This window comes from Streptomyces sp. NPDC048643 (assembly GCF_040650615.1).
In the GTDB taxonomy this organism is placed as follows: Bacteria; Actinomycetota; Actinomycetes; order Streptomycetales; family Streptomycetaceae; genus Streptomyces.
This window is the reverse complement of sequence record NZ_JBEZHO010000026.1, coordinates 1-109,963: the sequence shown is the minus strand read 5'-3', so window position 1 is coordinate 109,963 and position 109,963 is coordinate 1. Positions and strand designations below refer to the sequence as shown.

The 109,963-nt window shown below is 71.8% G+C and carries 88 protein-coding genes, 1 tRNA gene, 1 other RNA gene and 1 pseudogene; 54 read left to right on the top strand and 37 right to left on the bottom strand.

The features are described from left to right. The 4 genes and pseudogenes from AB0C62_RS24750 to AB0C62_RS24735 form a co-directional block, all read left to right on the top strand. Positions 1 to 251, top strand: a pseudogene (locus AB0C62_RS24750) (hypothetical protein); the annotation flags it as partial. Further along, the gene (locus tag AB0C62_RS24745; RefSeq protein WP_362976519.1) at positions 248 to 751 is read left to right on the top strand and encodes a GtrA family protein; all 504 of its coding nucleotides are present in this window, start codon (positions 248 to 250) and stop codon (positions 749 to 751) included. The pseudogene AB0C62_RS24750 and the gene AB0C62_RS24745, both read left to right, overlap by 4 nt. Positions 752 to 788: 37 nt before the next feature. After that, complete coding sequence (locus tag AB0C62_RS24740; RefSeq protein WP_362976517.1) at positions 789 to 3,686, top strand: CDP-glycerol glycerophosphotransferase family protein; 2,898 nt, start codon at positions 789 to 791, stop codon at positions 3,684 to 3,686. Then, entirely contained in the window at positions 3,683 to 4,834 is a 1,152-nt protein-coding gene (locus AB0C62_RS24735) for a glycosyltransferase (protein ID WP_362976515.1), read from the top strand. Before AB0C62_RS24740 ends, AB0C62_RS24735 begins: the two co-directional genes overlap by 4 nt. Positions 4,835 to 4,978: 144 nt before the next feature. Here the strand turns inward: AB0C62_RS24735 and AB0C62_RS24730 are convergent, their stop codons facing one another. Continuing rightward, positions 4,979 to 5,740, bottom strand: coding sequence for an ABC transporter ATP-binding protein (locus AB0C62_RS24730; RefSeq protein WP_362976531.1), 762 nt, complete (start codon positions 5,738 to 5,740; stop codon positions 4,979 to 4,981). A gap of 91 nt (positions 5,741 to 5,831) precedes the next feature. Continuing rightward, positions 5,832 to 6,752, bottom strand: coding sequence for an ABC transporter permease (locus tag AB0C62_RS24725; RefSeq protein ID WP_351501117.1), 921 nt, complete (start codon positions 6,750 to 6,752; stop codon positions 5,832 to 5,834). 156 nt (positions 6,753 to 6,908) lie between these two features. Between AB0C62_RS24725 and AB0C62_RS24720 the strand changes: the two genes are divergently transcribed. Beyond that, a complete protein-coding gene (locus AB0C62_RS24720) occupies positions 6,909 to 7,577 on the top strand; it encodes a TetR/AcrR family transcriptional regulator (RefSeq protein WP_362976512.1) in 669 nt (222 codons plus the stop codon). Here AB0C62_RS24720 and AB0C62_RS24715 read toward each other — a convergent pair. From AB0C62_RS24715 to AB0C62_RS24700, 4 genes are all read right to left on the bottom strand, one after another. Further along, complete coding sequence (locus AB0C62_RS24715) at positions 7,564 to 8,517, bottom strand: ADP-ribosylglycohydrolase family protein (protein ID WP_362976510.1); 954 nt, start codon at positions 8,515 to 8,517, stop codon at positions 7,564 to 7,566. The two genes, AB0C62_RS24720 and AB0C62_RS24715, sit on opposite strands and share 14 nt — an antisense overlap. A 95-nt stretch (positions 8,518 to 8,612) precedes the next feature. Further along, a complete protein-coding gene (galE, locus tag AB0C62_RS24710; RefSeq protein WP_362976508.1) occupies positions 8,613 to 9,593 on the bottom strand; it encodes a UDP-glucose 4-epimerase GalE in 981 nt (326 codons plus the stop codon). Positions 9,594 to 9,658: 65 nt separating this feature from the next. Next, complete coding sequence (locus AB0C62_RS24705; RefSeq protein ID WP_362976506.1) at positions 9,659 to 11,263, bottom strand: glycosyltransferase family 2 protein; 1,605 nt, start codon at positions 11,261 to 11,263, stop codon at positions 9,659 to 9,661. A gap of 58 nt (positions 11,264 to 11,321) precedes the next feature. Beyond that, the gene (locus AB0C62_RS24700; protein ID WP_362976504.1) at positions 11,322 to 12,587 is read right to left on the bottom strand and encodes a glycosyltransferase 87 family protein; all 1,266 of its coding nucleotides are present in this window, start codon (positions 12,585 to 12,587) and stop codon (positions 11,322 to 11,324) included. A 93-nt stretch (positions 12,588 to 12,680) separates the two neighbouring features. Here AB0C62_RS24700 and AB0C62_RS24695 point away from each other — a divergent pair, with 93 nt between their 5' ends. Continuing rightward, a complete protein-coding gene (locus AB0C62_RS24695) occupies positions 12,681 to 14,270 on the top strand; it encodes a glycosyltransferase family 39 protein (protein WP_362976502.1) in 1,590 nt (529 codons plus the stop codon). On the opposite strand, the gene AB0C62_RS24690 is transcribed toward AB0C62_RS24695, so the two are convergent. Then, positions 14,164 to 14,661 (bottom strand): MarR family transcriptional regulator, encoded by a 498-nt coding sequence (locus AB0C62_RS24690; RefSeq protein ID WP_362976500.1) that lies wholly within the window; start codon positions 14,659 to 14,661, stop codon positions 14,164 to 14,166. The genes AB0C62_RS24695 and AB0C62_RS24690 overlap by 107 nt on opposite strands. A gap of 124 nt (positions 14,662 to 14,785) precedes the next feature. On the opposite strand from AB0C62_RS24690, the gene AB0C62_RS24685 reads away from it, so the two are divergent. Next, positions 14,786 to 15,199, top strand: coding sequence for an organic hydroperoxide resistance protein (locus AB0C62_RS24685; protein ID WP_081221601.1), 414 nt, complete (start codon positions 14,786 to 14,788; stop codon positions 15,197 to 15,199). 20 nt (positions 15,200 to 15,219) lie between these two features. Here AB0C62_RS24685 and AB0C62_RS24680 read toward each other — a convergent pair whose 3' ends face one another. The 9 genes from AB0C62_RS24680 to AB0C62_RS24640 form a co-directional block, all read right to left on the bottom strand. Next, positions 15,220 to 16,890 (bottom strand): hypothetical protein, encoded by a 1,671-nt coding sequence (locus tag AB0C62_RS24680; protein ID WP_362976498.1) that lies wholly within the window; start codon positions 16,888 to 16,890, stop codon positions 15,220 to 15,222. Between the two features lie 81 nt (positions 16,891 to 16,971). After that, positions 16,972 to 18,228 (bottom strand): hypothetical protein, encoded by a 1,257-nt coding sequence (locus tag AB0C62_RS24675; RefSeq protein WP_362976529.1) that lies wholly within the window; start codon positions 18,226 to 18,228, stop codon positions 16,972 to 16,974. A gap of 74 nt (positions 18,229 to 18,302) precedes the next feature. Beyond that, positions 18,303 to 20,519, bottom strand: coding sequence for a CDP-glycerol glycerophosphotransferase family protein (locus AB0C62_RS24670; RefSeq protein ID WP_362976496.1), 2,217 nt, complete (start codon positions 20,517 to 20,519; stop codon positions 18,303 to 18,305). Position 20,520: 1 nt separating this feature from the next. Beyond that, the gene (locus tag AB0C62_RS24665; RefSeq protein ID WP_362976494.1) at positions 20,521 to 22,680 is read right to left on the bottom strand and encodes a bifunctional glycosyltransferase family 2 protein/CDP-glycerol:glycerophosphate glycerophosphotransferase; all 2,160 of its coding nucleotides are present in this window, start codon (positions 22,678 to 22,680) and stop codon (positions 20,521 to 20,523) included. 123 nt (positions 22,681 to 22,803) lie between these two features. Continuing rightward, positions 22,804 to 25,107 carry a bifunctional glycosyltransferase family 2 protein/CDP-glycerol:glycerophosphate glycerophosphotransferase gene (locus AB0C62_RS24660; protein WP_362976492.1) on the bottom strand — a complete coding sequence of 768 codons (2,304 nt, stop codon included), beginning with the start codon at positions 25,105 to 25,107 and terminating at the stop codon, positions 22,804 to 22,806. A gap of 151 nt (positions 25,108 to 25,258) precedes the next feature. Next, positions 25,259 to 26,170: a carbohydrate ABC transporter permease gene (locus AB0C62_RS24655; protein ID WP_362976490.1), complete on the bottom strand. Its 912-nt coding sequence runs from the start codon at positions 26,168 to 26,170 to the stop codon at positions 25,259 to 25,261. Next, positions 26,167 to 27,507, bottom strand: coding sequence for a sugar ABC transporter permease (locus AB0C62_RS24650; RefSeq protein ID WP_362976488.1), 1,341 nt, complete (start codon positions 27,505 to 27,507; stop codon positions 26,167 to 26,169). Before AB0C62_RS24650 ends, AB0C62_RS24655 begins: the two co-directional genes overlap by 4 nt. A gap of 7 nt (positions 27,508 to 27,514) precedes the next feature. Further along, positions 27,515 to 28,924: an ABC transporter substrate-binding protein gene (locus AB0C62_RS24645; RefSeq protein WP_362976486.1), complete on the bottom strand. Its 1,410-nt coding sequence runs from the start codon at positions 28,922 to 28,924 to the stop codon at positions 27,515 to 27,517. A 258-nt stretch (positions 28,925 to 29,182) separates the two neighbouring features. Next, positions 29,183 to 33,001 (bottom strand): FHA domain-containing protein, encoded by a 3,819-nt coding sequence (locus tag AB0C62_RS24640; protein ID WP_362976484.1) that lies wholly within the window; start codon positions 32,999 to 33,001, stop codon positions 29,183 to 29,185. 465 nt (positions 33,002 to 33,466) lie between these two features. On the opposite strand from AB0C62_RS24640, the gene AB0C62_RS24635 reads away from it, so the two are divergent. From AB0C62_RS24635 to AB0C62_RS24620, 4 genes are all read left to right on the top strand, one after another. Further along, positions 33,467 to 35,149, top strand: coding sequence for a serine/threonine-protein kinase (locus AB0C62_RS24635; protein ID WP_362976482.1), 1,683 nt, complete (start codon positions 33,467 to 33,469; stop codon positions 35,147 to 35,149). A gap of 105 nt (positions 35,150 to 35,254) precedes the next feature. Then, on the top strand, positions 35,255 to 36,508 hold the full coding sequence (locus tag AB0C62_RS24630; protein WP_362976480.1) for a serine/threonine-protein kinase: 1,254 nt from the start codon (positions 35,255 to 35,257) through the stop codon (positions 36,506 to 36,508). A gap of 160 nt (positions 36,509 to 36,668) precedes the next feature. Continuing rightward, positions 36,669 to 37,775, top strand: coding sequence for a peptide chain release factor 2 (gene prfB, locus AB0C62_RS24625; RefSeq protein ID WP_081217594.1), 1,107 nt, complete (start codon positions 36,669 to 36,671; stop codon positions 37,773 to 37,775). Positions 37,776 to 38,115: 340 nt separating this feature from the next. Next, the gene (locus tag AB0C62_RS24620; protein ID WP_362976478.1) at positions 38,116 to 38,706 is read left to right on the top strand and encodes a hypothetical protein; all 591 of its coding nucleotides are present in this window, start codon (positions 38,116 to 38,118) and stop codon (positions 38,704 to 38,706) included. Between the two features lie 115 nt (positions 38,707 to 38,821). On the opposite strand, the gene AB0C62_RS24615 is transcribed toward AB0C62_RS24620, so the two are convergent. Further along, complete coding sequence (locus AB0C62_RS24615; protein ID WP_362976476.1) at positions 38,822 to 39,013, bottom strand: hypothetical protein; 192 nt, start codon at positions 39,011 to 39,013, stop codon at positions 38,822 to 38,824. 322 nt (positions 39,014 to 39,335) lie between these two features. Here AB0C62_RS24615 and ftsE point away from each other — a divergent pair, with 322 nt between their 5' ends. From ftsE to ssrA, 5 genes are all read left to right on the top strand, one after another. Further along, complete coding sequence (ftsE, locus tag AB0C62_RS24610) at positions 39,336 to 40,025, top strand: cell division ATP-binding protein FtsE (protein WP_362976474.1); 690 nt, start codon at positions 39,336 to 39,338, stop codon at positions 40,023 to 40,025. A gap of 33 nt (positions 40,026 to 40,058) precedes the next feature. Beyond that, positions 40,059 to 40,976: a permease-like cell division protein FtsX gene (gene ftsX, locus AB0C62_RS24605; protein WP_362976472.1), complete on the top strand. Its 918-nt coding sequence runs from the start codon at positions 40,059 to 40,061 to the stop codon at positions 40,974 to 40,976. A gap of 67 nt (positions 40,977 to 41,043) precedes the next feature. Beyond that, entirely contained in the window at positions 41,044 to 42,210 is a 1,167-nt protein-coding gene (locus tag AB0C62_RS24600) for a S41 family peptidase (protein WP_362976470.1), read from the top strand. Between the two features lie 81 nt (positions 42,211 to 42,291). After that, positions 42,292 to 42,825 (top strand): SsrA-binding protein SmpB, encoded by a 534-nt coding sequence (smpB, locus tag AB0C62_RS24595; protein ID WP_179165378.1) that lies wholly within the window; start codon positions 42,292 to 42,294, stop codon positions 42,823 to 42,825. A 154-nt stretch (positions 42,826 to 42,979) separates the two neighbouring features. Continuing rightward, positions 42,980 to 43,368: a transfer-messenger RNA gene (ssrA, locus tag AB0C62_RS24590) on the top strand. 78 nt (positions 43,369 to 43,446) lie between these two features. Here the strand turns inward: ssrA and AB0C62_RS24585 are convergent. From AB0C62_RS24585 to AB0C62_RS24560, 6 genes are all read right to left on the bottom strand, one after another. After that, complete coding sequence (locus AB0C62_RS24585; RefSeq protein WP_362976468.1) at positions 43,447 to 44,457, bottom strand: LacI family DNA-binding transcriptional regulator; 1,011 nt, start codon at positions 44,455 to 44,457, stop codon at positions 43,447 to 43,449. Then, the gene (gene yicI / locus AB0C62_RS24580) at positions 44,457 to 46,712 is read right to left on the bottom strand and encodes an alpha-xylosidase (RefSeq protein WP_362976466.1); all 2,256 of its coding nucleotides are present in this window, start codon (positions 46,710 to 46,712) and stop codon (positions 44,457 to 44,459) included. Before yicI ends, AB0C62_RS24585 begins: the two co-directional genes overlap by 1 nt. An 11-nt stretch (positions 46,713 to 46,723) precedes the next feature. Next, a complete protein-coding gene (locus AB0C62_RS24575) occupies positions 46,724 to 47,545 on the bottom strand; it encodes a carbohydrate ABC transporter permease (protein WP_267050975.1) in 822 nt (273 codons plus the stop codon). Further along, positions 47,542 to 48,510 (bottom strand): sugar ABC transporter permease, encoded by a 969-nt coding sequence (locus AB0C62_RS24570; RefSeq protein ID WP_362976463.1) that lies wholly within the window; start codon positions 48,508 to 48,510, stop codon positions 47,542 to 47,544. Before AB0C62_RS24570 ends, AB0C62_RS24575 begins: the two co-directional genes overlap by 4 nt. Continuing rightward, positions 48,507 to 49,799, bottom strand: coding sequence for an extracellular solute-binding protein (locus AB0C62_RS24565; protein WP_362976461.1), 1,293 nt, complete (start codon positions 49,797 to 49,799; stop codon positions 48,507 to 48,509). Before AB0C62_RS24565 ends, AB0C62_RS24570 begins: the two co-directional genes overlap by 4 nt. Positions 49,800 to 49,919: 120 nt before the next feature. Then, complete coding sequence (locus AB0C62_RS24560) at positions 49,920 to 51,269, bottom strand: MFS transporter (RefSeq protein ID WP_362976459.1); 1,350 nt, start codon at positions 51,267 to 51,269, stop codon at positions 49,920 to 49,922. Positions 51,270 to 51,352: 83 nt separating this feature from the next. Here AB0C62_RS24560 and AB0C62_RS24555 point away from each other — a divergent pair, with 83 nt between their 5' ends. The 12 genes from AB0C62_RS24555 (at position 51,353) to AB0C62_RS24500 (ending at position 66,023) form a co-directional block, all read left to right on the top strand. After that, positions 51,353 to 52,405: a LysR family transcriptional regulator gene (locus tag AB0C62_RS24555; protein WP_362976457.1), complete on the top strand. Its 1,053-nt coding sequence runs from the start codon at positions 51,353 to 51,355 to the stop codon at positions 52,403 to 52,405. 529 nt (positions 52,406 to 52,934) lie between these two features. Then, positions 52,935 to 53,948: a hypothetical protein gene (locus tag AB0C62_RS24550; protein WP_362976455.1), complete on the top strand. Its 1,014-nt coding sequence runs from the start codon at positions 52,935 to 52,937 to the stop codon at positions 53,946 to 53,948. A 606-nt stretch (positions 53,949 to 54,554) separates the two neighbouring features. Further along, positions 54,555 to 56,789 (top strand): glycosyltransferase, encoded by a 2,235-nt coding sequence (locus AB0C62_RS24545; protein WP_362976453.1) that lies wholly within the window; start codon positions 54,555 to 54,557, stop codon positions 56,787 to 56,789. Further along, positions 56,786 to 58,195, top strand: coding sequence for an acyltransferase family protein (locus AB0C62_RS24540; protein WP_362976451.1), 1,410 nt, complete (start codon positions 56,786 to 56,788; stop codon positions 58,193 to 58,195). Before AB0C62_RS24545 ends, AB0C62_RS24540 begins: the two co-directional genes overlap by 4 nt. Before the next feature lie 264 nt (positions 58,196 to 58,459). Further along, entirely contained in the window at positions 58,460 to 59,116 is a 657-nt protein-coding gene (locus AB0C62_RS24535; RefSeq protein ID WP_362976449.1) for a hypothetical protein, read from the top strand. After that, entirely contained in the window at positions 59,104 to 60,156 is a 1,053-nt protein-coding gene (locus tag AB0C62_RS24530) for a hypothetical protein (protein WP_362976447.1), read from the top strand. The genes AB0C62_RS24535 and AB0C62_RS24530 overlap by 13 nt, the downstream gene beginning before the upstream one ends. Positions 60,157 to 60,247: 91 nt before the next feature. Beyond that, a complete protein-coding gene (locus AB0C62_RS24525) occupies positions 60,248 to 60,523 on the top strand; it encodes a hypothetical protein (protein WP_362976445.1) in 276 nt (91 codons plus the stop codon). After that, complete coding sequence (locus AB0C62_RS24520) at positions 60,520 to 61,860, top strand: hypothetical protein (protein ID WP_362976443.1); 1,341 nt, start codon at positions 60,520 to 60,522, stop codon at positions 61,858 to 61,860. Before AB0C62_RS24525 ends, AB0C62_RS24520 begins: the two co-directional genes overlap by 4 nt. A gap of 128 nt (positions 61,861 to 61,988) precedes the next feature. After that, the gene (locus AB0C62_RS24515; RefSeq protein WP_362976441.1) at positions 61,989 to 62,579 is read left to right on the top strand and encodes a hypothetical protein; all 591 of its coding nucleotides are present in this window, start codon (positions 61,989 to 61,991) and stop codon (positions 62,577 to 62,579) included. Positions 62,580 to 62,599: 20 nt separating this feature from the next. Next, positions 62,600 to 63,283, top strand: coding sequence for a hypothetical protein (locus tag AB0C62_RS24510; protein ID WP_362976439.1), 684 nt, complete (start codon positions 62,600 to 62,602; stop codon positions 63,281 to 63,283). A 124-nt stretch (positions 63,284 to 63,407) separates the two neighbouring features. Further along, positions 63,408 to 64,481: a hypothetical protein gene (locus tag AB0C62_RS24505; protein ID WP_362976437.1), complete on the top strand. Its 1,074-nt coding sequence runs from the start codon at positions 63,408 to 63,410 to the stop codon at positions 64,479 to 64,481. Between the two features lie 372 nt (positions 64,482 to 64,853). Next, positions 64,854 to 66,023 carry a uroporphyrinogen-III synthase gene (locus AB0C62_RS24500; RefSeq protein ID WP_362976435.1) on the top strand — a complete coding sequence of 390 codons (1,170 nt, stop codon included), beginning with the start codon at positions 64,854 to 64,856 and terminating at the stop codon, positions 66,021 to 66,023. On the opposite strand, the gene AB0C62_RS24495 is transcribed toward AB0C62_RS24500, so the two are convergent. Further along, on the bottom strand, positions 65,972 to 66,565 hold the full coding sequence (locus AB0C62_RS24495) for an anthrone oxygenase family protein (protein ID WP_362976433.1): 594 nt from the start codon (positions 66,563 to 66,565) through the stop codon (positions 65,972 to 65,974). The genes AB0C62_RS24500 and AB0C62_RS24495 overlap by 52 nt on opposite strands. 250 nt (positions 66,566 to 66,815) lie before the next feature. Between AB0C62_RS24495 and AB0C62_RS24490 the strand changes: the two genes are divergently transcribed. The 6 genes from AB0C62_RS24490 (at position 66,816) to AB0C62_RS24465 (ending at position 74,004) form a co-directional block, all read left to right on the top strand. Beyond that, entirely contained in the window at positions 66,816 to 67,403 is a 588-nt protein-coding gene (locus AB0C62_RS24490; RefSeq protein ID WP_362976431.1) for an ABATE domain-containing protein, read from the top strand. Positions 67,404 to 67,628: 225 nt separating this feature from the next. Then, complete coding sequence (locus tag AB0C62_RS24485; protein ID WP_037619265.1) at positions 67,629 to 68,159, top strand: sigma-70 family RNA polymerase sigma factor; 531 nt, start codon at positions 67,629 to 67,631, stop codon at positions 68,157 to 68,159. 38 nt (positions 68,160 to 68,197) lie between these two features. Next, positions 68,198 to 68,980, top strand: a complete 783-nt coding sequence (locus AB0C62_RS24480) for a zf-HC2 domain-containing protein (RefSeq protein WP_362976429.1) — start codon at positions 68,198 to 68,200, stop codon at positions 68,978 to 68,980. An 83-nt stretch (positions 68,981 to 69,063) separates the two neighbouring features. Beyond that, positions 69,064 to 71,490 (top strand): UvrD-helicase domain-containing protein, encoded by a 2,427-nt coding sequence (locus tag AB0C62_RS24475; RefSeq protein WP_362976427.1) that lies wholly within the window; start codon positions 69,064 to 69,066, stop codon positions 71,488 to 71,490. 423 nt (positions 71,491 to 71,913) lie between these two features. Beyond that, the gene (locus AB0C62_RS24470; RefSeq protein ID WP_081217550.1) at positions 71,914 to 73,347 is read left to right on the top strand and encodes an NAD-dependent malic enzyme; all 1,434 of its coding nucleotides are present in this window, start codon (positions 71,914 to 71,916) and stop codon (positions 73,345 to 73,347) included. Positions 73,348 to 73,722: 375 nt separating this feature from the next. Beyond that, positions 73,723 to 74,004, top strand: a complete 282-nt coding sequence (locus AB0C62_RS24465) for an HU family DNA-binding protein (protein WP_007382399.1) — start codon at positions 73,723 to 73,725, stop codon at positions 74,002 to 74,004. Between the two features lie 110 nt (positions 74,005 to 74,114). Here the strand turns inward: AB0C62_RS24465 and murA are convergent, their stop codons facing one another. Next, positions 74,115 to 75,455 carry a UDP-N-acetylglucosamine 1-carboxyvinyltransferase gene (murA, locus tag AB0C62_RS24460; protein WP_081217549.1) on the bottom strand — a complete coding sequence of 447 codons (1,341 nt, stop codon included), beginning with the start codon at positions 75,453 to 75,455 and terminating at the stop codon, positions 74,115 to 74,117. 281 nt (positions 75,456 to 75,736) lie between these two features. Here murA and AB0C62_RS24455 point away from each other — a divergent pair, with 281 nt between their 5' ends. The 12 genes from AB0C62_RS24455 (at position 75,737) to AB0C62_RS24400 (ending at position 89,157) form a co-directional block, all read left to right on the top strand. Continuing rightward, positions 75,737 to 76,309 (top strand): YqgE/AlgH family protein, encoded by a 573-nt coding sequence (locus AB0C62_RS24455; RefSeq protein WP_362976425.1) that lies wholly within the window; start codon positions 75,737 to 75,739, stop codon positions 76,307 to 76,309. Between the two features lie 84 nt (positions 76,310 to 76,393). Further along, positions 76,394 to 76,693, top strand: a complete 300-nt coding sequence (locus AB0C62_RS24450) for a DUF3039 domain-containing protein (RefSeq protein WP_081217546.1) — start codon at positions 76,394 to 76,396, stop codon at positions 76,691 to 76,693. Between the two features lie 114 nt (positions 76,694 to 76,807). Next, positions 76,808 to 77,329, top strand: a complete 522-nt coding sequence (locus AB0C62_RS24445; protein WP_362976423.1) for a hypothetical protein — start codon at positions 76,808 to 76,810, stop codon at positions 77,327 to 77,329. A gap of 235 nt (positions 77,330 to 77,564) precedes the next feature. Further along, a complete protein-coding gene (locus AB0C62_RS24440) occupies positions 77,565 to 78,878 on the top strand; it encodes an extracellular solute-binding protein (protein ID WP_362976421.1) in 1,314 nt (437 codons plus the stop codon). A gap of 4 nt (positions 78,879 to 78,882) precedes the next feature. Continuing rightward, positions 78,883 to 79,872, top strand: a complete 990-nt coding sequence (locus tag AB0C62_RS24435) for a sugar ABC transporter permease (protein WP_362976419.1) — start codon at positions 78,883 to 78,885, stop codon at positions 79,870 to 79,872. Then, positions 79,869 to 80,723 carry a carbohydrate ABC transporter permease gene (locus AB0C62_RS24430; RefSeq protein ID WP_362976417.1) on the top strand — a complete coding sequence of 285 codons (855 nt, stop codon included), beginning with the start codon at positions 79,869 to 79,871 and terminating at the stop codon, positions 80,721 to 80,723. Before AB0C62_RS24435 ends, AB0C62_RS24430 begins: the two co-directional genes overlap by 4 nt. An 8-nt stretch (positions 80,724 to 80,731) precedes the next feature. Continuing rightward, positions 80,732 to 82,381, top strand: a complete 1,650-nt coding sequence (locus AB0C62_RS24425; RefSeq protein WP_362976527.1) for a beta-N-acetylhexosaminidase — start codon at positions 80,732 to 80,734, stop codon at positions 82,379 to 82,381. Between the two features lie 279 nt (positions 82,382 to 82,660). Then, complete coding sequence (locus AB0C62_RS24420; protein ID WP_362976415.1) at positions 82,661 to 83,554, top strand: FAD binding domain-containing protein; 894 nt, start codon at positions 82,661 to 82,663, stop codon at positions 83,552 to 83,554. After that, positions 83,551 to 85,140, top strand: a complete 1,590-nt coding sequence (locus AB0C62_RS24415) for a (2Fe-2S)-binding protein (RefSeq protein WP_362976413.1) — start codon at positions 83,551 to 83,553, stop codon at positions 85,138 to 85,140. Before AB0C62_RS24420 ends, AB0C62_RS24415 begins: the two co-directional genes overlap by 4 nt. After that, positions 85,137 to 87,446 (top strand): molybdopterin cofactor-binding domain-containing protein, encoded by a 2,310-nt coding sequence (locus AB0C62_RS24410; RefSeq protein ID WP_362976411.1) that lies wholly within the window; start codon positions 85,137 to 85,139, stop codon positions 87,444 to 87,446. Before AB0C62_RS24415 ends, AB0C62_RS24410 begins: the two co-directional genes overlap by 4 nt. Beyond that, the gene (locus AB0C62_RS24405) at positions 87,443 to 87,637 is read left to right on the top strand and encodes a hypothetical protein (RefSeq protein WP_362976409.1); all 195 of its coding nucleotides are present in this window, start codon (positions 87,443 to 87,445) and stop codon (positions 87,635 to 87,637) included. Before AB0C62_RS24410 ends, AB0C62_RS24405 begins: the two co-directional genes overlap by 4 nt. Before the next feature lie 353 nt (positions 87,638 to 87,990). Continuing rightward, positions 87,991 to 89,157 carry an SUKH-4 family immunity protein gene (locus AB0C62_RS24400; protein ID WP_362976407.1) on the top strand — a complete coding sequence of 389 codons (1,167 nt, stop codon included), beginning with the start codon at positions 87,991 to 87,993 and terminating at the stop codon, positions 89,155 to 89,157. A 48-nt stretch (positions 89,158 to 89,205) separates the two neighbouring features. Here AB0C62_RS24400 and AB0C62_RS24395 read toward each other — a convergent pair whose 3' ends face one another. Then, positions 89,206 to 89,865 carry a hypothetical protein gene (locus AB0C62_RS24395; protein ID WP_362976405.1) on the bottom strand — a complete coding sequence of 220 codons (660 nt, stop codon included), beginning with the start codon at positions 89,863 to 89,865 and terminating at the stop codon, positions 89,206 to 89,208. Between the two features lie 220 nt (positions 89,866 to 90,085). Then, positions 90,086 to 90,157: transfer RNA gene (locus tag AB0C62_RS24390), tRNA-Cys, on the bottom strand. Between the two features lie 224 nt (positions 90,158 to 90,381). On the opposite strand from AB0C62_RS24390, the gene AB0C62_RS24385 reads away from it, so the two are divergent. The 4 genes from AB0C62_RS24385 (at position 90,382) to AB0C62_RS24370 (ending at position 96,595) form a co-directional block, all read left to right on the top strand. Next, a complete protein-coding gene (locus AB0C62_RS24385; RefSeq protein ID WP_362976403.1) occupies positions 90,382 to 92,094 on the top strand; it encodes an MFS transporter in 1,713 nt (570 codons plus the stop codon). A 342-nt stretch (positions 92,095 to 92,436) separates the two neighbouring features. Continuing rightward, positions 92,437 to 94,239, top strand: a complete 1,803-nt coding sequence (locus tag AB0C62_RS24380) for a DEAD/DEAH box helicase (RefSeq protein ID WP_362976401.1) — start codon at positions 92,437 to 92,439, stop codon at positions 94,237 to 94,239. Positions 94,240 to 94,804: 565 nt separating this feature from the next. After that, positions 94,805 to 95,446 (top strand): helix-turn-helix domain-containing protein, encoded by a 642-nt coding sequence (locus AB0C62_RS24375; protein ID WP_081217530.1) that lies wholly within the window; start codon positions 94,805 to 94,807, stop codon positions 95,444 to 95,446. Positions 95,447 to 95,806: 360 nt separating this feature from the next. After that, positions 95,807 to 96,595 (top strand): S16 family serine protease, encoded by a 789-nt coding sequence (locus tag AB0C62_RS24370; protein ID WP_362976399.1) that lies wholly within the window; start codon positions 95,807 to 95,809, stop codon positions 96,593 to 96,595. A 36-nt stretch (positions 96,596 to 96,631) separates the two neighbouring features. On the opposite strand, the gene AB0C62_RS24365 is transcribed toward AB0C62_RS24370, so the two are convergent. The 7 genes from AB0C62_RS24365 to AB0C62_RS24335 form a co-directional block, all read right to left on the bottom strand. Beyond that, a complete protein-coding gene (locus AB0C62_RS24365) occupies positions 96,632 to 96,817 on the bottom strand; it encodes a hypothetical protein (RefSeq protein ID WP_362976397.1) in 186 nt (61 codons plus the stop codon). Positions 96,818 to 96,910: 93 nt separating this feature from the next. After that, positions 96,911 to 97,549, bottom strand: a complete 639-nt coding sequence (locus AB0C62_RS24360; protein ID WP_362976395.1) for a helix-turn-helix domain-containing protein — start codon at positions 97,547 to 97,549, stop codon at positions 96,911 to 96,913. Positions 97,550 to 97,673: 124 nt separating this feature from the next. Further along, positions 97,674 to 98,561, bottom strand: a complete 888-nt coding sequence (locus AB0C62_RS24355) for a glycine betaine ABC transporter substrate-binding protein (protein WP_362976525.1) — start codon at positions 98,559 to 98,561, stop codon at positions 97,674 to 97,676. An 89-nt stretch (positions 98,562 to 98,650) separates the two neighbouring features. Then, complete coding sequence (locus tag AB0C62_RS24350; protein WP_362976393.1) at positions 98,651 to 99,517, bottom strand: ABC transporter permease; 867 nt, start codon at positions 99,515 to 99,517, stop codon at positions 98,651 to 98,653. Further along, positions 99,514 to 100,725, bottom strand: coding sequence for a betaine/proline/choline family ABC transporter ATP-binding protein (locus AB0C62_RS24345; protein WP_241539896.1), 1,212 nt, complete (start codon positions 100,723 to 100,725; stop codon positions 99,514 to 99,516). Before AB0C62_RS24345 ends, AB0C62_RS24350 begins: the two co-directional genes overlap by 4 nt. A gap of 79 nt (positions 100,726 to 100,804) precedes the next feature. Further along, positions 100,805 to 101,452: an ABC transporter permease gene (locus AB0C62_RS24340; protein WP_362976391.1), complete on the bottom strand. Its 648-nt coding sequence runs from the start codon at positions 101,450 to 101,452 to the stop codon at positions 100,805 to 100,807. 24 nt (positions 101,453 to 101,476) lie between these two features. Beyond that, a complete protein-coding gene (locus tag AB0C62_RS24335; RefSeq protein ID WP_179165248.1) occupies positions 101,477 to 101,947 on the bottom strand; it encodes an Lrp/AsnC family transcriptional regulator in 471 nt (156 codons plus the stop codon). A 122-nt stretch (positions 101,948 to 102,069) separates the two neighbouring features. Between AB0C62_RS24335 and hppD the strand changes: the two genes are divergently transcribed. After that, positions 102,070 to 103,215 (top strand): 4-hydroxyphenylpyruvate dioxygenase, encoded by a 1,146-nt coding sequence (hppD, locus tag AB0C62_RS24330; protein WP_362976389.1) that lies wholly within the window; start codon positions 102,070 to 102,072, stop codon positions 103,213 to 103,215. A gap of 127 nt (positions 103,216 to 103,342) precedes the next feature. Here hppD and AB0C62_RS24325 read toward each other — a convergent pair whose 3' ends face one another. Next, the gene (locus AB0C62_RS24325) at positions 103,343 to 105,022 is read right to left on the bottom strand and encodes a hypothetical protein (RefSeq protein ID WP_362976387.1); all 1,680 of its coding nucleotides are present in this window, start codon (positions 105,020 to 105,022) and stop codon (positions 103,343 to 103,345) included. Between the two features lie 92 nt (positions 105,023 to 105,114). Between AB0C62_RS24325 and AB0C62_RS24320 the strand changes: the two genes are divergently transcribed. Further along, entirely contained in the window at positions 105,115 to 106,530 is a 1,416-nt protein-coding gene (locus AB0C62_RS24320) for an FAD-linked oxidase C-terminal domain-containing protein (protein WP_362976385.1), read from the top strand. 10 nt (positions 106,531 to 106,540) lie between these two features. On the opposite strand, the gene AB0C62_RS24315 is transcribed toward AB0C62_RS24320, so the two are convergent. Continuing rightward, positions 106,541 to 107,053 (bottom strand): SsgA family sporulation/cell division regulator, encoded by a 513-nt coding sequence (locus tag AB0C62_RS24315; protein WP_362976523.1) that lies wholly within the window; start codon positions 107,051 to 107,053, stop codon positions 106,541 to 106,543. 282 nt (positions 107,054 to 107,335) lie between these two features. Here AB0C62_RS24315 and AB0C62_RS24310 point away from each other — a divergent pair, with 282 nt between their 5' ends. Together AB0C62_RS24310 and AB0C62_RS24305 are read left to right on the top strand one after the other, a co-directional pair. Then, on the top strand, positions 107,336 to 108,967 hold the full coding sequence (locus tag AB0C62_RS24310; protein WP_362976383.1) for an RDD family protein: 1,632 nt from the start codon (positions 107,336 to 107,338) through the stop codon (positions 108,965 to 108,967). Between the two features lie 95 nt (positions 108,968 to 109,062). After that, a complete protein-coding gene (locus tag AB0C62_RS24305; RefSeq protein WP_362976381.1) occupies positions 109,063 to 109,836 on the top strand; it encodes an RDD family protein in 774 nt (257 codons plus the stop codon). A gap of 32 nt (positions 109,837 to 109,868) precedes the next feature. On the opposite strand, the gene AB0C62_RS24300 is transcribed toward AB0C62_RS24305, so the two are convergent. After that, a partial coding sequence (locus AB0C62_RS24300; protein ID WP_362976521.1) for a hypothetical protein occupies positions 109,869 to 109,963 on the bottom strand: 95 nt, incomplete at its 5' end.

The following is a 109,963-nucleotide window of genomic DNA, read 5'->3' as shown; positions in this document are numbered from 1 at the left end:
AGACGGAGGACTACGCCCGGGCCGTCTTCGCCTACCGGGTTCCCGAACTCTCGTACGAGGACGTCGACTGCCCGGCGGCGTACAGGCCGGCCCGGGGGCACCGCGTTTTCCCGTGCCCGGACGGGACGGGCGGGGCGACGAAACTCCGGCTCATCATTTACCTATACCTGTTAAATAGGACATTTGCCTTAAGGTTGGCCCGACTGACTGCTCGACCGACGGACAGACGTGTGGAGGACCCGGACCCGTGACAGTGCACCTCACCGAGCGGCAGGCCCCCGCCGCGGCCGCCCCCGTCGTCCGCCCCCGGGGTCCGCGGGTCGTCACCAAGGTCCCGCGGGTCCAGCGGCTCGCCCTGGAGCTGGCGCGCTTCTCGGTCGTCGGCGGCAGCGGTGTCGCCGTCAACGTCCTCTTCTTCAACCTGGCGCTGCGCGGGCTGGACTGGGCCCCGATGGTCGCCACCGTGATCGCCAGCTGTGTCGCCATGGGCACGAACTACCTCGGCTTCCGCTTCTTCGCCTACCGGGACCGGGCCTCGCGCACCCGTGGCCAGATCGCCCTCTTCTTCGCGTTCAGCGGGCTCGGCGTCGTCATGGAGAGCGCCCTGTTCTACCTCGGGTACCACGGGTTCGGAATGATCGGCTCGCTCGGCTCGAACATCGCCAAGGTGCTGTCCATCGTGCTGGCCTCCGCGTTCCGCTTCGTCGCCTACCGGACCTGGGTCTTCCAACACGCGAAGAACGGGCGATAGCACCCCATAACGGGGCGGGGTCCCTACGATAAATAGGATGAACGTGGATCAACACCGTGCGTCCGCTCCGCCCGGCACCAGGCCCTCCCGGCCGGCCGTCTCCGTGGTCGTCATCGTCTACAACGACGCCGACCGACTGCCCACCGCCGTCCGCTCCGTCCTGGACCAGACGCTGCGCGCCGTCGAGGTCGTCATCGTCGACGACCGGAGCACCGACGGCTCGTACGACGTGGCGCGCGGGCTGGCCGCCGCCCATCCCGGCCGGGTCCGCGCCTGCCGGCTGCCCGAGAACAGCGGCGGCTGCGGCGCCCCCCGCAACCGCGGCATCACCGAGGCCCGCGGCGAGTACGTCGTCTTCCTCGACAGCGACGACGTCCTGGAGCGCAACGCCTGCCGCAACATGCTGGAGGCCGCCGAGACCACCGGCGCCGACCTCGTCTCGGGCCTGTGCGTGCGCGTGCACGTCGACTCGCGGACGGGCAAGGAGGTCAAGTGGTACCCCTGGCTGTACGAACGCACCCGCACGCTGGAGTCGATCTCCGAGCTGCCCGACCTGATGGTCTTCGACACCCTGTCGACGAACAAGTGCTACCGCCGGCGGTTCCTGCTCGACGAGGGGCTGCGCTTCCCGGTCGGCATCCACTACGAGGACCTGCTCTTCTCCGCCCAGGCCTACGCCTCGGCCCGCCGCATCACCCTCATCCCCAACCGGGTGTACGACTGGCGGGTCGCGGACAAGGCGGCCGCGAAGTCCATCAGCAACCGGCGTGACGAGATCGCCAACTTCGCGCACCGCATGGAGATCCACCGGCGCGTCGACCGGCTCCTCGCCGACAAGGGGCTCCTGGAGCTGAAGTTCGCCAAGGACGTCAAGTTCCTCAAGCACGACCTCGTGCTGCACCTGCGGGAACTGCCCTTCCGGGACGCGGCCTACCGTGAGGAGTTCGCCGCGATCGCCCGGCAGTACCTGGAGTCGATCGACCGCGCCGCCTTCGACGAGGCCGAACCCATCCACGCCGTCTGCGCGTACCTCCTCCAGGTCAGCGACTGGGACAACCTGCTGCCCGCCGTGGACACCCTCGCCAACCGCGACAAGATCTCCTCGCCGCTCGTCGAACGCGACGGCCGCGTGTACTGGTGTGCCGAGCACCTCGACGACCCCTTCGGCCGGCACGTCCTGGACGTCACCGACCTCGGCTACCACGCCCGGCCCGTCGAGAAGATGTTCCTGCGCGACGAACTGACCTCCTACGAGCCGGGTCCCGGCGGAACCGTCCGGCTCGCCGGGCGCGTCACCAACCCGCTCGGGGTGATCCCGCCGGACGCCCGGCTCACCGCCCAGCTGGAGTTCTACGCCCGCCGGCGCGGCGTGCGCTTCCAGACGTTCCGCTTCCCCGTGGCCCGCGTGTGGCACGCCGGCGACACCATCGCCTGGGAGGGCTCGGCGGACCTCTCGGCCGTGCGCCCGCTGGGCGTCGTGGACACCGTCTGGGACGTACGGCTGCACCTCGACGTCGACGGGGTCCGCACCACCACACGGCTCACCGCCGCCGAACCCGGCCTGATCACGGGCCGGTTGCCCGTCCGACCCCGGCTCACCCGGTTGGTCGCCGACCGGTTCGAGCCGGTCGTCTCCACGCGCGGGCACCTGTCCTACCGGCTGGTCCCGGACAAGAAGGCGAACGCCCTCGTGCAGCGCGGTGTGCAGGGCCGGCCCGGGGCGCTCGCCAAGTCGGGCTTCCGCAAGGCGCGTTCGCTGCGCAAGGACCTCACCTCGGGGCCGGCCAAGATCCGCCTCTACCACGAGGTGTTCAGCCGGCTCCCCGTCCGCCGACGCCTCGTCGTCTTCGAGAGCCACCTGGGCCGCCAGTACAGCGACAGCCCCCGCGCCCTCTACGAGGAGATGCGCCGCCAGGGCCTGGAGTTCGACGCGGTCTGGTCGTACGCGGGCCGGCCGGACGGGTTCCCGGACGACGCCACCCTCGTACGCCGCTGGTCGCTGCCCTACCTGCGGGCGCTCGCGCAGGCCGAGTTCTGGGTCGACAACCAGAGCTATCCGCTGAAGCTCACCAAGCGGCCGCGGACCACGTACCTGCAGACCTGGCACGGCTCCGCCCTCAAGCGGATGGGCTTCGACGAACCGGAGTGGAAACTCAAGTCGCGGGCGGCGCAGGACGTGCAGCAGCAGACGCTGGACCGCTTCGACCGTTTCCTGATCCGCTCCGAGCACGACGTGCGCACCCTCGCCCGGGCGTTCCGGCTCCAGGAGCGGACCCTGCTCCGGGTCGGCTATCCGCGCAACGACGAGCTCGTCCAGGCGAGGATGCGGGAGCGGGCCGACGGGGCGCGGGAACGCGGCCCGCTGGCAGCCGAGTTGGGCATCCCCGAGGACAAGCAGATCCTGCTGTACGCCCCGACCTTCCGGCATCGCGGCAGCGGGCAGAAGCGGTTCGAGCTGCCCTTCGACGTGGAGCGCTTCGCCGACACCTTCGGCGACCGCTACGTCCTGCTCGTCCGCTCCCACTACCTCAACCACGTCGTGCTGCCGCCCTCCGTGCGCGGCCGCGTCATCGACGTCACCGCGCAGCACGACATGACCCCGCTGCTCGCGCTGGCCGACGGACTGATCACCGACTACTCGTCCGTGATGTTCGACTACGCCCTCCTCGACCGCCCCATGTTCTTCTTCGCGTACGACTACGAGGAGTACGTGCACGAGGGTCGCGGCACCTACTTCGACCTGCTGGAGCGGGCTCCCGGACCCGTCGTGCGCAGCGAGGACGAACTGCACGTCGTCCTCGGCTCGCTGGAGGAGCAGACCGTCAAGTACGCGCCGAAGCGGGAGCAGTTCACGGCCGAGTTCGGCGAGTACGACCAGGGGACCGCGTCCCGCGACATCGTCGAGCAGTTCTTCGCGCACTGGAGGCGTGGATGACCGACTTCCCGCAGCGGGACATCTTCTTCGTCTCCAACAGCGTCGACGAACTCGGCGGGGTGACGAGCTGGTCGCACCAGATGGCCCGCCTGTTCATGGAGCGCGGACACCGCGTGCACGTCGTCGGGATCACCGACCCCGACGTCCCCCAAGAACTGGGCGAACTCCCCTACCCGACCACGACGTTGTACGACGTCCGGCCGCCGCGGGTGCGACCGACGGGCGGGCTGCGCGGGCGGATCGACGTCGTCGAGCACCGGCGGCGTGCCGAACGGGCGGCCGGGATGCGGGAACGGGCCGACCGGTTGTCCGAGCTGCTGCGGACGGCGCGGCCCGGTGGCGTCGTCATCGTCACGCAGGTGTGGGCCATGGAGTGGGTGGAACTCGCCGACACCGAGGGTCTGACCGTCATCGGGATGAGTCACGAGTCCTTCGCCTACTCCCGGTCGACCTCGCGGTTCCGGCGGGTCCTGAAGCACTACGAGGACGTCGACCGGATGCTCGCGCTCACCCGGGAGGACGCCGACCTGTGGATCAGGCAGGGCATGAACAACGTGTCCTTCATGCCGAACCCGCTGCCGTTCATGCCCGAGGTGCCCTCTCCGCGCACCGAGAACGTCGTCGTCAGCATCGGCCGGCTGCACGACCAGAAGGGCATCGACATGCTGCTCGACGCCTGGTCGGAGACGGCACCGCTGCACCCCGACTGGCGGCTGCGGATCTACGGTTCGGGGGAGGACGAGGAGATCCTCCGGAAGCAGTGCACGGCCCTCGGGCTGGACGACTCGGTCGACTGGATGGGGCGGACGAGCGATGTGCCCGGCGCCCTGCGCGGCGGCTCGGTGTTCGTGCTCTCCTCGCGGGGCGAGGGGTTCCCGCTCGCGGTCATGGAGGCGATGGCCGCCGGTGTGCCGTGTGCCGCCTTCGACTGCGCGCCCGGCGTCCACGAGATCATCAGGGACGGTGAGGACGGTCTTCTCGCGACCCTCGGCAACACCGGTGAACTGGCCCGCCGACTGGACACGTTGATGTCCGACAAGGCCCTGCGGGACACCATGGGCGAGGCCGCGCGCGTGAACGTCCAGCGCTTCACGACCGGTGAGGTGGTCCGCCGGTGGGAGGAGCTGTTCGGGTTCCTGGAGCGGTGAGTGCCGGCTTCCGGGTGCTCGCATGCGGCCGCTGATCGCTGATCGCTGATCGCTGATCGCTGAGGGCCAACGCCTGAGGCCGGTCGGGACGCGGGCTCGGGCCGCCCGCGTCCCGACCGGTTCAGTGGGGTTCGGCGCGGCCCGCTACTTGCCCGTGAACTTCTCGTACTCCTTGAGGACCTGCTCGGTGGGTCCGTCCATGCGCAGCTCGCCGCGCTCCAGCCACAGCACGCGGTCGCAGGTGTCGCGGATCGACTTGTTGTTGTGGCTGACCAGGAACACCGTGCCCGCGCTCTTGCGCAGTTCGCGGATGCGGGCCTCGGACCGCCGCTGGAAGGAGCGGTCACCGGTGGCGAGCGCCTCGTCGATCATCAGGACGTCGTGGTCCTTGGCCGCGGCGATGGAGAAGCGCAGGCGGGCCGCCATGCCGGAGGAGTAGGTCCGCATCGGCAGGGTGATGAAGTCGCCCTTCTCGTTGATGCCGGAGAAGTCGACGATCTCCTGGTAGCGCTCCTTGACCTGCTCGCGGGACATGCCCATCGCGAGGCCGCCGAGGTAGACGTTCCGCTCGCCGGTGAGGTCGTTCATCAGGGCCGCGTTGACGCCGAGCAGCGAGGGCTGGCCGTCCGTGTAGATCTTGCCGTTCTCCACGGGGAGCAGACCCGCGACCGCCTTGAGCAGCGTGGACTTGCCGGAGCCGTTGGTGCCGATCAGGCCGATGGCCTCGCCCCGGTAGGCGGTGAACGACACGGACTTGACGGCGTGGACCTTGCGGACGCCCGCCGCCTTCTCGGTCTGCTTGCGGCGCAGCATGCGGTTGAGGGCGGCGGTGGCGCTGCCGCGTCCGGCGCCGGTGCCGTTGACGCGGTAGACGATGTCGACGCTCTCGGCGATGACGGTGGGGATGCGCTCGGAGTCCGCTCCGGCCGCCGCCTCGGTGCCCTGCGTCGGGGCGTCCTGCGTCGCGTGCGTCTGCTGCGTCTGCTGCGTGATGGTGTCAGCCACGGCCGTAGGTCTCCTCAGCCTTCCAGAAGTAGATGAAGCCGCCGACGCCGGCGACGAGCGCCCAGCCCACCGCGAGGGCCCAGACGTGGTGCGGCAGTTGGTGCGCGTGGAAGCTGTCGATCAGCGCGAAGCGCATCAGGTCGATGTAGACGGCCGCCGGGTTGCTCTCCAGCAGGACCATCGCCCAGTGCGGCAGCTTGTTGTTGCTGAGCACCTTGTCGATGCTCCACATGACACCGGAGACGTACATCCAGGTGCGCAGCAGGAACGGCATGAGCTGGGCGATGTCCGGGGTGCGGGCGCCCATCCGGGCCATGACCATCGCGACGCCGGCGTTGAAGGTGAACTGGAGCACCAGCACCGGTACCGCGAGCAGCCACGAGGCGCTGACCGGCACCCCGAAGCAGAGCAGGATCACGACGAGCGCGGCCATCGAGAACAGCAGCTGCTGGAGCTGCTGGAGGGCGTACGACACCGGGAGCGCGGCACGCGGGAAGTGCAGGGCGCGGACCAGGCCGAGGCTGCCGGAGATCGCCCGGGTGCCCGCCATGATCGAGCTCTGCGTGAAGGTCCAGATGAAGACGCCGGTGACCAGGAACGGGATGTAGTCCGGGACGCCGTGCTTGGTGCCGAGCAGGATGCCGAAGATGAAGTAGTAGACCGCCGCGTTCAGCAACGGGGTCATCACCTGCCACACCTGGCCGAGCTTGGCCTGGCTGTACTGCGAGGTGAGCTTGGCGGTGGCGAACGCGGTGATGAAGTGGCGCCGCGCCCACAGCTGGCGGACGTACGCGGGCAGGCTCGGGCGGGCGCCGCTGACGGTGAGGCCGTACCGGGCGGCGAAGGCCGCGGCGTCGTCGGCGGGGGAGGCCGGCGTCGCCGTCGCGGGCGGGGTGTGGAGGACCTGGCTCACATCCGTTGCTTTCGCTCGGGGGGTGGGGTGCGGGGCGTCCTGACCGTTTCGAGGACTGCTCTTTGCCGTTCTCTTACGTCGGGACGGGACCGTATCGTCGCAACGTGAGCGTAGGGCTGTCTACGTCGGAACGCAACCGTTTCGTCGTAACGGCCTATGCTGGTCGGTATGACCACGAACGCCGACACAGCCGCGAGTGCCGCCACGCCCGCGCCTGCCGACGGGAAGGCCCCGCGTCGCCGGGCTCCCGCCGGTGCGGCCGTCCTGAGGGAGGATGTGACCGAAGCGATCCGCGCCGCCGTCTTCGAGGAGCTCGCGACCGTCGGGTACGCCCGGATGTCCATCGAGGGCATCGCCCGCCGTGCCGGGGTCGGCAAGACCGCGGTGTACCGGCGCTGGCGCTCCAAGCGTCACCTGGTGCTCGACCTGGTCTCTGCGATCGCCGTCCAGGGCCTGCCCGCCCCCGACACCGGCTCGCTGGAGGGTGACCTCCGCCTGCTCTACGAGGTCACCTCACGCGCCCTGCGGCACCCGGTCGCCGGCCAGATCATCCCCGACCTCCAGGCCGAGGCGGCCCGCAATCCCGAGATCGCGGACGCCCTTCAGAAGGCGCTGCGGGAGGGCCAGCAGGGCGTCGCGAGCGGCATCGTCGCGGCGGCCACCGCCCGGGGCGAGGTCCGCGAGGGCGCCGACCTCGACCTGGCCCTGGACCTGATGTCCGGCCCCCTGTACTGGCGAGCGGTCGTGGTCCGCGGCCCCAAACTCCCCAAGCCCTACCTGGCCACCCTGGCCCGCACGACGGCGGCGGCGCTCAAGGCGTTGTGATCCCGCCGGCGGGCGTCCGGGGCCCGTCGGCCAGCCGGCCGGCGAGCCCCGCGAGGTCGTCGGCCCGCAGGACCCGGCCGCCCGAGCCCGGCAGGGGGACGTGCAGGACTTCGGTCCACCGGCCCGGGATCGCGTCGTCCCCGTGCACGGCCCCGGCGAGGGCGCCCGTCACGGCGGCGACCGTGTCCGTGTCGCCGCCGAGGTCGACCGCCGCGCGCAGGGCGTCCTCGAAGGAGTCCGTCGTCCGCAGCGCCCACACGGCCGAGCCGAGACAGGGCCAGACCGCGCCGTTGAACTCGGTCGCCCTGTCCGGGTGCCAGTCGCCGGCGAGGACGGTCGCGTAGCGGGCGCGGTGGTCCGGGTGAACCGCGTCCAGGGTGTCGGGGAGCGCGGTGAGGGGATCGTGCCCGACCAGCGCGGTGCGGATCAGTTCGTGGAGGATCGCCGTGCCCTCCCAGGCCGCGCGGTCGCCGTGGGTGAGCGCGGCGATCCGGCGGGCGGCGGACATCGTGACGTCCCGGCCGCACGGGGCGAAGAACACGGCGGAGGTCGCCGCACGCATCAAGGAGCCGTTCCCTGCGGCGCGTTGGCTGACCTGGAAGTGCAGGGCGGAGGCGAGATCCCAGGGGTCGCCACCGGTGAGGACCGCTTCCGTCTGAAGGCCGATGTCCTTGGGCTCGGCTGCCGCCCACCGCCGGAACCCGTCGAAGACGTCCGGGAGTTCGAGGCCGCCGTGCCGGACCAGGGACTCGCCGACGACGACCGCCATCTGTGTGTCGTCGGTCGCCTCGCCGGGGTCCCAGCCACCGCCTCCGCACATCTCCCCGCCCTGTCCGGGAACGGGAAAGCGCCGCGTGAACGCCCCTTCCGGCCCGAACTCGAAGGGAGCGCCCAGCGCGTCACCCACCGCGGAGCCGAGGATCGTGCCGATGGCGGTCATGGGGTGAGCGTACGGGGTGACCCCCGGCCGGTTCGGGCACCGGTTCCGTCCGTACCGCCCGGGTGTGCCGCTCCGAACGGGGCTCCCGCCGGACGTCAGCCCCGCTCCGCCCCCGGATGGTGGCGGGTCCAGCCTGTCCAGGCCGAGGTGATCATGTCCTCGACGTCGTGGCGGGCCTTCCAGCCCAGTTCCGTGGTGATGCGGTCGGCCGAGGCGACGACGCGGGCCGGGTCGCCGGGGCGGCGGGGGGTGGTGACCGGGGGGCGGTCGTAGCCGGTGATCGCGTTGATGCGGTCGATCATCTCGCGGACCGAAACACCCTCGCCGCGGCCGATGTTGAGGGTCAGGTCGGTGCCGGGGGAGGCCTGTAGCGCGCGGGCCGCGGCGACGTGGGCCTCGGCCAGGTCGACCACGTGGATGTAGTCGCGGACGCAGGTGCCGTCGGGGGTGGGGTAGTCGTCGCCGAAGATGCGGGGCGGCGCGTGCTCCGTCAGCTTCTCGAAGACCATGGGGACGAGGTTGAAGACGCCCACGTCGGCCAGTTCGGGGCTCGCCGCACCGGCCACGTTGAAGTAGCGCAGGGACGCCGTGGACAGGCCGGTGGCGCGGCCCGTCGCGCGGACCAGCCACTCGCCCGCGAGCTTCGTCTCGCCGTACGGGCTCATCGGCACGCACGGCGTCTTCTCCGTCACCAGCTCTACGTCCGGCATGCCGTACACCGCGGCCGAGGACGAGAAGACGAACGCGGTCACGGACGCGGCGGTCACGGCCTCCAGCAGGACGCGCAGCCCCTCGACGTTCTCCCGGTAGTAGTGCAGGGGCAGGTCCACGGACTCGCCGACCTGCTTCTTCGCCGCCAGGTGGACGACCCCGGTGACCGAGTGCTCCGCGAGGGTCCGGGCGACCAGCTCGCCGTCCAGGGTCGAGCCGACCACCAGCGGCACGTCCGACGGCACCCGCTCGGCGATCCCGGTGGACAGGTCGTCGTAGACCACGGCGTCCTCGCCCGCCTCGCGCAGCGCGCGGACGACGTGCGCCCCGATGTAGCCGGCGCCGCCGGTGATCAGCCAGGTCATGTGGGCCGTCCCCTCGTCAGTGAGCCCGTGGTGCTTCGTCGCGCGTCCCCGTGTGGCCGCGCGTATCAGTGAAGCAGGCGGCCGACCCTGCGGCGCAGCACTTCGGTCATTCCTCTCCAACCGGACGTGGTGCGCAGGGCGAACGCGCCCGCGTGGGTCCGGTACGGCTGCAGGAAGAAGACGCTGCGGACGCCGTGGTGGACGTCCGGGACGGCGCGGCGGCGCAGCAGGCCGGGGCCGCCCAGCGCGTGCGCGGTCACCTCCCGGCTGGTCCCGTCGCGGAAGCGGAGGGTCAGACGCAGGTCCCAGGTGCCCGGCTCCAGCTCGGACAGCTCCACCGGCGTCTCCGTCGTCCACAGGTCCCCGTACCGGTCGCCCAGCAGCCGGGCCTCGGCGCGCGGGCCCGGACGGCCGTCCTCGCGGCGCGTGAACACCACCTCCACCGAGGCCGGACCGGCCTCGGCCATCCGGCCGTACAGCTCGTGCAGGCGCAGCCGCAGCCGGGTGCCCCGCGCGCGGACCCGCAGCTCCGCGTCGACGGCGGCCGGCAGCAGATGGGCCGGGCGTTCCAGGAAGTGCTCCAGGGTGACCTGGGGGAGGTCGGAGGACCAGACCGGGGTGCCGTCGGAGGCGCGGGCGTACGGGGGGAGCAGCCGGGCCGGGCGGGCCGCCAGCTCCCGCAGGCGGGGCAGGTCGCGCGGCCGGTGCGAGGCGAGCAGCACGCGGGCGAGGAGCCGGCCGGGGGCGCTCGGGTTGAGGGTGAGGTCGGCCGCGTCGAACGTCGACAGGTACGCGCGCGTGTGGTCCCACCAGGCGCGGCGGTAGGCGGCGGTGCGCAGTTCCAGCTCGCGGGTGTACATCCGCAGGTCGTGGTCGAGGAACTTGGCGTGCACGGCCCGCGCCAGCCGCTTCTCGCCCGCGCCGAGCAGGACCTCGTACGCCGCCCGGTTCGCCTCGGTGCGCGCACGCCAGTTGGAGACGTCCGCGCGGTCGAGCGAGATGGACAGCCGCTCGGCGTCGCGCCGCACGTGCCACACGTAGACGGTGTCCGGGATCAGCGCGACGCGCGGCGCGGCGGCCAGCACGCGCGCGGTGAACACGCAGTCCTCGTAGGGGTAGCGGCCGTCGGGGAAGCGGATGCCGTGCTCGCGCAGGAAGTCGGTGCGGTACAGCTTGTTGACGCAGAGCGTGTCGTGCGCGAGACGGGGGCGGCGGGACGGGTTGGGGAGCACGGCCGGGCCCGCGTAGAGCGCGCGCTCCCAGGGGATCTCGCGGCCCGACGGCAGCTCGCGTCGCACGCACAGCCCGGCCGCGACCTGGACGCCGTGCGCCTCGGCCGTGCCGAGCAACGCGTCCACCGCGCCGGGCGGCAGGACGTCGTCGCTGTCGAGGAACATCACGTACGGGGCGGTCGCCGCGTCGATGCCGTCGTTGCGCGGGCTGCCGCAGCCGCCGCTGTTGACGGCCCGGCGGATCACCTTCAGGCGCGGCTCCCCGGCCGCGAGGGTGTCGAGGAGGGCGGCGCTGCCGTCGGTCGAGCAGTCGTCGACGGCGATCACCTCGCGCACGGCGTCCCCCTGGGCGAGGGCGGAGCGCACGGCGTCCGCCACATGGGCGGCGTCGTCGTAGCCGATGACGACGACGTCGACCTTCGCGCGATGAGGGGTCATGAGTGCGGTCCACGGTCCGGATTCGGATGAGTTGCCGCAATTCTCCGTTAAGGGACGCTCAGTGTCCTGTCCGCGTTCCGGCGGGGGTGCGGCGCGCACCGCGTGTCAGGCGCTGCGGGATGCGGCCCGCCGCGGTCGGGGGCAGTCCGGACCGCCAGAGCCGTACGAGTGACAGGCCCGCCGCCGTGGCCAGCAGGCCGTTGCGCACGAGCATCAGCAGACAGCCCGTCCAGGTGCTGTGGATCACCTCGCCGTACATCGCCGGGTAGACGACCGTGCTGACCGCCGTCGCCGCCACGATCAGCGCGGCGACCGGGCGTTGGGTGGTGTGCCGCGAGGTCAGGCAGACGGCGGCCAGGCCCAGCAGCCACACCATGTACTGGGGGCTGATCACCCGGCTCGTCACCGTGAACAGCAGGACGGCGGCGAGCGCCGCGTCGTACGGGGTGGCCGCCGTCCAGTGCCGGGCCCGCACCCGCCACAGCAGCAGGATCCCGAACGCCGCGACGGTCAGGGCGAGCGAGCCGGCCGCGACCGAGCTGACGTACGGGCCGACGAACTCCATGGCGCCGTACTGGTAACGGGCCGTTCCCGGCCAACCGACGTGGCGCGCGAACCCCAGCACCGTGCCGCCGAGCGACTCGATCTGCACGCCCCGGCCGCCCTGCTGGCGCAGGAAGTCGAAGGGGTTGCTGAACGCCGCGGCGAGGACGGCGAGCAGCGCGGCGGCGGCGACCGCGGCCGACGTCCAGGCCTCGCGGGTGGTCCGGCCGCGGGGCGTGCCGATCAGCGCCAGCGCGGGCCACACCTTCACCAGGGCGCCCAGCGCTGCGAACACCCCGCCCGCGCGCGGCGACCGCGACAGCGCCAGCAGGGAGAGCACGGCGAAGGCGGTGACCTGCACGTCGTACCGGGCGAGCGGGATGTGCAGCAGCAGCGGCAGGGCCAGCACCCACAGCAGCGCCCCGCGCAGACTGCGGCCGGGCCGCCGTCCCGCGCGCGTGAGCGCGACGGTGATCACCAGGTCGGCCACGAGGGTGAGCGCCACGAACGCCGTGACGTACGTCAGCCACGGCAGCAGCGCGGGCGCCAGCAGCACGGGACCCGCGCCGGGCGGGTACTGCCACAGCCGGTCGCCCGCCGGGAACGCGCCGTGCGACAGGACGCCGTACCAGCGGAAGTAGAGATGTCCGACCTCGCGGGACACTCCGCCCCGGCCGAGGAGACGGAGGTCGTCGTGGGTGAGGAGCCACAGCATCAGGGCGCGGGTGGCGAGCCAGGCGGTGGCGAGGGCAAGCGGGCGGTGGTTCCTGAGGGCGCTCATCAAGGCCGGATCGTAAGCCGCATGGATGGGCTATTGCGGGCGATACGCCGTCAATACCGGCCAAAGGTTGTTTAATAGCAAAAAATTTGGCCCATGGTGTATGCGTGGTTCAGGCGGTCGGCAGCGGGGCGTCCGGAGACAGTGGCCGTTCTCCTGCCCGTGCTCGTGATGCTCGCGATCGGGCTCTGGGGACTCGACCGCGGCGCCATGTGGCGCGACGAGGCGGTGACGTTCCAGGTCGCCCGGCGCTCGGTGCCCCAGATCTGGCATCTCCTGCACACCGTGGACGCCGTGCACGGCCTGTACTACCTCGGCATGCACGCCGTCCTCGCCCCGTACCCCGGCGAGGTCGCCCTGCGCCTGCCGTCCGTCTGCGGCGCCGCCGCGACCGCCGGCCTGGTCGCCGCCCTCGGCGTCCGCCTGTGCCGGCCACGGGTCGGCCTGTGGGCGGGGCTCCTGTACGCCGTCACGCCCATGGCCGGACACTTCGCGCAGGAGGGCCGCTCCTACGCGCTCGTCGCCGCCGGCGCCGCGGGAGCGACCCTGCTCCTGGTGCGGGCCGTGGCGTCCGCGCGGCCGGGTCCCTGGTGGGCGTACGGCACCGCCCTCGCCGTCACCTGCCTGCTGCACGAGATGGCCCTGCTCCTGCTGCTCGCGCACGCCTGCACGCTGGCCCTCGCGCGCCTGCCGGTGCGCATCTGGCGACGCTGGCTCGCCGCCGCCGCGGGGGTGACCCTCGTCCTGTTGCCGCTCCTCCTGGTCTCGCGGGGGCAGTCCGCGCAGGTCGCCTGGCTGTCACGGACCGGGCTCCGCAGCGCGGAGCGGCTGCTGGACACGTTCACCGGCCCGGCCCACCTCGTGGTCCTGCCCTATCTCCTGCTCACCGCCCTCGCGTTCGTGCCCGGCCTGCCCCGCCGCGGCGCGCTCACGCTCCCGGCCGTCGCCCTGCCGCTCGCCGCGGTGCCGCCCCTGGTGCTGCTGACCGTGTCGCGCTGGTGGCCCCTGTACGACGAGCGGTACGTCCTGTACGCGCTCGCCGGGGCCCCGCTCCTCGCGGCGGCCGGAGCGGACCGCCTCACCGGGCTGCTGCCCCGGCTGGTGCCGCACGCGGTCCTCAGCGGCGTCCTCGGCGTCACCCTCGTCTTCGCCGTCCAGCTCCCGATCCTGCGCCAGGACCGCAGCCCCGACCGCCGCCCCGACAACCTCGCCGCGGTCTCCGCCGTCGCCCACCGTGAACTGCGCCCGGGTGACCCGGTGCTGTTCCTGCCCTCGCTGGCCCGGCGTGCGGCCCTGGCCTATCCCAAGGGCTTCCTGGGGATCCGCGACATCGCGCTGAGCGTCCCCGCCCCGGCCTCCGGCACCCTCTACGGGCGCGAGGCGGACGCCGCCGAACTGCGCCGCCGGCTGGCGGGACTCGACCAGGTGTGGGTGGTCGCCGAGCCGTTCGCGACGGTGCCCTCCTGGTATCCGGACAGCCCCGCCGAACGGGTCAAACTCGCCGTGGTCGACGAGCAGTTCGTGCCCCGCGAGCAGGTCGTCCGGCGCGGAGTGACGATGCGTCTCTACGTGCGCAGGCCTACGCCGGGCCTGGCGTTTCCGACCGAGCCGCCCGGTCGAGAGCGGCCGTCAGTCGGTCGAGCCGGTCCCGGAGCTCTCGGATCTCCTCCAGGTCCGCCCCGGTAGCCGCCGCGATCCGGCGCGGCACGGACACCGCCCGCTCCCGCAGGGCGCTGCCCTCCTCGGTGAGCCGCACCTGCACGGACCGCTCGTCGCGCGTGCTGCGCTCCCGCAGCACGAGACCCGCCGCCTCCAGCCGCTTCAGCAGCGGCGACAGCGTTCCCGAGTCGAGCCGCAGATGCTCGCCGAGCCGCTTCACGGGCAGCTCGCCGTGCTCCCACAGCACCAGCATCACCAGGTACTGCGGGTAGGTGAGCCCGAGGTCCTTGAGGATCACCCGGTACACACCGCCGAAGGCGCGCGAGGCTGCGTGCAGCGAGAAGCAGATCTGCTGGTCGAGGCGGAGGAAGTCCCCGTCGGAGGGGGCCGGGGAGATCGGCGCGGGTGTCGCGGTCATGTTCCCAGGATAGCTCGTGCGAGCCATTAAGTTGTGCACAACTGAATTGCGTGCTCTAATTCTGGTCGTGGGGTCGCCGGACCGGCAGCCCCGCCAAGGAACCGACTTGAGAGGGATGGTCCTCATGGACACGCTCTACACCGCAGTCGCCACCGCCACCCACGGCCGCGACGGCCGTGCCGTGAGCTCCGACGGCAAGCTCGACCTCCAGCTGGCGATCCCGGTGGAGATGGGCGGCAGCGGGCAGGGCACCAACCCCGAGCAGCTCTTCGCCGCCGGTTACGCCGCCTGTTTCGCGAGCGCCCTCGGCGTCGTCGGCCGCGCCGCGAAGGTCGACGTCTCCGAGGCCGCCGTGACCGGCGAGGTCGGCATCGGCAAGCAGGGCGAGGGCTTCGGCCTGGCCGTCACGCTCCGCGTCGAGCTGCCCGACACCGTGGACGAGGCCACCGGCCGCAAGCTGGTCGAGCAGGCCCACCAGGTCTGCCCCTACTCCAACGCCACCCGCGGCAACATCCCGGTCGAGCTCGTCATCGAGTAGTCGTCGCCCGCGGCGGCGCGTCACCGGGCGGTACGAACCCCGGGGCCGGCCGCCGCGCCGGTGGCTCCGCCGCCTGCCGCGGCCGTGTCCCCGACCGGAGCGGCTCCCGTGCCGACCCGGGCCAGCACCTCCCCGGTCTCCCGGCTCCACGCCACCACCGTCGCCTCCTCGGGAACCCGCCGCCAGCGCGTCAGCAGCAGCCAGCGGACGTGGTACCGGCGGGCGACGGAGGTGCGTTCGGCCCGTGTCGAGGCCGGGTCGAGATAGGCGCGGACCGCCGCGACCCGCCGCCGCCGCTCACCCTCGTCGAGGGCGGGGTCGGGCCAGGCGGGCGCGGCGAGGTCCGGGCCGTAGCCCGCGATCAGGTGCACCGCGTAGTACCCGTCGGTGATGACCGCCTCGCCGGGCCTGATGTGCCGGGCCGCCCAGTCGTACGTGGGCCAGCGCGGCGGCTGGTCGAAGCCGACCGGGTCGAGTGCGCGCGGCACGACCGCCCCCGCCTGCACGGTGAGGAACCCGGTCAGCGCGGCGCAGGCCGCCACCCACCCCAGCAGCCGCCGCCCCCGGCCCCACGGTCGCGGCGCCGCCAGCTCCACCCCGAGCGCGAACTGGAGCGGCACGAGCGTGAGCCCCAGGATCCTGCCGTACGTGTAGTGCCCGCTCGCCCAGCCGTAGGCGACCACCGCGCAGTCCAGTACGAACAGCAGCACCAGCGGATCGCGCCACCCGCGGCCGCCGTGCCGCCGGGCGCTCCGGGCCCGCAGCCACAGTGCGGGCAGCCCCGCCGGCGCCAGCCAGAAGTGCCCGGGCATCCCGTCGTACAGCCGCTCGTGCATGGCGTCCACGCTGCGGTCACCGGTCAGTGCGAGGACGTCGAAGTAGGGCCAGGCGTACGCGACGAGGAGTGCCACCGCGCCCGTCAGCAGCCACCGGCCCACGACGGCCGGACGCCGGCCGCGCCGGGAGCCCGCCACGAACGCCACGGCTCCGAGCGCCGCCGCGATCGCGGTGATCGGATGGACGAGCAGGATCAGCCCGTACAGCCCGCCGAGCGCCGCGTACCCCCACCAACTGCTGAGACCGGCCGGGCCCACGAAGCGGACCGGGCCGCCGGTCGTCCCCGCGGCGCGCGTGGCCGTGAGCGCCCAGGCCCAGAAGGTCAGTCCGATGGCGAACGTCGACGGATAGCCCAAATTGCCCGTCATCGACATCAGCCCGAGATAGCCGCTCCACCAGGCCCGCTCGGTGCCCCAGAGCAGCACCATCGCGAACAGACAGAGGACCGGTGCCCACGGCCGGGGCGTCAGCGTCCGCACGAAACGGCCGACGCCGGTCAGCAGCACCAGCAGGTTCACCGGTCCGGACAGCCGCACGACCGCCCAGCCGCCGAGCCCGGTCAGCCGCGCGAACGCGCCCTGCGCCACCGCGTACGGCGAGTAGTACGGGCTGCCCGCGCCCGGCAGGTCCGCCATCGGGTGCAGCGGATGGAGCAGATGGGCCCGCAGGCGCTCGACGACCGCCGCGTGCTGCCCCGCGTCGCAGCACAGCGGGACACGCCAGTAGGCGAGCGTCACCACCAGCCAGAACAGGCCGCCGAACAGCTGATACGGCGTCGGACGCCAGGTGCCGCCGCCGCGCAGCGCGGTCGCGCCCCGGACGGCCCCCCGCCGGGCGAGGACATCGGCGCTCACCGGGCGGGGAAGGCGGGCTCTGCGGTTTGTGGCATCTGCCGTATATGCCCGCCAAGGTCGGGCCGCTAGCCCAAGATCACCTCATCGGGCGACCTCGGCGTCCCGCCGGGCGGGCCCCGGCACCGCGCCGGTGAGCGCCCGTCCGCCCGGACGGACGACCGCGTCCAGGAGCAGCGGCAGGCCGACCACCGGGAGCAGCCACAGCAGCACGATCAGCCGGTCGCCCCAGATGTTGATGTCCGGGTGCCCGGCCTGGTTGAGCACCCCGGTGAACGCCGCCGCCAGCAGGAAGGGCGCGAAGGCGCGGTGTCGGCGCAGCGCCCCCCACCCGGCCGTCAGCACGGCCGCCAGGAACAGCGGCTCCCACAGCTGCCGGCGCAGCCACTCGATCCAGAACGCGGTCTCCAGATGGAAGAACTCCGGCCAGGGCCGGGCCCGGTCGGGACGGGCGAAGTGCCCGGTCAGCAGGTCCTGGAGGCTCTCCGACTCGGAGGGGTAGTGCAGCACCTTCGCGAGCAGCACGGTGCCGAGCGCCGCGCAGCCCGCCACCAGGCCGAGCGTCCGCAGCGGCCCGTCCCACCGCCGCCGGCGCGCCAGGTGCAGCGCGCAGACGGCGGCCAGGCACAGGCCGAGGAAGAGCGCCTGCGAGTGCTTGACCGTGAAGAGCACGGCCAGCGAGCCGCCCGCCAGCCAGGTCCCGGCCCGGGGGCGGCCCTCCAGGATCAGCGCGCAGCCCCACAGCGCCGCCAGGGTCACCGTCATCATCAGGCCCTCGGTCATCGGCCGCATCGCCGTGGTCCCGCACGGCAGGACGTAGAACAGCGCCTGACCGGTCAGGGCCGCGCCGGTGGAGGCGCGCAGGGTCCGCAGCACGAGGAAGACGAGGACGCCCCCGGCCACGGTCACGAGGACGCTCGACGCCCACAGCCCCCACGTCACCCCGAGCAGCGTCACGAACGGGACCAGCAGCACCGGATAGCCGGGCCGCACCTCGAAGATCCGCATGAAGCGGGGCGGCATGAACGGCACCGTGCGGCCGACGGTCTGCCCGGCCGCGAGCCGCGCGGACACCCCCCGCCACTCGGCACGACGGCACTCCTCGATCACCCGCCGCGTCGGACTGGCGCGGTGGAAGCGCACCACGTCGACGGCCTGGTTGCGGCGGGCGACGGACGCCTTGCTCGCGCACGCGTAGTCGATCGTCCGGGCGGCCGCCTCGTGCTTGCTGTCGCCGCTCAGACTCAGCGCGTACGACAGGTAGTTCTTCGTGTCGGGGGTGTCCCGGCCGGTGACGTTGGCGAGCTGGAGCACGGCGAAGACCGCGGCGATCACCACCACCCACCCGCGTGCCGACCGCGGTCGGCGCGGCGCCCGCGTCCAGGAGCGCGGGCCGCGCGCGGTCGTCGGGGTGTTCACGAGGACGCGAGGACGTCGTGTCCCGCCTGCGCGGGGACCGCGACGGCCGGGGCCGGGGCCTCGGGCCGCTCGCCGAGCATCAGGGTCCGCACCACCCGCTCGGCGGCCCTCCCGTCGTCGAACTCGCAGAACCGCGCCCGGAATCCGGCCCGCAGCCGCGCCGCCTCCGCGTCCCGCCAGGATCCCGACGCGAACAGCCACGCCAACTCGCGCTGCGTGCCCGCGACATGGCCCGGCGCGTCCGAGGTGACGTCGAAGTAGACGCCCCGGCTCGCCGCGTACGCGCCCCAGTCGTCGGCGAGCAGCACGATCGGCCGGTCGAGGTTGGCGTAGTCGAACATCAGGGCCGAGTAGTCGGTGACCAGGGCGTCGGAGGCGAGCATCAGGTCCTCGACGGACGGCTCGTCCGTCGCGTCGACCAGCACCCCCCGCCGGTGGAGCTCGGCCAGGCCCATCCCGCGCGCCGGACCGTCCGCGAGCGAGGGGTGCAGCCGTACGACCAGGGTGTGGCCGTCTCCGAGATCCTCCGCGAACCGGGCGAGGTCGAGTCGGTCGGCATGCCCGCCGCGCACGTAGTCGCGGCGCGTCGGCGCGTACAGCACGACCCGGTTCTCCGCCGGGATGCCGAGACGGGTGCGGACCGCGGCGCCGGCCCCCTCCTCGGAGCGGGCCCGCACGAGGACGTCGTTGCGCGGGCTGCCGGTACGCAGCGACGTGAAGTGGCAGGGGTAGGCGCGGTCCCAGACCAGCTCGGAGTGGCGGTTGGCGACCAGGCTGTAGTCCCAGCGGTCGGCGCGGCGCAGCATCTGCGGCACGTCGAAGCCCTGCCGGGCACCCGGCTTGTGCAGCAGGTCCGCGGCCATGAACTTCAGCGGGGTGCCCTGATGGGTGTGGATGTGGACGCTGCCGGGCCGCTTCACCAGGGAGCCCGGCCAGTTGACGTTGTTGACGAAGTACGTGGCCCGCGCGGTCACCCGCCGGTAGCGGGGCGAGTCGAGCAGCACGTGCTCGGTGCCCGGCGGCAGCAGCGCCGCCTGCTCCTCGTCGCGGACGACCCACACGCCCCGGATGTGCGGGGCGAGTTCACGCGCGGCCGTGTACACGGCCGCGGGGTCGCCGAGGACGCCGCGGTGCGAGAACGCCGAGTACACCGCCAGGTTCGGGTCCAGCGGGCGGTGTTCGTGCAGCGTCGACAGGCCGCGCTTCACCCGCACGGTCGCCGCCCTGCGCACCTGCTGCCCGCGCCGGCTCAGCTCCCGTCCGGCCCGCACGGCCTGCCGCCGCAGCCGGTACCGCGTGAACCCGCCCTCCAGTACGCGCAGTTCGGGCGGCACGGCACCGCTGCGGTGCTTGCGGAACAGCGCGGCCGTCAGCCGGAAGAACTCGGCCTTGTCGCCCTCCGGCAGCCGGTCCGGCTTGGAGAGGATGTCGAGACAGTGCTCGCCCATCTTGTGGTGCAGGTACGGGCGCCAACTCGACAGCTCGGGCCGGGCGTCGACGAACGCGAAGACCCGCTCGTACTGGTCGTGGATGTCGAAGTGCTTGCGGCTGGTGGTGGACAGGATGTTGCCCTGGCGGCGCTGCCGGTAGGCGAGGCAGATCCGGTCCAGCGCGGCGATCCGCCGGGCGCTGAGCATCACCGGGAACGTCCACGGGGTGTCCTCGTAGTAGCCGGGCGGGAAGGCGAAGCCCTCCTGCTCGACGAACCCGCGCCGGTAGACCTTGTTCCACACCACCATCAACAGGTCCAGGATCTCTGGGTGTTCGGCCGCCGAGAAGGTCCCCGGGCCGGCTTCCGCGAGCACCCGGGCGAGCACGTTCCTGCGGGTGCCGCCCCACCAGTAGGTGCGGGCGTAGTCGAAGACCAGCACGTCCGGGTCCGCGGTCTCCTCCAGCCGGTCGGCGACGGCGCGCAGCGCCCCCCGCGTGAGGGTGTCGTCGCTGTCGAGGAAGAACAGGTAGTCCCCGGTGGCCAGGGGCATGCCCGCGTTGCGCGCGCGGCCGAGCCCCACGTTCTCCGGCAGGTGCAGCACCCGCACGCGCGGGTCGCGGTCCGCGTACTCGTCGAGGATCGCTCCGCAGCCGTCCGGCGAGCAGTCGTCGACGGCGATCACCTCGAGGTCCGTGTACGACTGCTCCAGGACCGAGTCGAGACACTCGCGCAGAAAGCCCTGCACCTTGAAGACGGGAACGATGATGCTGAAGCGGGGCACGTCAGCTCCTTACGAGGGTGGACGCGGCGGGAGCCGGGCGGCGTTCGGCGAGCGGCAGGACGGGCGGGATCGCCTCGGGAGGTTCGCCCAGCAGCACCCTGCGGACGACCCGCTCGGCGGCCCTCCCGTCGTCGAACTGGCAGAACCGCTCGCGGAACCGGGCCCGCAGAGCCGTCGCCTCCGGGTCGGCGTACGAGCCGTCGGTGAAGAGCGCGGCCAGTTCGCCGGGGGTGCGCGCGACCCGGCCCGGCGGCTCCTCCATCACGTCGAAGTAGACGCCCCGCGTCTCCCGGTAGACCTCCCAGTCGTCCGCGTACACGACGACCGGACGGTCCAGGTTGGCGTAGTCGAACATGATCGACGAGTAGTCCGTGATCAGCGCGTCCGCGGCCAGGCAGACGTCCTCGGAGGAGCGGTGCCCGGTCACGTCGATGATCCGTCCCGAGCCGCGCCCACTGCCCTCGTCGTAGAAGTAGTGGGCCCGCAGCAGGACGACGAACTGTTCCCCGACCGCCTCGCAGAAGGCCTCCAGGTCGAGGCGCGACTCGAAGCCGGTGCTGTGGTCGCGGTGCGTGGGGGCGTACAGCAGGGCCGTCCGCCCCTCGGGCACCCCGAGGCGCTCACGGACCCGGGCCACGTCCTCGGCGGTCGCCGTGCAGTACACGTCGTTGCGGGGATAGCCGTACTCCAGGGCCTCGTAGCCGCCGGGGAAGGCCCGCTCCCACATCTGGGTCGAGTGCCGGTTGGAGGAGAGGTTGTAGTCCCAGCGGTCCACCCGGGACAGCAGCTTGGTGAAGCTGCCGGTCGCGGCGGCCACCACCGGATACGTCGACTGGTCGACGCCCATCTTCTTCAGCGGGGTGCCGTGCTGCGTCTGGACGTGCACGCTGCCGGGCCGTTTGACCACGGCGTCCGCGAAGTTGGCGTTGTTGACCAGGTACTTGGCGCGGGCGAGCACCTCCCAGGCGCGCCTGCTGCCGATCACCGCGTGCTCGACGTCCTTCGGCACGGCGTCCACCGCGTCCGGCTCCACCAGGAACACCGAGCGGATGTGCGGGGCGAGTTCACGCGCCTTGGCGTGGATCGCGGCCGGGTTGCAGGCGTACCCGCGGCCCCAGTACGCGCAGTACACGGCGAGGTTCTCGTCCAGCGGGCGGCGCAGCTGGGCCGCGTAGAAGGCGCGGGTGCGCAGCATCCTCGGGCGCGGTACCCGCCGGACCGCACCGGCCGCGGCCCGGTTGGCGCCGCGCAGGGCACGGAACGCGCTGTAGGCGCCCGTCGCGAGCAGCCGGTGCTGCACGCCGAGGCTGCCTCCCGGCACGCGGTAACCGGCCGGGCGGTGGCGCCGGTAGAGCCGGCCCGCCCGGCGGAAGAAGGCCCGGCGGCGGCGCGCCGGCACCCGGGTGGGATGCGCGGCCGTCTTCAGGACCAGGGTGAAGAGCTGGCCGAACAGCGCCTTGGGCCGGGCGGCGGGCACCGTCTGTTCGGCCACCCGGGTCAGCACCCGCTCGACCTGGTCGAGGAGTTCGAAGTGGTGCTCGCCCGGGGCGTTGAGCCGGCTGCCCTGGCGGCGCAGATGGTGGCGTACGCAGACCGTGCGCAGCACGGCCGTCCGCTCGGCGGCCACCGTCACCAGCCCGCCCCAGCCCGCGTCGGTGAAATGCCCTTCCGGGAAGGTGAGTTCGCGCTCGACGAGGAAGGCGCGACGGTAGGCCGCGCTCCACGCCGGCACGTGCACGCCGAGGACCTCGGGGGCCTTGTCGAGCGGCGGTGTGCTCGGCTCGCCCTCCCACCAGTGCACCCGCTGGTGCCCGAAGTACAGGACGTCCACCCCGGCCGGCAGGGCCGCGTCCAGCGCGGTGAGCGCGCCCGGGGCCAGCTCGTCGTCGCCGTCGAGGAAGAGCACGTAGGTGCCGGTCGCCGCCGCGATCCCGGCGTTGCGGGCCCCGCTCAGCCCGCCCGACGGCGGCGAGTGGACGGGCGCCACCCTCGGGTCGCGGGCGGCGTACCCGGCGGCGACCGCCGCGGCCGGTGAGTCCGGCCCGTCGCAGACCGGGATCAGCTCGACGTCGCCGAAGGACTGGGTGAGGACCGAGTCCAGTGCGTGGGACAGTCGCCCGGCGACTCCGAAGGTGGGCACGATGACGCTGAAGCGGGGCATTCTGTTCTTTCTCTCAAGGGGCGCCGAACGGGGGTTTCATCGCCCGGGGCGCCCGGTCGGCCGCCACGTGGTGGGCCGGGTGGGCGTGGGTCGCGACGGGCTGGAGGGCACGCGGACTCCGGTTCAGAGCTGCTCGGGCAGGGGGAGGGCACCGCCCGGCGCCGGGACGGCCGCGAGCGGCGCGGCGGGAGCGACCTCCGGCGGGGCGGAGCCCACCGTGCGGGGAGGCGCCGCGACGGCCGAGGGGACCGGGTGCCGCTCCGCGAACGGGATGAACGACGGCAGCCCCGCCGTCTCCCCGAGGACCACGTGCCGCACCACCCGCTCGGCGGCGCGCCCGTCGTCGTACGGGCAGAACCGCTCGCGGAACGCGGCCCGCAGTTGCGAGGAGCGCGAGCCCCGCCAGTGGCCGGTCGCGAAGATGTCGATCAGTTCGTCCTCGCTGCGGGCGACCGCGCCCGGCGGGAAGGCGCGCAGGTCGAAGTAGGTGCCGCGGGCCGCCTCGTACGCCTCCCAGTCGTCGGCGTGCACGACGATCGGCCGGTCCAGGCCCGCGTAGTCGAACATCAGGGACGAGTAGTCGGTGACCAGCGCGTCCGAGGCGAGGCACAGCGACTCCACGCTCGGATGGTCCGACACGTCGATGAGCCGGCCGGCCGGGGCGTCGGTGAGCGGCGCCCCGTAGCGGTGGTGGGCGCGTGTGAGGATCACGAACCGCGGCCCCAGCTGCCGCAGCACCCGTTCCAGGTCCAGGGTGCGGCGCTGGCCGCTCCGGTAGTCGCGGTACGTCGGCGCGTACAGCACGGCGACGGCGCCCTCGGGGATGCCGAGCGACGCGCGCAGCCGTGCCACGTCCGCCGAAGTCGCCTGCTGGAACACGTCGTTGCGCGGCATCCCGTACTCCAGCGTGGCGTACGAGGAGGGGAAGGCGCGCTCCCAGACCAGCGTGGAGTGGCGGTTGGCGGACAGGCAGTAGTCCCACGTGTCGACGCCGCGCAGCAGCTCGGCGAAGTCCGTGCCGCGCGCGGCGGCCGGGCGGTCCTGGAGGTCGAGGCCCATGTGCTTGAGCGGCGTCCCGTGCTGCGTCTGGATCACCACCTGGCCGGGCCGCTTCACCAGGTGCCGGTCGAAGTCGACGTTGTTCACGAGGTACTTGGAGCGGGCGAGCGCCGTCCAGTAGCCGGCGGTCCCGGGGGACAGTCGGCCGGTGGCGGCCGGGATCGTGTGATGGTGCTCGACATCGGCGATCCACGTGGTGCGCACGTGCGGCGCGTACGTGCGGAACGCCGACTCAAGGGCGCCCGGGTTGCAGCCGTGTCCGCGGCCTCCGTGGCTGGAGAACACCGCGCGGTCGGCGCGCAACGGGAGCCGGAGCTGCACGCGGTAGTGCAGTCGGAGCGTCGCGGTCCGTGCCGAGCGGCGCAGCGCGCCGGTCAGCCGCACGGCTCTCTTCCGGGTCCGCGACAGGAGCGAGAGCAACCGGTACGTGCGGTGCGTGCCGAACCTGACCAGCGCGTGCCGCAGCGGCAGACGCAGCCCGGCCGGGGAGCCCGGCACGCGGTAACGCCGGTAGTGGTCACGGGCCTTGCGCAGGAACTCGGCCCGCGCGCCGCGCGGCAGCCGGTCCCGCTTCACGAACACCGTGGAGAAGTGGTCGACCATGCGGCGGAACAGCAGCGGGCGCCACCGCTCCAGCTCCGGGTGCGCGGCGACGTGCGCGAACACCCGGTCGTACTGCTCGAAGACGTCGAAGTGCTTGCGGCTGCTGGTGCCGAGGATGCTGCCGTGCCGCCGCTGGCGGTAGTGCACGCACACCCGGTCGAGCGTGGCGATCGACTCGGCGGACATCATCGCCGGATACGTCCAGGGCGTGTCCTCGTAGTACCCGGGCGGGAAGGTGAGGCCCTCGCGCTCGACGAACTCCCGGCGGTACGCCTTGTTCCAGACCACCATCAGCAGCCGGAGCAGCCCGGGCCGTTCGGTGAGCCGGAAGGGCGCCGGGCCCTCCTCGGTCAGCTCCGCCGCGAGCTGGTTCCGCCGGACCTCGCCCGACCAGTAGGTGCGGGCGTAGTCGTAGACCAGCACGTCCGGTTCGGCGGTCTCCTTCAGCCGGTCGGCGATCGCGTGCAGCGCGTCCGGGGTGAGGGTGTCGTCGCTGTCCAGGAAGACCAGGTAGTCGCCGGTGGCGCGTTCGATCCCCGCGTTGCGGGCGCGGCCGAGTCCCACGTTCTCCGGCAGGTGCACCGGGAGCACCCGGGCGTCGCGGGCCGCGAACTCGTCGATGATCGCCCCGCACGCGTCGGGCGAACAGTCGTCCACCGCGATGAGTTCGAGGTCCGGACACGACTGTTCGAGCACCGATTCGAGGCACTCGTGCAGGTACGCCTGAACCTTGTACGCGGGGACGATGACACTGAACCGGGGCACGGGACATCCATGGGTCGGCGCGGGCATACCTGCCCGGGAACGGCCGAAGGGGTGACTTGGTTACGCCAGATGTGGCATACGGGGGATGTCCGGTGAACGGCGAGGGGCGGACCGGTGTCCGGCCCGCCCCTCAAGTGTGCTGGCAACCTGCTTATTTGACCGCGCCGGCCATCACGCCGGACACGAACTGCCGCTGGAACGCGAAGAACACGGCGAGCGGGATCACCATCGAGATGAAGGCGCCGGGCGCGAGCACGTCGATGTTGTTGCCGAACTGGCGTACCTGCGTCTGGAGCGCGACCGTGATCGGCTGGCTGCCCGAGTCGGAGAACACCAGCGCGACCAGCATGTCGTTCCACACCCACAGGAACTGGAAGATCCCCAGGGAGGCGATGGCGGGCCCGCCGAGCGGCATCACGACCCGCGTGAACAGGCGTAGTTCGCCCGCCCCGTCCAGCCGGGCGGCCTCCAGCAGTTCCCGGGGTATCTCCGCGAAGAAGTTCCGCAGCAGGAACACCGCGAACGGCAGCCCGTACCCGACGTGGAAGAGGACCACGCCGATGATCGAGCCGAAGATGCCGATCTTCCCGAAGAGTTCGGCGATCGGGATCAGCGCCACCTGCACGGGCACCACCAGCAGACCGACCACGCCGAGGAACCACCAGTCACGGCCCGGGAACTCCATCCAGGCGAAGGCGTAGCCGGCGAGCGAGCCGATCACCACGACGAGCAGGGTCGCGGGCACCGTGATCAGTACCGTGTTGAGCAGCGAGTTGGTGATGTCGCTGTTCTCCAGGAGCTTCTGGTAGCTGTCCACGGTGAGCTGCGAGGGCGCGCTGAAGACCTTCCACCAGCCGCTCGCGCTCATGTCCTCCGGCTTGCGCAGCGAGGACAGCAGCAGCCCGAGCGTGGGCACCAGCCAGAACAGACCGACCAGGAGCAGGAAGACGCGCAGGACACCGCTGCTGACGGCGCCCGCGATCCGTGAACCGAGCGACCTCCGGGCCGTCTTCGCCTCGGGTGCGGTCGCCGTCTTCGTGAGACTTCCGGCATGGGCCGTCATCGCCGCACCTCCCGCCTGAGCCTGCGGACATTGAAGAGCATCACCGGGATCACGAGCAGCAGCAGGAACACCGCGATGGCGCTCGCGATGCCCGGCTGGTCCTCCGCGAAGCCCTTGCGGTACAGCTCCAGGGCCAGCACGTTGGCGTCGTCCTGGGAGGAGCCCGGAGCGATGATGAACACCAGGTCGAACACCTTCAGCACGTTGATCATCAGCGTCACGGCGACCACCGCGAGGACCGGCGCGAGCAGCGGCACCGTGACCCGGCGGAACACCTGCCACTCGTTCGCCCCGTCGACCCGGGCCGCCTCCAGCAGCTCACGCGGCATGCCCGCGAGCCCCGCCGCGATCAGCACCATCGCGAAGCCCGCCCACATCCAGATGTACGAGCCGATGATGGCCGGTGTGACGAGCGACGGGCCGAGCCAGTCGAGGCCGTTGTACGGCTCCTTGAAGTTGTCAGCCGGGAGCCGCAGCAGGGCCCCGTCGGCCTTGCCCGAGAGGGTGAACGTGCCGTCGTCGCCGACCTTCGCCGAGTCGACGACCTTGCCGTCCTTGACCGCCTCGATCTGCATCCCCGAGTAGCCCAGCTCGCTCGGGTCGACCTGGCCGAGCCTGCCCACGCCCTTGCCGCGGGTGAAGTCCTGCCAGGCCGTGCCGGTGACCCTGCCGGGGTCGGTGGCCGCCTGCACCGCCTTCTTGGCGCTGTCCGGCATCTGGTCCGGGGCGACGCCCACCAGTGGCAGGGAGACGGACTGTCCGGCCCGCACGGCGTCCCGGGTGACGAAGCCGCCCTGGTCGGGTTTCAGGGGCGACTCCCGGCCGGGGTGGGCCTTCGGGAACGCCGACGACGAGGCGAAGGTGTCGTGCACCCCCACCCACACGGCGTTCGCGATGCCCTTGTCCGGGTCCTGGTCGTACACCAGCCGGAAGATGATGCCGGAGGCGAGCATCGAGATCGCCATCGGCATGAAGACGACCAGCTTGAACGCCGTTCCCCAGCGCACCCGTTCGGTGAGCACCGCGAAGATGAGGCCCAGCGCGGTCGCGACCGTCGGGGCGAACACCACCCAGATGATGTTGTTCTTCAGCGCGGTGCGGATGCCGTCGTCGCTGAACAGCGCCTTGTAGTTGTCGATCCCGGCGAACCCGTCGCCCGACTGGTCGTAGAAGCTGCGCACGACCGAGTACCCGATCGGGTAGACCACGAGCGCGCCGAGCAGCACCAGGGCGGGCAGCAGGAAGAGCGCTGCCACGGTCCTGCGGGTGCCGGTCACGCTCTTGCGCTTACGGGCCGGGGGCACCGGTGCGGTGCCCCCGGCCGTTGCCGACGTCATCGCCGGATCAGCCCTTGTAGGCCGCTGCGGCGTCGGACTCGAGCTTCTTCTGGGCCCCCGCGACGTCCTTCGGGTTCTTCAGGAAGTCCTGCAGGTCCTTCCACTCGCCCTTGCCGGGCGTACCGCCGAACGACTGCGGGGCCTGGTCGGACATGTCGAAGCGGAAGTCGTCGCCGGCCGCGATCAGCGCCTTGGCCATCTTCTGCTGGACCGCGTTCGGGTAGGCGGACAGCGCCACGCTCTTGTTCGGCGACAGATAGCCGCCGAGCTTGGCCTGGATGGTCGCCGCGTCGGGAGACGCCAGGAACGTGACGAGCGCCTGGGCCGCCTTGGAGTCCTTCAGGACGACAGCGGCGTCGCCACCGCTGACCACCGGCGGCTTGGAGCCGACCGCCGGGAACGGGAACACCTTCGCGTCCGTCCCGATCTTCGCCTTGGTCTCCGCGATGTTGACGGCCACGAAGTCGCCCTCGAAGACCATGCCCGCCTTGGGCTGGTCGCCACCGGTGAACGTCTGCGTCACCGAGGCCGGGAACTCTGTCTGGAGCGCGCCGTCCGGGCCGCCCGCGATGAGGTTCTTGTCGCCCCAGATCTGGGCGAGCGTGGTCAGCGCGTCCTTCACGGACGGGTCCGTCCACTTGATCTTGTGCTGGGCGAGCTGGTCGTACTTCTCCGGGCCCGCCTGGGAGAGGTAGATGTTCTCGAACCAGTCGGTGAGCGTCCAGCCGTCCGCGCCGCCCACCGAGACCGGAGTGACACCCGAGTCGTAGACGGTCTGCGCGGTGGTCAGGAAGTCCTTCCAGGTCTTGGGCTCCTTGGCCCCCGCGTTCTCGAAGACCTTGGCGTTGTACCAGACCAGCGACTTGTTGGCGGCCTTGTAGTAGACGCCGTACTGCTTGCCGTCGACCTTGCCGAGGTCCTGCCAGCCCTGGGCGTAGTTCTTGGCCAACTGCGCCTGGGCGTCCGGCCCCACGGGCTTGGCCCACTTCTTGTCGACGGCCTGCTTGATGGCGCCGACCTGGGGGAGCATCGCGACGTCCGGCGGCGCGCCACCGGCGATCTTCGAGCCGAGGAAGTTGATGATCGGGTCCTGCGCGGGTACGAACGTGACCTTCGCGCCCGTGCGCTTCTCGAACTCCGCCAGCACCTTCTTGAAGTTGGCCTGTTCGGCGCCGGTCCAGACGGCGGCGACCTCCAGGGTGTCGCCGTCGAGCTTGGGCAGGGTCACCGAGCCGGTGTCACTGCTCTCGGTGGCCTTGCCCCCGTCGGTTCCCTTGTCCTTGCCGTCGTTGTCGCCGCCGCACGCGGTGAGCGTGAGCGCCCCCGCGACGAGCGCGGCAGCGGCGGCCTGTGCGGTCCTGCGTGAGCGGTGCGTGGCGTGATCGGTCGACCTGCGTGTACGAAGAGTGCTGCGCATCAGTGCCCCGTTCTCCGTTCTGCGTTCCTCGTTGAACGTCCGAACAGCTGTCCCGTGCGCTCCGGTCTACGCCTGGTCGCTCAAGGGCGGCAAGAGCGCCGGTACTGTCAAGTGAGCGATCGTGATTGGGTCGTGACGTCGGGCACACCGGCGCGAGACCCGAACAGACCTCGCGAACAGGGCACTTGAGGGCGGGCTCCGCGGACCGGAAGCGCCGCTCGGGATCGGTCCGGGGCCGGACCGATCCCCTCGGTTCCGCTAGAGCAGCGACGGCACCTCGGCGGCGGAGACGGAACGCGCCGCACGCTCCAGCGCGCTGGCGAGCAGGGCCAGGTCCGTCGGGCCGTTCCCCAGCTCGCGGACCGGGCGGCGGGCCGGCGGGTCGCCCATGCGGTGCCACTCCAGGGGGACGACCGTGGGGCGCAGCGTCGCCGTGCGGGGGATGCGCCCCGTGACGCGGCCGCCCTGGAAGGGCGTCTCCCGCCCGTCCGGGCGCAGCAGCCGCCCCCGCCCGGGGGCGGGTTCGTCCGGTCCCGGTGCCGGTGCTTCGAGGGTGACGCGCAGCGCTGCGGAACGCGCCAGCTCCGACCCCGCCGTCCGTCCGTCCACCGCGGACGCCGCCACGAGGTGCACCCCGAGCCGGTCGCCCTCGCGGGCCACGGCCTCCAGTGCCCGCACGACCGAACCGGCCGCCGGGCGTCCTGGGGACCCCAACGGCGGTGACAGCAGGGCGTCCAGGTCGTCGACGACGACGACCAGACGGGCCAGCGGCGGCCCCGGCTCGGTCTGCCGGCGGGCCGCGGCGGGTCGCAGCCGCAGCGTCGAACTGGACGGCGTGTCGAGGTCGGCGGCGCCGGTGGACGGCCTTGTGCCCGCAGCCGGGCCGGGCGCGCGCTGGGCGACCAGCCGGCCGGACACCGCCTGGCCGGTGTGCCACTCGGCGAAGCCGAGCCGGCCGAGCAGCTCGGACCGCCGCTTCAGTTCGGCGCTCAGGGACTGCGCGAACTCCCGCATGCGCACGGGGTCGTTGGCCGTCAGGTGCGTGGTGACGTGCGGCAGGTCGGTGCAGACCTGGAGTCCTTCACCGGCGCCCCCGGAGCCGTGTCCGCCCGTGCCGTCACGGCCCTCCATCAGGACGATGCCGAGCCGGTCGGGCCGCTCGGCGGCGGCGAGGGACGCGGCGACCGAGCGCAGCAGCTCCGAACGGCCGCTGCCCGGCGGGCCTTCGATCAGCAGATGCGGGCCCTCGACATGGAGGTCGACGGCGACGGGGCCGCGCGGGCCCGCGCCGAGGACGGCCCGGGCCCGTCCGCCGAGCGCCTCCGTGTCGTCCGCGGCGTCCGCCCAACGGGCCATCAGCGAGGCGGGGGTGGCGCGTGCGAGGCCCAACTCGTCGAGCAGGCGCGCGGCTTGGGGCAGGGGAGCGGACACGCGCGTGTGCCGGTCGCCCTGCGCGCCGTCCGTCCGCAGTGGTGCGAGCGCCCGCGCGAACCGCTCGGCCCAGGCGAGCGACACCGCGTCCACCGCGGCGACGGTGCCGTGACCGACGGGACCGCGCGCCGGTTGGCCTCCGGGGGAGGTGCGGCCCGGGTGCGACGAGGAGGTGCCGGAGGTTCCGGCGCCGTACCCGGCCGCGCGTCCGGCTCCCGGATGCGGGATGCCCAGGTGCGTCGATCCGTCGTGCCGCGACGAGCCGGCCGACGGCCCGGTGCGCGCGGGGCCGGAACGCGGCGACGGCGCCGACGGCCCGGTGCGCTCCGCTCCGTCACCGCGGGACGGGCCGCCGTGCGCCGCCCCGGTCCGCGGGGTCCCGCCGGTGCCGCCCGGTGCCACCCGCAGCAGCCGCAGTGCCGTGGCCACGTCCCCGCTGAGCAGGGCCACCGCCCCGCACGCACGGAACGCGGGCGCGACGGCGCACGCCGCCTCGTACGTCTCCGTCACCGGGGACGCGGGTGACGCGGCCGCCGTCTCGGCGAGACACACCACGTGGATACCGGCCCGCGGGCCCTCGTGCGTGAGGCGCAGCACGGCCTCCCGGACGTCCGCGCCACCGGGGTCGCCGTCCACGACGACCACCGTGTACGGACCGTCGACGCCGGCGTCGGGGTCCTGTCCGGAGCCGGAGTGCGCCCCGCCCTCGGCGCGGGCCCAGGAGGGCCGGTGCGTCGCACCGCGCGAGGTGTCGCCGGTGCCGGGTCCGTCGTGTCCGCCGCGCTCGTGCGGCTCCGCGCGCCGGGCGGCCGGGACGGAGACGGCCTCACCGCCAGGGCTGGTGCCCCGCCGGCCCGGTTCGCCGGCCGTCTCCGTGAGGTGGTCCTCCAGGCGGCGCAGCAGTTCGTCGGTGCGCGCCGCCGCCTGTTCACGGTCGTACGCGAGGAGGAGCCGGCAGTCCTGCCCGTGGGTGGGACGCAGGTGGGGGAGCCAGCCGAGCCAGGACCACTCGGCGCTGCGCTCCTGCGCCGACCGGGCCCGGTCGGCGCTGATGAGGACGATCTCCAGTGTGTCGGGGGAGTGCAGCGCGGCGAGCTGGGCCACGACCGCGCGGGCCAGCCCCGCCAGCCGCGCCCTCGGCCCGGCCAGGCCCAGGGAACCGACCTCGCGGAGTCCCGTGGTCACCGGCACGGCGGGCAGCGCGCCCGAGCCGTCCGGCGTCGTCCGGTCGGCCGTGCCGAGCCGCACGGTCAGGGCCTCCTGGTGACCGGCGCCGCGCTCCCAGAGCCGGGGGCCCGGGCCGAGGGCGGTGAGCAGCAGCGCCGCCGGGTCGGGCCAGGTCTCGGGCGAGGGGTGCGCGGCGGTCGGCAGGTCCCGCACCACGAGCGCGCCGTCGTCGTACGTCTCGGGCGCCGTCCCCTCCGGTCCGCCGCGGCTTCCGGTCAGCCGGCGGGCCCAGGCGCCGAGACCGCCGCGCCTGCGCATCCCCGCCGGAACGTCCGTACCGCGCATCGGCGTGCCTCTGCGGGCTCCCGGGAGGCCCGGTCCGGCGCCGAAGGCGTCCTCCGGCTCTCCTTCGGACCACTCCCCGGCGGCTCCCGTGTGGCCGTCACTCCCGCCCGGGCGTCCGGCTCCGCCTCCGGAAGCCCCGCCGCGCGGGCCGCTCTCGATCCGGGGTGCCCCGCCCTGCTCCGGCACGACGGGCGGCGCCGACCGCCCGTACTCCTCGGCTCCGGGGACCCCGCCGGCGGAGGCTCCCCACCCGGAGGTGCCGTAGGCGTGGTGTGTCGCGTCCGCGGGAGGGAGGGAGCCCCCTTGGAAGAGGGAGGCGCTCTCCCCGCGCGCGTGGGGGACCGCTCCGTGCGGCTGCCGGTCGTCCGGGGACGCGCTCGGCGACGGGGCGGACGAGGTGCCCGGCCCGTGGGAGCCGCCGGAGCCGCCGTCCGGGGCGTCGCGGGGCGCGCCCACCGACACCCGGACGTGCCCTTCGCCGTCCGGGGCGCTCGCCACCGCGCCCGGGCCTCCGGGCGGGGCGAGGCGCAGGGCGGACTCGCCGACGCGCAGCAGGGCGCCCTCGGAGAAGCGGACGGGACGCTCGCCCACGCGGGTGCCGTCCAGCGTCGTGCCGTTCGTGGAGCCGGTGTCGGCGACCGAGACCCGCCCGTCCGGGGTGACCGTGACGGCGCAGTGCAGACGGGAGACGTCCGGGTCGTCCAGGGGGACGTCCGCCCGGGCGGAGCGGCCCACGTGGATCTGGCCGCCGTGCAGCAGATGGACCCCGCCCGCGTCGGGACCGGCGACCACATGGAGCTGGGCCGAGACGGCGTCCAGGTCGGGGCCGGGTTCGGCCGGCGCGCCCAGACAGAGCACGGCGCCGTCCGTCAGCGGCGGCTCACCGAGGGTGCAGCGCTGGGCGTCGAGCCGCTCCGCGCCCGCGTACAGCACGATCTGGCCGCCCCCGGGCTCACGGCCCCGCTCGCCCTGTCCGGCGCCCCCGCTCCCCCCGACCGCCGAGGCCAGCCCCGACGCGACCGCGGCCAGCGCCGTCCCGGCGGGCGCGGTCACCAGCACATCGCAGGCCGCGGCGCGCCCCCGCGGCTCCGAGGGCGGGCCCAACGGGTCTACGACGGTCAGCCGGATCTGCATCGCCGTCAGGGGTCCCTTCCGCGCAGGTGCCCGCGACGAGGACGAGGCTGTGCTGCGGTCCCCCACCGCAGAATTCCCCCACCGCACACGGGCACGTCGGCCAGTACTGGAGGCATCCTCGCACCTGCCACTGACAACACGCCCGCCCCCCACCCGTAAGTGATCTTGATTGGTCGGCTCTGCCCGTAAAAGTGCCTGACCGGTAGCCGGCGGGTGTCCGCTTGAGATCGGTCACGCCCGCCTTCCGGCAACCAAGCGACCGGACCGAGCGTCTTTCCATCGAACATGCACGGGTAGCCGCACGTATGCGCTTATGCGGACCACAGGCGCGCGGGGGACCTATGGCCAAGCACACGACGACGACAGCCCGGTGCCCGGGAAGGCGGCACTACAGTGGGTCGGAAACCTGTACCACGGTGACCACGGTGGACGGACCAGGCAAGCAAGCAACAGGGAGCGCATGACGTGCGGCCGGTAGGGAGCAAGTACCTCCTTGAGGAGCCGCTGGGACGCGGCGCCACAGGCACGGTCTGGCGCGCCCGCCAGCGGGAGACCGCGGGCGCCGAGGCGGCCGTAGCGGGCCAGCCCGGCGAGACCGTGGCGATCAAGGTCCTGAAGGAGGAGCTCGCCAGCGACGCCGACATCGTGATGCGGTTCCTGCGTGAGCGGTCGGTGCTGCTGCGCCTGACCCACCCCAACATCGTGCGCGTACGGGACCTCGTCGTCGAGGGCGACCTGCTCGCGCTGGTCATGGACCTGGTCGACGGGCCCGACCTGCACCGCTACCTGCGCGAGAACGGGCCCTTCTCACCCGTCGCCGCCTCCCTGCTGACCGCCCAGGTCGCCGACGCGCTCGCCGCCAGTCACGCCGACGGCGTCGTGCACCGCGACCTGAAGCCCGCGAACGTCCTGCTCAAGCAGGACGCCGGCGGGATGCACCCGATGCTCACCGACTTCGGCATCGCCCGGCTCGCCGACTCCCCGGGTCTCACCCGCACCCACGAGTTCGTCGGCACGCCCGCGTACGTCGCGCCGGAGTCCGCCGAAGGACGCCCGCAGACGTCCGCCGTCGACATCTACGGCGCGGGCATCCTGCTGTACGAGCTGGTCACCGGCCGCCCGCCGTTCTCCGGCGGGTCCGCCCTCGAAGTGCTGCACCAGCACCTCAGCGCCGAACCGCGCCGCCCCTCGACCGTCCCGGACCCCCTGTGGACGGTCATAGAGCGCTGCCTGCGCAAGAACCCGGACGAGCGGCCCAGTGCCGAGAACCTCGCGCGCGCACTGCGCGCCGTCGCCGCGGGCGTCGGCGTGCACGCCACCCCCGCGCAGATCGCCGCCGCGGACGGCGTGGGCGCCCTCCTCGCGCCCGACCCGTCCCCGGCGACCGTCCCGAACATGCCCGGCGCCGCCGACCCCACGCAGGTGCTCCCGCACAACGCGGGCTCCTACGACCCGTACGGCGCCACCAGCGTGCTGCCGCACACCTCCGGCGACGCCGACCCCACCTCCGTCCTGCCGAACCGCGGCGCGGCCGACCCGACCTCCGTCCTGCCGCCCGTGCCGCCGCACCAGCCGGGCGGCCAGGGCGAGGACCCGCACCCGTGGCAGAACCAGCTGCGCGCGGCCCGCGACCGCAACGACCAGACGCAGGTCCAGTACCTCGACCCGAACGAGGACCCGCTGCGGCGCCGCCCCCAGCGACAGGTGGCCCGGCCGCAGCAGCAGCGACCGCAGCGCGGCCGGCAGCAGCAGCAACAGGGCTACGGCTACCCGCAGCAGCAGGACCCGCAGCAGTACGCGCCGCGTCACCAGCAACAGCAACAGCAGCAGCCGCAGCGCTACGCCCCGGCACCCCAGCAGCAGCCCCAGCCGCAGCGCTACGCCGAACCGCAGCGCCCGCAGCAGCCCGCGCGCGAGCCCCGTCAGCGCAGCGCCAACCCCATGAAGATCCCGGGGCTCGGCTGCCTGAAGGGCTGTCTGTTCACCATCGTCATCCTGTTCGTGGCCGGCTGGCTGGTGTGGGAGTTCAGCCCCCTCCAGGGCTGGATCGGCAGCACGAAGGGCTACTGGGCCCAGCTCAGCGACTGGTTCGACACGGTCAGCGGCTGGATCGGCGACCTCGGCGGAAACAGCCCCTCGAGCAACTGACCCTGTGGATTTGTCGATATCTGACGGGTGATTTCCGCCTCGGGAGTGAAGGTTGGCTCCTCGGACGCGTACTTTTAGCGACAACACGCGTCTGTAGGAGCAGTCTTGGCACGCAAGATCGGCAGCCGGTACACCGCGAACCAGATCCTGGGGCGGGGGAGCGCCGGCACGGTGTGGCTGGGCGAGGGACCCGAGGGTCCCGTCGCCATCAAGCTGCTGCGCGAGGACCTCGCGTCCGACCAGGAGCTCGTGGGGCGCTTCGTGCAGGAGCGCACCGCACTGCTCGGTCTCGACGACCCCCACGTGGTGGCCGTCCGTGACCTGGTCGTCGACGGCAACGACCTCGCGCTCGTCATGGACCTCGTCCGCGGCACCGACCTGCGCACCCGACTCGACCGGGAGCGCAGGCTCGCCCCCGAGTCGGCCGTCGCGATCGTCGCCGACGTCGCCGACGGTCTGGCCGCGGCGCACGCCGCCGGCGTCGTCCACCGCGACGTGAAGCCCGAGAACGTCCTGCTCGACATGCAGGGCCCGCTCGGCCCCGGCGGCTCCCACCCCGCCCTCCTCACCGACTTCGGTGTGGCCAAGCTCATCGACTCCCCGCGCCGCACCCGGGCCACGAAGATCATCGGCACCCCGGACTATCTGGCCCCCGAGATCATCGAGGGGCTGCCGCCGCGCGCCGCCGTCGACATCTACGCCCTGGCCACCGTGCTCTACGAGCTGCTCGCCGGGTTCACGCCCTTCGGCGGCGGTCACCCCGGCGCCGTCCTGCGCCGCCACGTCACGGAGACCGTCGTCCCGCTCCCCGGCATTCCGGACGAGCTGTGGCAGCTCATCGTCCAGTGCCTCGCCAAGGCGCCCGCCTCCCGGCTGCGCGCCTCCGAGCTGGGCGCCCGGCTCCGGGAGCAGCTGCCGCTGCTGGCCGGGATGCCCCCGCTGGACGTGGACTCGCCGGACGCGGAGGACGAGGAGGCGGACGAGGAGCGCCAGCAGAGCGACGAGAGCGCGGAGCCGTCCGAGCCCGCCGGTGAGCGGGTACGGCGTGGGGCCGTGCCGCTCGTGCCGGGGGCCGCGCCCGACTCCAACCGCGACACCCACACCTCGATGCGGGTGCCGGCGCCCGACGAACTGGCCGGCGGGGCTCGCGGCACCGCGCGGGCGCCCCGGGCCGCCGGTGCGCCCCGGCCCGGGTCCGCACGGCACCGTGCCTCCGCCCGGCGGCGGCGGATCACGCTGGGGGCGGCGGCGGTCGCGCTCGTCGCCGCGGTGGGGGTCGGCACCTGGCTCGCCACCTCCGGCGACGACGCGGGCACGAACCCCCAGGACACCAAGAACTCGGCCCCGTCGTCCCCGTGACCCCGGTGTGAGACCCGTTCCCGGGGGCGCTGCCCCCGGACCCCCGGGTATCGGGACGGGGAGGGGCGGAGGGAGCGGGGAGGGCTTTGGTGGTGGCTCGGCGCAAGGCCCCCCAGGGGACGAGGGCGGGCCCGGTTGTCGTAGCCGTTACGCTGGAGGCGTGGCAGTCGTCGATGTATCCGAAGAGCTCAAGTCCCTCTCCTCGACCATGGAGTCGATCGAGGCCGTCCTGGACCTCGACAAGCTGAGGGCAGATGTCGCCGTGCTCGAGGAGCAGGCGGCCGCGCCGTCCCTGTGGGACGACCCCGACGAGGCGCAGAAGATCACCAGCAAGCTCAGCCACCTCCAGGCGGAGGTCAGGAAGGCCGAGGCGCTCCGCGGACGCATCGACGATCTGAGTGTGCTCTTCGAGATGGCCGAGGAGGAGGACGACCCGGACACCCGCGCCGAGGCCGAGACCGAGCTCACGGCCGTCAAGAAGGCGCTGGACGAGATGGAGGTCCGCACCCTCCTGTCCGGCGAGTACGACTCCCGCGAGGCCGTCGTCACCATCCGCGCCGAGGCCGGCGGTGTCGACGCCTCCGACTTCGCCGAGAAGCTCCAGCGCATGTACCTGCGCTGGGCCGAGCGTCACGGCTACAAGACGGAGCTCTACGAGACGTCCTACGCGGAAGAGGCGGGCATCAAGTCCACCACCTTCGCCGTCCACGTCCCGTACGCCTACGGCACGCTCTCCGTGGAGCAGGGCACCCACCGTCTCGTACGCATCTCCCCCTTCGACAACCAGGGGCGCCGCCAGACCTCGTTCGCCGGTGTCGAGATCCTGCCCGTCGTCGAGCAGACCGACCACATCGAGATCGACGAGTCGGAGCTGCGCATCGACGTGTACCGCTCGTCCGGTCCGGGCGGCCAGGGCGTCAACACCACCGACTCCGCGGTGCGCCTGACCCACCTGCCCACCGGCATCGTGGTCTCCTGCCAGAACGAGCGGTCGCAGATCCAGAACAAGGCCTCGGCCATGAACGTTCTGCAGGCCAAGCTGCTGGAGCGGCGCCGCCAGGAGGAGCAGGCCAGGATGGACGCCCTCAAGGGCGACGGCGGCAACTCCTGGGGCAACCAGATGCGTTCGTACGTCCTGCACCCGTACCAGATGGTCAAGGACCTGCGCACCGAGTTCGAAGTCGGCAATCCCGAGGCCGTGTTCGGTGGCGAGATCGACGGCTTCCTGGAGGCCGGAATTCGCTGGCGCAAGCAGCAGGAGAAGTAACCCGCGCGAACGGCCGCGCCAGGGACAGGAATTCCCGACCCTGCTGCGGCGGCCGCTTTGTCGACAAGGCAACTGCCGTCCACCGGACGGCAGTTGCCTTTGTTGTGGGGGTTGTCTGGGTTTTACGTCACAGTCACATGTCCTCACGACAGGCAAATGACGCCGTTCCGGACATCGCGTACGCAACGACCTTGACGTTGCTGTGAAAACTGGGAAGGGTGACGCGTGGCATGCGTATCTCTGGGGCGCATGTGAACCGGGGGGCTGAGAGAGGCCACCTGTGACGCCGTGGCCCCGGGCGCTGCTCCACTGACGATCAGCTACTGGGGGTAGCAGGCAGATGACCAAGAAGACGCGGATCCGCGTGGCGCGGATAGCCGCCGGTGCGGTGATTGCCGCCGGTGCTTCGCTCACCGCTGCGGGTGCCGCTTCGGCGCTCGACCTCAATGTCGGCCTCAGCGCGACCACGGCCGACCCGGACCCCACCGACACGGTGACGGGTATCCCGACGAGCCCTGAGCCGACGGAGACGGAGACCACCGACCCGGCTCCGACCGAGACGGAGACCACCGACCCCGCCCCGACGGAGACGGAGACCACCGACCCGGCTCCGACCGAGACGGAGACCACCAAGCCGGCTCCCACGGAGACCGACCCGACCGAGGACCCGACGCAGACCAGCGGCACGGGCACCGGTGGCAACGACGCCGACCCCAACGGCGGGTCCTCCGCCCAGGACGAGGGCTCCTCCGCCCTCACCGACACCGGCTCGGACACCGCCCCGCAGGGCAAGAACGACGGCGAACTGGCCGAGACCGGTGCGGGTCAGACCACGTTCCTGCTGATCGGCGCCGCGACGATGATCGCCGGCGGCATCGGCTTCCGGATGCTCCCGCGTCTCGCGGGCGGCCGCGGCACCACCGCAGCCTGACGCACACGCGCACCACGAAGGGCCCGGAGCAGCTCGCTCCGGGCCCTTCGTCATGTCAGGGTCAGGTCATCGCCCTCGGGGCCGGAAAGGCCGCGAGAGGCGCACGCGACCCGGCTCACACCGTCTGGTGGGCCACCAGTGCCAGCGCGGCGACCAGCACCGCGAGCAGCGCGATCAGCGCCATGGGGTTCATGTTCCCGAAGGGGCTCTCCTGCTGGAGCCGCTCACGGTTCGCGCGGCAGACGCGGCAGCGGCCCTCACTGACAGGCCCCGCACAGTTAGCGCACACCAATCGGTCGTACGTCATGCGCCGGCCCTCCTTGCGCTGTCTCCGCGCCGCACCGACTCCTGCGTGCGCGTCGCTCTCTTAACGCTGCGGGGAACGCAACCGTTCCCCTTCCACTGTGCCAGGTTCCGCGGATTTCGGCGCGGCTCGCCTTATCCTGCCCCGCCGAGAAGTCCGCCAGCCGCTCGGATCGAGGAAAGATCCGGGGAGATCAAGGGAGAATCGGACCTCAGATCCGTGACAAAAAGTGCAAGCCGCGCGCAACCCCGTACGCCGACTGCGCTCGCACACCCGGTTCGCGTATGGTCACGCACACCTACCCCCGGCGACCCGTGGTGCATCCGTGATCCGATTCGACAACGTCTCCAAGGTCTACCCCAAGCAGACCCGCCCCGCCCTCAGGGATGTCTCCCTGGAGGTCGAGCGCGGAGAATTCGTGTTCCTCGTGGGCTCCTCCGGCTCCGGAAAGTCCACCTTCCTGCGGCTGGTCCTCCGGGAGGAGCGGTGCAGCCACGGTCAGGTGCACGTCCTGGGCAAGGACCTCGCGCGCATCTCCAACTGGAAGGTGCCGCAGATGCGCCGCCAGCTGGGGACCGTGTTCCAGGACTTCCGTCTCCTGCCCAACAAGACGGTCGCCGAGAACGTGGCCTTCGCCCAGGAGGTCATCGGCAAGTCCCGCGGCGAGATCCGCAAGTCCGTGCCCCAGGTGCTCGACCTCGTCGGTCTGGGCGGCAAGGAGGACCGGAGGCCCGGCGAGCTGTCCGGCGGTGAGCAGCAGCGGGTGGCCATCGCGAGAGCCTTCGTGAACCGGCCCAAGCTCCTCATCGCGGACGAGCCGACCGGAAACCTCGACCCGCAGACCTCCGTCGGCATCATGAAGCTGCTCGACCGGATCAACCGGACGGGCACCACCGTGGTGATGGCGACCCACGACCAGAACATCGTGGACCAGATGCGCAAGCGCGTCATCGAGCTGGAGCAGGGCCGACTCGTCCGCGACCAGGCACGCGGCGTCTACGGCTACCAGCACTGATCATCGACCACGGAAAGGTCTGAGGAAGACGCCATGCGCGCGCAGTTCGTTCTGTCGGAGATCGGTGTCGGTCTCCGCCGCAACCTGACCATGACCTTCGCGGTCGTCGTCTCGGTCGCCCTCTCGCTCGCCCTGTTCGGCGGGTCGCTCCTGATGAGCGACCAGGTGAACACCATGAAGGGCTACTGGTACGACAAGGTCAACGTCTCGATCTTCCTCTGCAACAAGAGCGACGCCGAGTCCGACCCCAACTGCGCCAAGGGCGCGGTGACCGCCGACCAGAAGAAGCAGATCCTCGCCGACCTGGACAAGATGACCGTCGTCCAGAAGGTCGTGTACGAGTCCTCGGACCAGGCGTACAAGCACTACAAGGAGCAGTTCGGCGACTCCCCGCTGGCCAGCAGCCTCACGCCGGACCAGATGCAGGAGTCGTACCGGATCAAGCTCCAGGACCCGGAGAAGTACCAGGTCATCGCCACCGCCTTCGACGGCCGGGACGGCGTGCAGTCCGTGCAGGACCAGAAGGGCATCCTGGACAACCTCTTCGGGCTCCTCAACGGCATGAACTGGGCCGCGCGCGCGGTGATGGCGATGATGCTCGTCGTCGCGCTGATGCTGATCGTCAACACCGTCCGCGTCTCGGCGTTCAGCCGGCGCCGCGAGACCGGCATCATGCGCCTCGTCGGCGCCTCCGGCTTCTACATCCAGGCGCCGTTCATCGCGGAGGCCGCGGTCGCCGGACTCATCGGCGGCGGTGTCGCCTGCGGGTTCCTGCTGATCGCCCGGTACTTCATCATCGACCACGGACTCGCGCTGTCCGAGAAGCTGAACCTGATCAACTTCATCGGCTGGGACGCGGTGTTGACCAAGCTGCCGCTCATCCTCGCGACGAGCCTGCTGATGCCGGCGCTGGCCGCGTTCTTCGCGTTGCGCAAGTACCTGAAGGTGTGACACATGCCAAGAGGGCCGTACCGTCAACCGGCGGTGCGGCCCTTCGCGTTGTCCTAGACTCACCGGCATGTCAGGCCGTGACCCGTTCTGCGAGCCCCGCCGCATGTGCCGCGGGGCGGCCCTGACGTTGGTGTTCGCGAGTGTCCTCGTCGCCGGTGCGGCGACCGGCTCCTTCTCCGACACCCCGCCGAAGACCGCGGCCGACGCGCCCCGCCCGACGCCGGCACGCCACCAGGAGACCGTCACCCGGGCCGCCGCCGAGGCGATGGCCGACGGCAAGTCCCCCATGGAGGCCGCCGAACGCGCCGTCAGCCGCAGCGGCGACCGCTGGGGCGCGGTCTACTCCCAGGGCGAGTACGAGGAGTTCGAGGAAGCGCTCGACGGCCGGTACACCGGCGTCGGCCTCTGGGCCCGCCGGGAGCGGGACGGACGGATCGAGGTCACCCGGGTCGCCTCCGGCTCACCGGCGGCCGCGGCCGGCATCCACGAGGGCGACCTGTTGCGCTCCGTCGACGGCACCCGCGTGGACGGCCGGCCCGTCACCGAGGTCGTCGCGTTACTGCGCGGCGAGGCGGACGACGCCGACGCCGGCACCGAGGTCGCCCTCGGGCTGGAGCGCGGCTCGCACAACTGGAGCCGCACCCTGCGCCGGGCCATGCTCTCCACGGACTCCGTGACCGTCGACCGGCTCCCCGACGACGCCACCGTGATCAAGGTCGCGGCCTTCACCAAGGGCGTGGGCCACGCCGTACGGACCGCCGTCGACCGGGCCCCCCGGGGCGGCGGGATCGTCCTCGACCTGCGCGGCAACTCCGGCGGCCTGGTCACCGAGGCCGTCACCGCCGCCTCCGCCTTCCTCGACGGCGGCCTCGTCGCCACGTACGACGTGAACGGCGCCCAGCGTGCCCTGCACGCCGACTCCGGCGGCGACACCGCCCGGCCCCTCGTCACCCTGGTCGACGGCGGCACCATGAGCGCCGCCGAACTGCTCACCGGGGCCCTCCAGGACCGCGGGCGCGCCGTCGTCGTCGGGTCCAGGACCTTCGGGAAGGGCTCGGTGCAGATGCCGAGCCGGCTGCCCGACGGCTCCGTCGCCGAGCTGACCGTCGGCCACTACCGCACCCCGGCGGGCCGCTCCGTCGACGGCCGGGGCATCACGCCCGACCTGGAGGCGGACAAGGAGTCCCTGAAGCGCGCCGAGACCGTTCTGAGCGGTCTGGGCGACCCTTCGTGACCCGCCGGGACCCGTCCCCGTAATCGGCTTTCCCCCGAGCCCCCCTGTAGTGCGAAAATGGCCAGCACTATGAGCAAGGGAATGTACGTACCGAAGGAGTCCCAGCCCAAGCAGGGAGGCCAGGCCTCCGGCAAGGCCAAGGACGGCAAGCGCAAGATCGTCGCGCAGAACAAGAAGGCGCGGCACGACTACGCGATCGTGGACACCTACGAGGCCGGGCTCGTCCTGACCGGAACCGAGGTGAAGTCGCTGCGGCAGGGGCGGGCATCGCTGACGGACGGCTTCGTCCAGATCGACGGGAACGAGGCGTGGCTGCACAACGCCCACATCCCGGAGTACAGCCAGGGCACCTGGACCAACCACACCGTGCGGCGCAAGCGCAAGCTCCTCCTGCACCGGGAGGAGATCGACAAGCTGGAGGCGAAGACCCAGGAGACGGGTCACACGATCGTGCCGCTCGCCCTGTACTTCAAGGACGGCCGGGCGAAGGCGGAGATCGCGCTCGCCCGCGGCAAGAAGGAGTACGACAAGCGGCAGACCCTGCGGGAGAAGCAGGACCGGCGCGAGTCGGACCGTGCGATCGCGGCGGCCAAGCGGAAGCAGCGCGGCCAGTGAGAGCGGCCCCGCGGGAATAGGCTGGCACCGTCGTACGTTGGTCACGTACGATGGCAACGCACCTCACAGCGGGTGTGGGTTCCTCTTCGGAGGGCCGGGCGTCACAGGATGGTCGGTTAAGGCGGCCTCCACCGACGCATTGAAAAATCAACATGGGGATGATCGGTTTCGACAGCGGCTGTTGAAGCAGGGGAAGCGTGTCGAGGAAGCGGCAATGATCTCGTTAACCATATGTCGCAAAAAATAATCGCCAATTCCAAGAGCGATTCCCAGTCCTTCGCCCTCGCTGCCTAATAAGCAGTGAGTGAAGGACCCTTAATGGGTGTCAGCCCGGGAGTGTTCCCGACCCGGATCCTGGCATAATCTAGGGGACTAAACCATCGAGCCCGGTCACGGGGTTCGCTGGGAAATCAAACAGTGACTGAGCCCGTCGGCGACTTGTTCGCGTGATCGCCGGGGCTGAGAAAATCACAGCGAACTGCGCACGGAGAAGCCCTGATTTTGCACCGTTGGACGCGGGTTCGATTCCCGCCATCTCCACTCATCCCATGTGGGCCCAGGCCCCCTCGCTTCCGAGCGAGGGGGCCTGTGTCATGTCCGGGGGCGAATACGGGCCCCTTCTCACGCCGTCGCCCGCGGCGCCGTGCTTCCCCGTTCCACCAGTCGTGGCGTCAGCAGGGTCGCCTCCGCGACCGGGGTGCCCGCCAGTTTCCGCATCAGCAGTTCCACCGCCCGCGAGCCGACCTCCGCCGACGGGATGGCGATGGAGGTGACCGGGACGCGGAGACCCTCGGCGAGTTCGTCCGGGCAGATCGCGGTGACCGACAGATCGGCCGGGACGCGCAGGCCGAGGTGTTCGAAGGCGTCGATCAGGGGCTCCAGCACGGGCTCGTTGTGGACGACCACGCCCGTCAAGCCCGGTTGCTCCCGCAGGAGTTGCTCAGCCATCCGGCGTGCCGCGGCGGGGGAGGCCTCGCAGGGGTGGACGGACGAGACGAGCCCGCCCCGGTCGGCGGCGGCTGTGAACCCCTCCACCACCCGTTGCGCGAACGCCGTGCCCCGCACGTACACCTCCGGCGGCGAGCCGACCAGGGCGACGACCCGGTGCCCCAGCTCCGCCAGCCGTTCCACGCACAGCTCGCCCGCAGCCCTGAAGTCAAGGTCGATGCAGGTGAGGCCCTCCGCGGCGGCCGGAAAGCCGATGAGCACCGACGGCCGGTCCAGCGCCCGCAGCAACGACAGCCGGGGATCGTGCAGTTGGACGTCCATCACGATCAGCGCGTCCACCAGTGCCGTGTCCGCGACCCGGCGCAGCCCGTCCTCGCCCTCCTCCTGCGTGAGCAGCAGCACGTCGTGGTCGTGCCGTCGTGCCTCCGTCACCACCGACACCGCGAACTGCATCACGACCGGCACATGGATGCCCGCCCGCAGTGGCACGACCAGCGCCAGCACGTTCGACCGGCTGCTGGCGAGGGCCCGGGCGCCGGCGTGCGGCCGGTAGCCGAGCCGGCGGATGCTCTCCTCGACGCGTCGCCGGGTCTCCTCGGAGATCGGCCGCTTGCCGCTGAGCGCGTAGGAGACGGTGCTGGGGGAGACCCCGGCGTGCCGCGCCACATCGGTGATCTTGACCATCAGGCGGACTCCACCTCCAGGGAAACGGAGCCCGTGCCCGCGGTGGCCCGCACCTCGCGCCCGTCCACGGCCAGCCCCCAGGCCACCGCGGGATCCGAACAGGACGCGCGCAGGGTGTTCCCCTCGCGGACGACGGTGAAGGTGACCCCGCCGACCGGCACGGTCACCCGCGCGCCCCGCTCCAGCCGGTACGCGTGCAGGGTGACCCCGTCCGCGTGGTCGTAGTCGGGCCGGTCCTCCACCGCCCCCACGGGGATCACCGCGCCCGGTCGCGCGAGCAGCGGAACGCTTCTGACGTCGTGCCGCTCGCGGACCCAGCGCGGCCCGGTCACCGTCCGGCCGGTGAGGTGGTGCGTCCAGACGCCTTCGGGGACGTAGTAGGTGACGTCGCCCTCGTCGCTGAACACCGGGGCGACCAGCAGGTCGGAGCCGAGCATGTACTGCCGCTCCAGATGCGCGCACCCCGGATCGTCCGGGAACTCCAGCACCATCGCCCGCATCATCGGCACCCCCTCAGTGTGGGCGGTGCGGGCGGCCTCGTACAGATACGGCATGAGACGGAGCTTGAGCCGGGTGAACAGCCGCAGCACGTCCACGGCCTCCTCGTCGAAGAGCCACGGCACCCGGTACGACGACGAACCGTGCAGGCGGCTGTGCGAGGACAGCAGCCCGAACGCGATCCACCGCTTGAACAGCGCGGGTGACGGCGTTCCCTCGAAGCCGCCGATGTCGTGGCTCCAGAACCCGAACCCCGACATGCCGAGGCTGAGCCCGCCGCGCAGGGACTCGGCCATCGACGCGTACGTCGCCTCGCAGTCGCCGCCCCAGTGCACCGGGAACTGCTGGCTCCCCGCGGTCGCCGACCGGGCGAACACGACGGCCTCGTGCTCCCCCCGGTGCTTGCGGAGCACGTCGAACACGGTCCGGTTGTACAGGTACGTGTAGTAGTTGTGCATCCGCTCCGGGTCGGCGCCGTCGGCGTACGCCACGTCGACCGGGACGCGCTCACCGAAGTCGGTCTTGAAGCAGTCGACGCCCTGGGCGAGCAGCGCCTCCAGCTTCGAGGCGTACCACTCGCGGGCGCCCGCGCTGGTGAAGTCGACCAGGGCCATGCCCGGCTGCCACAGGTCCCACTGCCAGACGCTCCCGTCGGGCCTGCGCAGCAGGTGCCCGAGCTCGCGGCCCTCCGCGAACAGCGGTGAACGCTGTGCGATGTAGGGGTTGATCCAGACGCTGATCCGCAGCCCCTTGTCCTTCAGCCGCGCCAGCATCGCCTCCGGGTCCGGGAACACCCGCGGGTCCCACCGGAAGTCGCACCAGTTGAACTCGCGCATCCAGAAACAGTCGAAGTGAAAGACGGACAGCGGCAGTTCACGCTCCCGCATGCCGTCGATGAAGGAGGTGACGGTGGCCTCGTCGTAGGAGGTGGTGAACGAGGTCGAGAGCCACAGCCCGAACGACCAGGGCGGCGGGAGGGCCGGCCGGCCGGTCAGCTCGGTGTACCGGCGCAGGATGTCCTTCGGGGTCGGGCCGTGGATGACGTAGTACGTCAACTGCTGCGTCTCCGCGCTGAACTGGACCCGGGAGACCGCCTCGGAGCCGACCTCGAAGGAGACCCGGCCCGGGTGGTCCACGAAGACGCCGTAGCCCGCGTCCGTCAGATAGAACGGCACGTTCTTGTAGGCCTGTTCGGTTGCCGTGCCGCCGTCCGCGTTCCACATGTCCACGACCTGGCCGTTCTTGGCGAGCGGGCCGAACCGCTCGCCGAGGCCGAAGACCTGGGTGCCGACCCCGAGGTTCAGCTGCTCGCGCAGATAGTGGGCGCCGTCCGCGTCCCGCATGATGCCCATGCCCTTGGGGCCGCTGCTGGTGAGCGTGCGGCCGTTCGCGCGGAAGTCGACATGCCAGGGCGCGGTCCGGTCCACGCGGACGGACAGCGCGCCCGCGGTGAGCGTCGCGTGCGTGTCGTCGTACTCCACCAGCGGCTCGAACTCGCCCGCCCGCAGCTCGAAATGGGGTCCCCGGGACCGTTCCCCCTGGAAGTGGGTGAACGTGACGCCGATGACGTCGGGCATCGGCGCGTGCGCGCTGATCGTCACGACCGGTCCCTTCAGCAGGTCGCCGCGGTGCCGGATGGGCTGCGTGGGCGCGTGGATCTCCAGGCCGCCCGGTCCCGCGGTCACGTCGAGGACCTCGACCGGGTGGGCGGCGGTGACACCGTCGCGCAGCAGCCAGTAGCCGTCCGTGAACTTCACTGTCGTACCCCTTACTTGACTGCGCCGACGGCGATACCGCGGGTCAGGGTCCGCTGGAAGAGGAGGAAGAAGACGATGGCCGGCAGGACGCCCAGCAGGGCGGCCGCGTTCGTCATCGTGGCGTCCATCAGACGCTGCCCCTGGAGGACACCGAGGGCCACCGACACCGTCTGGTTGTCGTTCGAGATCAGCATGACCAGCGGCAGCAGGAACTCGTTCCACGTCCAGATGAAGAAGAAGACGAGGAGCACGCCGATCGTCGGCCGGCTGACCGGCACGACGATCCGCCACAGCACCTGCCACCGGTTCGCCCCGTCGATCCGGGCGGCCTCGATGATCTCGCGCGGGAACCGCCCGAGCACCGAGGAGAGGAGATACGTGCCGAACGCCGCCTGGATCACCGTGAACACGATGATCACGCTGAGCCGGGTGTCGTAGAGGCCGGCCTGCTTGCTCAGGTAGTACACCGGGTAGACCAGCGCCTCCTGCGGCAGCGTGTTCGCGAGGACGAAGAACGCCAGCACCCAGGTGCGGCCCCTGATCCGCCCGATGCCGATCGCGTAGGCGTTCAGGACGGACAGCACGGCGGCACCGGCCGCCACCGAGCCCGAGATCAGCACCGAGTTGAGGAGTTTGCGGCCGAAGTCGACGCGTTCCCAGAAGTCCTTCAGACCGTCGAGGTAGAGGCCGTGCGGCAGGCTGAGCGGGCCGTGTTCGGCGTACTCCGCGGGCGACTTGACCGCGTTGAGCGCGACGACGACGAAGGGCAGCACCATGAACAGGGCACCGACGACGAGCGCCAGCAACACCGGATACCTGCGCAGCGCGGTCATCCGCCGCCCCCTTCCTCGGCGTTCTCGGCCCGCGACTGGAACCCCAGCGCGACCAGCGCGAGGGCGAGGATGACGACGGTCAGGGCCGTGGAGATCGCGGCGCCGTAGCCGACCTGGGTCTTCTCGAAGAAGGTCGTGAACGAGAAGTACGACGGCACGTCGGTGGCGCCGCCCGGGCCCCCCTTGGTCAGCACGTACACCGCCCCGAACACCTTGAGCGCCGCGATCGTGCACCAGAGCAGCACGACGGAGATCTCCGGGCGGATCTGCGGCAGTGTGATGTGCCAGAACCGCCGCCACCAGCCCGCGCCGTCCAGCTCGGCCGCCTCGTACAACTGCGGGTCCACGCGCTGCAGACCCGCCATGAAGACGACGAGCGGGAAGCCGATCTGCACCCACACCATCACGCCCATGACGCTGTAGAGCGCGAGGTCCGGATCGCCCAGCCAGTCCTGCTGCCAGGCCCCGAGACCGACCGCCTTCAGCAGGTCGTTGAGCGAGCCGTCCTCGGGCGCGAGGATCCAGCTCCACACGATGCCGGCGACCGCGATCGGCAGGACCTGCGGGAGATAGAAGCAGGCGCGCAGCACGGACGCGGTCCGCGCCCCGAAGTGCTTGCCGACGAAGTCGAACAGGGCGGCGGCCAGCACGAGTCCGAGCGCGGTCGGTACGACGGCCATCGCGACGACCATGAACAGGCTGTGCCGGAACGACGCCCAGAACTCCGCGTCGCCCAGCAGCTCCCGATAGTTGGCGAGCCCGGTGAAGTGCGGGGTGCCCACCCCCTGCCAGTCGGTGAAACTCACCCCGGTGTTCATCAGGAACGGCACGACGACCACCACGAGGAACCCGACGAACCCCGGGACCAGGAAGAGGGCGTAGGAGGAGCCCGGGCGGCGCGGGCGCGACGCTCCACCGCGCCGCCCCCGCGCCACCCGCACACTCCGCTCGACGGTGGTGGTCATGTCTTCGGTACGCCCTTGTCGTACGCCTTCTGCAACGCCGACAGGTAGTCGCCCGGCTTCTCGCTCCCGGTGATCAGCTTCTGCGTCTCCGAGACGAGGACGTCGTAGAAGCCGGCGACGGGCCAGTCCGGATAGAAGGCGAGACCGTCCTTGCCGGAGAGGGAGTTGAAGTCGGCGATCAGCGCCTTGGCCCGCGGGTCGGTCACGGCGGCCGGGTCGGCGGCCACCGGGACACCACCCTGGTTGCCGAGCAGGTTCTGGATCTTCTTCGACAGGGTGATGTCGATGAAGTCGTAGGCGAGTTCCTTGTTCTCGGCACCCTTGGGGACGACCCACAGATTGCCGCCGGAGCCGAGGGTGAGGTTGCTGCCCGGCCACAGGAAGGTGCCCCAGTCGAATGTGTTCTCCGCCTTGAAGCGGCCGTACCACCAGCTTCCGCTGAACAGGATCGGGCTCTTCCCCTGGATGAAGGAGACGCCCGCGTCCTCGGCCTTGAGGCCGGTGGACTTCTTTCCGATGTAGCCCTTCTTCACCCAGTCGGCGAAGGTCTCGGCCGCGTACGTCCAGGCCGCGTCGTGGAAGTCGGTCCGGCCCTTGTACAGCTCGTAGCTGTCGACCCAGGAACGGTCGGCCTTGGAGAGGGCCAGCTGGTAGAGGTACTGCTGGGCCACGTACTCGGCGCCCGCGTTGGCGAGCGGGGTGATGCCCTTCCTGACGAACGTGTCCATCGCCGCGGTGAGTTCGTCGACCGAGGTGGGCTGCGCGATCCCGTACTTCTTGAAGAGGTCCTTGTTGTAGAAGACCATCGTGTACTCGGCGTAGTCGGGTACGCCGTACCACTTGCCCGAGCCCATCACGCCGTTGGCGTCGTACCGGCTGATGGTCCGCACCCCGCCGGTGATCTTCTTGTCCCAGCCGCGCCGGGTCACCTCGGGCGTGAGATCGGTGAGGAGCCCCTGCTTCGACAGCAGGCCCGCGGTCGCGTTGCCCTTGTTGTACTCCATCAGGTCCGGCGCGTCGTTCGAGTTGAGGACCATGGGCGCCGTCTTCTGGATCTGCTCGAAGCCCTTCTCCTCGAACTTCACCTTCACGCCCGGGTGTTGCGCCTCGAACTCCTTGATGGCCTCCTTCCAGGCCACCCCCATCGCACTGTCCGGCCCTTCGTAGTGCCACAGCCGTAGCGTCCGGCCGTCCGACGAGCCGCCGTCCGAGCTGCCGCAGGACGTGGCCAGCAGAGCACCCGCCAGGGCCACGGCGGCCACCGCCGCACGCCTTCTCTTCGTCAACATCCACTGCCTCCATGGGAGTTGGATGGGTATCGGGAGCGTCACGCGGCGATTGTCGAATCGTTTCGATGCGTGACGTCGAAGCGCTTCGACGGGGGAAGGTAGGTGGGGGAGGAGAGCCCGTCAATGGGCTGCGCCGGAATTGGCGCAGGGGTTCGACGGGTCGGACGACGCGGCGGCCCCGGCGGGGACGCCCGCGCTCCGTTCCCCGGGCACCGTCCGTGGCCCCCGCTCCGGCAGGACGAGGTCCGCGCGTGCCCGGTTCCGCCGTACGGCACCCGGCCGCGCGCCCAGTGCGGCGACCGCGAAGGCGAGCGTCGCCGCGAGGACCGGCACCCCGTACCCCGCCTCGGGGGACACGTGCTCCACCACCCAGCCGCCGACCGCCGAACCGGCGGCCATCCCGCCCAGCAGACCCGTCACCGCCAGGGTCATGCCCTCGTTCAACCGCCCCTCGGGCGTGCGCCGCTGGACCAGCGTCATCCCGGTCACCATCGTCGGAGCGGTCGCCATCCCCGCCAGCAGCAACGCACCCGCGAGCGGCGGCAGTGAACCCGTCAGCACGACGGCGAGCAGCGGAAGCGTCAGCAGGACGGCCATGGCGGCGACGCAGCGCGGGAAGCGCCGCTCGGCGAGCGACTCCGGAGCGGTCCCGCTCTGCCCCACGGAGCCGTACAACAGCCCCGCCGCGCACGATCCCGCCGCCTGGAGCGCGAGCACCGCGCCCGCCGCGGACCGGTGACCCCGCGCGTCCGCGAACGCGATCGTCACCACCTCCATCGCGCCGAACACCGCGCCCGTCGCGAGGAACACGAGCAGCAGCGGAGGCATCCTGGGCACGCGCACGGGCGACCGGGACACGGTCCGCGGCCGGAGCGGTGGCTCCGTCGATCGCTGCGCCGCGAACAGCAGGACACCCGTCATCAGCAGGACGGATCCCACGAGCATGCCCGCTTCCGGGAACAGCGTCCCGGACAGGAGGGCCGCGAGCGCCGGGCCGAGCATGAAGCACAGTTCGTCCGCGGCCTGTTCGAAGGAGTTCGCCGTGTGCAGCGCCGCCGGGTCGTCCTGGAGCAGGTGGGCCCAGCGCGCCCGGGACATGCCGCCGGTGTTGGGGGTGGTGGCGGTGGCGGCGTACGCGGCGAACAGCGTCCAGTCCGGGGCGCCGAACCGCACGCAGAGCACGAGACCGATCCCGCCGAGCAGTGCGAGGGCCGTCGCGGGCACCGCCACCCGGGCCTGCCCGTGCCGGTCGACCAGGCGCGCGGTCCACGGGGCGACCACGGCCGTCGCCGCCAGACCGGTCGCGGTGACGGCACCGGCGAGCGCGTACGAGCCCCGCGCACTCGCGATCATGACCACGGCACTCACGCCGAACATGCCCATGGGCAGCCGCGCGACGAGGTTGCCGAGGGTGAAGGCACGGGTGCCCGGGCGCGCGAACAGACGGCGGTAGGGAGTGAGGGGTGACATGCGGCAACCCTCGCCCGGGGCTCCGCGCACGGTCCAACACCTGTTCGGTGACGATTGACGCACCTGGGTTGTAGGTTCGCGTGATGCCTGGCCGAAGCCCCGTCCCCACACCTCTCCCCGGATCCCTCCCCGTATCCGTCCCCGCACCTCTCCCCGGACCGTTTCCCGGACACCTGGACCCTCGTCTGCTGCGCGCCTTCGTCGCCGTGGCCGAGGAACTGCACTTCACCCGGGCCGCCGCCCGTATGTACGTCGCCCAGCAGGCGCTGAGCCGGGACATCCGCCGGCTGGAGCGGGAGTTGGGGACCGAGCTGTTCGTCCGCACGACCCGGCAGGTGACGCCGACGGCCGACGCCGAGCGGCTGCTGCCGTACGCGCGCCGCGTCCTCGACGCGCACGACGCTCTGCTCGCCGCCTTCCCGCGGCCCGGCGACGCCGGGCGCCCGCTCCTCGTCGACGTCAACACCCCCGGCCTGGTCACCGGCCGCATCCTCGAACGAGCCCGCGAACTCGCCCCCGGCAGCGAACTGATGGCCCGCTACGAGAGCGGGCTGACCGGCGCGGCGACGGAACTGCTCGCCGGCCGCCTGGACGCGTCGTTCGGCCGGTTCGCCGGACTCGACCACGCCCTGCGGACCCGGCTGGAGCAGCACTTCGTACGGTACGAGCCCATGGCCGTCGTCCTGCCGGAGGACCATCGGCTCGCGGAACTGGACGAGGTGCCGCTGGCCGCGCTGGCCGGCGAGACCGTGTACGCGGGGGCGGGCAATCCCCGGACGCTGGAGTGGACCGAGCTGGCCCGTCACCTGTTCGAGGGACGGGGGATCGACCTCGCGCCACCCGCGCCGGTGGCCATCGGGCCCGAGGAGTTCCAGCGGGTGATGGCGAAGACACGTACCCCGGTCCTCGCGGTGGTGGACTTCCCCTCCCTGGCCGGAACGGTGCTCAGGCCGCTGGTCGACCCCGTCCCCCTGTCACCCGTGTCCCTGGTGTGGCGCAAGGGACTCGCCCACCCCGGGATCGACGCTCTCAGGCGTGCTGCCACCGAACTTGCGGGCGAGGAAGGATGGCTTATGAGTCACCTGGAAGGGTGGGTTCCCACCGGGGAATCACTCATCCTGATGACCCATGCATGAGACGTAACCCCACGAGTCCCTCACGGCGCTACATTTTTCCTCCGGGCGCAGTGTGATATTTGGGGGCGCTTTGACCGGGTGGGGGCCCGGTCCGGACGACGAAGTGATGTAGGCCCGGAGTCGTCGCGCACCCCGTGAACAGTCCCGTGGGGGGAAGCACGTGCGCGTGGAGAACTGGCGAAAAGACGCTCAACCGAATCGACGATCCGTCGATCAGCGGGACGGGCGGACAGCCGAACCGTCCCCCGGCCCAGGAGCCGCGGATCCGGTCGTCTGGCCGGAGGCCGGCGGCAGAACGGCATCGTGGCCGAGCAGGGGAGTTGGCATCAGTCCTGAGCGTGGGGAACGCGCCGACAGCGCCGTCGGCGGCTTCGGCGGACGTTCCGAACGAACCCCGGAGCCGGACGCGGCGCTGCTCCTTGGCCGCGCGTCCGACGGCGGCCTTCTCTCCGGTGCCACGGCGGACACCGGTCTCCTGTCCGGCCGTTCGCCCGACGGCGAACCGCTGTCCGGAGGTGCCGACACCGAGGTGAGACCACCGGCCGGGCGTTCCCGGACGGGGCGATCGGGCCGGTCGGGCCGGTCGCGCTTCGGCTTCGGCGGTTCGGGGGAGGGCGGGGCGTCGTCCCGCGGCCGGCGGGCCAAGGGCCGGCCCTTCTCCGCCGATCCGCCGACCGCCGACGCAGCCGGATCGGAGCCGCCGACCGAGGTGCTCACCGGATCCGTCGTGACACCCGGGGCGGACCCGGAATACGTGCCGCCGGGCTCGCGTCCGGTGCCGCCGTCCTGGGAGCAGCCCGACGTCCCCGGACACAACCACGACCCGCACGAGGTCACCGTCCAACTCGACGGCACCGGGCGCCGACTGGACGATCGGCTGCTCAAGCAGACCGAGGGCGGCGCCGCGGGCCAGGAGTCGGACGGCCCGGTCTTCGTCGACGAGTCCGGCCGCCGCAGCCGCCGCTACCGCCGACTCGGCATCTTCGTCGCCGCGGCCTGCGCGGTCTACGCCGTCGTCATCGTCGCCACCCTCCTGTCCGGGAACTCGAACGCGCCCTGGCTGCCGGTGCCGGGCCAGAAGAAGGACCAGCCCGCGGGCAAGGTCGACACCTCTCCGCTGCCGTCCAAGGCGGTGGACGCGCCCGCCCCGGGGGAGGCCGCCGCGCCCGGCACGGTCGCGACGGCGGAGGACGGCACGACGCCCGAGCCGGGGAAGTCCCCGAAGGCCAAGGCGTCCGGCAAGTCCAAGGCTCCCAAGGCGTCGGGCGAGCCGAAGCCGAGCGCGTCGACGACGAAGAAGCCGAAGCCCGGCGTCACCTCGAAGGGCCCGGACCCCAAGCCGTCGAACCCGGTCGTCGACCCGCCCACGTCTCCGACCCCGACGACCACCCCGCCCACGACACCCCCGCCCTCTGAGCCGCCGGCCACCGGCGGTGGGGACGCGGGCGGCGGGACCGGCGCCCAGCCGGCGGGCTTCACCCCCTCCGCACCCGCCCCGAGCGACACGAGCTCGTCGGCGTCCGCCGCGCCGAGCGGCGTGTAGTCACCCGGGACCCGCCGTGCCGTTCCGCGGACGTTCCCACCGGCACCCGCCGTGCGGGACGGCTCACGGGTCAGGCGCCGTCGGCCGCGCCGACGGCACGGGGGCGATCGGCGCTCACCGTGCCGGGCGGCCGCGGTTCGCGGGCCTTCGACCGCCGGGTCGTACGCGGGCGACCGGTACGCGACGTACGCGACGGGCTGCGGTCCACCGGCGGTCATCACAGGGCCGCAGGCGGTTCGCCGGCTCCGCCCGTCCGCCGAAGCCCGGGCGGTTCGCCGGTACTCGTCCGCCCGCCGAACCCCGGGTCGGTTCGCCGGTACTCCTCCGTCGGGCCGCACGTGGTCGTCCCTCGGCACCCGCCGTACCGGGTCGCACGCGGTCGCCCCTCGACCGGCACGGCTGCGGTTCCGGCTGCCGGCCGGGCCGTGGACGTCCCCGTCGATGTCGCGCCGAGCCGCACGCGGTCCCGCGGAGCGGTCACCGCGTCGGGCCGCGTCCGGTCCCTCGGAGCGGTCGGCGCGTCGGGCCGCGTCCGGTCCCGGCGGTCGAGCGTCCCGAGTTCCCCGTCCACCTCACTCGTCACTCGTTCCCGGAGAACCCTCTCTGATGGCTTCCCGTACCAGCCGTCACGGTCCGGCGCCCAAGGCGCCGGGTCATGGCTCACGCACCACCCCGAAACGTCACCGTGACGCCCGGCGCCGGCGACTGCCGATGCGCTTCCTGCTGCCGATGTTCATCCTGCTCGCGATGATGGCGATGCTGATGCTGCGCGGCTACGTGCACAGCGAGATCCTCGCCGACCACCGCATCCAGCCCGAGGCCGCCACCGACAAGGTGCCGGAGAAGATCCTCGACGGCGGCCCCGTCATCGACACCCGCGGCGGCCGCACGACCAGCCTCGGCATCCCCGACCACCGTCTCGTCCTCACCTTCGACGACGGCCCCGACCCGACCTGGACGCCCAAGGTCCTCGACGTCCTCAAGGCGCACCACGCCCACGCGGTCTTCTTCGTCACCGGCACCATGGCGTCGCGCTACCCGGACCTGGTCGAGCGCATGGTGAGGGAGGGCCACGAGGTCGGCCTGCACACCTTCAACCACCCCGACCTGTCGTACCAGACGAAGAGCCGCATCGACTGGGAGCTGTCGCAGAGCCAGCTCGCCCTGGAGGGTGCCGCCGGCATCCGCACCTCCCTCTTCCGGCCGCCGTACTCCTCCTTCGCCGACGCCATGGACAACCGGTCCTGGCCCGTGACGAAGTACATCGGCACCCGCGGCTACATCACCGTCGTCAACAACACCGACAGTGAGGACTGGCAGAAGCCCGGCGTCGCCGAGATCGTCCGCCGGGCCACGCCCAAGGGCGGCAAGGGCGCCATCGTCCTCATGCACGACTCCGGCGGCGACCGCCACCAGACCGTGCAGGCCCTGGACAGCTTCATCCCCGAACTCCAGCAGCGCGGCTACGACTTCGAGAACCTCACCGAGGCACTCGACGCGCCGAGCGCGCACACCCCGGTCACCGGCCTCGACCTGTGGAAGGGCCGGGCCTGGATCTTCCTCGTCCAGGCCTCGGAGAAGACCGCCGACGTCCTGGTCGTCGGCATCGCCGTCATCGGCGTGCTCGTGTTCACCCGGTTCGGCCTGATGCTGCTGCTCTCCGCCACCCACGCGCGCAAGGTCCGCCGGGCGGGCTTCCGCTGGGGACGGACCCCGATCACCGAACCGGTGTCGGTGCTGGTGCCCGCGTACAACGAGGCCAAGTGCATCGAGAACACCGTCCACTCCCTGATGGCGAGCGAACACCCCATCGAGATCCTCGTCGTCGACGACGGATCGAGCGACGGCACCGCCCGCATCGTCGAGGACCTGGACCTGCCGAACGTACGCGTCGTGCGCCAGCTCAACGCCGGCAAGCCCGCCGCCCTCAACAGGGGCCTGGCGAACGCCCGTCACGACATCATCGTGATGATGGACGGCGACACCGTCTTCGAACCGGCGACCGTCCGCGAACTCGTCCAGCCGTTCGCCGACCCGCGCGTCGGCGCGGTCGCCGGCAACGCCAAGGTCGGCAACCGCGACTCCCTCATCGGCGCCTGGCAGCACATCGAGTACGTGATGGGCTTCAACCTCGACCGCCGCATGTACGACCTGCTGCGCTGCATGCCGACCATCCCCGGCGCCGTAGGAGCCTTCCGCCGTACGGCACTTGAGCGCGTCGGCGGCATGAGCGACGACACGCTCGCCGAGGACACCGACATCACCATGGCCCTGCACCGCGACGGCTGGCGAGTCGTCTACGCGGAGAACGCGCGCGCCTGGACCGAGGCACCTGAGTCCGTCCAGCAACTGTGGTCCCAGCGCTACCGCTGGTGCTACGGCACCATGCAGGCCATCTGGAAGCACCGCCGCGCCCTCATCGAACGGGGCCCCTCGGGCCGCTTCGGCCGCGTCGGCCTGCCCCTGGTGTCCCTCTTCATGGTGCTGGCCCCGCTGCTGGCACCCTTGATCGACATCTTCCTGCTGTACGGCGTCGTCTTCGGCCCGACACAGAAGACGGTCGTCGCCTGGCTCGGAGTCCTCACCATCCAGGCGGTGTGCGCGGCCTACGCCTTCCGCCTGGACAAGGAACGCATGACCCACCTGATCTCGCTCCCTCTCCAGCAGGTCCTGTACCGGCAGTTGATGTACGTCGTCCTGCTCCAGTCCTGGATCACCGCCCTCACCGGCGGCCGGCTGCGCTGGCAGAAGCTGCGCCGCACGGGCGTGGTGGGGACACCGGGATCGGCCCCGCGCCAGCGGGAGCCGCAGGACGGGAACGAACGGAGGCCGGTCGGATGACCACGCACGAGTACCCGGTGGGGTCCACGCCGCCGCTGGGATCGCCGAGGGTGGGGGTCCCGCGGCAGCCGGAGGGGGCGGGAGTGCACCCCGGGCCGGGAACGGGGTCACCTCCTGATCCGGGGACCGGGCCCCACGGGGGAGGGGCGCCGGAACCCGGCCGCGCTGCGGCGCACCGGCGTACGGGACGACCGTCCGCCGATCGACCGTCCGCGGATCAGGCGGCCACGGAACAGCCCCAGGCCGCCCCTCGCCGCCCGGGCCGCGACCGCTACCTGGACCTGCTGCGCTCCGTCGCCCTGGTCCGCGTGGTCGTCTACCACCTCTTCGGATGGGCGTGGCTGTCGGTCCTCTTCCCCTCCATGGGCGTGATGTTCGCGCTGGCGGGCTCGCTGATGGCGCGCTCGCTGAGCCGGCCGGCGTGGAGCGTGATCCGGGGGCGCGTCCGGCGGCTGCTGCCCCCGCTGTGGGCCTTCAGCGCGGTGGCGCTGGCGTTGATGTTCGCCGGCGGCTGGAACCCCGCGCACGACCCGGACACCGGCGGCGGCGCGTGGGGCGTCATCGACGTGCTCAACTACATCGTCCCGGTGGGGGCTCCCCCGTACCCCGCGCACATCGGCTCCGAGTCGGGTCTGCTGGAGGCCACTTGGGCGGAACAGGGCGCGGGCCCGCTGTGGTACCTGCGGGCGTACCTGTGGTTCGTCGTGGCGTCACCGGTCCTGCTGTGGGCGTTCCGCCGCGTTCCGTGGGCGACGCTGCTGGCCCCGCTCGCGCTGACGGCGGTCGTCGGTACGGGCCTGGTCACCATCCCCGGTGAGACGGGCAACGCCGTCACCGACTTCGCCGTCTACGGCGGCTGCTGGGTCCTCGGCTTCGCCCACCACGAGGGCAAGCTGGCCGAGGTTCCGCGCTACGTCGCGATCTCCTGCTCGGCCCTGGTGATGGGCTTCGCCCTGTGGTGGGCGTCGGGCCATCTGGGCCCCGAGGGCTGGGACATGAACGACATCCCGCTGGCCGACGCGCTGTGGTCCTTCGGGTTCGTGGTGATCCTGCTCCAGTACAGCCCGTCCTGGAAGGAACTCCCAGGCCGCCTGGCCAAGTGGGACAAGCTGGTGACGCTGTCCAACAACCGCGCGGTCACGATCTACCTCTGGCACAACATGCTCATCATGGCGACGGTCCCGATCCTCGACCAGATGTACGCCCTCCCCTTCATGGAAAGCGACCGCGCCTCCACCGCCCTCGACGAGACGTACTCACTCTGGATGTTCGTCCTGGTCTGGCCCCTGATCGGCCTGGCCATCATCGCCTTCGGCTGGATCGAGGACATCGCCGCGAAGCGGGCACCGCGGGTGTGGCCGAACGGGGCGGGGCGGAAGAGGGAGGGGCGCCGGGGGAGGGAGTGAGGGGGCGGTCACCCGACCATCCCTGACTCTCCTTGCCCCTCGCTGAGTTGGCCACCGCAGGATCTTTGCGGTGGCCAACTTCGTGACCGATCCCACGCCGCCCCGTCACTCAATCGAAGGTTCCGTGGGGCTGGTTGATCACTCTTTGATGGCCTTTGCCCACCTGCTGTTGCGTGCTTGATACCGTTCGCTCTGGTGTCGTCCCGCCGGCCCCCGATAGCGTGTTGCTGCCCTTCCGCACCCCACGCCGCACAGGAGCCCGCCGTGAACCGCCGCCCCCGCCTGCTTGCAACAGCCGCCGTCGGCGCCACAGCCGCACTGCTCCTGACCGCGTGCGGCGGCGGTGACGACGAGTCGAAGGGCAACGACAAGATCGCGGGGGCGGACACAGGGGAGAAGACGTCGGCTTCGCCTAGCGCGAGCGCGGCGGATTCGGCGGGGCGGCCGAAGATCGAGTTGCCGTCGGACCTGACGTACACCTTCGAGTGGCCCAAGACGGGTGACAAGCAGAAGGATGCGGTTCTCGCGGACGGTGAGCAGTCGATCAAAGCCGTGGCCCTGGCGATCGCCAATCAGAACGCTCTCGATAAGGGCTACCTCTTCTACTACGAGGGTGAGGCGGCTGCGGCGACCCAGAAGTTCATTGAGGCCTACGTCAAAGCCAAGGCCCGCACGACCGGCACCTATCGCTACTACGACGCTGCGGTGAAGGTGAGCGGGTCCGACAGTGCCTCGCTCGTGTATTGCGAGGACCAGGGCAAGGCGTACGACATGTATCTGAAGCCCAAGAAAATTGACAAGACGGCTGTCACGAAGAACAGCTACGTGCTTTACAACACCCAGCTCCGCAAGAACGACAAGGGAGTCTGGGTCATCGAGAAGCTTCTTTCCCAGAGGGGGAGTACCAAGTGCCAGCCCTGAGTGCCGGGTCGCGCGTCCTGATCTCCTCCGCGTTGATCGGCTCGATCTGCTTGTGCGCCGCGCCTGCTATGGCCGACAACAAGATCGGTGGTGGCACTCGGACGCCTCCTCCGAATGGCCAGGCTCACGGTGATACGGATGGAAACGGCAACCTTTCCGCGACTGCCGGAGTTGTCGTCTTCGACCGTTCGAACAACGGATCTGGCGATTCGACCGGCGCGGTCACTTCTGCCTCCAGCAACTGGACGCCTCCAGCCTGTTACTACGCCCCGAAGTACACGCCGGATCAGCTGCAGAAATACCTGGAGCCCATCTGGAACGCCGAGTCGACCGGTCCTCAGTGGGATGCTGAGCAGCGGGACAAGTACGTCAACGGTGGCGAGGCCAAGGACTTCAACAAGGCCAAGACCGGTAAGGGCTATTGGTGGGACTCGTACGTCACTAAGGGGCGTGAGGGTGACCCGGGTGCGCTGAAATGCAGCAAGGGCATTTTCTGGGTGGACACGGGGACACCCCCGCCGGCGGATGTCCCGGAGGCGATCACCCCGGAGATCCTGGCCCAGCTCGCGTATGCGGAGATACGGGTCCCGTCGACCAAGGTCGATCTGGCTCCCGCGGGGACGACGAAGGTGAATCTGCCGACGTGGGCGTGGCTGGACACGGCGAAGTTCAAGCCGGTGTCGGTGACGGCTTCGGTACCCCTGCTGAATGTCTCGGCGACGACGACTGCCGAGCCGGTCTCGGTGAAGATCGAGGCAGGGACGGCGGACGCGACGACGTATCCGGCGTCGGGGGTCTGCGAGATAGCCGGCGACCACATCGGTGAGGCCTACGCCAAGGGCAAGGCGAAGCAGACGCCACCCTGTGGGGTGAAGTACCTGCGGTCTTCGGGGGACGGTTCGTTCAAGTTGCGGGCGACCATCACGTGGAAGATCCACTGGACGGGCACGGGCGTCGCTGCCGCGCAGGATCTGCCCGATGGCACATTCGGCGCCGAACAAGATGTGGTCGTGCAGGAGATTCAATCCGTTAATCGCTGAGTCCGGCCCTCCGGACTCGCTGAGAGATCCGGAAGAGGCACAGGGCGTGGCGGAGCGATTAGCCGTTGACGGCGATGAGCTGTCGCACTTCATGAAAATGCTCAGGAAGTCGACCGACTCGCTGAAGGGCCTGCGCAGGGCGCTGGAGGACGCCACGGTCACCGGCCTGGGCACGGACGACCTCGACCGAGCCTGCGAGGAGTTCCAGGACAACTGGAAGTTCGGAGCGGACCAGATCGGTGAGCAGACCCAGGATCTGGCGAAGATCGTCGGGAAGAGCAGGGACAGCTACCGCGAGGTGGACAAGGCCCTGGAACAGGCCTTGGCACACAGCAGGAACCGCGGCCCGGGCGGTGGTACGCGGTGACGTACCCGCCCGGGGAGACGGGAGCGGCGCTCGATCCGCGATCCCGCGCCGACCGCTCATTGCCACAGGGTCTCAAGTCGGCGCCCCCTATTCCGAACCCTGACTTCCCCCACCTCGGCTTCAACCCGGTGCCGGGCAGCACGGACACCGTGAGGGGGCTGTGCAAGAAGCTCACAGGGTGCGCGAAGGTCCTCGAAGAGACACACGACCTTGTCACCAGGCTGATGGACGGCAGCTATTGGGAGGGCGACGCTGCGGTCGCCTTCCGGGAGCAGCTGGACGGCGGCCCGCTGCCCTTGAACCTGAAGAACGCCGCGCACTCCATCCGCAAGGCAGCCAGGCAACTCGACCGCTGGGAGGGCGAACTCGACGCCTTCCAACGCCGGGCCAAGAGGCTGGAGGGGGACGCGAAGGACGCACAGGCCGCGGTTGACCGGGCGAAGGGGCATGCTGCGCACGCGGGCGACAACCCCGACCTGGACAAGAAGAACTCCGGCCATGCCGACGCTCGGAAAGCCCTGACCAAGGCGAATCGGGCTGTGGACGACGCCGAAGACGCCTTGGAAAAGATCCGCACCAAGGCCCGCGAACTCGCCTCCGAACATGAGGACCAGGCCCAACGCCGGGCCGCCAAGATCCGCGACGCAACGAAGAAGCTGGCTCCACACGAACCGGGCTGGTTCGACTCGGCACTCGACTGGCTGGTGGAGAACCTGCCGGACATCTTGAGCACGGTGGGGGCGGTCATTGGGCTGGTGGCGTTGTTCGTCGTCTCGGGTGGCACTCTGGCAGCCGTCTTGCTGCTTGCTGCGTCAGCTCTGAGCGCCGCGTCCTTGACGACTCGTATCTCCGAGCACCCTGAGGTATGGGCCTCGCTGCGGGATGGATTTGGCAAAGGTGAAATCGATGCAGACTTCTGGAGCAATCTCGTGACGGTGGGGGGCGACGCTCTGGGGATGATTCCCGGAATCAGCGCGGTGGGCAAGGGCGCGTCTGTTGGCCTTAGGGCCACGGGTGAGGCGGGGGAGGTGCTTTCCGTGGGCCAACGACTTGTTCGTACCGGAAGTAGCACCATGGAGCACGCAAAAGCTATTTCCAACTTGGACAATGCGCTGCTTGGATGCACGATTCGCGGCGCCCGGGCGGCGCAGATCACCAAAACGGTCGAGGTGACATCGGCTTCGATCGGTGTGGGTACCGCGGTCTTCGGCCTGGCCGCGACGGCTGTGGATACGGACGACGACGGGATCAAGGACGGGTCCGTGGCGAGTATCGATGGAGCGAGGTTAGGCCTTGACATCGGAGGGCTCGGGGATGTTGCCCGCCATGTTTTCTGAGACCGAACAGAGGGAGCCGCTGTATGCAGCCGACTGACTACCTCACGGCGTGGGACCACCCTCCGACCAGGCGGTCATGGACACAGCACATGGTTCTAATCGCGCTTAGGCTAATCGGCTGGATCAGCATGTGGATTGTCTCCCTGGGCGTACTGGTGGTGTTCCTGTCTCCGGGGTTCACCCCACTCTTCGTTCCTCTGCTCGGCTACGCGACCTTCCGAGCCGTCCTCCAGCTCGCCTACATCCGCCCCTCGCTCTACATCCGACGTGTCCTCCAGCAGTACCCCTGGCAGCTGCTGACCGGAGTTCCCCGTGGTCGCAACAGGCATCCCCAGGTCGAAGAGGACGAGATGTGGTTGGAGTTGCCCAATCCGGAGAGGCCGGCGGAGCAGATCCCTCTGCTCTTCCTCTCCGGCATGCGCACCTTCTGGTGGATGCGACGCTTCGGTACCGCCCGCACGAAACCCGAGCTGAAGGCGCAGATCGAGCCGCTCTGGTTCGCCGGTGACCCTCGCTTCGTCGCAGTGATCGCAGCCACCGGCCGCAGCGGCAAAGCGCCCAGAAGGCTGCACCTCCTGTACCAGCTCACGGCCACAGGCCGCCGGGGCATCGAGCCGATCGACTGGGATGCGAGCCCTGCCGCGCTGGAGCGTGCCCGTCGCTCAGGAGCGCACGTCCCCCAGGCCGTGAGCCCCCACCCCCACGCCCACCCGCACTGACTGGCACCCGGCAGGCACTGATGACCACAGCCCCCACCTTCACTGTCGCGGACTCGGCCGAAGACCCCGACGCGGAGATCTGGTTCGCGGAGCCGGCGGGCTTCACCGCCGTCCCACTCGCCGCGTTGCTCCCGTCACCGGACTCCGCGTCGGCCGAAGAGCTGCGCTCGACCCTTGCGCCCCTTCTCCGGGCGGCGCCCGACGAGATGGCCCGGCAGCAGTTCATCGCCCAGCTCGCCCAGGGCCAGCAACTACTCAAGGGGTTGAGCGAAGCAGGCATCGCCCACTGCTCGATCGGTCTGCATCGCGATGATGTCGACGAGACGGGTCCCGGTGAGGGCAGGCCGCTGCTGTCATTCCTCACGGTTTCCTGGATGCCGACGGCAGTGTCACCACGTGCCGTGATGGCAGCTCGCGCGGTGAGCGGCCCCAACGGACGAACAGGCATCGAGTACGCCGAACTCGAATGCGGCCCGGCAACGTTCAGCGAGACGCTTCGCACGCCAAGGGCCGGCTGCGGTCTGCCACGGGTGCCTCTGATCCAGTTCCACGCCCACCTGCCACACCCGGACTGCAAGCGACTCGCAGTCTGCACCTTGAGCACCACGGCTGTCGCACGTCACGAGCAGTACCGTGCGATCCTCCGCCAGGTAGCGGCCACGGTCTGTTTCGAGAGCCCGCTGGAGCAGCGGTCGGCTGAGTAGGCCCTAGGACCGGTCAAGCCCGAGTAAACCGCCCCCACCACCGTTCTACGCACCCCCACCCCCATGAAAAGCTGACCCCGTTGCTGTTGTGAACGCGGTCGAAGTGTGGGGAGTTGGGGGCGGCATGGGTAAGCGGCAGGTTCGGCAGATGTTCCGGTTGATGGCCTCGGGGGAGGCCGTGCAGCTCACCAGTCCGATGGCCTCCGTGAAGAAGCTTGCCCGACTCGCCTACCTGGCACAGCAGTTCGGGTACGAGTACGCGGACGTGCGGCGGGGCAGCGGCCGGAACAACGCGCTCACCATGCTCATCGTCCCCGACCCCGCCCCGCAGGCCCAGGCGCGCGCCGCGCAGAACTGGGCCCAGTATCCGAAGGCCGGCGACGGCGTCTCCCTCCCGCCCGTCGTCCCCGATGCCCTCGAACTCCTCAAGGCCCGGATCAACTTCGACCTCACCGGCAAGAACGCCGAGAAGCGGATGCGTTACGGGTTCGTCGGTCTCACCGTCGCCTGCGTCGTCCTCGGCGTACGGACCGGCGGTGACTCCGTCGCCTGGACCGTCGCCGGAGTCCTGTGGGCCGTCCTCATGGTCGTCCTCGGTATCGGGATCGTCGTCACACGCAAGCGCAACGCCACGTTCGCGGCCCGGCTGCAAGCGGCCGGATTCGCTCCCGTGACGGAAGAGGGCGGGCGCGTGCGGTACCTGCCTCCGACGGCCGGGTACGGCGGATACGCCGGTTACGGGGGCCACGGCGGGCCCGGTGCCGGATACGGAGGGCAGGCCCCCGGCCCGTACGGGCCGTACGGCCCGCAGCGCGCCCACTCCCCGCAGACCCCGCAGACCCCGCAGGCCCTGCAGACCCCGCACGGCCCCCTCACCCCGCGGGCCCAGGCCCCGCAGGGTCCCTACGGCCAGTCGGCCCCGCCGGCCCCGCAGGGTCCCTACGGCCAGTCGGCCCCGCCGGCCCCGCAGGGTCCCTACGGCCAGTCGGCCCCGCCGGCCCCCTACTCCCAGCCGACTGCCCAGCCGACCCCCGCCCCGCAGGGCCCCTACGCCCAACCCGGTCCGTACGCACCCCAGCCCGCCGCCCCCGGCCCCTACAGCCCGTCCGGCGCCGTACCCGCCCCGCACCCCAGTCCCAACCCGTACACCGGCAACGCTCAGCCCCAGCCCCAGCCCCAGCCCCCGGTCCAGCCCTAGGCATGGCCTTGGGATCACGCGGCTGGGTGTGGGACAGGGCACCGCACGTCGGCGCCACCTGATCCGAACCGCCGGCCCCTGGCTGCTGCCGCCCCCGCCGCCCGTCGGCCTCTCCTCCTACCGCCGCCGTACGAGCCGTATACCTTTCCCCCGCCTCACCTCTCGCCACCGCTCGTCCTCCCCGTCATCCCGCACCCCTTCCGTCCCACCCCGATGGCCCCCGTAACAGCCTCGACATCGCAGGGAACCCTGGCTGTCATGGGGCGTTGACAGGCTCCCGGTCATTCGCGGACGTATGAGAACCCCCCACCCGGTGGCTGACGCACTCGGCCCCGGACCACGATTCGACGAGTGCGAGGCGAGAGCCGGTCTATGTACGACGAACAGCAGGGGTCGGATCGAGGGGCGGGGGGTGTGCCCGGGCCTCTTTCCGGGTTCACCGTGGGGGTGACCGCCGCGCGGCGGGCCGAGGAGCTCGGGACGTTGCTGCGCAGGCGCGGGGCAGCCGTCGTGCACGGGCCCGCCCTGCGCATCGTGCCGCTCGGCGACGACGGTGAACTGCGGACGGTGACGCGAGAGTTGGTCGAGCGGGGGCCCGATCTCGTCGTGGCCAGTACCGCCGTCGGGTTTCGGGGGTGGGTCGAGGCCGCCCACGGGTGGGGGCTCGGTGCGGAGTTGCTCGCGCGGCTGGGGGAGGCCGAGTTGCTGGCCCGGGGGCCCAAGGTCAAGGGCGCGATCCGGGCCCAGGGGCTGACCGAGGCGTGGTCGCCGGTCTCCGAGTCGATGTCCGAGGTGCTGGGACGGCTGCTCGACCAGGGAGTCGAGGGACGCCGTGTCGCCGTACTGCTGCACGGTGAACCGCTGCCCGGGTTCGTCGAGTCGTTGCGCGCGGCAGGCGCCGAGGTCGTGCCCGTGCCGGTGTACCGGTGGATGCCGCCGCAGGACATCGGGCCGGTCGACCGGCTGCTCGACGCCGTCCTGACCCGCGGCCTGGACGCGCTCACCTTCACCAGCGCGCCCGCCGCCGCTTCCCTGCTCTCCCGCGCCGAGGACCGTGGGCTGCGCGCGGATCTCGTCGCCGCCCTGCGCCACGACGTACTGCCCGTCTGCGTCGGCCCGGTCACCGCGCTGTCGTTGCAGGCCGAGGGCGTGGAGACCGTACAGCCCGAGCGGTTCCGGCTCGCGCCGCTCGTGCAGGTTCTCTGTCAGGAACTGCCGGGAAGGGCGAGGGCGTTGCCCGTCGCCGGGCACCGGATGGAGATTCGCGGGCACGCGGTGCTCGTGGACGGCGCGCTGCGGCCGGTACCGCCCGCCGGGATGTCGCTGCTGCGGTCCCTCGCGCGCCGGCCCGGCTGGGTGGTGGCGCGGGCCGAACTGCTGCGCGCGCTGCCCGGTGCCGGACGGGACGAGCACGCCGTGGAGACCGCGATGGCCCGGCTGCGGACGGCACTTGGGGCTCCCCGGCTGATCCAGACCGTGGTCAAGCGCGGCTACCGGCTCGCGCTCGACCCGGTCGCGGACTCCAAGTACGCCGACGTCTGAGGGCGCCGGAACAGGTACAGCGCGCGGGCGAGACAGGCCAGTGCGACGGTCGAGAGCACGGCTCGTACGACATTCCAGGCCACCCAGGTGTTCTCGAAGTGGTCGCGTACGGCGGCGGGTTCGGCGATCCGGGCCGGGGCGCCGGCGGCCGCCAGGTCGTCGTTGAGCGGGATGTTCACGGCCACGGTGAAGAGGAGGGCGAGCGCGTAGGCGGCGAGGGCGGCGAACACCCACCACCGGTTCGGGGCGCCGCGCGACTGCCAGGCGGCGACCGCCGTCAGGGCGAGTGCGCCCAGGAAGCTGAGGAAGAACACCGGGTTCTGGATGGCGTCGTTGATGTTCTGCATGACCTCGATGAAGACGCGGTCGTCGCTGCGGGCCAGGGCGGGCATGATCGCGCAGGCGAAGATGTAGAAGACGCCGGCGATCAGGCCCGTCACGACGGTCGCCGCCCCCAGGACACCCGCCGCGGTGCCGCGCCGCCGCACGGTGCCGGTGTTCGCGGGGTGTGCGGTGTTCGTGGTGTGCGCGTTGGTCGTCATGTCCGTCAGTCAAGCGGTCCGGTCCGGTGGGTGACATGGTCGAGGAGCGCGGCCGCATACGCGGGCGTCCACCCTTTCGCCGACGCGGAGCCGGCCTGCGGAACGGCCTGCCGATCGGCCTGCGGCACGGCGGGTGCGCGGGTGTCGTGAACGTGTCCGGTACGGGGCGGTACGGAGTCTTCCGGCACGGCGTGCGGGCATGCACTGTAGGAGGGACCACGGCGGGTGACCCCAAGGCGGTGACAGGCGCATGGCAGCGGGCACGGCCACAGTCTCGTACGACCTGCGGTTCGACTCCGGGCGGATCTGCCTGGACCTGACGGCCACCACCCATCCCGACGAACGGCTCGACTCCGCGGGCCGGTTGCGCGCCTGGATCGCCGCGTCGGGGCTGGTGCCCGCGGGCACCCCGCTGACCTCGGTGGACGCCCTGTGGCTGCTCGGTTTCCGGGAACTGCGCGGCCACGTATTCCAGTTGGTGCGCGGCGAACTGGACGGCCGGCCCGCCGACAACGCGCTCGCCCGGGTCAACGCCGCGGCCCTGGCCGCGACTCCCGCTCCCTGGGCCGTCCGCGCCGACGACGGCTCGCTGCGCCGTCGGCTGCACACCGAGCCCGGCTGCGCCGAACTGCTCGCCGTGGTGGCCCGGGACGCCCTCGATCTGCTCACCGACCCTGCGGCGCGGGCGAGTCTGCGACAGTGCGAGGGTGACAACTGCCCGATCGTCTATCTGGACACCTCACGTGGCCGGCGGCGACGATGGTGTTCGAGCGAGGTGTGCGGCAATCGGGAGCGGGTGGCCCGGCATCGCCGCCGGGCGGCTCTGGCCCGGGCCTGATCACACCCGTCCGTGATCCTCCTGTGACCGGAGGTGATCGATACGCTTCCTTTTCGCTGTCTTCACAACTCAAACAGAAAAAACCCTGTGCACTTTGAACACCCGCGTACCAGCACACGTACCCGGTGATGAGCGACCGACTGGGGGAACCCCCGGACACCGGAGGTAGGCGTGCGCAAGGATTCCGCCGTGGCTGATGAACGCAGGCCAAGGGCCCGACATCGCATGTCTCAGCAGTCCTCGTCGACCGAACCCGACGAGGAGCTGATGCGTGCGCTGTACCGGGAACACGCGGGGCCCTTGCTGGCCTACGTGCTGCGGCTGGTCGCAGGCGACCGGCAGCGCGCCGAGGACGTCGTGCAGGAAACACTCATCCGTGCCTGGAAGAACGCCGGCCAGCTCAATCGAGCGACCGGTTCGGTACGCCCCTGGCTGGTGACGGTCGCCCGACGCATCGTCATCGACGGCCACCGCAGTCGGCAGGCTCGGCCGCAGGAGGTCGACCCGTCGCCGCTGGAGGTCATCCCCGCGGAGGACGAGATCGACAAGGCGTTGTGGCTGATGACACTGTCGGACGCGCTGGACGACCTGACCCCTGCTCACAGGGAGGTACTGGTCGAAACATACTTCAAAGGGCGTACGGTCAATGAGGCGGCCGAGACCCTCGGCATCCCCAGCGGCACCGTGCGCTCCCGGGTGTTCTACGCCCTGCGGTCGATGAAGCTGGCTCTGGAGGAGCGGGGGGTGACGGCATGAACACGTACGGGGGTTACGGAACAGGTGGTCCGGGAGCCATGCAGGGTCCGCGGGGACAGCAAGGCCCCGGAGACATCCACGAGACCGTCGGCGCCTACGCGCTGGGCATTCTCGACGACGCCGAGGCAAGCGCTTTCGAGGAGCATCTGGCGACCTGCGAGTGGTGCGCCCAGCAGCTCGACGAGCTGGCCGGCATGGAGCCGATGCTCGCCGCGCTCGCGGATCTGCCCGCCTCGCAGGGCAGCCCGGCCATCGCGGAGTCCCTCTCGGCCCGCCCGAGCCCACGGCTCGCGGAGCGGCTGGTCGACGAGGTCGCGGCGCGCCGCGCCCACAAGCGCAGGCGTGGAATGTACCTGGTGGCGGCCGCGGCCGCACTGATCGTCGGCGGTCCGCTGACCGTCATGGCCGTCAACGGCGGCAGCGACAGCGGTACGACCATGCCGCAGGCGCACGCGACCAGCCCCGCCAAGGCCGCCTTCGAGGTGATGACGGACAAGACGCAGGCCACGGACCCGACCACCAAGGTCAACGCCGTCGTCGCCGTCGAGCCGAAGGACTGGGGCACCCACGCGGTCCTCCAGCTCAAGAACGTCAAGGGCCCGCTCAAGTGCTCCCTGATCGCCGTCGGCAAGAACGGCGAGCGCGAGACGGTCACCACCTGGGCGGTCCCGAAGTGGGGCTACGGCATCCCCAACGCCAAGTCCGAGGAGGCGAAGCAGCCGCTCTACGTGCACGGAGGAGCTGCCTTCACGCCGAACCAGATCGACCACTTCGAGGTCATGACCTTCGACGGGAAGCGGCTCGTCGAGGTGGACGCGTGAGCGATCCCCGGGCGCGCACGTAGCCCGGCGGGCCCCCCTTCGCGTACGGTTGACGGCTGCCCAGCACGTCAGAAGGGGGCCCGGTGGCCGCTCAGGCTCAGCAGGAATCCGCGGTCGGTTCGGTCCGTCCGTCCGCAGCGGAGAAGTCCGCCCAGGACGACTCCGTACGGGACCGGGAGATCGGCGTCGAACAGCAACATCTGGACCGGGTCTACCGGCGCCTCGAGGAGAAGATCCACGAGGCCGAGTTCCTGATGAACGACGCCGCCCAGCGCGGTCAGGTCGGCACGCCCGGGGCGCTCGCGGAGCGCGACGCCCAGGTGTTCCGTGCCGGAATCCATCTCAACCGTCTCAACAACGAGTTCGAGGACTTCCTCTTCGGCCGGATCGACCTGCTCCTCGGGAAGGACGGCAAGAAGGGCCCCGACGGCGCGTACACGGCCGTCGAGCCCGCCGAGGGCGCGGTCCGCGAGGACAACACGGCCGACATCGCCGAGACGCTCCACATCGGCCGTATCGGCGTCCTGGACGCCGACTACTCGCCGCTGGTCATCGACTGGCGGGCGCCCGCGGCGGCCCCGTTCTACCGCTCCACCCCGGTCGACCCGGGCCGAGTGGTGCGGCGCCGCGTCATCCGCTCCAAGGGCCGCAAGGTCCTCGGCGTCGAGGACGACCTGATGCGCCCCGAGCTGACGGCCACGCTCGACGGCCGCCGGCTCTCCGTCATCGGGGACGGCGCGCTCATGGCCGCCCTCGGCCAGGCCCGCAGCCACTCCATGCGCGACATCGTGGCGTCCATCCAGGCCGAACAGGACCTGGTGATCCGCGCCCCCGCCGCCTCCGTGACCTACGTCGAGGGCGGCCCCGGCACCGGAAAGACCGCGGTCGCCCTGCACCGGGCCGCCTACCTCCTCTACCAGGACCGCCGCCGGTACGCGGGCGGCATCCTGATCGTCTCCCCGACCCCGCTGCTCGTCGCCTACACCGAGGGCGTGCTGCCCTCGCTCGGCGAGGAGGGCCAGGTCGCCATCCGCGCGATCGGCTCACTCGTCGACGGCGTGAGCGCCACGCTGTACGACTCTCCGGCGGTCGCCCGCGCCAAGGGCTCGTACCGGATGCTGAAGGTGCTGCGGAAGGCGGCCCGCGGGGCGCTGGAGACTCCGGGTGGAGCAAACGGACCGAGCGGACCGAACGGGTCGCGCGGCTCCCGTGGTGCGGCCTCAGGGCAGCTCGCCTTCGGTGAGCCCGACACCACCCCCGCCGGACCTCCCACCCGTCTGCGGGTCGTGGCCTTCGGGCGCCGGATCGAGCTGGAGTCCGCCGAACTCGACCGCATCAAGCAGAACGCGCTCAGCGGGACCGCCCCGGTCAACCTGCTGCGCCCGCGCGCCCGCAAGCTGCTGCTCGACGCGCTGTGGGCGCGGTCGGGCGCCGGGACCCGGCACTCCGACCCGGAACTGGCGGCCGAGCTGCGCTCCTCGTTCGACGAGGACGTCACCTCCGAGGACAGCTTCCTGACGTTCCTGGACGCCTGGTGGCCCGAGCTGACCCCGCGCGGCGTGCTGACCGCGATGGCCGACGAGCGCCGGCTCGGACGATGGGCGCGGCGGATCCTCAACCCGGGCGAGGTGCGCCGGGTGGCGCGCTCGCTCAAGCGGGACGGGCTGTCCGTGCACGACGTGGCGATGCTCGACGAGCTCCAGGCGATCGTCGGGACGCCCGCGCGGCCCAGGAAGCGCCGCGACCTGGACCCGCTGGACCAGCTCACCGGCCTGGAGGAGCTGATGCCGGTGCGCGAGGAGTCGCAGCGCGAGCGCGCCGAGCGGCTCGCCCAGGAGCGCACCGAGTACGCGCACGTCATCGTGGACGAGGCGCAGGACCTCACGCCCATGCAGTGGCGGATGGTCGGCCGTCGCGGCCGGCACGCCACCTGGACGGTCGTCGGCGACCCGGCCCAGTCGTCCTGGTCCGACCCGGACGAGGCCGCCGAGGCGCGCGACGAGGCCCTCGGCACCCGCCCCCGGCGCCGGTTCACGCTCACCGTGAACTACCGCAACCCGGCCGAGATCGCCGAGCTGGCCGCCAAGGTCCTCGCGCTCGCGATGCCGGGCTCGGACTCGCCCTCCGCCGTCCGGTCGACGGGCGTCGAGCCGCGCTTCGCCGTCGTCCGGGAGTCCCTCGCCCAGACCGTGCGCGCCGAGGCCGCCCGGCTGCTCGACCGGGTCGACGGCACGGTGGGTGTCGTCGTCGCCATGAACCGGCGTGAGGAGGCCGCCCGCTGGCTCGCCGGGCTCGGGGACCGCGTGGTGGCCCTCGGCAGCCTGGAGGCCAAGGGACTGGAGTACGACGCGAACGTGGTCGTGTCGCCCGCGGAGATCGCGGACGAGTCGCCCGCCGGGCTGCGGGTCCTGTACGTGGCCCTGACGCGCGCCACCCAGCAGCTGACGGTCGTCTCCAGCGACCGTGACGATCCCGACGCGTCCGGCGTCCCCGACCTGCTCAGGGACTGACCCCGTCCGCTCCGGCCGTTCCCGTCCGCCCCCACCCGCACGCCCCGCCGAAAAAGAACTCCCGGGACGGGAATTGCCTTACGGGGATCCTTTGTTACCTTTGACGTGACACCGGCCCGATCCAAGCCCCCGGGCCCAACCTTCGTCGCTACGAGCGACCACTTGCCGCGAGGCGAGCATGGCGGGTCGGTGTCATTGAACGTCGTCCTCCCCGGAGGACCTGAAGAGGCCCACGTCACCCCGTGACGTGGGCCTCTTTCGTTGCCCGGCCGATTCTCGTATGGTGGAATCCGTTTTCCGAAACCGCGAGCCTCTGGCGAACAAAACGTTCGCAATCCGGGGCGACTACCACGTACTCAGGGGTAGGTGCGACGATCGGACGGCACAAACGCAGTGACACGGTGAAAGCAGAGGAAGTCGGCCATGGCAACGGCGCCCAGCGTCTCCTACTCGAACACGGTCCGGCTGGAGGTGCCCGCGAGCGGAACGGCGGTCTCCCAGCTCACCACGGCCGTCGAGTCCAACGGAGGCTCGGTGACCGGCCTCGACGTGACCGCATCCGGCCACGAGAAGCTTCAGATCGACGTCACCATCGCGGCGACGTCCACCGCGCACGCCGACGAGATCGTCGAACAGCTGCGCCACATCGAGGGCGTCACCCTCGGCAAGGTCTCCGACCGTACGTTCCTCATGCACCTCGGCGGCAAGATCGAGATGCAGTCCAAGCACCCGATCCGCAACCGTGACGACCTCTCCATGATCTACACCCCGGGCGTGGCCCGGGTGTGCATGGCGATCGCCGAGAACCCCGAGGACGCCCGCCGCCTCACCATCAAGCGCAACTCCGTTGCGGTCGTGACGGACGGCTCCGCCGTGCTGGGCCTCGGCAACATCGGCCCCAAGGCCGCGCTGCCCGTCATGGAGGGCAAGGCGGCCCTCTTCAAGCGCTTCGCCGGCATCGACGCCTGGCCGCTGTGCCTGGACACCCAGGACACCGACGCGATCGTCGAGATCGTGAAGGCCATCGCCCCCGGCTTCGCGGGCATCAACCTGGAGGACATCTCCGCGCCGCGCTGCTTCGAGATCGAGGCCCGGCTGCGCGAGGCGCTCGACATCCCCGTCTTCCACGACGACCAGCACGGCACGGCCATCGTGGTCCTCGCCGCCCTGACGAACGCCCTGCGTGTCGCGGGCAAGGCCATCGGCGACATCCGCGTCGTCATGTCCGGCGCGGGCGCGGCCGGCACGGCCATCCTCAAGCTGCTGATCGCCGCCGGCGTGAAGAACGCGGTCGTCGCCGACATCCACGGCGTGGTGCACGCGGACCGCTCCGACCTCGTCGCCGCGGCCCCCGACTCGCCGCTGCGCTGGATCGCCGACAACACCAACCCCGAGGGCCTCACCGGCACGCTGAAGGAGGCCGTGCGCGAGGCGGACGTCTTCATCGGAGTGTCGGCCCCGAACGTGATCGACGGCGACGACGTGGCCCGGATGGCCGACAACGCCATCGTGTTCGCGCTCGCGAACCCCGACCCCGAGGTCGACCCGGCGATCGCCCGCCAGACGGCGGCAGTTGTCGCCACCGGCCGCTCCGACTTTCCCAACCAGATCAACAACGTCCTGGTGTTCCCGGGCGTCTTCCGTGGCCTCCTGGACGCCCAGTCGCGTACCGTCAACACGGAGATGATGCTCGCCGCCGCGGCCGCGCTCGCGGACGTGGTGACCGAGGACGAACTCAACCCGAACTACATCATCCCCAGCGTCTTCAACGACAAGGTCGCGGGCGCGGTCGCCGGAGCGGTGCGCAACGCCGCGAAGGCGGCGGGGGTGACGGACGCGGCCAGTACGACCGCGTAGCCGAGCGGGCCGGGCCGGGCCGCAGGACCGGCCGGAAGCGGCCGGTGGCCCGCCTGTGACGGGCGCCACGACCGCCCGCAACCCGGCGCGTCGCGGAACGCGGGGCCAGTGGCCGCCTCTATGGTGGCGGCCAGGCTCAGGCCTCGCAGGCCTTTCCGTGTGACCCCCAAGGGTGTTCGTGTGACTCCCAGGGGTGCCGGATTGGCTTTCCCGCCGCAGGTGGGGGCAGGATGCGTCTTCGGGCGCGACGGTCTGGCTACGGACCCGGGTCCGGGGGCCGACCGAGGACCCTGGCAGCATCGGCTTCACTGTGCCGGATATGCGGCTCCGCCGCGTGGCACGCCTCAACAGCAAGAAGAACACGGGAGTAACAACATGAACCGCAGTGAGCTGGTGGCCGCGCTGGCCGACCGTGCCGAGGTGACCCGCAAGGACGCCGACGCCGTTCTGGCCGCTTTCGCCGAGACCGTCGGCGAGATCGTCGCCAAGGGCGACGAGAAGGTCACCATCCCCGGCTTCCTGACCTTCGAGCGCACCCACCGTGCCGCTCGCACCGCGCGCAACCCGCAGACCGGCGACCCGATCCAGATCCCGGCCGGCTACAGCGTGAAGGTCTCCGCGGGCAGCAAGCTCAAGGAAGCCGCCAAGGGCAAGTAGTCCTGGCCGGTACGTTCCCGTAGGCACGGGACGCGTACGAGGCGCGGAACGCCGATGGGGCGGCCCCTTTCAGGGGGGCCGCCCCATCGTCGTACGTACCGTCCCGGCCGTCAGCCGAGCGCCTTGCCCGGGAGCTCGACCTTCGCACCCAGCTCCACGAGCTTGTCCATGAAGTTCTCGTAGCCGCGGTTGATCAGGTCGATGCCGTGGACCCGGGAGGTGCCCTGGGCCGCCAGCGCCGCGATGAGGTACGAGAAGCCGCCGCGCAGGTCGGGGATGACCAGGTCGGCGCCCTGAAGCTTCGTCGGGCCCGAAACGACCGCGGAGTGCAGGAAGTTGCGCTGCCCGAATCGGCAGTTCGAGCCGCCGAGGCATTCGCGGTAGAGCTGGATGTGCGCACCCATCTGGTTGAGCGCGGAGGTGAAGCCCAGCCGGGACTCGTACACCGTCTCGTGGATGATCGACAGCCCGGTGGCCTGCGTCAGCGCGACGACCAACGGCTGCTGCCAGTCCGTCTGGAAGCCGGGGTGGACGTCCGTCTCCAGGGCGATGGACTTGAGCTGCGAGCCCGGGTGCCAGAACCGGATGCCCTCGTCGTCGATCTCGAAGGCACCGCCCACCTTGCGGTAGGTGTTCAGGAACGTCATCATCGACCGCTGCTGGGCGCCGCGGACGTAGATGTTGCCCTCGGTCGCCAGGGCCGCGGAAGCCCAGGAGGCGGCCTCCAGACGGTCCGGGAGGGCCGCGTGGGTGTAGCCGCCGAGCGTGTCCACACCGGTGATGCGGATCGTCCGGTCGGTGTCCATCGCGATGATGGCACCCATCTTCTGCAGGACGCAGATCAGGTCCTCGATCTCCGGCTCCACCGCCGCGTTCGAGAGCTCCGTGACGCCCTCCGCGAGCACCGCGGTCAGCAGCACCTGCTCGGTCGCGCCGACCGAGGGGTAGGGCAGCTGGATCTTGGTGCCGCGCAGCCGCTGCGGGGCCTCCAGGTACTGGCCGTCCTCCCGCTTCTCGATCTTCGCGCCGAACTGGCGCAGCACCTCGAAGTGGAAGTCGATCGGCCGGCCGCCGATGTCGCAGCCGCCGAGGCCCGGGATGAAGGCGTGGCCGAGGCGGTGCAGCAGCGGGCCGCAGAAGAGGATCGGGATGCGCGACGAGCCCGCGTGGGCATCGATGTCAGCGACGTTCGCGCTTTCGACATGGGACGGATCGAGGACCAGCTCGCCGGGTTCCTCACCCGGACGGACGGTCACACCGTGCAGCTGCAGCAGTCCGCGCACGACACGCACGTCGCGGATGTCGGGAACGTTGCGCAGTCGGCTCGGACCACTGCCCAGGAGGGCGGCGACCATGGCCTTCGGTACGAGATTCTTCGCACCGCGGACACGGATCTCGCCCTCAAGCGGGGTTCCGCCGTGGACAAGCAGGACATCGTCGTTGACGGTCATGTATCTCGCGTTCCGATGAGTTGGGCAGGTGTGAGTCGTCGGCAGGCCGGTCGTACGGGAGCCGAACAGCAAGGGTAATGGCCGCCCACCCCCCCTCTGTAAGCCCACGGACCCCTCAGGTGCGTCATAGCTTTGCCACAACACGAACCGTTCCGAAACGGGCACACGGGGTCACCACCCCCGGCGTGCGCGGTCGGCGCTCCGTTGCGCCCTGAGCTGCATTCACTCGCGTACGGGTATTGCCTCCCCACGGGAGGGGAATGTGCGGGATCATGTCTGGCATGACCGAGGTGTCCTCGCTCACAGGGCGGCTGCTCGTGGCCACGCCCGCCCTGGCGGACCCGAACTTCGACCGTGCGGTGGTGCTGCTCCTCGACCACGACGAGGAGGGCTCCCTCGGTGTCGTCCTCAACCGGCCGACCCCCGTGGGCGTCGGGGACATCCTGGAGGCCTGGGCCGGCCTCGCCGGTGAGCCGGGTGTCGTGTTCCAGGGCGGACCGGTCTCGCTGGACTCGGCGCTCGGGGTCGCGGTCATCCCGGGCGGGGCGTCGGCCGAGCGGGCGCCACTCGGCTGGCGGCGGGTGCACGGAGCGATCGGTCTCGTCGACCTGGAGGCCCCGCCGGAGCTGCTCGCCTCGGCCCTCGGTTCCCTGCGCATCTTCGCCGGATACGCCGGCTGGGGCCCGGGCCAACTGGAGAACGAACTGGGCGAGGGCGCCTGGTACGTCGTCGAGTCCGAGCCGGGGGACGTCTCCTCGCCGGTCCCGGAGCGGCTCTGGCGCGAGGTCCTGCGCCGCCAGCGCAGCGAGCTGGCGATGGTGGCGACGTACCCGGACGACCCCTCCCTGAACTGACCCCGGCGCGGCCCCGCGGCTCCGTGGAGTGGCACGCGACCCTTCCCTCAACTGATGGCCCCTGGCCCCAGTACCCTTGGCTCCATGAGCACTCTTGAGCCTGAGACCCAGCCCCAGCGAGGCACGGGGACGGGGACCCTCGTAGAGCCGACGCCGCAGGTGTCGCACGGCGACGGGGACCACGAGCGCTTCGCCCATTACGTCCAGAAGGACAAGATCATGGCGAGCGCGCTGGACGGCACGCCCGTCGTGGCGCTGTGCGGCAAGGTGTGGGTGCCGGGCCGCGACCCGAAGAAGTACCCCGTGTGCCCCATGTGCAAGGAGATCTTCGAGTCCATGGGCGCCGGCGGCGACCAGGGCAAGGGCGGCGGCGACAAGAAGTAACACCCAGGTTCTCCCCGGCGCAGTACGCCGCGTGGACCGCGCACGGCCGCGGTGCCCCTGACGAGGGGCGCCGCGGCCTTGTCGTGCGCGGGGTCGGGCGCGAAGGGGTGGGGTGTGGAGTTGTTGCTGCGAGTCCTGGGCGCGGTCCTCGGCAGGCTGGGCCACGGGCCGGAGGGCACGCGAGGCGGTCCCGGTCCGCTGAGCCGGGTGGCCGAGACGCGCGCCGCGAACGACGGGGTGTACGGCGACGGGGGCCCGGAGGCGAGGGACCTGGCCGAGCTGGCCACGGCCCTGTGCGGGGCAGTGACCGGCGCCTGCGGCATTCTGCTCGCGCGGCAGGGCGATGCCGGCCACCCGCTGCCGACGTGGGCCGTCGTACTCGCCGCGCCCCTGCTCGCCTCCCTCGTGGTCGCCGGCGCCGGGGGCCTGGTGCGGTGGTGGTACGGGGAGCGGTTCCTGAGGGGGGTGCTCCTGCCTCACGTGCTGGTGAAGCTCGAGTGCGTCGTCGCGGGCGCCCTCTTCGGAGGCGCCGTCCTGCTGGCGATCGGACACGCGGCCGAGCGGCAGTGGGGGCCCTGTCCCTCGGCGGACATGCGTGGCTGTTCGTCGCGTCGATCCGCGCGGTGTCCGTGGTGAGCCGTCGGGCTTCGGGGCGGGCCGCTCGCGAGAAGCGCGAGAAGAAGCGTGAGGAGTCGGGCGACGTGGAGGCTGTCGAGGGCTGAGCGTTGCACGGAGTGCGTCGCGTGGTCACAGAGTGGTTGAGACCTCTTGTGGGCATGTTCATGTACTCCATAGCCTCCGGGGTGTTGTGCAGAGCAAAACCGCCATTGCGCATGTTGCAACGCGCGCAACCCCCACCGGAGGACGCTCGATGAAGCTCTCTGTCCGCAGAATCCGCTCGGCCCGGACGGCCGCCGCCCTCGCGGCCCTGGTCGTCGCCACGGCCTGCGCCCCCCAGACCTCCGACAACTCCTCGTCCGGCAAGGACGAGAAGAGCGGCACCCTGCGGGTCTGGCTGTTCCAGGAGGTCGGCAACAAGCCCAAGGAGAAGGTGGTCGACGCCGCCGTCGCCGCCTTCGAGAAGGCCCACAAGGGCGCGCGGGTGAACGTCGAGTACATCCCCGTGGAGACCCGCGCCCAGCGCATCAAGGCCGCCTTCAACGACCCGAAGAGCGCCCCGGACGTCATCGAGTACGGCAACACGGACACGGCCGGATACGTGAAGGACGGCGGACTCGCCGACGTCTCCGGGGAGTTCGCCGCCTGGGACGAGGCCAAGGACACCGACCCGACCGCACGGCAGTCGGTCACCGTCGACGGCAAGGTCTACGGCGCCCCGTACTTCGTCGGCGTCCGCGCCCTGTACTACCGCACGGACGTCTTCGAGGAACTGGACCTCGCCGTCCCGAAGACGCAGGCCGAACTGGCCGAGACCGCACGGAGGATCCACGCCGCGAAGCCCGACCTGTACGGGCTCGCCGTGGGCGGCGCCTACACGTACGGCGCGATGCCGTTCATCTGGGCCAACGGCGGCGAACTCGCCCAGGGCAAGGGCGGCTCCTACGCCTCCGCCATCGACAGCGCCGACGCCCGGAAGGGCATCAAGGCCTACACCTCCCTCTTCGGCGACACCAACTGTCCCGCGGCCAAGTGCGCGGGCATGGGCGGCAACGACACGGTGACCGCCTTCGCCTCGGGCAAGGCCGCCATGGCGATCGGCGGCGACTTCAGCCACGCGGCGGTCGAGGCCGGGACGGTCAAGGGCAAGTACGCGGTGGTGCCGCTGCCCGGCGTGAAGGCCGGCTCGGTGGCGCCCGCCTTCGCGGGAGGCAACAACCTCGGCGTCCTGAAGAGCACCGCGCACCGCACGCTCGCCGTCGACCTGATGGAACAGCTGGCGTCCAAGAAGACACAGAGCGAACTCTTCGACGCGATGGGCTTCCTGCCCACCTACACCGACGTCCGCGAACAGGTCGCCGACCGCGAGCCCTTCGTCGCGCCGTTCGTGAAGACCCTCGCCTCCGGCGCCAAGTTCGTGCCGGCCTCGCCCGCCTGGGCGCAGATCGACGCCTCGCTTGTCCTGCCGACGATGTTCCAGGAGATCGTCAGCGGCAAGAAGGACGTGGCCAAGGCATCCGAGGACGCGGCGAAGAAGATGAACGACGCGTTCAGCTCCGCGGGCTGAGCGGATGGCGACGCCCGACACCCTCGCCGAGCGCCCCGGACGGGGGGCGGTCACCGGCACCGTCCCCCGCCCCGCCGGGCGCCGAGCCCGCGGACCCGCGGCCGGCCCCTCCCCGCGCGGGCGGGCCGGCTGGACCCCCTGGCTCTACCTCGCCCCCGCCTTGGTCGTCCTCGGCGGCCTGCTGGTCTACCCGATCTACCAACTCGGCCTGATCTCCTTCCTGGAGTACACACAGGCCCAGGTCAGCGGAGGCCGGCCGACCACCTTCGTGGGCTTCGGCAACTACACGGAGCTGTTCGCCGACGAACAGTTCTGGCAGGTGCTCCTCGCCACCGTGCTGTTCGCCGCGGCCTGCGTGGTGTCGACGCTGGCCACCGGCTGCGCGCTCGCCGTGCTGCTCACCCGCGTACGGGCCCTGCCGCGACTCGCGCTGATGATGGCCGCGCTCGGCGCCTGGGCGACCCCCGCGGTCACCGGATCCACGGTCTGGCTGTTCCTCTTCGACCCCGACTTCGGCCCCGTCAACCGGGTGTTCGGGCTCGGCGACCACTCCTGGACGTACGGCCGCCTCAGCGCCTTCGCACTCGTCCTGCTCGAAGTGGTCTGGTGCTCCTTCCCGTTCGTGATGGTCACCGTCTACGCGGGCATCCGCGCCGTACCGTCCGAGGTCCTGGAGGCGGCCGCCCTCGACGGCGCCTCGCAGTGGCGGATCTGGCGGTCGGTGCTCGCGCCGATGCTCCGGCCGATCCTGGTGGTCGTCACCATCCAGTCGGTCATCTGGGACTTCAAGGTCTTCACCCAGATCTACGTCATGACGGGCGGCGGCGGCATCGCCGGACAGAACCTCGTCCTGAACGTCTACGCCTACCAGAAGGCGTTCGCCGCCTCCCAGTACAGCCTCGGCTCGGCCATCGGCGTCGTGATGCTGGTGCTGCTGCTCGCGGTCACGTTGGTCTACCTGCGGCTGCTGCGCCGCCAGGGGGAGGAACTGTGAGCCTGCTCAAGGGCGTTGTCCGGCGCCCGCGGCGTCCCTGGCGGCTCGCCGCCGAGACGACCGCCCTGCTCGTCGCCGTCGTGGTCGCCTTCCCCCTCTACTGGATGGTGCTCGGCGCCTTCAAGCCGGCCGGGGAGATCGAGTCCACCGCGCCCCGGCCCTGGACCGCCTCACCCACACTGGATTCCTTCCGCCGCGTCTTCGGGCAGCAGGAATTCGGCCGCTACTTCCTCAACAGCCTCGTCGTGGCGGGCTCCGTGGTGATCGCCTCGGCACTCATCGCGTTTCTCGCCGCGACCGCCGTCACGCGATTCCGCTTCCGATTCCGGACCACCCTGCTGATCATGTTCCTGGTGGCCCAGATGGTGCCCGTCGAGGCCCTGACGATCCCGCTGTTCTTCGTCATGCGGGACGCCGGCCAGTTGAACACCCTGGGCTCGCTGATCCTGCCGCACATCGCCTTCTCGCTGCCCTTCGCGATCTGGATGCTGCGCGGTTTCGTCAAGGCCGTTCCGGAGGCGCTGGAGGAGGCCGCCTACATCGACGGCGCGAGCCGCGCGCGATTCCTCTGGCAGATCCTTTTCCCTCTGGTCCTCCCCGGCCTCGTGGCCACCAGTGTGTTTTCCTTCATCTCGGCCTGGAACGACTTCCTGTTCGCCAAGTCCTTCATCATCAGCGACACCTCGCAGTCCACCCTGCCGATGGCTCTCCTCGTCTTCTACAAGCCGGACGAACCCGACTGGGGCGGTGTGATGGCCGCTTCCACGGTGATGACGATTCCGGTGCTGATCTTCTTCGTTCTCGTACAGCGACGACTCGTCTCCGGCCTCGGCGGAGCGGTAAAGGACTGATGGACATGATGGATACGGGCCTGATTCCGGCGCCCCTCGCCGTCGAGGGCGGCGAGCGCGGGGCGTTCACCTTCGGCGTGGACACCACGCTGTCCGCGGCGCCCGGCACCGAGGGCACCGAACGCTGGCTGCGCTCGACGCTCGGCGCCGCCCTCGGACTGCCCCTGCGACCTGCGCCGCAGGACGCTCCCGGCGGGGTGCGACTGCTCCTCGACGACACCCTCGGAGCGGAGGCGTACCGGCTGGACATCGGCGACGCCGGCGCCGAGATCCGGGGCGGCGACGCGGCCGGGGTGTTCTGGGGCGCGCAGACGCTGCGTCAACTCCTCGGCCCCGACGCCTTTCGCCGCGCCCCCGTCGGCCCGGTGACGTCACGGGAAATCGCGGCCCGCACCATCGAGGACGCGCCCCGATTCCGCTGGCGCGGTCTCATGCTCGACGTGGCACGGCACTTCATGCCGAAGGAAGGCGTCCTGCGCTACCTCGACCTGCTGGCCGCCCACAAACTCAACGTCTTCCACTTCCACCTCAGCGACGACCAGGGCTGGCGTGTCCAGATCAAGCGCTACCCGAAGCTGACGGAGGTCGGTTCCTGGCGGGCCCGCACCAAATTCGGCCACCGGGCCTCGCCCCTGTGGGACGACAAGCCGCACGGCGGCTTCTACACCCAGGACGACATCCGCGAGATCGTCGCCTACGCCGCCGACCGGCATATCGCCGTCGTCCCGGAAATCGACATCCCGGGGCACTCGCAGGCGGCCATCGCCGCGTATCCGGAACTGGGCAACACCGACGTCGTCGACACGGCCTCCCTGACCGTCTGGGACAACTGGGGCATCGCCGAGAACGTACTAGCCCCCACGGACAACACCCTGCGGTTCTACGAGGGGGTCTTCGAGGAACTCCTCGACCTGTTCCCCACGGACCCCGCGCGCTTCCCGGAGTTCTCGGGCTTCTTCCACATCGGCGGCGACGAGTGCCCCAAGGACCAGTGGAAGCGGTCGGCCACCGCGCAGGCGCGCATCAAGGAACTCGGGCTCGCCGACGAGAACGCCCTGCAGTCCTGGATCATCCGGCACTTCGACACGTGGCTCGCCGAGCGCGGGCGTCGGCTCATCGGCTGGGACGAGATCCTGGAGGGAGGGCTCGCGCCGGGCGCCGCGGTCTCCTCGTGGCGCGGCTACCAGGGCGGGGTCACGGCCGCGCGCGCGGGCCACGACGTCGTCATGTGCCCCGAGCAGCACGTGTACTTGGACTACCGCCAGGCCGCGGGCGAGGACGAGCCGGTGCCCATCGCGTACGTGCGCACCCTGGAGGACGTCTACCGCTTCGAGCCCGTTCCCTCGCAGCTCACCGAGGCGGAGGCGCGGCACGTGCTCGGCACGCAGGCCAACCTGTGGACCGAGGTGATGGAGGACCACACGCGCGTGGACTACCAGGCGTTCCCGCGGCTCGCCGCGTTCGCCGAGGTCGCCTGGAGCCGTCTCCCGGCGCCCGCAGAACGGGACTTCGCCGGTTTCGAACACCGGATGACCGACCACTACGCGCGCCTCGACGCCCTCGGGGTGGGCTACCGGCCGCCGACCGGACCGCTGCCCTGGCAGCGCCGGCCCGGAGTCCTCGGACGCCCGATCGAGGGAGCGCCCCCGAACGTGTGAGGCGGTGGCGGACCGGCGTGCCCCGCCACCCGCGCACCGGCGGGGTGACCCCGCAAGGAAAAAGGCCCCAGGAGTCGCCGAAGAGTGGCAATTCGTGCTCACCGGTGATGCCGTGCGAAAACGGACCATCTCCCTGGTGACGGGGGCGAATGCCTCCTAGCGGACCCCCGCGCCGAGTGCCGGGGAAGATGTGCCAGAGTTGCCACGTCCGCCCTGTCAGCACGTACCGTACGGCAGCACAGGTGGGACCAGGTGGGGCAGCGGGAAGGGGCAGCCGGTTTGACCACGCACGCACCGCAGGCGGCGCAGGCCGTGACGCTGCCCGTCTCGCTGGACGAGGCGGTCGCGGCACTGTCCGCCATGCCCGCCGCCGTTCCCGTGGCAGGCGGCACCGATCTGATGGCCGCGGTCAACTCCGGGCAGCTCAGGCCCGCCGCGCTGGTCGGCCTCGGCCGGATCAGCGAGATCCGCGGCTGGCAGTACCAGGACGGACACGCGCTGCTCGGCGCAGGACTCACCCACGCCCGGATGGGCCGCCCCGACTTCGCCGCCCTCATCCCGGCGCTCGCCGCCGCCGCGCGGGCGGCGGGGCCGCCGCAGATCCGCAACGCGGGCACCCTGGGCGGCAACATCGCCTCGGCCGCGCCCACCGGTGACGCCCTGCCCGTACTGGCCGCCCTGGAAGCCACGTTGATCATCGCGGGGCCGGGCGGAGGCCGTCGCGAGATCCCGGTGTCGCACCTGCTCGCGGGCGTGGACATGCTCCGCGGCGGCGAACTCATCGGCTACGTGCGCGTGCCGCTGCTGCACGCCCCGCAGGTCTTCCTGAAGGCCACCGGACGCACCGGACCCGGGCGCGCGATCGCCTCCGTGGCGCTCGTCCTCGACCCGGCCCGGCGCGGGGTGCGGTGTGCCGTCGGTGCCATAGCGCCGATGCCGCTGCGGCCCCTGGACGCCGAGGCGTGGGTGGCCCAGCTCATCGACTGGGACAACAGCCGGACGATCGTCCCCGAGGCGCTGACCGCCTTCGGGGAGTACGTCGCGGCGGCCTGCATCCCCGACCCCGTCCCCGCCGAGGACGGCTCCGTGCAACAGCTTCCGCCCGCAGTACTGCACCTGCGGCGCACCGTCGCCGCGCTGGCCCGACGAGCACTCGGGAGGGCGCTGTCGTGACCGACGACCAGCACGAGGAAGGCGCCCGCCGCGGCGGCGGCCGCTGGGACCCGCTGCCCCAGGGCGACTACGACGACGGCGCGACCGCCTTCGTCAAGCTGCCCGAGGGCGGCATCGAGGCCCTCCTCGCCTCCAGGGAGCCGCTCGCGGCGCCCGGACACGGCTACGTGCCCCCGCAGATCGACGTGACGCCCGCCCCGCCGGACGCCGGTGACCCGGCGGCCGACGGGGCATGGGGCGCGCAGGGCGGCGGCTCCTGGCCCGACCCGAACGCCGTGCAGCAGGGGGCCGGCGCCCACGACGACCGGTTCGCCTACCAGCCGGGCGCCACCGGGCAGTGGGAGTACGCCGAATACGCCGACACCGCCCCCGAGAGCACGGGCCGCGACACCGGCTACGACGGCGGACACGGCGCGGCCCACGAGGGTGAACACGGCGCCGGGCACGACGTGACCGGCCAGTGGTCGATCCCCGTCGCCGGAGGTGATCTTCCGGACGAATCGGGCGAGTTCACCACATCGGCGCTCGTCGAGCAGTGGGGCGGCACACCGCCCGCCACGCTGCCGGGCGGCGCGTCGGCGCCCTGGGCGAGCGAGATCGGGCAGGCATGGAGCGCCGAACCCCGCGAGGCGGCCGCTGAGGGCCCCGCGGACCCCGAGCCGCAGTCGCCTCCGCCCCCGCACTCCCAGGCCCCCCAGCGGCCCACGGAGCCCGCCCACGAGGCAGCCGAGTTCGCCGCCCCCGAACCTGTCGCCGACCACGCGCCCGAGGCGCCCGCGCAGGACCCGGCGCACGAGACGTCCGAGGGCGTCGGGAACGACGGCTCCGACGACACCGGGACGCCCGCGGCCGACGGCCCGGAGACGCACGCCGACGGCCTCGCGGCGGACGCCGACGACGAGACCACCGACCCGGACCACCCGACCACCGCCCCGCACGACGAACACCCCCTCGCCTCCTACGTCCTGCGCGTCAACGGCGCCGACCGGCCCGTCACCGACGCCTGGATCGGGGAGTCCCTGCTCTACGTCCTGCGCGAGCGGCTCGGCCTCGCGGGCGCCAAGGACGGCTGCTCGCAGGGCGAGTGCGGCGCCTGCAACGTCCAGGTCGACGGCCGGCTCGTCGCCTCCTGCCTGGTGCCCGGCGTCACCGCCGCCGGCAGCGAGGTGCGCACCGTCGAGGGACTGGCCGCCGACGGACAGCCCTCCGACGTGCAGCGCGCCCTGGCCAAGTGCGGCGCCGTGCAGTGCGGTTTCTGCGTCCCCGGCATGGCGATGACCCTCCACGACCTCCTGGAGGGCAACCCCGCGCCCACCGAACTGGAGACCCGCCAGGCGCTGTGCGGCAACCTGTGCCGCTGCTCCGGCTACCGCGGTGTCCTGGACGCCGTGCGCGAGGTCGTCTCCGAACGCGAGCACGCGTCGTCCGCGCCCGAGGCCGGCCCCGACGCGGACGAGGCGCGCATCCCGCACCAGGCGGGCCCGGGCGCCGGCGGCGTCCACCCGTCCGCCTACGAGGACGACGACGCCTACGGCTCCCAGGCCTCGCACGAACAGCCGTACGGCCAGGACGGAGGCCAGGCGTGACCAACCAAGCCGCGACCGCGACGACACCGGCGTCACCAGAGACGGGCCCCGAGCCCCTGCCGCACGGACTCGGCGTCTCCCTGCCGACCGCCGAGGCCCGCGCCAAGACCGAGGGCACCTTCCCGTACGCGGCCGACCTGTGGGCCGAGGGACTGCTGTGGGCCGCCGTGCTCCGCTCGCCCCACCCGCACGCGCGCATCGTCTCCATCGACACCCGGCACGCGCGCGAGATGCCCGGCGTGCGCGCCGTCATCACCCACGAGGACGTCCCCGGCAGCGCCCTGCACGGCCGAGGCAGAGCCGACCGGCCGGTGTTCGCCTCCGACGTCGTACGCCACCACGGCGAGCCCATCGCCGCCGTCGCCGCCGACCACCCCGACACCGCGCGGATGGCCGCCGCCGCCGTCATCGTCGAGTACGAGGTGCTCGAACCGGTCACCGACCCGGAGCAGGCCTTCGAAGCCGAACCCCTGCACCCCGACGGCAACCTGATCCGGCACATCCCGCTGCGCCACGGCGACCCGGACGCCGCGGGCGACATCGTCGTCGAGGGCCTGTACCGCATCGGCCGCCAGGACCCCGCCCCCATCGGCGCCGAGGCCGGACTCGCCGTGCCCCGCCCCGACGGCGGCGTCGAGCTCTACATCGCCTCCACCGACCCGCACACCGACCGCGACACGGCCGCCGCCTGCTACGGCCTCGACCCCGCGCGCGTGAAGGTCGTCGTCACCGGCGTCCCCGGAGCCACCGCCGACCGCGAGGACCAGGGCTTCCAGCTGCCGCTCGGCCTGCTCGCGCTGGCGACCGGCTGCCCGGTGAAACTCACCGCTACGCGCGAGGAGTCCTTCCTCGGCCACGCCCACCGGCACCCCACCCTGCTGCGCTACCGGCACCACGCCGACGCCGACGGCAAGCTGGTCAAGGTCGAGGCGCAGATCCTGCTCGACGCGGGCGCCTACGCCGACACCTCGGGCGAGTCCCTGGCCGCCGCGGTCTCCTTCGCCTGCGGCCCGTACGTCGTCCCGAACGCCTTCATCGAGGGCTGGGCCGTCCGCACCAACAACCCCCCGTCCGGGCACGTGCGCGGCGAGGGCGCCCTCCAGGTCTGCGCCGCCTACGAGGCGCAGATGGACAAACTGGCCAAGAAGCTCGGCGTCGACCCCGCGGAACTGCGGCTGCGCAACGTCATGGCCACCGGGGACGTCCTGCCCACCGGCCAGACGGTGACCTGCCCGGCGCCCGTCGCCGAACTGCTCCAGGCCGTACGCGACTTCCCGCTGCCCGCCCTCCCCAAGGACACCCCCGAGGACGAGTGGCTGCTGCCCGGCGGCCCCGAGGGCGCGGGGGAACCCGGCGCGGTGCGCCGCGGGGTCGGCTACGCGCTCGGCATGGTCCACATGCTCGGCGCCGAGGGCGCCGACGAGGTCTCGACGGCGACCGTGAAGGTCCACGACGGCGTCGCCACCGTGCTCTGCGCGGCCGTGGAGACCGGACAGGGCTTCACCACGCTGGCCCGGCAGATCGTCCAGGAGACCCTCGGCATCGACGAGGTGCACGTGGCACCCGTCGACACCGACCAGCCCCCGGCGGGTCCCAGCTGCCGCGGCCGGCACACCTGGGTCTCCGGCGGCGCCGTCGAACGCGCCGCCAAGATGGTCCGCACGCAGCTGCTCCAGCCGCTGGCGCACAAGTTCGGCATGTCCACCGAGCTCCTCCAGATCACCGACGGCAAGATCACCTCGTACGACGGGGTCCTGTCGACCACCGTCACCGAGGCGATGGACGGCAAGGAACTCTGGGCGACCGCGCAGTGCCGCCCGCACCCGACCGAACCGCTCGACGAGGCCGGCCAGGGCGACGCCTTCGTGGGCCTCGCCTTCTGCGCCATCCGCGCGGTGGTGGACGTCGACATCGAACTCGGCTCCGTCCGGGTCGTGGAGCTGGCGCTCGCCCAGGACGTCGGCCGGATCCTCAACCCGGCCCAGCTGACGGCCCGTATCGAGGCGGGCGTCACCCAGGGCGTCGGCGCCGCGCTGACCGAGAACCTCCGCACCGCCCGCGGCCTCGTCCGGCACCCCGACCTCACCGGCTACGCCCTCCCGACCGCCCTGGACACACCCGACATCCGCATCGTCAAGCTGGTCGAGGAGCGCGACGTCGTCGCTCCCTTCGGAGCCAAGGCGGCCAGCGCGGTGCCGGTCGTGACGTCCCCCGCGGCCATCGCGTCCGCGGTCCGGGCCGCCACCGGCCGACCCGTCAACCGTCTTCCGATCCGCCCGCAGGCGGCTGTGGTGACGGCGCCGTGAGCGCGCACGAGCCCGGCGGCACGGCACCCGGCACCGACCCCGCGCCGGACACCGGCCTTGCCGCCCCGCGGACCGCCGACGACCAGCCGCGCTACGAACCCCCGCCCAGCGTCGGGAAGCTCTTCTTCTGGGTGCTGCTCTTCGTCCTGGCCGCGGTGGTCGTCGTCGTGGGCGGGGTCTACTTCGCCTGAGGCGCGGAATCCGGAGCGTCGGCGCTCACGGCCCTGGAGGCCGTGCCCGGGGACCTCGGGCACGCCGAGGCGTGGCCGGCAGCCTGCCGGCGGGCGGAGAAGCCGTGGCCGGCCCTCGGACATCGCTCGCAAGCGGCCCCGGCGTCACTCGAGCAACGCTCGAGCCGGCCTCCTCCCGCCGCGCGGATCATGGACGTGACCTGCCCGTCCCTGTTCCCCGGGAGACCCGTTCCCGCGGCCTCCCTGCGTTGTCAGTGGGGCGGCGTATGGTTCTCGCTCAATGGGGAACTGCCGTGGCACGACCGGCCGTTCTCACCGGGGGAAGCACAAGCGTTCACTTGCGCGGGGGAGCCATGAGCACGACTGACACCGATGTCGGCGGCGCGATCACACTGACCGACCACGAGCTGGATCCGTACGTCACGCACCCGTCCACGCGGCACCTCCTCACGGGCTCCGGACTGCCCGCCACGAGCGCGCTCCTCGGGTTCGACGCGCTGCGGGAGCACGGCCTGCGCACCCTGGCCGACCTGACGGGCGACGCCGACCGGCTCGCCGGGGAACTGCGCGACCGGCTCGTCATCGGGGCGCTGCGCAGCCTCGACCGCGACCTGGAGTCGCTCGTGCTCGACGGGACGACGGGCGAGGTCTCCTCGGCGTACGTCCCGAGAAGCCCCGCCGACCTGGACCTGTCACCGCTGGCGCCCTCCCTGGAGGCTCTGCTGCGGTTCGCGGCGGCCACCGAGGAACTGACGGCGCCCGGCGGCCGTCCCGGCCCGTTCGGTCCGAAGGCGGTCGCGGAGACGGCGGACCGGCTGGGTGCGGTCTTCGAGGACACCGCCGGCGCGGACGTGCCGCCGTACTGGCGGATGGCCGCGCTGATCCGCCCGCTGGCCCGGATCGCCGGACCCGGCGAGGGGCTCGTCCTCGGCCTGCCGAAGCGGCTGCTGGACGAGGAGTTCGGCGCGGGCGGGATCATGCGCTTCGAGGACGTCGACTTCCCGCGCGCGCTGACGCACGAGCCGACCCGCCGCTTCCTGCGCGAGACCGGCCTGCCCGAGGACGGGCTCCTCTTCCAGCTGGACACCGAGGTGCCGCTGCCGGCCCTCACCGATTACTACGCGGACGAGCGTCCCGACGCGTTCGCCGCCGGCCACCTCCCGGTGACCGCCTGCCGCCTGATCCGCCTCGGCGACCTCGTGGAGGACACGAGCCTGGTCGTGGACGGCGCCACGGGCGCGGTGCTCGCCTGGAGCGAGCCGGACCTGACCCTGCGCCCGCTCAACGCGGACATCTCCACGCTCGCCTTCACCCTCTGGCTCCTGCACCGCGAGCGAACCCTGGACGCGGTCCACGGCCTGAGCGACTCCTACGAACACCTCGCGGCCACCCTGACGGAGACCCTCGCCACCGTGGACCCCGTCGCCTGCGACCCGACCCCGACCCTCCCGGGCGACGACGGCCTGCGCCACTGGCCCGGGATATTCGAGGACCGGGCGAGCGGCTCGCTGTACGCGTAGCGCCCCGGCGCGAGCGGCACGTATGTGGCGCGCGGTCCACCCGACGACCTACGCCGGGACGAGGACGGTGAGCCAGTCCGCCTCGCGCGGCCGGTAGCCGTGGCGATCCCGCAGCCCCGACACGATCGCCGGCACGTGGCCGGCCCCGTAGACGACGGCCACCCGGAGCGGCTCGTGGCCGCGCTCCGCGTGGATCTCGCCGAGCGCGTCGAGCAACCGCTGGTCGCGCCGATCGGTCAGCGCGTGCTCCAGCGGATGGTCGGCCATCAACTCCGCCCGCAGGGTCGACGGCAGATCCTCGACCACCAGGTCCTCGTCCAGGAAGGCGCGCGGCCCCCGCAGCGCGAACACCAGGCCCATGACCGGAGCCGCCACCAAGAGCAGCACGTAGGTCCACCACGGCAGAGCCCGCAGGTCCGCGATCGCCTCCGCCGCCGTCACGTCCGGGTTGACGACCGGGACACCGTCGGGAAGGACCAGTGCGTCCCGCTGCTCCTGCAGACCATTGCGCCGCCGACGCGGGGCGAACCGGTAGGCGAGCGTGAGGGTGCTCACCCCCACCGAACGGCCGCGGATCCCCTCGACGACGATGAGGTCGCACTCCCTGAGCCTCAGACGGATCTGGGAGTAGAACGTCGGCGAAGCCACGTGCAGCATCGGGAAGATCACGAATTCCAGGGGTGTCCCCGTTCGGCGCATGGTGATCACAGCGGATCGGACAGCATACCCCGTCACCTCGATGATCTGCATGATGCCCCCGCGAAGCCCGCCCGGCCGACCGTCCACCCGTACGAGGACACGAGCCTGCCGAGGCCCGCGGTTCCCTCCGCGTGCGACCCGGCCACGGAGCCTTCCGGGAGAGGCACGCCGAAGGGGCGGCACCGCGTGTGCGGTGCCGCCCCTCCGGGTCGCCTGGTCAGGCAGGCAGAGGCCGTGGCGGGAATCGAACCCGCGTAACTCGCTTTGCAGGCGAGTCCCTGAACCACTCGGGCACACGGCCGTTCTCAGGTGCGGCACGGCTCACTCGTTCCGAACCTGATGGGTCGACCGTAGGCGGGTGGGGCGGACGGCTCAAGGGGTCCGGCAGCGCTGCAACGCGACTGCCACACGCCGTTCATGAACACCCGGCGGCGGCGTGGGGGAGTGGTCCTAGGACCAAAGGACCGGACGATCACCGTCCTCGGACAGGAGTCAGTGAGGGTTGCGCACCTTACGCTGACGGCCATGGCAACACTGGAGACCCCCGACGTCGTGACCGTTCCCGCCGAGGGTGAGGGCGCGGGCGAGGACGGTGTGCTCGGGCGGGCGTACCGGGCGCTGAGCATCGGGATCGTCTCCGTGGTGCTGGTCATCGCCTTCGAGGCGACCGCCGTGGGGACGGCGATGCCCGTCGCCGCACGGGAGCTCGACGGGGTGGCGCTGTACGCGTTCGCGTTCTCCGGCTACTTCACGACCAGCCTGTTCGGGATGGTGCTCGCCGGGCAGTGGTCCGACCGGGACGGGCCGCTGGCGTCGCTCGCCGTCGGCATCGGCGCGTTCGCCGCGGGGCTGCTGCTGTCCGGGACGGCCGGTGGCATGTGGCTGTTCGTCCTCGGGCGGGCCGTCCAGGGGCTCGGCGGCGGGCTCGTCATCGTCGCGCTGTACGTGGTCGTCGGACGGGCCTACCCGGAGCGGCTGCGGCCCGCCATCATGGCGGCGTTCGCGGCGGCCTGGGTCGTGCCGTCCGTCGTCGGCCCCCTCGCCGCGGGAGCGGTCACCGAACACCTCGGCTGGCGCTGGGTGTTCCTCGGCATCCCGGCCCTCGTCGGCATCCCCCTCGCCCTCGCCCTGCCCCAGATACGCCGGCGGGCCGGCGGACCCGCCGCGGAGGGGGAGCGTGCCGACTCCGGCATCAGTACCAGTAACGGTATCGACGAGTTCGCCAACGCCAACGCCAACGCCAACGCCAACGCCGACGCCAACGCCGACGCCGACGCTCTCGGTCACGCCCCCGCCGACGCCCTCCCCAGCCCCCTCGCCCCCGCGCCCCTCGGTGCCAGGCCCCTCGACCGCGCGCCCCTCGCCACCGAATCCCTCGCCACCGAACGGCTCGCCGCCGAACCCCGCCGCCGCGTGCCCCTCGACCGGCGGCGCATCCGGCTGGCGTTCGGGATCGCGCTCGGGGCCGGGCTGCTGCAGTACGCGGCCCAGGATCTGCGGACGCTCTCGCTCCTGCCCGCCCTGGCCGGTGTCGCCCTGCTCGTCCCCGCCGTGCGCGGGCTGCTGCCGCACGGCACCTGGCGGGCCGCGCGCGGGCTGCCGTCCGTCGTGCTTCTGCGCGGCGTCGCGGCCGGTTCCTTCGTCGCCGCCGAGTCCTTCGTGCCGCTGATGCTCGTCACCCAGCGGGGGCTCTCCCCGACACTCGCGGGGCTGTCGCTCGCCGCCGGCGGCGCCACCTGGGCGCTGGGCTCCTGGGTGCAGGCGCGGCCCCGCGTGGAGCCGTACCGGGAGCGGCTGATGTTCCTCGGCATGGTGCTGGTCGCGGCGGCCGTCGCGACCGCGCCCAGCGTGCTGATCCCGGCCGTGCCGGTGTGGACCGTCGCCGTCGCCTGGGCGTTCGGCTGCTTCGGGATGGGGCTCGTGGTCGCCTCGACGAGCGTGCTGCTGCTGCAGCTCTCGGCCCCGCACGAGGCCGGCACGAACTCGGCCGCCCTCCAGATCTCCGACGCCCTGTGCAACGTCCTGCTGCTCGCCTTCGGCGGAGCCGCCTTCGCGGCGCTGGGCGGCGGTGCCATGGCCCACGCGGCGACCGGTACGGCCTCCGGCGCCCACGGATCCCACCCGGCCGCCTTCGCGGCGGTGTTCCTCCCGATGGCGGCGGTGGCGCTGGTCGGGGCGTGGGTGACGACACGTGTCAGGGAACGGCGACCTGCCGCCGCGCTCGGCCACGGAGGCTGAGGCCGCGGGCCGCGCCGGGTTCCGCGCGTCCCGCGGTGGCGCTGCAGGGGTGACTCCGGGCACGGGTGCAGGGGTGACTCCGGGCACGGGTGTAGAGATGACTCCGGGCACGGGTGCAGGGATGACGCCTGACATGGGTACAGGGGTGACTCCGGACCGTCATGTGACGTCAGTCCCATCCACGGCGGACCCGGCGTCGTCCGCGCGTTGACACGCCGCGGGCGCCGGTAGGGTGGCCCGGTTGTCATACGTAGCGAGCCGACCGCCCGTCTGCCGTCACCGCCACACCGACGCGCCGCGCGCGGACCCGGACGCTCCCAATCGACACCCAGACCGGAGACCGTGACTACCACCGCCGCCAGCGCCTCCTCGCACTCGCACCACCTCTCACCCGCCTTCCCCGGCCGCGCCCCCTGGGGCACCGCCAACAAGCTGCGCGCCTGGCAGCAGGGGGCGATGGAGAGGTACATCCAGGAGCAGCCGCGCGACTTCCTCGCCGTCGCCACCCCCGGCGCCGGCAAGACGACGTTCGCGCTGACGCTCGCGTCCTGGCTGCTGCACCACCACGTGGTCCAGCAGGTGACCGTGGTCGCGCCGACCGAGCACCTGAAGAAGCAGTGGGCCGAGGCGGCCGCGCGGATAGGGATCAAACTGGATCCCGAGTACAGCGCCGGGCCGCTCAGCAAGGAGTACCACGGCGTCGCCGTGACGTACGCGGGTGTCGGGGTGCGGCCGATGCTGCACCGCAACCGCTCCGAGCAGCGCAAGACCCTCGTCATCCTCGACGAGATCCACCACGCCGGTGACAGCAAGTCCTGGGGCGAGGCCTGCCTGGAGGCGTTCGAGCCCGCCACCCGCCGGCTCGCGCTCACCGGTACGCCCTTCCGCTCCGACACCAACCCCATCCCCTTCGTCACGTACGAGGAGGGGCGCGACGGCATCCGCCGGTCCTCCGCCGACTACACGTACGGCTACGGGTCCGCCCTCGGGGACGGGGTCGTGCGGCCCGTCATCTTCCTCTCCTACAGCGGCAACATGCGCTGGCGCACCAAGGCGGGCGACGAGATCGCCGCACGCCTCGGCGAGCCGATGACCAAGGACGCCGTCAGCCAGGCATGGCGCACCGCGCTCGACCCGCGCGGCGAGTGGATGCCGAGCGTGCTGCGCGCCGCCGACCAGCGGCTGACCGAGGTGCGCAAGGGCATCCCGGACGCCGGGGCCCTCGTCATCGCCACCGACCAGGACTCGGCCCGCGCCTACGCCAAGCTGATCCGGGAGATCACCGGCTCCAAGGCCACCGTCGTCCTGTCCGACGACACCGGCGCCTCGAAGCGCATCGACGACTTCGCCGCGAGCGAGGACCGCTGGATGGTCGCCGTCCGCATGGTGTCCGAGGGCGTCGACGTGCCGCGCCTCGCCGTCGGCGTGTACGCGACCACCATCTCGACGCCGCTCTTCTTCGCGCAGGCCGTCGGCCGTTTCGTGCGGTCCCGGCGGCGCGGCGAGACCGCCTCCGTGTTCCTGCCGACCGTCCCCGACCTCCTCACCTTCGCCAACGAGATGGAGGTCGAGCGCGACCACGCCCTCGACAAGCCCAAGAAGGAGACCGAGGAGGACCCCTACGCCGAGTCCGAGCAGGAGATGGAGGAGGCGAACAAGGAGCAGGACGAGGACACCGGCGAGCAGGAGCAGTTCTCCTTCGAGGCGCTGGAGTCCGAGGCCGTCTTCGACCGCGTTCTCTACGACGGCGCCGAGTTCGGCATGCAGGCCCACCCGGGCAGCGAGGAGGAGCAGGACTACCTCGGCATCCCCGGGCTCCTCGAACCCGACCAGGTGCAGTTGCTGCTCCAGAAGCGGCAGGCCCGGCAGATCGCGCACAGCCGCAAGAAGCCGGACGACGAGGCGGACCTCCTCGAACTGCCCGCCGAGCGGCGTCCGGTGGTCTCCCACAAGGAGATGCTGGAACTGCGCAAGCAGCTCAACACCATGGTCGGTGCGTACGTCCACCAGAGCGGCAAGCCGCACGGCGTGATCCACACCGAGCTGCGCCGTGTCTGCGGCGGCCCGCCGAGCGCGGAGGCCACGGCGGGACAACTGCGCCAGCGGATCGCCAAGGTGCAGGAGTGGGCCACCCGGATGCGGTGACCCGCGCACGCGGTGATCGCCGAGTAGCCGACTTCCGTATCCCGGAGTCCCTGACTTCCGTATCCCGGAGTACCTGACATCCGGGGCTGTGCGTACCTGACATCCGTGTCCTTCGCGGTCCACGTGCGGTGCCCACGGATGTACATGGAGAACCGGTTACCTCCGCGGTGCGGATATCCGGAACCCGCCGCACGGGACGGCGGCCTCCCTCTATGGGGCGCGCAACCCTTCGGACCGGCGTGCGCCCTCGCCTGTGCGCTGCGTGCACACGCGGTGTACGCGGAGTGCCGCGCGCCCCGCGTTCCGGGACAAACGGAATCAGTCCGTACGAGCCGATGCCCGGATTCTGGACGGAGACTTCCGCTGAGCGGACCGGCTCGCTACTGTCCCGCTACGCACACGCCCCGTGGCAGCGCCGCCGCGGAGCGCAGCCGTGAAGCGACTCCGCCCGGGAAGAGCCCGGGTCGCCAGCCGACCGGCGGCCTCTGAAGCGCGTCGCCGACGGGACTCGGTGACGCATCCGCCGAGCGAGGGCCGTCGACCTCACCACTAAGGAGTGGGCGTCGTGACCGCGGAGACCTCTCAGACGCTCGACCGGGGACTGCGCGTCCTCAAGCTGCTCGCCGATACGGACCACGGGCTGACCGTCACCGAGCTTTCGAACAAACTGGGCGTCAACCGGACGGTGGTGTACCGGTTGCTCGCCACGCTGGAGCAGCACGCGCTCGTACGCCGGGACCTCGGCGGCCGTGCCCGGGTCGGGCTCGGGGTCCTGCGCCTCGGCAGCCAGGTGCACCCCCTCGTACGGGAGGCCGCGCTGCCCGCGCTGCGCGCCCTGGCCGAGGACATAGGCGCGACGGCCCATCTGACGCTGGTCGACGGGACCGAGGCGCTCGCCGTCGCCGTCGTCGAACCGACGTGGACGGACTACCACGTGGCCTACCGCGCCGGGTTCCGGCATCCGCTGGACCGGGGAGCCGCGGGCCGCGCGATACTCGCCGCCCGGCAGGCGCCGGTGGGGGATCCCGGGTACACGCTCACCCACGGGGAGTTGGAGGCGGGCGCCAGCGGGGCCGCGGCGCCGCTCATCGGGGTGACGGGGGTCGAGGGCAGTGTCGGGGTGGTCATGCTGGCGGACGCGGTTCCGGAGCGGGTCGGGCCGCGCGTGATGGACGCGGCCCGCGAGGTCGCGGACGCCCTGCGCTGACGCCGCTCCACGGCCCCCGGCGACGCCTTGCGCTGACGCGCGGCCCACTCGTGGTGGCGCCCTGCGCTGACCGCCGGCCCACGATGTGGCGGCGTCTTGTACCGACGCCGGTCCGCGCCCCGGCGGCGCCTTGCTCCGCAGCCGACCGACTGCGCGGCGACGCCTTGCGCTGACGCGCGGCCCACTACGCGGTGGCGCCCTGCTCTGACGCCGGTCCACGGCCCCGGCGGCTCCTCGTAGCGACGCCGGTCCGCGATCGCACGGAGGTGTTCGCCCGTGCCGCCCCTTCCAAGTCGAGTGACCTTCGACCCGTGGGACCTGTCCGGAGGGCCCGGCGGGTGGTGACGTTAGATTGACCCCGTGCTCTCTCGCCTCACGCGCCCCAAGGCCGTCGCCGTCTGCGCCCTCCCCGTCGTGGCCCTGCTCGCCACGGCGGTGTTCGCGCCGTTGCCCTTCTCCCTGGCGCAGCCCGGCCTGACGGCGAACGTTCTCGGCGAGAACAAGGGCGACCCGGTGATCACCATCACGGGGGCGCCCACCCGCGACACCCGCGGCCAGCTGCGGATGACGACGATCGAGGCCACCGGGCCGGACGCGAAGATCTCCCTCGGGGACGTGCTCAGCGGCTGGTTCGCCACCGACAAGGCCGTGATGCCCCGTGACTCGGTCTACCCGAGCGGCGGCAGCGTCAAGGAGATCGAGCAGCACAACGCGAACGAGATGAAGAAGTCCCAGGACACCGCCACCGAGGCGGCGCTCGGCTTTCTGCACGAGAAGGACGACGTCAAGGTCACGCTCAAGCTCGCCGACGTCGGCGGACCGAGTGCCGGGCTGCTCTTCTCGCTCGGCATCGTCGACAAGCTGGACGGCGACGGCAGCGGCGGCGACCTCACGGGCGGCCGGGTCGTCGCGGGTACGGGGACGATCGACGCCGACGGCAAGGTGGGCGCGGTCGGCGGGGTCGCCCTCAAGACGCAGGCGGCCCGCCGCGACGGGGCGACCGTGTTCCTCGTGCCGAAGGCGGAGTGCTCGGACGCGAAGTCGGAGCTGCCGAAGGGACTGCGGCTCGTTCCGGTGACGAGCCTGCAGGGCGCGGTCGAGTCGCTGGTCTCCCTGGAGAAGGGCAAGGGCTCGATCCCGAGCTGCTAGACCGCGGACCGGGCCAGGACGCGTCCGCAGCCCGGTTCAGAAGGCCGCGACGGCCGTCCTCGGCGCGGAGGCCAGGCGGAGGCCGACCTCCACGAGCGTCCATCCGACGCGGGCGCGCAGCCGGTGGGGCCGGGCCGCGGCCGTGAGCCGGTAGGTGTCCGCCTCGGCCCGCAGCTCGGCGGCGCGCAGGTGGTGCAACTGGAGTTGGGTGTCCGGGTGCATCGGTGTGACCTCTCTTCGATGGGTCGAGCGTCGGGATCGGGCGTCGGGATCGGGCTTCTTCGGTGTGAGCCGGCGCGGGCGTGGCCCGGTGACTCAGTCGGACGCCTGCGGGAACACGTGGGTGTGGAAGCGCAGTTGGGCCGCCTCGGTGTCGTCCTCGGGCCGTTCGAGGGCGGCGTAGCGCTCCAGCAGGGCGTGCATCCTCTCGATCAGTTCGCGGGACTGCGCCGGGGTCAGCCGGATCGTGAAGTCGCTCATGTCGGTGGCGCGGGTCCAGTCGTCGGACCAGTCGTCCCGCGTGCCGAGCCAGGTCGACAGTTCGCGGGCGTGGCTGGTCGCGACCTCGTGCAGGAACATGTCCGCCGCCCCGCGCACCGCCGGGTCCGGGTCCTTGAGCAGTTCCTCGTCGAAACCGAGCCCCTGGTCGGCCGCCTGCCACCAGCGCTCCCGCCCCTTGCCCCGGTCCGGCGCGTCCTCGACGAAGCCGTGCGCGGCGAGCTGGCGCAGGTGGTAACTGGTCGCCCCGCTCGACTCGTTCAGCCGCTCGGCGAGCATCGACGCGGTGGCCGGGCCGCGGCGCCGCAGGCTGCTCAGCAGCTCCATGCGCAGCGGGTGGGCGAGGCCGCGCAGGGAGCGGGCGTCGAGCCGCCGGTGCTGCGGCGGTGCCGGCGGCAGGGGCGGCTCCGGCGGGAGAGGGGCGTTCGGGGGGTGCGGTGGCTGCTGCTCCGTCATGCGTACAAAGGTAGCGTTGCAAAGACTCCCTTGCAACGGTTTCTTTGCAACTACTTCTTTGGATGGCCGAGGATTGCCGGATCGGCCCAACCGACCCCCGGGGCAACCGAGTTCACGGGCACCCTCAGTTCTGCTTCACGAACCCCTCGGACGTCATCCAGGCCAGAGCCACCTCGTGCGGATCCTGGCCCTCCACGTCGACCTTGGCGTTCAGGTCCTGCGCCACCGTGTTGTTCAGCGCCTTCGTCACCGGCTCGATGACCTGGGCGATCTGCGGATACTTCTTGAAGGCCTTGGCGTTGACCACGGGCGCGGCGTTGTAGTTGGGGAAGAACTTCTTGTTGTCCTGCATCACCTCCAGGTTCATCGACTTGATGCGCCCGTCGGTGGTGAACACCTCCCCGTACGTGCAACTGCCCTTCTTGACCTGGGTGTAGATGATCCCGGTGTCCATCTGCGTGACGTTCTTCGCCGGGATCGACATGCCGTACGCCTTCTCCATGCCCGGCAGTCCGTCGGCCCGGTTGGCGAACTCGCTCTCCACGCACAGGGTGACGGCGCTCGGGTCCGACTTCGACAGTGCGGCCACGTCGGAGAGCGTCTTCGTGCCGTACTTCTTGAAGTTGGCCTGGTTCATGGCGAGCGCGTAGGTGTTGTTGAGGACGGACGGCGGCAGCCAGACCACGCCGTTCTTCGTGTCGGCGTCATGGACGGCCTGCCACTGCTTCTGCGGATCCGGGATCGGCTTGCTGTTGCCGAGGTAGGTGATCCACGCGGTGCCCGTGTACTCGTACGTCGCGTCCGCGTCACCGTTCTTGATCGCCTCGCGGGTGCCGATCGACCCCTGGATGCCGGTGCGGTCGATGACCTTCGCGCCGGCCGCCTGGAACGCGATGCCCATGATCGCGCCGAGGACCAGCTGCTCGGTGAACTCCTTCGACGCCACCGTGAGCGTGGCGCCCTTGAGGGGCTCGCCCTTCCCGACGGTGCCGGGCTCGACGTCGTCGGTCATCGGGGAGCCGCTGGTCAGCCCGCAGCCGGACGCCAGCACCAGCAGCCCGGCGAACAGCGCGAGGGTACGGGTCCTTCTCGTCGGCCCGGTCACTTCCCCACCTCCAGCCCGCGCGGCCGCAGCAGCAGCTCCGCCAGCGACGCCAGCCAGTCGACCAGCAGGGCGAGAGCGACCGTGAGGACGGCGCCGAGGACCAGGACCGGCATGCGCTGGGTGGTGATCCCGGTGGTGATGAGGACGCCGAGTCCGCCGCCGCCGCCGAAGGTGGCGAGGGTCGCGGTGCCCACGTTCAGGACGAGTGCCGTACGGACACCGGCGAGGATCAGCGGAACCGCCAGCGGAAGCTCGACCCGGGTGAGCACACCCATCGGCGACATCCCGATGCCGCGGGACGCCTCCAGCAGGGTCGGGTCGTTCGCGTTCAGGCCCGCGATCGTGTTGGACAGGACCGGCAGGATCGCGTAGATCGTGATGCCGATCAGGGCCGACTTCTGGCCGGTGCCGAGCCAGATCACCAGGAGCGCCAGCAGACCGATCGCCGGGGTCGCCTGCCCCATGTTGGCGATCGTCATCGCGATCGGGGTGGCTTTCCGGAACGCCTTGCGGGTCAGCAGGATCCCCAGCGGGATCGCGATGATCAGCACGAAGAACGTGGAGATCGCCGTCAGCTGGATCTGCTGCCACAGGGCCTTGGACACCTGGCCGTTCGACAGGGCGTTCTTGGAGATCGGGTCGAGGTCCGCCTGCTGGAACCAGAGCCAGGTGCCCAGCAGCAGGGCGATCAGCAGGGCCGGCAGGAAGGTCAGCTTCTGCCAGCCGATCCGCCGCCTGGGCGGCTCGGGCGAAGGGGGCGCCTCCCGCTCGCCCTCGCCGTCACCGTCGCTGTCGTCGCGGAAGGCGAGCCCCTTGACCTCGTGCTCGCCCTCGGGGCGATGTTCCGTGGGGGGAGTGTTCACGCCTTCGCCTCCCCGCCGTCGACGCCCTCCTGCTCGAACTGGGTCTGCTGGGCGCGTGCCTCCTCCAGCTCGTGCTGGTGCTCCATGGCCTCCAGCCGGTCGGCCTCCAGGAGTTCGTGCACGGAGTTCATCAGGGTCTCCATGTCGACCACCCCGGTGTACTCGCCGCGCCGTCCGGTGACCGGCACCCGGCCCGAGTTGTCGGTGAGGACCGCCTCCAGCGCGTCCCGCAGGGTGGCGTCCCGGGTCACCGTGTCGTGCACCAGGGTGCCCGCCCGCGCCAGCGAACCCTTGGCCCGCATCAGGTCGCCGCGCCGCAGCCACTTGTACGGGCGGCCCCGCTTGTCGAGCAGCAGGATCTCGTTCGTGCCGCTGGAGCGGAGCTTGCCGAAGATGTCCTGGAGCGGGTCGTCGACGGTGACCGTCGGATAGTCGGTGATCTCCACGTCCCGGACACGGCTCAGGTTCAGCCGCTTCAGAGCGGCGCCCGCGCCCACGAACCCCGAGACGAAGTCGTCGGCCGGGTTGGTGAGGATCGCCTCCGGGGTGTCGAACTGCGCGATGTGCGAGTGCTCGCGCAGCACCGCGATCCGGTCGCCGAGCTTGATGGCCTCGTCGAAGTCGTGGGTCACGAAGACGATCGTCTTGTGCAGCTCGTGCTGGAGCCGGATCAGCTCGTCCTGGAGGTGGTCGCGGGTGATCGGGTCCACCGCGCCGAACGGCTCGTCCATCAGCAGCACCGGCGGGTCGGCGGCGAGCGCCCGCGCCACCCCGACGCGCTGCTGCTGGCCTCCGGAGAGCTGGCGCGGGTAGCGGCCCTGGAACTCGGAGGGGTCGAGGCCCACCAGGTCCAGCATCTCCTCGACCCGTGCCTTGATCCGGGCCTTCGGCCAGCCGACCATCTTCGGGACGAGCGCGATGTTCTGGGCGACCGTCATGTGCGGGAACAGCCCGGACGACTGGATCGCGTACCCCACCTTGCGGCGCAGCTTCACCGGGTCCATGTCGGTGACGTCCTCGCCGCCGATCCGGATCCGACCGCTGCTCGGCTCGATCAGCCGGTTGATCATCTTCAGGGTGGTCGACTTGCCGCAGCCGGACGGCCCGACGAACACGACGAGTTCGCCCGCCTTGATCTCCATGTTGACGCTGTCCACGGCCGCGTCCCGGCTGCCGGGGTAGCGCTTGGTGAGGTTCTCCAGCTCGATCGTGGCGCCCGTGGTCGACGAGGCGGCGGCGTCGGAGGCGGTGTCGGGCCGCTCGGTGCGCCCGGTGGTGTCGGCGGTCTCAGGCACGGATCCCCCTCGGGATGGTCAGCCGGCCGATCAGGACGTACGCGGCGTCGAACAGCAGCGCGAGGATGATGATCCCGACCGTGCCGGCGAGCACCTGGTTGAGCGCGTTCTTGCTGCCCAGCGAGCTGATGCCGCGGAAGATCTCGTTGCCGAGTCCGGGACCGGAGGCGTAGGCGGCGATGGCCGCGATGCCCATCAGCATCTGGGTGGAGACCCGGATGCCGGTGAGGATCGGCGGCCAGGCCAGCGGCAGTTCCACGCGTACCAGCCGGGCCGCCCGCGACATGCCGATCCCGGTGGCCGCGTCGACCAGCGAGGGATCGACGCCGCGCAGACCGACGATCGCGTTGCGCACGATCGGCAGCAGCCCGTACAGCGTCAGGGCGATGACCGTGGGCGGAACACCCAGCCCCACGATCGGGATCAGCAGGCCGATCATGGCGAGCGAGGGGATGGTCAGGATCGCGGAGGTGGTCGTGGTGGCGAGGTTGCCCGCCCAGTCGCTGCGGTAGGTGAGGACACCGATCAGCACCCCGATGAGGGTCGCCACGACCATGCACTGGAAGACCGCGCTGGCGTGTTGGTAGGCGTCCGTGAGCAGCTGCTCGTGGCGGCTGCTCAGGTACTCCCAGAAGTTCACGCCACGTCACCTCGGTCACTCGGTTCAGTGCTCGGTCGCTGCCTGTTCCACGAGCGGGATGATCCGCAGCGGAACCGGGTTCTCCATGACGATCGCCGTGGACGCCCGGACGATGCCATCAAATCCGACAACCCGGTCGATCACCCGCTGGAGGTCGGCGTTCGAGCGGGCCACCAGCCGGCACAGCATGTCCCCGCTGCCGGTGGTGGTGTGCAGCTCCAGGACCTCGGGCACGGTCGCCAAGTGGGCCCGTACGTCGGCGCCTTGGCCCTGCCGGATCTGCAGGGTGGCGAACGCGGTGACCGGGTAGCCGAGCGCCGTCGGGTCGACCTGCGGACCGAAGCCCCGGATGACGCCATTCGACTGAAGGCGGTCCATCCGGGCCTGCACGGTGCCCCGCGCGACCCCGAGCCGCCGCGACATCTCCAGCACGCCGATGCGCGGCTCCCGCGCCAGCAGCACGAGCAGCCGCCCGTCCAGATGATCGATCGCCACAGGTGCCTCCGGGATGGTCATCATGTACAGAAAGCCCGCCGGTGTGGGCCATCCGCTGTACAGATTGTTCAGCTGATACGCGAACTATTGCGCACCTTGCGGAACGGCGGGAGTCTGCGGCCATGACGCAGACCACAGACCACACCCCCGACACCGCCCGGCAGGCCGACCCCTTCCCGGTGAAGGGGATGGACGCGGTCGTCTTCGCCGTCGGCAACGCCAAGCAGGCCGCGCACTACTACTCCACGGCCTTCGGCATGCGGCTCGTCGCCTACTCCGGACCGGAGAACGGCAGCCGCGAGACGGCGTCGTACGTCCTCGAGAACGGCTCGGCGCGCTTCGTCTTCACCTCGGTGATCAGGCCGACGACGCCCTGGGGCACGTTCCTGACCGAGCACGTGGCGGAGCACGGCGACGGCGTCGTCGACCTCGCGATCGAGGTCCCGGACGCGCGCGCCGCGTTCGCGTACGCCGTCGAGCACGGCGCCCGCGGGATCGTGGAACCCCACGAGGTCAAGGACGAGCACGGCACGGTCGTCCTCGCCGCGATCGCCACGTACGGCCAGACCCGCCACACCCTCGTCGAGCGCACCGGCTACGAAGGCCCCTACCTGCCCGGCTACGCGGCCGCCGACCCGATCGTCGAGCCGCCCGCCAGGCGCACCTTCCAGGCCGTCGACCACTGCGTCGGCAACGTCGAACTCGGCCGGATGAACGAGTGGGTCGCGTTCTACAACAAGGTCATGGGCTTCACGAACATGAAGGAGTTCGTGGGCGACGACATCGCGACCGAGTACAGCGCGCTGATGTCGAAGGTCGTCGCCGACGGCACGCTCAAGGTCAAGTTCCCGATCAACGAGCCCGCCGTCGCCAAGAAGAAGTCCCAGATCGACGAGTACCTGGAGTTCTACGGCGGCGCGGGCGTCCAGCACATCGCGCTGAACACGAACGACATCGTCGAGAGCGTCCGCACCATGCGCGCGGCCGGTGTCCAGTTCCTCGACACCCCCGACTCGTACTACGACACCCTCGGCGAGTGGGCCGGCGACACCCGCGTCCCCGTCGACACCCTGCGCGAGCTGAAGATCCTCGTCGACCGCGACGAGGACGGCTATCTGCTGCAGATCTTCACCAAGCCGGTCCAGGACCGTCCGACCGTCTTCTTCGAGATGATCGAGCGGCACGGCTCGATGGGCTTCGGCAAGGGCAACTTCAAGGCCCTCTTCGAGGCGATCGAGCGCGAGCAGGAGAAGCGCGGCAACCTCTGACCGGGTGAGGGCCGGCCGCCGACGGCGGCCCGCCGAGACAGGTCGACCCCCTCGGGTCCGGTGGAGGCGCGGCATCCACCGGACCCGAGGCGTCTGCGGCGTCGACCGCGCCCGCCCGCAGGGGTGTTCAGCGTGCCGCCGACGGCTCCGGCGCGGGAGCCGAGGGTGAGCGCGGAGCGGCCTGCGCGACGGCGGGACCCGAGGACGACGGACGCGGCGCGGGCCGCGGAGCCGCCGTGCCCGGCGCACCGGCAGCCCCAGCGGCCTCCCCCGACTCCTCCTCGCCCTCCGACGGCTCCGGCGGTCCCTCGCCCGGCGGTTCGCCCAGCGCCGCCAGCGCCCCCTGCGCCGCGGGCACCAGCAGCGGCGAGAAGTACGGGTTGATCCGCAGCGCCTCCGCGAGATGACGGCGGGCCGGACCCGTCTTCCCCAGTCCCCGCTCGATCTCCCCCCGGTGGTACGCGTACAGGGCGCTGCGCACCTCGCCGCCGTGCTCCTTGTCCATGGTCCGGGTGGCGAACGTCAGCGCCTGCGCGTCGTCACCGGCCCGGTGCAGCGCCCAGCCCAGCGCGTCCGCGACCGCGATGCCGGGCTGCCGGTCCCACTCGGCCCGCAGCCGCCGCACCGCCTCCTGCGGATCGCCGTGGTCGGCCTCCAGGAACCCGAGGACCAGCTCGTCGTCCACCCCGCCCGCCGCGTCCCGCCGCACCAGCTCCCGCACCAGGTCGTACTGCACGCGCGCCGCCCCGGGGAGCCCCAGCTTCTCGTACAGCTCGCCCAGTTCCAGCGCGTAGCGCGGCGCGGGCCGCTTGGCGAGCGCCCCCTGATAGGCGCGCAGCGCCTCCGAGGTACGCCCGAGCGCGACCAGCGCGCGCCCCTGGCCGGCCAGCGCGCCGTGCTCGTCGGGGTCGGTGTTCACCGCCGCCCGGTAGTGGTCCAGCGACTCCTGGACGTCACCGCGCTCCCACGCCAGCCGCCCGCCCAACTGGAGGAAGGCGGCCTGCTGCGAGGCCGTCGTCGCGCCGGCGGTCGCGTCCGCGATCGCCGCCCCCGCGTCCTCCCGCCAGCCGCGGTCCCAGTAGGCCCGCGCCGCGACCGCCTGCGTCACCGGACCGGACCGCAGCGCCAGCAGCTTGTCGAGTGCCCTGCGCGTCGCCTTGTGGTCGCCGAGCCCGGTGTACGCGTCGACGAGCGCCGGATACGCCGTCCACCGCCTCGGCGCCAGCTTCACCGACGCCTCCCCCCACTGCTTCGCGGCCCGGAAGTCACCGCGCGCCACCGCGAGCCCGGCGAGCCCGTCCAGCGCCGCCGCGTTGTCCTTCGGCCGGACGTCCAGCGAGGTGCGCAGCGCCTTCTCGGCCTTCGGGTAGTACGCGGCCGTCGCCGTCCGGCGCGCCTGCTCCGCGTAGGCGGTCCCGAGCACCGCCCACGACTGGTCGTCGCGCGGATGGGACCGCAGATGCGTCTCGCGGTCACCGATGAGCGCCGCCAGATCGGGCAGCGCGGCGGGCGCGCCGGCCCCCACCGCGGTCATCGCCCGGGCCACCGGACCGGGGGCGGGCGGCGGGGCACCGCCCGGACCCGTGGCGGGCAGCAGCACCAGCACACCGCCGAGCACGACACAGCCGACGGCCGCGCCGATCAGCACGCGCCGGGCGAGCGGCGAGCGGCCCGCACCCGCGGCCTCCGCCCCCGGCTGCCCGCCCGGCTCCCCGGATCCCGGACCTGCGGCGTCCCCGGACCGCGGACCCACGGGCTGCCCCGGCCCGGGCCCGGCGGGCACCGGCTGTCGCTCTTCGATGTCCATGCCGCTCACTGTGCGTCAGTACGAAGACCACATCCCGGCTTGCCAAGCCCCGCGCGGATGGGGTTCACACCGATGGCCCCGGGTGCGACCCTGTGATCATGAGCCGTATCGAAGCCCCGCGCGATGAGGACACGGCAGTGACCGGCGGCCTCGTCGAACGCCTGCTGGGCGGCCTGCCGGCCGAGGCCGTTCTCACCGACCCGGACGTCACGGCCGCGTACGCCAACGACATGGCGAGCTTCTGCGAGGCGGGCGTTCCCGCCGTGGTCGTCCTGCCGCGCACCGTCGAGCAGGTCCAGCACGTCATGCGCGTCGCGAGCGAGCTGCGCGTCCCGGTCGTGCCGCAGGGCGCCCGCACCGGCCTGTCGGGCGCGGCGAACGCCTCCGACGGCTGTGTCGTGCTGTCCCTCGTGAAGATGGACCGCATCCTGGAGATCAGCCCCGTCGACCGCATCGCCGTCGTCGAGCCGGGCGTCGTCAACGCCGCGCTGTCCCGCGCCGTCAACGCACACGGCCTGTACTACCCGCCGGACCCCTCCAGCTGGGAGATGTGCACGATCGGCGGCAACATCGGCACCGCCTCAGGCGGCCTGTGCTGCGTGAAGTACGGGGTGACCGCCGAGTACGTGCTCGGTCTCGACGTCGTCCTCGCGGACGGCCGGCTGATGTCCACCGGGCGCCGCACCGCCAAGGGCGTCGCCGGCTACGACCTCACCCGCCTCTTCGTGGGCTCCGAGGGCTCGCTCGGCATCGTCGTACGCGCGACGCTGGCCCTCAGGCCGCAGCCCCCGCAACAGCTGGTCCTGGCGGCCGAGTTCGGGTCGGCGCGGGCCGCCTGCGACGCCGTGTGCCGGATCATGGAGGGCGGCCACGTGCCGTCCCTCCTCGAACTGATGGACCGTACGACCGTCAAGGCCGTCAACGACCTCGCCCACATGGGCCTGCCCGAGACCACCGAGGCGCTCCTGCTGGCCGCGTTCGACACGCACGACCCGGCGGCCGACCTCGCCGTCGTGGGGGCGCTCTGCGAGGCCGCGGGCGCCACCCAGGTGGTCCCCGCCGAGGACGCGGCCGAGTCCGAACTACTGCTCCAGGCGCGGCGGTTGTCGCTCACGGCGCTCGAAGCGGTCAAGGGCACCACGATGATCGACGACGTGTGCGTGCCGCGCTCCCGGCTCGGCGACATGCTGGACGGCATCGAGCGCGTCGCCGAGAAGTACGCCCTGACCATCGGCGTCTGCGCGCACGCGGGCGACGGCAACACCCACCCCACCGTCTGCTTCGACGCCGCCGACCCCGACGAGTCCCGGCGGGCCCGCGAGTCCTTCGACGAGATCATGGCCCTCGGCCTCGAACTCGGCGGCACGATCACCGGCGAGCACGGCGTGGGCGTCCTGAAGAAGGAGTGGCTGGCCCGCGAGATCGGCCCGGTCGGCGTCGAGATGCAGCGGGCGATCAAGACCGCGTTCGACCCCCTCGGCATCCTCAACCCCGGCAAGCTCTTCTGAGACCCGGGGGCTACTCACCGTCCGCGGTCTCGTCCGACGGCCACGGGTCGCGCAGCCACAGGTCGTCGGCCGCCGCGGCCGCGCCCTGCTCCAGGGTGGCCGAGAGCCTCGGTGAGGGCGCGAGCAGCTCGGCGAGGCCGGCGTCGATACCGAGCTGCTCGGCCTCAGAGCCCGGGGGGACCACCCTCAGGGTGCGCTCCAGCCAGGCCGACACCTGCGCGGCGGGCGCTTCGAGCAGCGCGTCGCCGTCCGGTGAACTCAGCGCCATCAGGACGACGGACCGGCCGCCGACCTTCGTCGGCCACACCCGCACGTCGCCGTGCCCGCACGGCCGGAACACGCCCTCGACGAGCAGCTCGCGGGCGAACGTCCACTCCACGGGATGGTCCGAGCCGATGTGGAAGGTGATGTGGACGGCGTACGGGTCGTCGGTGCGGTACGTCAGCCGGGCCGGCACAGGGATGCTGCGCTCGGGCGACAGGACGAGCTTGAGCTCCAGCTCGCGTTCCACCACGGTGTGCATGTCGATGCCCTTCCCTTCGTCGTGCACAGGCCCCTGGGCGGGCCCGTACGAGTGGAGAGCGCGTCCGGGCCGGACCATTACGCGGGTCGGGAGAAGTTTTTTTTCCGGGCCCGCCTCCCTCCTTCTCGGACACCTGCCGGACAGCTTCGTGACTCCGCTGCCGTGAGGTGACGGATCCTTGCCCGAAAGGGGTGGGTACGGCGGGACCGGCCGTGACCCGCCCGCTGTTCTGGTAGATGTGGACCCCCAACACGACCCCCGAGCAGATACGGGACGACGGACATGAGCGCCCCAACCCCGGCACCCGGTGACGACAGGCCCCGCGAGGGGTACTACCCGGACCCGTCCATTCCTGGATATGTCCGGTACTGGAACGGTTCCGCCTGGGTGCCGGGCACCAGCCGCCCGGCACCGTCCGCCGGCGAACCGCTCGTCGCTCCGGCCGGAGTGCGCTCCGGCCACGTGCCCGGGCCCGCCCCGGCCCCGGCGGAGGAGACCGGCCCGCACTTCTTCGACGAGGACCCCGAGCCCCGCACGGCGACGCCCGCCGAGGCGCAGCACGGCAGCCGGCCCGAGCCGGCCGCCGCGTGGGGCGCCGACCGCTCCCGGCAGACCGGCTTCGGCGGCGAGCAGGACCGCCGGGTGTCGTGGGGCGCGCCGCAGGGACCCGACCCGCGGGTGCCGCGCTCGGCGGGGCCCGCCGACACGGAGTCCCGGCCCGACGGCGTGCCGGTCCACGCGGACGGCACGGCGACGATCCCGCCCGCCGAGCCCGCGGGCGGCGTGCCGTCGCCCGCGCCCGGCGGCCCGGTGGTCTTCCGCCGCCCGACCGGGCCGGTGCGGCCCGCGGACTCCGAGGGCCCGGGCGCCGTGGGCGGTACCGGCGGCACGAGCGGTACGGGGAAGGCGGGTTCGGGGACAGCCGACGGGCGGGCTCTGCCCGGGGCCGGACGACCCGCAGGCCCCTCCGGTACCCACGACCCCGCTCCTTCCGACGGGACGATGGCCATCCGCGCGCTCTCGCCGCGCACCGACCGACAGGGCGCGACGCCCGGAACGGGCACGGGCCGTACGCCGGAAACGGCGCCCGCCGCGTCCGGCCCGCCCGCCGCGTCCGGTCCTTCGGCCGGGGCCGGATTCGGGGCCGGGCAGGCGGCACAGGCGGCCGCGGCTCAGGCATCCGCCCAGGCTCCGGCCCAGACGCCCGCCCCCGCGTCCCCGTCCGCCGCGCAGGCCCCTCCCGCCCCCGCCGTGCCCCAACAGCCGGGTCCCGCAGCGCCGATGGCCCCCGGGTCCGGTGGCGGCCAGCCGTCCTGGGCCCAGCAGGTGCACCGGCTCGCGGGCGAACCTGCCGAGCCGGGGGCGCCGGTCACCCCGTGGAAGCCTCCCGTGGAGGACGTGTTCCAGGCGGCCGCGCGCCGGCAGTCGGCGGCCCGTCCGGCGGGCCTCGGCCGGCGTCTGGCCGCCCGCCTGCTCGACACCGTCGTCCTCGCGGCGGTCACCGGCGTGGCCGCCGTGCCGCTCGGCACCCGGGCGATGGACCACATCGCCGAGAAGATCGACGCGGCCAAGCTGTCCGGCGAGAAGGTCACCGTCTGGCTCCTCGACGGCACGACCTCCGTCTGCTTCGGCGGCATCCTCGCCGCACTCCTCGTCTTCGGCGTCCTCTACGACGCCCTGCCCACCGCCAGGTGGGGCCGCACCCTGGGCAAGAAGCTGTGCGGCGTCGAGGTGCGCGACATCGAGGCCCACGAACCGCCGACGTTCGGACGGGCCCTCGGCCGCTGGCTGGTCTTCAGCGTCCCGGGTCTCCTCGTCGTCGGTGTCGTCGGTGTCCTGTGGGGTCTGTTCGACCGGCCCTGGCGCCAGTGCTGGCACGACAAGGCGGCCCACACCTTCGTGGCCCAGGGCTGAGGGGGAGGGGACGGCGTCCGGGGAATCCCGGAAACCGTCCCCCGGACGGCCCCTCGCCGGATGCGGAGCCCGGGGGTTCGCGGTCGACTCGGGCCATGAGCAGCGAACCGCCGCCCCCGGGCCCTGGCCAGCCATCGGACGACGACCCGTTCACGAAGCAGCCCCCGCCCGCGCAGGGCGGGGGTTCCCCGTACGACCCGCCGTCCGGGGGCCAGCCGCCGCCCTACGGGGGCCAGCAGCCCCCGCCAGGCGGCCAGCCTCCCCCCGGTGGCCAGCCCCCGCCCTACGACGGCCAGCAGCCCCCGTACGGCGGTCAGCAGCCCCCTGGCGGCGGACCCTACGGCGGTCAGCAGCCTCCGTACGGCCAGGGCGGGGACCCCTACGGCGGTGGCGGTCCCTACGGCGGCGATCCGCTCGCCGGGATGCCGCCCCTCGCGGAGAGCGGCAAGCGCGTGCTCGCGCGCATCCTCGACATGATCCTGGTCGGCATCGTGGTGTGGCTGCTGTCCTGGGCGTTCGGTGTCACCGAGTACAACGTCGACTCGGACAAGATCGAGTACGGCAAGTCCTTCGGCCAGTCCCTGGTGGCCGCCGTGCTCTACGTCGCCTACGACACGGTGATGATCAGCCGGACGGGGCAGACCGTCGGCAAGAAGCTGTTCAACCACCGGGTCGCCAACCTCGACAACGGCTCGACGCCCTCCGTGCAGACCTCGCTGGTCCGCGCCCTGGTCCTGTGGCTGCCGTTCGCGTTCTGCTGCGCGTGCATCTGGACGGCCATCGCGGGCGGTTGGAGCTTCTTCGACAAGCCCTACAAGCAGGGCCTGCACGACAAGGCGGCCAAGACGGTGGTGGTCCGCACCGCCTGACCGGCAGGCCGCGGCGGCGGCCCGATCCTCGATCACGAACGGCGGGCCCGTACTGCACGGGCCGCGGTCTTCGAGGTGACGCCGTGCGACATCTCGTGCCCCGCGACGTCGAGCGCAACCAGCGGCC

Excerpts from the sequence above, each read along its gene's own strand:
- AB0C62_RS24740 (WP_362976517.1), top strand. The coding sequence starts at position 789 with ATGAACGTGGATCAACACCGTGCGTCCGCTCCGCCCGGCACCAGGCCC.
- AB0C62_RS24735 (WP_362976515.1), top strand. The coding sequence starts at position 3,683 with ATGACCGACTTCCCGCAGCGGGACATCTTCTTCGTCTCCAACAGCGTC.
- AB0C62_RS24720 (WP_362976512.1), top strand. The coding sequence starts at position 6,909 with ATGCTGGTCGGTATGACCACGAACGCCGACACAGCCGCGAGTGCCGCC.
- AB0C62_RS24715 (WP_362976510.1), bottom strand. The coding sequence starts at position 8,517 with ATGACCGCCATCGGCACGATCCTCGGCTCCGCGGTGGGTGACGCGCTG.
- galE (WP_362976508.1), bottom strand. The coding sequence starts at position 9,593 with ATGACCTGGCTGATCACCGGCGGCGCCGGCTACATCGGGGCGCACGTC.
- AB0C62_RS24705 (WP_362976506.1), bottom strand. The coding sequence starts at position 11,263 with ATGACCCCTCATCGCGCGAAGGTCGACGTCGTCGTCATCGGCTACGAC.
- AB0C62_RS24700 (WP_362976504.1), bottom strand. The coding sequence starts at position 12,587 with ATGAGCGCCCTCAGGAACCACCGCCCGCTTGCCCTCGCCACCGCCTGG.
- AB0C62_RS24695 (WP_362976502.1), top strand. The coding sequence starts at position 12,681 with ATGGTGTATGCGTGGTTCAGGCGGTCGGCAGCGGGGCGTCCGGAGACA.
- AB0C62_RS24690 (WP_362976500.1), bottom strand. The coding sequence starts at position 14,661 with ATGACCGCGACACCCGCGCCGATCTCCCCGGCCCCCTCCGACGGGGAC.
- AB0C62_RS24685 (WP_081221601.1), top strand. The coding sequence starts at position 14,786 with ATGGACACGCTCTACACCGCAGTCGCCACCGCCACCCACGGCCGCGAC.
- AB0C62_RS24665 (WP_362976494.1), bottom strand. The coding sequence starts at position 22,680 with ATGCCCCGCTTCAGCGTCATCGTGCCCACCTTCGGAGTCGCCGGGCGA.
- AB0C62_RS24655 (WP_362976490.1), bottom strand. The coding sequence starts at position 26,170 with ATGACGGCCCATGCCGGAAGTCTCACGAAGACGGCGACCGCACCCGAG.
- AB0C62_RS24650 (WP_362976488.1), bottom strand. The coding sequence starts at position 27,507 with ATGACGTCGGCAACGGCCGGGGGCACCGCACCGGTGCCCCCGGCCCGT.
- AB0C62_RS24645 (WP_362976486.1), bottom strand. The coding sequence starts at position 28,924 with ATGCGCAGCACTCTTCGTACACGCAGGTCGACCGATCACGCCACGCAC.
- AB0C62_RS24640 (WP_362976484.1), bottom strand. The coding sequence starts at position 33,001 with ATGCAGATCCGGCTGACCGTCGTAGACCCGTTGGGCCCGCCCTCGGAG.
- AB0C62_RS24620 (WP_362976478.1), top strand. The coding sequence starts at position 38,116 with ATGACCAAGAAGACGCGGATCCGCGTGGCGCGGATAGCCGCCGGTGCG.
- AB0C62_RS24615 (WP_362976476.1), bottom strand. The coding sequence starts at position 39,013 with ATGACGTACGACCGATTGGTGTGCGCTAACTGTGCGGGGCCTGTCAGT.
- ftsX (WP_362976472.1), top strand. The coding sequence starts at position 40,059 with ATGCGCGCGCAGTTCGTTCTGTCGGAGATCGGTGTCGGTCTCCGCCGC.
- AB0C62_RS24600 (WP_362976470.1), top strand. The coding sequence starts at position 41,044 with ATGTCAGGCCGTGACCCGTTCTGCGAGCCCCGCCGCATGTGCCGCGGG.
- smpB (WP_179165378.1), top strand. The coding sequence starts at position 42,292 with ATGTACGTACCGAAGGAGTCCCAGCCCAAGCAGGGAGGCCAGGCCTCC.
- AB0C62_RS24585 (WP_362976468.1), bottom strand. The coding sequence starts at position 44,457 with ATGGTCAAGATCACCGATGTGGCGCGGCACGCCGGGGTCTCCCCCAGC.
- AB0C62_RS24575 (WP_267050975.1), bottom strand. The coding sequence starts at position 47,545 with ATGACCGCGCTGCGCAGGTATCCGGTGTTGCTGGCGCTCGTCGTCGGT.
- AB0C62_RS24570 (WP_362976463.1), bottom strand. The coding sequence starts at position 48,510 with ATGACCACCACCGTCGAGCGGAGTGTGCGGGTGGCGCGGGGGCGGCGC.
- AB0C62_RS24565 (WP_362976461.1), bottom strand. The coding sequence starts at position 49,799 with ATGTTGACGAAGAGAAGGCGTGCGGCGGTGGCCGCCGTGGCCCTGGCG.
- AB0C62_RS24560 (WP_362976459.1), bottom strand. The coding sequence starts at position 51,269 with ATGTCACCCCTCACTCCCTACCGCCGTCTGTTCGCGCGCCCGGGCACC.
- AB0C62_RS24555 (WP_362976457.1), top strand. The coding sequence starts at position 51,353 with ATGCCTGGCCGAAGCCCCGTCCCCACACCTCTCCCCGGATCCCTCCCC.
- AB0C62_RS24545 (WP_362976453.1), top strand. The coding sequence starts at position 54,555 with ATGGCTTCCCGTACCAGCCGTCACGGTCCGGCGCCCAAGGCGCCGGGT.
- AB0C62_RS24540 (WP_362976451.1), top strand. The coding sequence starts at position 56,786 with ATGACCACGCACGAGTACCCGGTGGGGTCCACGCCGCCGCTGGGATCG.
- AB0C62_RS24525 (WP_362976445.1), top strand. The coding sequence starts at position 60,248 with ATGAAAATGCTCAGGAAGTCGACCGACTCGCTGAAGGGCCTGCGCAGG.
- AB0C62_RS24515 (WP_362976441.1), top strand. The coding sequence starts at position 61,989 with ATGTGGATTGTCTCCCTGGGCGTACTGGTGGTGTTCCTGTCTCCGGGG.
- AB0C62_RS24510 (WP_362976439.1), top strand. The coding sequence starts at position 62,600 with ATGACCACAGCCCCCACCTTCACTGTCGCGGACTCGGCCGAAGACCCC.
- AB0C62_RS24505 (WP_362976437.1), top strand. The coding sequence starts at position 63,408 with ATGGGTAAGCGGCAGGTTCGGCAGATGTTCCGGTTGATGGCCTCGGGG.
- AB0C62_RS24500 (WP_362976435.1), top strand. The coding sequence starts at position 64,854 with ATGTACGACGAACAGCAGGGGTCGGATCGAGGGGCGGGGGGTGTGCCC.
- AB0C62_RS24495 (WP_362976433.1), bottom strand. The coding sequence starts at position 66,565 with ATGACGACCAACGCGCACACCACGAACACCGCACACCCCGCGAACACC.
- AB0C62_RS24490 (WP_362976431.1), top strand. The coding sequence starts at position 66,816 with ATGGCAGCGGGCACGGCCACAGTCTCGTACGACCTGCGGTTCGACTCC.
- AB0C62_RS24485 (WP_037619265.1), top strand. The coding sequence starts at position 67,629 with ATGTCTCAGCAGTCCTCGTCGACCGAACCCGACGAGGAGCTGATGCGT.
- AB0C62_RS24480 (WP_362976429.1), top strand. The coding sequence starts at position 68,198 with ATGCAGGGTCCGCGGGGACAGCAAGGCCCCGGAGACATCCACGAGACC.
- AB0C62_RS24470 (WP_081217550.1), top strand. The coding sequence starts at position 71,914 with ATGGCAACGGCGCCCAGCGTCTCCTACTCGAACACGGTCCGGCTGGAG.
- AB0C62_RS24465 (WP_007382399.1), top strand. The coding sequence starts at position 73,723 with ATGAACCGCAGTGAGCTGGTGGCCGCGCTGGCCGACCGTGCCGAGGTG.
- murA (WP_081217549.1), bottom strand. The coding sequence starts at position 75,455 with ATGACCGTCAACGACGATGTCCTGCTTGTCCACGGCGGAACCCCGCTT.
- AB0C62_RS24455 (WP_362976425.1), top strand. The coding sequence starts at position 75,737 with ATGACCGAGGTGTCCTCGCTCACAGGGCGGCTGCTCGTGGCCACGCCC.
- AB0C62_RS24450 (WP_081217546.1), top strand. The coding sequence starts at position 76,394 with ATGAGCACTCTTGAGCCTGAGACCCAGCCCCAGCGAGGCACGGGGACG.
- AB0C62_RS24440 (WP_362976421.1), top strand. The coding sequence starts at position 77,565 with ATGAAGCTCTCTGTCCGCAGAATCCGCTCGGCCCGGACGGCCGCCGCC.
- AB0C62_RS24435 (WP_362976419.1), top strand. The coding sequence starts at position 78,883 with ATGGCGACGCCCGACACCCTCGCCGAGCGCCCCGGACGGGGGGCGGTC.
- AB0C62_RS24425 (WP_362976527.1), top strand. The coding sequence starts at position 80,732 with ATGGATACGGGCCTGATTCCGGCGCCCCTCGCCGTCGAGGGCGGCGAG.
- AB0C62_RS24400 (WP_362976407.1), top strand. The coding sequence starts at position 87,991 with ATGAGCACGACTGACACCGATGTCGGCGGCGCGATCACACTGACCGAC.
- AB0C62_RS24385 (WP_362976403.1), top strand. The coding sequence starts at position 90,382 with ATGGCAACACTGGAGACCCCCGACGTCGTGACCGTTCCCGCCGAGGGT.
- AB0C62_RS24365 (WP_362976397.1), bottom strand. The coding sequence starts at position 96,817 with ATGCACCCGGACACCCAACTCCAGTTGCACCACCTGCGCGCCGCCGAG.
- AB0C62_RS24360 (WP_362976395.1), bottom strand. The coding sequence starts at position 97,549 with ATGACGGAGCAGCAGCCACCGCACCCCCCGAACGCCCCTCTCCCGCCG.
- AB0C62_RS24355 (WP_362976525.1), bottom strand. The coding sequence starts at position 98,561 with ATGACCGACGACGTCGAGCCCGGCACCGTCGGGAAGGGCGAGCCCCTC.
- hppD (WP_362976389.1), top strand. The coding sequence starts at position 102,070 with ATGACGCAGACCACAGACCACACCCCCGACACCGCCCGGCAGGCCGAC.
- AB0C62_RS24325 (WP_362976387.1), bottom strand. The coding sequence starts at position 105,022 with ATGGACATCGAAGAGCGACAGCCGGTGCCCGCCGGGCCCGGGCCGGGG.
- AB0C62_RS24315 (WP_362976523.1), bottom strand. The coding sequence starts at position 107,053 with ATGCACACCGTGGTGGAACGCGAGCTGGAGCTCAAGCTCGTCCTGTCG.
- AB0C62_RS24310 (WP_362976383.1), top strand. The coding sequence starts at position 107,336 with ATGAGCGCCCCAACCCCGGCACCCGGTGACGACAGGCCCCGCGAGGGG.
- AB0C62_RS24305 (WP_362976381.1), top strand. The coding sequence starts at position 109,063 with ATGAGCAGCGAACCGCCGCCCCCGGGCCCTGGCCAGCCATCGGACGAC.